Origin of the sequence: Micromonospora avicenniae, from assembly GCF_900156065.1 — a bacterium.
Classification (GTDB): domain Bacteria; phylum Actinomycetota; class Actinomycetes; order Mycobacteriales; family Micromonosporaceae; genus Micromonospora; species Micromonospora avicenniae.
Genome location: NZ_FTNF01000007.1, coordinates 1 through 112,662 on the forward strand (window position 1 = coordinate 1; position 112,662 = coordinate 112,662).

Annotated in this window: 113 protein-coding genes, 2 tRNA genes and 2 pseudogenes (1 of these 117 only partly in view); 60 read left to right on the forward strand and 57 right to left on the reverse strand. The window is 72.2% G+C overall.

The features are described 5' to 3' along the window. Together BXA10_RS30855 and BXA10_RS32145 are read left to right on the forward strand one after the other, a co-directional pair. Window positions 1-132: pseudogene (locus BXA10_RS30855) on the forward strand (IS110 family transposase); the annotation flags it as partial. A 158-nt stretch (window positions 133-290) separates the two neighbouring features. After that, entirely contained in the window at window positions 291-1,574 is a 1,284-nt protein-coding gene (locus tag BXA10_RS32145; RefSeq protein WP_245828226.1) for a hypothetical protein, read from the forward strand. A gap of 103 nt (window positions 1,575-1,677) precedes the next feature. Here BXA10_RS32145 and rsmI read toward each other — a convergent pair whose 3' ends face one another. Next, window positions 1,678-2,526 (reverse strand): 16S rRNA (cytidine(1402)-2'-O)-methyltransferase, encoded by an 849-nt coding sequence (gene rsmI, locus BXA10_RS12990; protein ID WP_139337983.1) that lies wholly within the window; start codon window positions 2,524-2,526, stop codon window positions 1,678-1,680. 86 nt (window positions 2,527-2,612) lie between these two features. Here rsmI and BXA10_RS12995 point away from each other — a divergent pair, with 86 nt between their 5' ends. The 3 genes from BXA10_RS12995 to BXA10_RS13005 all read left to right on the forward strand — a co-directional run bounded on the left by BXA10_RS12995 (window position 2,613) and on the right by BXA10_RS13005 (window position 6,881). Further along, window positions 2,613-4,295, forward strand: coding sequence for a dolichyl-phosphate-mannose--protein mannosyltransferase (locus tag BXA10_RS12995; RefSeq protein WP_076470595.1), 1,683 nt, complete (start codon window positions 2,613-2,615; stop codon window positions 4,293-4,295). A 562-nt stretch (window positions 4,296-4,857) separates the two neighbouring features. After that, window positions 4,858-6,084, forward strand: a complete 1,227-nt coding sequence (locus BXA10_RS13000; protein ID WP_139337997.1) for a VWA domain-containing protein — start codon at window positions 4,858-4,860, stop codon at window positions 6,082-6,084. A 2-nt stretch (window positions 6,085-6,086) separates the two neighbouring features. Further along, the gene (locus BXA10_RS13005; protein ID WP_076470826.1) at window positions 6,087-6,881 is read left to right on the forward strand and encodes a peptidase; all 795 of its coding nucleotides are present in this window, start codon (window positions 6,087-6,089) and stop codon (window positions 6,879-6,881) included. 73 nt (window positions 6,882-6,954) lie between these two features. On the opposite strand, the gene BXA10_RS13010 is transcribed toward BXA10_RS13005, so the two are convergent. Beyond that, entirely contained in the window at window positions 6,955-7,191 is a 237-nt protein-coding gene (locus BXA10_RS13010) for a hypothetical protein (protein ID WP_245828227.1), read from the reverse strand. A 279-nt stretch (window positions 7,192-7,470) separates the two neighbouring features. Here BXA10_RS13010 and BXA10_RS13015 point away from each other — a divergent pair, with 279 nt between their 5' ends. Further along, window positions 7,471-8,124 carry a 4'-phosphopantetheinyl transferase family protein gene (locus tag BXA10_RS13015; RefSeq protein WP_076470598.1) on the forward strand — a complete coding sequence of 218 codons (654 nt, stop codon included), beginning with the start codon at window positions 7,471-7,473 and terminating at the stop codon, window positions 8,122-8,124. A gap of 98 nt (window positions 8,125-8,222) precedes the next feature. Then, the gene (locus BXA10_RS13020) at window positions 8,223-9,425 is read left to right on the forward strand and encodes a DUF4352 domain-containing protein (RefSeq protein WP_076470599.1); all 1,203 of its coding nucleotides are present in this window, start codon (window positions 8,223-8,225) and stop codon (window positions 9,423-9,425) included. Window positions 9,426-9,552: 127 nt separating this feature from the next. On the opposite strand, the gene BXA10_RS13025 is transcribed toward BXA10_RS13020, so the two are convergent. Next, entirely contained in the window at window positions 9,553-10,095 is a 543-nt protein-coding gene (locus BXA10_RS13025; protein WP_076470600.1) for an NUDIX domain-containing protein, read from the reverse strand. A gap of 67 nt (window positions 10,096-10,162) precedes the next feature. Between BXA10_RS13025 and BXA10_RS30860 the strand changes: the two genes are divergently transcribed. The 3 genes from BXA10_RS30860 to BXA10_RS13035 all read left to right on the forward strand — a co-directional run bounded on the left by BXA10_RS30860 (window position 10,163) and on the right by BXA10_RS13035 (window position 12,224). Next, the gene (locus BXA10_RS30860) at window positions 10,163-10,330 is read left to right on the forward strand and encodes an RICIN domain-containing protein (RefSeq protein WP_139337984.1); all 168 of its coding nucleotides are present in this window, start codon (window positions 10,163-10,165) and stop codon (window positions 10,328-10,330) included. A gap of 121 nt (window positions 10,331-10,451) precedes the next feature. After that, window positions 10,452-11,861: an FAD-dependent oxidoreductase gene (locus tag BXA10_RS13030; protein WP_139337985.1), complete on the forward strand. Its 1,410-nt coding sequence runs from the start codon at window positions 10,452-10,454 to the stop codon at window positions 11,859-11,861. 171 nt (window positions 11,862-12,032) lie between these two features. Continuing rightward, window positions 12,033-12,224: a general stress protein CsbD gene (locus BXA10_RS13035; RefSeq protein WP_076470601.1), complete on the forward strand. Its 192-nt coding sequence runs from the start codon at window positions 12,033-12,035 to the stop codon at window positions 12,222-12,224. Window positions 12,225-12,467: 243 nt separating this feature from the next. Here BXA10_RS13035 and BXA10_RS13040 read toward each other — a convergent pair whose 3' ends face one another. The 7 genes from BXA10_RS13040 to BXA10_RS13070 all read right to left on the reverse strand — a co-directional run bounded on the left by BXA10_RS13040 (window position 12,468) and on the right by BXA10_RS13070 (window position 20,387). Beyond that, complete coding sequence (locus BXA10_RS13040) at window positions 12,468-12,788, reverse strand: hypothetical protein (RefSeq protein WP_076470602.1); 321 nt, start codon at window positions 12,786-12,788, stop codon at window positions 12,468-12,470. 485 nt (window positions 12,789-13,273) lie between these two features. Next, a tRNA-Ala gene (locus tag BXA10_RS13045) sits at window positions 13,274-13,347 on the reverse strand. 602 nt (window positions 13,348-13,949) lie between these two features. Beyond that, on the reverse strand, window positions 13,950-14,741 hold the full coding sequence (gene sepX, locus BXA10_RS13050) for a divisome protein SepX/GlpR (RefSeq protein ID WP_175649198.1): 792 nt from the start codon (window positions 14,739-14,741) through the stop codon (window positions 13,950-13,952). 205 nt (window positions 14,742-14,946) lie between these two features. Then, window positions 14,947-15,597: a GNAT family N-acetyltransferase gene (locus tag BXA10_RS13055; protein ID WP_076470603.1), complete on the reverse strand. Its 651-nt coding sequence runs from the start codon at window positions 15,595-15,597 to the stop codon at window positions 14,947-14,949. A 123-nt stretch (window positions 15,598-15,720) separates the two neighbouring features. After that, on the reverse strand, window positions 15,721-17,004 hold the full coding sequence (locus tag BXA10_RS13060; protein WP_076470604.1) for a molybdopterin molybdotransferase MoeA: 1,284 nt from the start codon (window positions 17,002-17,004) through the stop codon (window positions 15,721-15,723). Further along, window positions 17,001-17,957, reverse strand: coding sequence for a UTP--glucose-1-phosphate uridylyltransferase (locus BXA10_RS13065; RefSeq protein ID WP_076470605.1), 957 nt, complete (start codon window positions 17,955-17,957; stop codon window positions 17,001-17,003). The genes BXA10_RS13060 and BXA10_RS13065 overlap by 4 nt, the downstream gene beginning before the upstream one ends. 9 nt (window positions 17,958-17,966) lie before the next feature. Next, on the reverse strand, window positions 17,967-20,387 hold the full coding sequence (locus tag BXA10_RS13070) for a diguanylate cyclase (RefSeq protein WP_076470606.1): 2,421 nt from the start codon (window positions 20,385-20,387) through the stop codon (window positions 17,967-17,969). Window positions 20,388-20,472: 85 nt separating this feature from the next. Between BXA10_RS13070 and BXA10_RS13075 the strand changes: the two genes are divergently transcribed. From BXA10_RS13075 to BXA10_RS13085, 3 genes are all read left to right on the forward strand, one after another. Continuing rightward, on the forward strand, window positions 20,473-21,162 hold the full coding sequence (locus BXA10_RS13075) for a 5-formyltetrahydrofolate cyclo-ligase (RefSeq protein WP_076470607.1): 690 nt from the start codon (window positions 20,473-20,475) through the stop codon (window positions 21,160-21,162). Between the two features lie 7 nt (window positions 21,163-21,169). Continuing rightward, window positions 21,170-21,604 (forward strand): FmdB family zinc ribbon protein, encoded by a 435-nt coding sequence (locus BXA10_RS13080; protein WP_245828228.1) that lies wholly within the window; start codon window positions 21,170-21,172, stop codon window positions 21,602-21,604. Window positions 21,605-21,866: 262 nt separating this feature from the next. Further along, window positions 21,867-22,442 (forward strand): flagellar biosynthesis protein FlgA, encoded by a 576-nt coding sequence (locus tag BXA10_RS13085; RefSeq protein ID WP_076470608.1) that lies wholly within the window; start codon window positions 21,867-21,869, stop codon window positions 22,440-22,442. A 124-nt stretch (window positions 22,443-22,566) separates the two neighbouring features. On the opposite strand, the gene BXA10_RS31470 is transcribed toward BXA10_RS13085, so the two are convergent. Continuing rightward, entirely contained in the window at window positions 22,567-22,740 is a 174-nt protein-coding gene (locus BXA10_RS31470; protein ID WP_175649199.1) for a hypothetical protein, read from the reverse strand. Between the two features lie 154 nt (window positions 22,741-22,894). Here BXA10_RS31470 and BXA10_RS13090 point away from each other — a divergent pair, with 154 nt between their 5' ends. Beyond that, complete coding sequence (locus BXA10_RS13090; RefSeq protein WP_076470609.1) at window positions 22,895-23,284, forward strand: hypothetical protein; 390 nt, start codon at window positions 22,895-22,897, stop codon at window positions 23,282-23,284. Between the two features lie 61 nt (window positions 23,285-23,345). Here the strand turns inward: BXA10_RS13090 and BXA10_RS13095 are convergent, their stop codons facing one another. Beyond that, a complete protein-coding gene (locus BXA10_RS13095; RefSeq protein WP_076470610.1) occupies window positions 23,346-23,828 on the reverse strand; it encodes a DUF2231 domain-containing protein in 483 nt (160 codons plus the stop codon). Between the two features lie 188 nt (window positions 23,829-24,016). Between BXA10_RS13095 and BXA10_RS13100 the strand changes: the two genes are divergently transcribed. Together BXA10_RS13100 and BXA10_RS13105 are read left to right on the forward strand one after the other, a co-directional pair. Next, window positions 24,017-24,445 carry a Fur family transcriptional regulator gene (locus BXA10_RS13100; RefSeq protein ID WP_076470611.1) on the forward strand — a complete coding sequence of 143 codons (429 nt, stop codon included), beginning with the start codon at window positions 24,017-24,019 and terminating at the stop codon, window positions 24,443-24,445. Between the two features lie 33 nt (window positions 24,446-24,478). After that, a complete protein-coding gene (locus BXA10_RS13105; protein WP_076470612.1) occupies window positions 24,479-25,342 on the forward strand; it encodes an oxygenase MpaB family protein in 864 nt (287 codons plus the stop codon). Window positions 25,343-25,410: 68 nt separating this feature from the next. On the opposite strand, the gene BXA10_RS13110 is transcribed toward BXA10_RS13105, so the two are convergent. The 11 genes from BXA10_RS13110 to BXA10_RS13155 all read right to left on the reverse strand — a co-directional run bounded on the left by BXA10_RS13110 (window position 25,411) and on the right by BXA10_RS13155 (window position 34,224). Next, the gene (locus tag BXA10_RS13110) at window positions 25,411-26,253 is read right to left on the reverse strand and encodes a RecB family exonuclease (protein ID WP_425436067.1); all 843 of its coding nucleotides are present in this window, start codon (window positions 26,251-26,253) and stop codon (window positions 25,411-25,413) included. 139 nt (window positions 26,254-26,392) lie between these two features. After that, window positions 26,393-27,007, reverse strand: a complete 615-nt coding sequence (locus BXA10_RS13115) for a MarC family protein (protein WP_076470614.1) — start codon at window positions 27,005-27,007, stop codon at window positions 26,393-26,395. A gap of 40 nt (window positions 27,008-27,047) precedes the next feature. Next, complete coding sequence (locus BXA10_RS13120; protein ID WP_076470615.1) at window positions 27,048-27,920, reverse strand: PHP domain-containing protein; 873 nt, start codon at window positions 27,918-27,920, stop codon at window positions 27,048-27,050. 72 nt (window positions 27,921-27,992) lie between these two features. Then, a complete protein-coding gene (locus tag BXA10_RS13125; protein WP_245828229.1) occupies window positions 27,993-29,246 on the reverse strand; it encodes a hypothetical protein in 1,254 nt (417 codons plus the stop codon). Between the two features lie 50 nt (window positions 29,247-29,296). Further along, on the reverse strand, window positions 29,297-30,133 hold the full coding sequence (locus BXA10_RS13130; protein WP_245828230.1) for a SigE family RNA polymerase sigma factor: 837 nt from the start codon (window positions 30,131-30,133) through the stop codon (window positions 29,297-29,299). A 102-nt stretch (window positions 30,134-30,235) separates the two neighbouring features. Beyond that, a complete protein-coding gene (locus BXA10_RS13135; protein ID WP_076470617.1) occupies window positions 30,236-31,111 on the reverse strand; it encodes a PH domain-containing protein in 876 nt (291 codons plus the stop codon). A gap of 6 nt (window positions 31,112-31,117) precedes the next feature. Further along, window positions 31,118-31,276, reverse strand: coding sequence for a hypothetical protein (locus BXA10_RS31475; RefSeq protein ID WP_007455302.1), 159 nt, complete (start codon window positions 31,274-31,276; stop codon window positions 31,118-31,120). 117 nt (window positions 31,277-31,393) lie between these two features. Continuing rightward, complete coding sequence (locus tag BXA10_RS13140) at window positions 31,394-32,092, reverse strand: DUF6758 family protein (protein WP_342742885.1); 699 nt, start codon at window positions 32,090-32,092, stop codon at window positions 31,394-31,396. A 187-nt stretch (window positions 32,093-32,279) separates the two neighbouring features. Continuing rightward, the gene (locus BXA10_RS13145) at window positions 32,280-32,903 is read right to left on the reverse strand and encodes a TrmH family RNA methyltransferase (protein WP_076470830.1); all 624 of its coding nucleotides are present in this window, start codon (window positions 32,901-32,903) and stop codon (window positions 32,280-32,282) included. Between the two features lie 55 nt (window positions 32,904-32,958). Continuing rightward, window positions 32,959-33,468 (reverse strand): hypothetical protein, encoded by a 510-nt coding sequence (locus tag BXA10_RS13150; RefSeq protein ID WP_076470619.1) that lies wholly within the window; start codon window positions 33,466-33,468, stop codon window positions 32,959-32,961. A gap of 240 nt (window positions 33,469-33,708) precedes the next feature. After that, a complete protein-coding gene (locus BXA10_RS13155) occupies window positions 33,709-34,224 on the reverse strand; it encodes a MaoC family dehydratase (protein WP_076470620.1) in 516 nt (171 codons plus the stop codon). Between the two features lie 551 nt (window positions 34,225-34,775). On the opposite strand from BXA10_RS13155, the gene trxA reads away from it, so the two are divergent. The 3 genes from trxA (at window position 34,776) to BXA10_RS13170 (ending at window position 36,849) form a co-directional block, all read left to right on the forward strand. Continuing rightward, window positions 34,776-35,138 (forward strand): thioredoxin, encoded by a 363-nt coding sequence (trxA, locus tag BXA10_RS13160; RefSeq protein WP_076470621.1) that lies wholly within the window; start codon window positions 34,776-34,778, stop codon window positions 35,136-35,138. Between the two features lie 179 nt (window positions 35,139-35,317). Next, window positions 35,318-35,758, forward strand: a complete 441-nt coding sequence (locus tag BXA10_RS13165) for a hypothetical protein (RefSeq protein ID WP_076470622.1) — start codon at window positions 35,318-35,320, stop codon at window positions 35,756-35,758. Further along, complete coding sequence (locus BXA10_RS13170; protein ID WP_245828231.1) at window positions 35,755-36,849, forward strand: HTTM domain-containing protein; 1,095 nt, start codon at window positions 35,755-35,757, stop codon at window positions 36,847-36,849. The genes BXA10_RS13165 and BXA10_RS13170 overlap by 4 nt, the downstream gene beginning before the upstream one ends. A gap of 1,196 nt (window positions 36,850-38,045) precedes the next feature. On the opposite strand, the gene BXA10_RS13180 is transcribed toward BXA10_RS13170, so the two are convergent. Together BXA10_RS13180 and BXA10_RS13185 are read right to left on the reverse strand one after the other, a co-directional pair. Next, complete coding sequence (locus BXA10_RS13180; RefSeq protein ID WP_084752691.1) at window positions 38,046-39,902, reverse strand: dynamin family protein; 1,857 nt, start codon at window positions 39,900-39,902, stop codon at window positions 38,046-38,048. Window positions 39,903-40,012: 110 nt separating this feature from the next. Then, window positions 40,013-40,927: an IniB N-terminal domain-containing protein gene (locus tag BXA10_RS13185; protein ID WP_076470625.1), complete on the reverse strand. Its 915-nt coding sequence runs from the start codon at window positions 40,925-40,927 to the stop codon at window positions 40,013-40,015. 303 nt (window positions 40,928-41,230) lie between these two features. Between BXA10_RS13185 and BXA10_RS13190 the strand changes: the two genes are divergently transcribed. From BXA10_RS13190 to BXA10_RS13215, 6 genes are all read left to right on the forward strand, one after another. Beyond that, the gene (locus BXA10_RS13190) at window positions 41,231-42,520 is read left to right on the forward strand and encodes an Hsp70 family protein (RefSeq protein ID WP_076470626.1); all 1,290 of its coding nucleotides are present in this window, start codon (window positions 41,231-41,233) and stop codon (window positions 42,518-42,520) included. A gap of 5 nt (window positions 42,521-42,525) precedes the next feature. Further along, complete coding sequence (locus BXA10_RS13195; protein ID WP_076470627.1) at window positions 42,526-45,096, forward strand: helix-turn-helix transcriptional regulator; 2,571 nt, start codon at window positions 42,526-42,528, stop codon at window positions 45,094-45,096. Continuing rightward, entirely contained in the window at window positions 45,093-47,249 is a 2,157-nt protein-coding gene (locus BXA10_RS13200) for a nitrate- and nitrite sensing domain-containing protein (RefSeq protein ID WP_076470628.1), read from the forward strand. Before BXA10_RS13195 ends, BXA10_RS13200 begins: the two co-directional genes overlap by 4 nt. Further along, window positions 47,246-47,692 carry a roadblock/LC7 domain-containing protein gene (locus BXA10_RS13205; protein ID WP_076470629.1) on the forward strand — a complete coding sequence of 149 codons (447 nt, stop codon included), beginning with the start codon at window positions 47,246-47,248 and terminating at the stop codon, window positions 47,690-47,692. The genes BXA10_RS13200 and BXA10_RS13205 overlap by 4 nt, the downstream gene beginning before the upstream one ends. After that, window positions 47,670-48,050: a DUF742 domain-containing protein gene (locus BXA10_RS13210; RefSeq protein ID WP_076470630.1), complete on the forward strand. Its 381-nt coding sequence runs from the start codon at window positions 47,670-47,672 to the stop codon at window positions 48,048-48,050. The genes BXA10_RS13205 and BXA10_RS13210 overlap by 23 nt, the downstream gene beginning before the upstream one ends. 67 nt (window positions 48,051-48,117) lie before the next feature. Continuing rightward, window positions 48,118-48,837 carry a cellulose binding domain-containing protein gene (locus BXA10_RS13215; protein ID WP_139337986.1) on the forward strand — a complete coding sequence of 240 codons (720 nt, stop codon included), beginning with the start codon at window positions 48,118-48,120 and terminating at the stop codon, window positions 48,835-48,837. Between the two features lie 24 nt (window positions 48,838-48,861). Here BXA10_RS13215 and BXA10_RS13220 read toward each other — a convergent pair whose 3' ends face one another. Then, window positions 48,862-49,242, reverse strand: a complete 381-nt coding sequence (locus BXA10_RS13220) for a thiol-disulfide oxidoreductase DCC family protein (protein WP_076470632.1) — start codon at window positions 49,240-49,242, stop codon at window positions 48,862-48,864. A gap of 102 nt (window positions 49,243-49,344) precedes the next feature. Here BXA10_RS13220 and BXA10_RS13225 point away from each other — a divergent pair, with 102 nt between their 5' ends. Further along, the gene (locus BXA10_RS13225; protein ID WP_076470633.1) at window positions 49,345-50,391 is read left to right on the forward strand and encodes an Rv2578c family radical SAM protein; all 1,047 of its coding nucleotides are present in this window, start codon (window positions 49,345-49,347) and stop codon (window positions 50,389-50,391) included. Between the two features lie 42 nt (window positions 50,392-50,433). Beyond that, entirely contained in the window at window positions 50,434-50,841 is a 408-nt protein-coding gene (locus BXA10_RS13230) for a CoA-binding protein (protein WP_076470831.1), read from the forward strand. Window positions 50,842-50,933: 92 nt separating this feature from the next. On the opposite strand, the gene BXA10_RS13235 is transcribed toward BXA10_RS13230, so the two are convergent. Continuing rightward, entirely contained in the window at window positions 50,934-52,130 is a 1,197-nt protein-coding gene (locus tag BXA10_RS13235; protein WP_076470634.1) for an acyl-CoA dehydrogenase family protein, read from the reverse strand. A 178-nt stretch (window positions 52,131-52,308) separates the two neighbouring features. Here BXA10_RS13235 and BXA10_RS13240 point away from each other — a divergent pair, with 178 nt between their 5' ends. After that, on the forward strand, window positions 52,309-52,869 hold the full coding sequence (locus tag BXA10_RS13240; RefSeq protein WP_245828232.1) for a DUF4190 domain-containing protein: 561 nt from the start codon (window positions 52,309-52,311) through the stop codon (window positions 52,867-52,869). 24 nt (window positions 52,870-52,893) lie between these two features. On the opposite strand, the gene BXA10_RS13245 is transcribed toward BXA10_RS13240, so the two are convergent. Further along, window positions 52,894-53,694, reverse strand: coding sequence for an SDR family NAD(P)-dependent oxidoreductase (locus BXA10_RS13245; protein ID WP_076470635.1), 801 nt, complete (start codon window positions 53,692-53,694; stop codon window positions 52,894-52,896). 220 nt (window positions 53,695-53,914) lie between these two features. On the opposite strand from BXA10_RS13245, the gene BXA10_RS13250 reads away from it, so the two are divergent. Then, a complete protein-coding gene (locus BXA10_RS13250) occupies window positions 53,915-54,469 on the forward strand; it encodes a DUF4190 domain-containing protein (RefSeq protein ID WP_076470636.1) in 555 nt (184 codons plus the stop codon). A gap of 51 nt (window positions 54,470-54,520) precedes the next feature. Here BXA10_RS13250 and BXA10_RS13255 read toward each other — a convergent pair whose 3' ends face one another. Continuing rightward, window positions 54,521-55,477: an HpcH/HpaI aldolase/citrate lyase family protein gene (locus BXA10_RS13255; protein ID WP_076470637.1), complete on the reverse strand. Its 957-nt coding sequence runs from the start codon at window positions 55,475-55,477 to the stop codon at window positions 54,521-54,523. A gap of 118 nt (window positions 55,478-55,595) precedes the next feature. Here BXA10_RS13255 and BXA10_RS13260 point away from each other — a divergent pair, with 118 nt between their 5' ends. Continuing rightward, a complete protein-coding gene (locus BXA10_RS13260) occupies window positions 55,596-56,420 on the forward strand; it encodes an SDR family NAD(P)-dependent oxidoreductase (protein ID WP_076470833.1) in 825 nt (274 codons plus the stop codon). Between the two features lie 186 nt (window positions 56,421-56,606). After that, window positions 56,607-57,101, forward strand: a pseudogene (locus BXA10_RS32810) (transmembrane-type terpene cyclase); the annotation flags it as partial. A gap of 124 nt (window positions 57,102-57,225) precedes the next feature. Here BXA10_RS32810 and BXA10_RS13265 read toward each other — a convergent pair. Then, on the reverse strand, window positions 57,226-59,394 hold the full coding sequence (locus tag BXA10_RS13265; RefSeq protein ID WP_245828234.1) for an APC family permease: 2,169 nt from the start codon (window positions 59,392-59,394) through the stop codon (window positions 57,226-57,228). 154 nt (window positions 59,395-59,548) lie between these two features. Further along, a complete protein-coding gene (locus BXA10_RS13270) occupies window positions 59,549-60,484 on the reverse strand; it encodes a DMT family transporter (RefSeq protein WP_076470834.1) in 936 nt (311 codons plus the stop codon). Between the two features lie 140 nt (window positions 60,485-60,624). On the opposite strand from BXA10_RS13270, the gene BXA10_RS13275 reads away from it, so the two are divergent. Continuing rightward, on the forward strand, window positions 60,625-61,374 hold the full coding sequence (locus tag BXA10_RS13275; RefSeq protein WP_084752699.1) for an HAD family hydrolase: 750 nt from the start codon (window positions 60,625-60,627) through the stop codon (window positions 61,372-61,374). 14 nt (window positions 61,375-61,388) lie between these two features. Here the strand turns inward: BXA10_RS13275 and BXA10_RS13280 are convergent, their stop codons facing one another. Both BXA10_RS13280 and BXA10_RS13285 read right to left on the reverse strand, forming a co-directional pair. Beyond that, window positions 61,389-61,901 (reverse strand): hypothetical protein, encoded by a 513-nt coding sequence (locus BXA10_RS13280; protein WP_076470639.1) that lies wholly within the window; start codon window positions 61,899-61,901, stop codon window positions 61,389-61,391. Window positions 61,902-61,951: 50 nt separating this feature from the next. Next, window positions 61,952-62,821 (reverse strand): PhzF family phenazine biosynthesis protein, encoded by an 870-nt coding sequence (locus tag BXA10_RS13285; RefSeq protein ID WP_076470640.1) that lies wholly within the window; start codon window positions 62,819-62,821, stop codon window positions 61,952-61,954. A 33-nt stretch (window positions 62,822-62,854) separates the two neighbouring features. Here BXA10_RS13285 and BXA10_RS13290 point away from each other — a divergent pair, with 33 nt between their 5' ends. From BXA10_RS13290 to BXA10_RS13300, 3 genes are all read left to right on the forward strand, one after another. After that, window positions 62,855-64,135 carry a magnesium transporter MgtE N-terminal domain-containing protein gene (locus BXA10_RS13290; protein WP_076470835.1) on the forward strand — a complete coding sequence of 427 codons (1,281 nt, stop codon included), beginning with the start codon at window positions 62,855-62,857 and terminating at the stop codon, window positions 64,133-64,135. Further along, complete coding sequence (locus BXA10_RS13295; protein ID WP_076470641.1) at window positions 64,128-64,754, forward strand: DUF1003 domain-containing protein; 627 nt, start codon at window positions 64,128-64,130, stop codon at window positions 64,752-64,754. Before BXA10_RS13290 ends, BXA10_RS13295 begins: the two co-directional genes overlap by 8 nt. Window positions 64,755-64,970: 216 nt before the next feature. Beyond that, entirely contained in the window at window positions 64,971-66,119 is a 1,149-nt protein-coding gene (locus BXA10_RS13300) for an Mrp/NBP35 family ATP-binding protein (RefSeq protein WP_076470642.1), read from the forward strand. Window positions 66,120-66,584: 465 nt separating this feature from the next. Here BXA10_RS13300 and BXA10_RS13305 read toward each other — a convergent pair whose 3' ends face one another. Together BXA10_RS13305 and BXA10_RS13310 are read right to left on the reverse strand one after the other, a co-directional pair. Then, entirely contained in the window at window positions 66,585-67,004 is a 420-nt protein-coding gene (locus tag BXA10_RS13305) for a twin-arginine translocase TatA/TatE family subunit (protein ID WP_076470643.1), read from the reverse strand. A gap of 76 nt (window positions 67,005-67,080) precedes the next feature. Next, complete coding sequence (locus BXA10_RS13310) at window positions 67,081-68,397, reverse strand: S1C family serine protease (protein ID WP_076470644.1); 1,317 nt, start codon at window positions 68,395-68,397, stop codon at window positions 67,081-67,083. A 273-nt stretch (window positions 68,398-68,670) separates the two neighbouring features. Between BXA10_RS13310 and BXA10_RS13315 the strand changes: the two genes are divergently transcribed. Next, window positions 68,671-69,279 (forward strand): O-methyltransferase, encoded by a 609-nt coding sequence (locus tag BXA10_RS13315; RefSeq protein ID WP_175649209.1) that lies wholly within the window; start codon window positions 68,671-68,673, stop codon window positions 69,277-69,279. Window positions 69,280-69,328: 49 nt separating this feature from the next. Here BXA10_RS13315 and BXA10_RS13320 read toward each other — a convergent pair whose 3' ends face one another. Next, window positions 69,329-70,804 carry a leucyl aminopeptidase family protein gene (locus BXA10_RS13320; RefSeq protein ID WP_076470645.1) on the reverse strand — a complete coding sequence of 492 codons (1,476 nt, stop codon included), beginning with the start codon at window positions 70,802-70,804 and terminating at the stop codon, window positions 69,329-69,331. Between the two features lie 135 nt (window positions 70,805-70,939). Beyond that, window positions 70,940-71,107, reverse strand: coding sequence for a DUF3117 domain-containing protein (locus BXA10_RS13325; protein WP_007455245.1), 168 nt, complete (start codon window positions 71,105-71,107; stop codon window positions 70,940-70,942). Window positions 71,108-71,297: 190 nt separating this feature from the next. Here BXA10_RS13325 and BXA10_RS13330 point away from each other — a divergent pair, with 190 nt between their 5' ends. Together BXA10_RS13330 and BXA10_RS13335 are read left to right on the forward strand one after the other, a co-directional pair. Beyond that, window positions 71,298-72,116, forward strand: coding sequence for a PaaX family transcriptional regulator (locus BXA10_RS13330; protein ID WP_076470646.1), 819 nt, complete (start codon window positions 71,298-71,300; stop codon window positions 72,114-72,116). Between the two features lie 5 nt (window positions 72,117-72,121). After that, on the forward strand, window positions 72,122-72,913 hold the full coding sequence (locus tag BXA10_RS13335) for an enoyl-CoA hydratase-related protein (RefSeq protein ID WP_076470647.1): 792 nt from the start codon (window positions 72,122-72,124) through the stop codon (window positions 72,911-72,913). 57 nt (window positions 72,914-72,970) lie between these two features. Here BXA10_RS13335 and BXA10_RS13340 read toward each other — a convergent pair whose 3' ends face one another. The 4 genes from BXA10_RS13340 to BXA10_RS13355 form a co-directional block, all read right to left on the reverse strand. After that, window positions 72,971-73,591, reverse strand: a complete 621-nt coding sequence (locus BXA10_RS13340) for a hypothetical protein (RefSeq protein WP_076470648.1) — start codon at window positions 73,589-73,591, stop codon at window positions 72,971-72,973. A 13-nt stretch (window positions 73,592-73,604) separates the two neighbouring features. Further along, window positions 73,605-74,186, reverse strand: coding sequence for a DNA-3-methyladenine glycosylase I (locus BXA10_RS13345; protein ID WP_245828235.1), 582 nt, complete (start codon window positions 74,184-74,186; stop codon window positions 73,605-73,607). A 126-nt stretch (window positions 74,187-74,312) separates the two neighbouring features. Beyond that, entirely contained in the window at window positions 74,313-74,810 is a 498-nt protein-coding gene (locus BXA10_RS13350) for an SRPBCC family protein (RefSeq protein WP_076470650.1), read from the reverse strand. Continuing rightward, window positions 74,807-75,433: a DivIVA domain-containing protein gene (locus BXA10_RS13355; RefSeq protein WP_076470651.1), complete on the reverse strand. Its 627-nt coding sequence runs from the start codon at window positions 75,431-75,433 to the stop codon at window positions 74,807-74,809. The genes BXA10_RS13350 and BXA10_RS13355 overlap by 4 nt, the downstream gene beginning before the upstream one ends. 150 nt (window positions 75,434-75,583) lie before the next feature. Between BXA10_RS13355 and folP the strand changes: the two genes are divergently transcribed. Continuing rightward, a complete protein-coding gene (gene folP, locus BXA10_RS13360; protein WP_076470652.1) occupies window positions 75,584-76,453 on the forward strand; it encodes a dihydropteroate synthase in 870 nt (289 codons plus the stop codon). 135 nt (window positions 76,454-76,588) lie between these two features. Here the strand turns inward: folP and ndhC are convergent, their stop codons facing one another. Then, window positions 76,589-76,966, reverse strand: coding sequence for an NADH-quinone oxidoreductase subunit A (ndhC, locus tag BXA10_RS13365; protein WP_076470837.1), 378 nt, complete (start codon window positions 76,964-76,966; stop codon window positions 76,589-76,591). Between the two features lie 130 nt (window positions 76,967-77,096). Between ndhC and BXA10_RS13370 the strand changes: the two genes are divergently transcribed. The 3 genes from BXA10_RS13370 (at window position 77,097) to BXA10_RS13380 (ending at window position 81,652) form a co-directional block, all read left to right on the forward strand. Continuing rightward, a complete protein-coding gene (locus tag BXA10_RS13370) occupies window positions 77,097-78,494 on the forward strand; it encodes a hypothetical protein (protein ID WP_076470653.1) in 1,398 nt (465 codons plus the stop codon). Between the two features lie 283 nt (window positions 78,495-78,777). Next, complete coding sequence (locus BXA10_RS13375; protein ID WP_076470654.1) at window positions 78,778-80,625, forward strand: 2-oxoacid:acceptor oxidoreductase subunit alpha; 1,848 nt, start codon at window positions 78,778-78,780, stop codon at window positions 80,623-80,625. Continuing rightward, on the forward strand, window positions 80,618-81,652 hold the full coding sequence (locus BXA10_RS13380) for a 2-oxoacid:ferredoxin oxidoreductase subunit beta (protein WP_076470655.1): 1,035 nt from the start codon (window positions 80,618-80,620) through the stop codon (window positions 81,650-81,652). The genes BXA10_RS13375 and BXA10_RS13380 overlap by 8 nt, the downstream gene beginning before the upstream one ends. A 75-nt stretch (window positions 81,653-81,727) precedes the next feature. On the opposite strand, the gene BXA10_RS31480 is transcribed toward BXA10_RS13380, so the two are convergent. Beyond that, a complete protein-coding gene (locus BXA10_RS31480) occupies window positions 81,728-83,536 on the reverse strand; it encodes a trypsin-like serine protease (RefSeq protein WP_175649200.1) in 1,809 nt (602 codons plus the stop codon). 473 nt (window positions 83,537-84,009) lie between these two features. Beyond that, window positions 84,010-84,657 (reverse strand): FMN-dependent NADH-azoreductase, encoded by a 648-nt coding sequence (locus BXA10_RS13390; RefSeq protein WP_076470657.1) that lies wholly within the window; start codon window positions 84,655-84,657, stop codon window positions 84,010-84,012. Window positions 84,658-84,747: 90 nt separating this feature from the next. Between BXA10_RS13390 and BXA10_RS13395 the strand changes: the two genes are divergently transcribed. Further along, window positions 84,748-85,215, forward strand: coding sequence for a MarR family winged helix-turn-helix transcriptional regulator (locus BXA10_RS13395; protein WP_076470658.1), 468 nt, complete (start codon window positions 84,748-84,750; stop codon window positions 85,213-85,215). 14 nt (window positions 85,216-85,229) lie between these two features. Here the strand turns inward: BXA10_RS13395 and BXA10_RS13400 are convergent, their stop codons facing one another. Beyond that, window positions 85,230-86,243: a potassium channel family protein gene (locus BXA10_RS13400; RefSeq protein ID WP_076470659.1), complete on the reverse strand. Its 1,014-nt coding sequence runs from the start codon at window positions 86,241-86,243 to the stop codon at window positions 85,230-85,232. 160 nt (window positions 86,244-86,403) lie between these two features. On the opposite strand from BXA10_RS13400, the gene BXA10_RS13405 reads away from it, so the two are divergent. The 4 genes from BXA10_RS13405 to BXA10_RS13420 all read left to right on the forward strand — a co-directional run bounded on the left by BXA10_RS13405 (window position 86,404) and on the right by BXA10_RS13420 (window position 89,452). After that, window positions 86,404-86,916 (forward strand): SigE family RNA polymerase sigma factor, encoded by a 513-nt coding sequence (locus BXA10_RS13405; protein ID WP_245828236.1) that lies wholly within the window; start codon window positions 86,404-86,406, stop codon window positions 86,914-86,916. A gap of 11 nt (window positions 86,917-86,927) precedes the next feature. Next, entirely contained in the window at window positions 86,928-88,043 is a 1,116-nt protein-coding gene (locus tag BXA10_RS13410) for a hypothetical protein (RefSeq protein ID WP_076470660.1), read from the forward strand. A gap of 176 nt (window positions 88,044-88,219) precedes the next feature. Next, a complete protein-coding gene (locus BXA10_RS13415) occupies window positions 88,220-88,714 on the forward strand; it encodes a helix-turn-helix domain-containing protein (protein WP_076470661.1) in 495 nt (164 codons plus the stop codon). 135 nt (window positions 88,715-88,849) lie between these two features. Further along, window positions 88,850-89,452, forward strand: a complete 603-nt coding sequence (locus BXA10_RS13420; RefSeq protein WP_076470662.1) for a ClpP family protease — start codon at window positions 88,850-88,852, stop codon at window positions 89,450-89,452. Between the two features lie 51 nt (window positions 89,453-89,503). On the opposite strand, the gene BXA10_RS13425 is transcribed toward BXA10_RS13420, so the two are convergent. After that, window positions 89,504-90,385 carry a trypsin-like serine protease gene (locus BXA10_RS13425; RefSeq protein WP_217696767.1) on the reverse strand — a complete coding sequence of 294 codons (882 nt, stop codon included), beginning with the start codon at window positions 90,383-90,385 and terminating at the stop codon, window positions 89,504-89,506. A gap of 271 nt (window positions 90,386-90,656) precedes the next feature. Between BXA10_RS13425 and BXA10_RS13430 the strand changes: the two genes are divergently transcribed. From BXA10_RS13430 to BXA10_RS13445, 4 genes are all read left to right on the forward strand, one after another. Continuing rightward, complete coding sequence (locus BXA10_RS13430) at window positions 90,657-91,334, forward strand: class I SAM-dependent DNA methyltransferase (protein ID WP_076470664.1); 678 nt, start codon at window positions 90,657-90,659, stop codon at window positions 91,332-91,334. Between the two features lie 151 nt (window positions 91,335-91,485). Beyond that, window positions 91,486-91,953, forward strand: a complete 468-nt coding sequence (locus BXA10_RS13435; RefSeq protein ID WP_076470665.1) for a hypothetical protein — start codon at window positions 91,486-91,488, stop codon at window positions 91,951-91,953. A 235-nt stretch (window positions 91,954-92,188) separates the two neighbouring features. After that, entirely contained in the window at window positions 92,189-92,593 is a 405-nt protein-coding gene (locus BXA10_RS13440) for a RidA family protein (RefSeq protein ID WP_139337987.1), read from the forward strand. 138 nt (window positions 92,594-92,731) lie between these two features. Next, complete coding sequence (locus BXA10_RS13445) at window positions 92,732-93,241, forward strand: hypothetical protein (RefSeq protein ID WP_139337988.1); 510 nt, start codon at window positions 92,732-92,734, stop codon at window positions 93,239-93,241. An 879-nt stretch (window positions 93,242-94,120) separates the two neighbouring features. Here BXA10_RS13445 and BXA10_RS13450 read toward each other — a convergent pair. Then, window positions 94,121-94,642, reverse strand: coding sequence for a hypothetical protein (locus tag BXA10_RS13450; protein WP_139337989.1), 522 nt, complete (start codon window positions 94,640-94,642; stop codon window positions 94,121-94,123). A 401-nt stretch (window positions 94,643-95,043) separates the two neighbouring features. Then, window positions 95,044-95,119 (reverse strand) — tRNA-Arg (locus BXA10_RS13455). A 269-nt stretch (window positions 95,120-95,388) separates the two neighbouring features. On the opposite strand from BXA10_RS13455, the gene BXA10_RS13460 reads away from it, so the two are divergent. Next, window positions 95,389-96,651: an ATP-binding protein gene (locus BXA10_RS13460; RefSeq protein WP_076470669.1), complete on the forward strand. Its 1,263-nt coding sequence runs from the start codon at window positions 95,389-95,391 to the stop codon at window positions 96,649-96,651. Between the two features lie 47 nt (window positions 96,652-96,698). Here BXA10_RS13460 and BXA10_RS31485 read toward each other — a convergent pair whose 3' ends face one another. The 3 genes from BXA10_RS31485 to BXA10_RS13470 all read right to left on the reverse strand — a co-directional run bounded on the left by BXA10_RS31485 (window position 96,699) and on the right by BXA10_RS13470 (window position 100,910). Then, window positions 96,699-96,863: a hypothetical protein gene (locus tag BXA10_RS31485; RefSeq protein WP_175649201.1), complete on the reverse strand. Its 165-nt coding sequence runs from the start codon at window positions 96,861-96,863 to the stop codon at window positions 96,699-96,701. A 352-nt stretch (window positions 96,864-97,215) separates the two neighbouring features. After that, window positions 97,216-97,530 (reverse strand): CHY zinc finger protein, encoded by a 315-nt coding sequence (locus tag BXA10_RS13465; RefSeq protein ID WP_076470670.1) that lies wholly within the window; start codon window positions 97,528-97,530, stop codon window positions 97,216-97,218. Window positions 97,531-97,832: 302 nt separating this feature from the next. After that, entirely contained in the window at window positions 97,833-100,910 is a 3,078-nt protein-coding gene (locus tag BXA10_RS13470) for an FG-GAP repeat domain-containing protein (RefSeq protein WP_076470671.1), read from the reverse strand. A 389-nt stretch (window positions 100,911-101,299) separates the two neighbouring features. Here BXA10_RS13470 and BXA10_RS13475 point away from each other — a divergent pair, with 389 nt between their 5' ends. The 6 genes from BXA10_RS13475 to BXA10_RS13500 all read left to right on the forward strand — a co-directional run bounded on the left by BXA10_RS13475 (window position 101,300) and on the right by BXA10_RS13500 (window position 108,252). Next, a complete protein-coding gene (locus tag BXA10_RS13475; protein WP_076470672.1) occupies window positions 101,300-104,299 on the forward strand; it encodes a 3-keto-alpha-glucoside-1,2-lyase-like domain-containing protein in 3,000 nt (999 codons plus the stop codon). Between the two features lie 137 nt (window positions 104,300-104,436). Continuing rightward, complete coding sequence (locus BXA10_RS13480) at window positions 104,437-104,763, forward strand: amphi-Trp domain-containing protein (protein WP_139337990.1); 327 nt, start codon at window positions 104,437-104,439, stop codon at window positions 104,761-104,763. Window positions 104,764-104,881: 118 nt separating this feature from the next. After that, window positions 104,882-105,841, forward strand: a complete 960-nt coding sequence (locus BXA10_RS13485; RefSeq protein WP_245828237.1) for an ion transporter — start codon at window positions 104,882-104,884, stop codon at window positions 105,839-105,841. A gap of 64 nt (window positions 105,842-105,905) precedes the next feature. Beyond that, the gene (locus tag BXA10_RS13490) at window positions 105,906-106,127 is read left to right on the forward strand and encodes a hypothetical protein (RefSeq protein ID WP_076470674.1); all 222 of its coding nucleotides are present in this window, start codon (window positions 105,906-105,908) and stop codon (window positions 106,125-106,127) included. Between the two features lie 134 nt (window positions 106,128-106,261). Then, entirely contained in the window at window positions 106,262-107,554 is a 1,293-nt protein-coding gene (locus tag BXA10_RS13495; protein ID WP_076470675.1) for a sensor histidine kinase, read from the forward strand. Next, complete coding sequence (locus BXA10_RS13500) at window positions 107,542-108,252, forward strand: response regulator transcription factor (protein WP_076470676.1); 711 nt, start codon at window positions 107,542-107,544, stop codon at window positions 108,250-108,252. Before BXA10_RS13495 ends, BXA10_RS13500 begins: the two co-directional genes overlap by 13 nt. Window positions 108,253-108,278: 26 nt before the next feature. Here BXA10_RS13500 and rpsN read toward each other — a convergent pair whose 3' ends face one another. The 3 genes from rpsN to rpmB are packed head-to-tail and all read right to left on the reverse strand — an operon-like array spanning window position 108,279 to window position 108,987. Then, window positions 108,279-108,584 (reverse strand): 30S ribosomal protein S14, encoded by a 306-nt coding sequence (gene rpsN / locus BXA10_RS13505; protein ID WP_076470677.1) that lies wholly within the window; start codon window positions 108,582-108,584, stop codon window positions 108,279-108,281. Further along, the gene (gene rpmG, locus BXA10_RS13510; protein ID WP_076470678.1) at window positions 108,584-108,751 is read right to left on the reverse strand and encodes a 50S ribosomal protein L33; all 168 of its coding nucleotides are present in this window, start codon (window positions 108,749-108,751) and stop codon (window positions 108,584-108,586) included. Before rpmG ends, rpsN begins: the two co-directional genes overlap by 1 nt. Then, window positions 108,751-108,987 carry a 50S ribosomal protein L28 gene (rpmB, locus tag BXA10_RS13515; protein WP_076470679.1) on the reverse strand — a complete coding sequence of 79 codons (237 nt, stop codon included), beginning with the start codon at window positions 108,985-108,987 and terminating at the stop codon, window positions 108,751-108,753. Before rpmB ends, rpmG begins: the two co-directional genes overlap by 1 nt. Before the next feature lie 165 nt (window positions 108,988-109,152). On the opposite strand from rpmB, the gene BXA10_RS13520 reads away from it, so the two are divergent. Both BXA10_RS13520 and BXA10_RS13525 read left to right on the forward strand, forming a co-directional pair. Continuing rightward, window positions 109,153-110,478, forward strand: a complete 1,326-nt coding sequence (locus tag BXA10_RS13520) for a CobW family GTP-binding protein (protein WP_175649202.1) — start codon at window positions 109,153-109,155, stop codon at window positions 110,476-110,478. Continuing rightward, window positions 110,475-110,738 carry a type B 50S ribosomal protein L31 gene (locus BXA10_RS13525; protein WP_076470681.1) on the forward strand — a complete coding sequence of 88 codons (264 nt, stop codon included), beginning with the start codon at window positions 110,475-110,477 and terminating at the stop codon, window positions 110,736-110,738. Before BXA10_RS13520 ends, BXA10_RS13525 begins: the two co-directional genes overlap by 4 nt. Before the next feature lie 79 nt (window positions 110,739-110,817). Here BXA10_RS13525 and BXA10_RS13530 read toward each other — a convergent pair whose 3' ends face one another. The 3 genes from BXA10_RS13530 to BXA10_RS13540 all read right to left on the reverse strand — a co-directional run. Next, the gene (locus tag BXA10_RS13530; protein ID WP_076470682.1) at window positions 110,818-111,573 is read right to left on the reverse strand and encodes an SRPBCC family protein; all 756 of its coding nucleotides are present in this window, start codon (window positions 111,571-111,573) and stop codon (window positions 110,818-110,820) included. An 81-nt stretch (window positions 111,574-111,654) separates the two neighbouring features. Beyond that, window positions 111,655-112,110 (reverse strand): DUF6069 family protein, encoded by a 456-nt coding sequence (locus tag BXA10_RS13535; RefSeq protein WP_076470683.1) that lies wholly within the window; start codon window positions 112,108-112,110, stop codon window positions 111,655-111,657. Between the two features lies 1 nt (window position 112,111). Further along, window positions 112,112-112,662: the 3' portion of an ArsR/SmtB family transcription factor gene (locus tag BXA10_RS13540; protein WP_175649203.1), read on the reverse strand. Its footprint extends 58 nt past the window's final position; the window shows 551 of its 609 coding nt (coding positions 59-609); its start codon lies beyond the right edge, outside the window; it ends in the stop codon at window positions 112,112-112,114.

The following is a 112,662-nucleotide window of genomic DNA, read 5'->3' on the forward strand; positions in this document are numbered from 1 at the left end:
CGAGCCCAAGGAAAACGCCACAACGCCGCCCTCATCTGCCTCGCCCGACGCCGCTGCGACGTCCTATACGCCATGCTCCGCGACAAGATCCCCTACCAACCCCGCCCAGCCGCCTCAATCGCCACCGCTTGACGAAACCCATAGGGACACCCCCCACCCGCCGCAACGCGCAGCCGTGACGCGCTCAGGTCGGCGGACCGGCCAGGATTCCCGGGCCGATGGTCCGATTTGTCATCGACACGCGCTTTCGCTGCCCGATCGAGGGAGCGAGCGGGTGTGCAATGAGCGTCGTGGCTGGCAGACGAGCGCGCCGTGAACCGGACGAACGCCCCTCGCGGGCAGCGCTCGCCGACGGGCGGGACGCAGCACCCGGCGACGACGCCCCGACCCGGTCGGACGCCGACGGGGACGCCTCCGCGGACGACGACGCGTCGGGCGACGGGCCCGCGCGCGCCCTGACGGTGCGCGGACCCGGGGTGGCACCGCAGCCCCGTGCGGTGCCCGGCACCGACGCCACGCCGGCTCCCGGCCGATCGGCCCGGACCGAGCCCCGATCACCACGCACCGGCCCGCCGGCCGAGCGGCAGCAGACCGGGCCACCGCGGGCCGGCCAGGTGCCGGCGCCCGCCCGCAGCCGCCGAGACCCGCCGGAGACCGCCGACGGCCCGGCGGGGACCGGAGACGGCCCGGCGGGGACCGGAGACGGCCCGGCGGGGACCGGAGACGAGTCGCCCGCTCGCCCCGCCGCGGAACGTCCGGGCCATGAGGCGACGCCGAGCCGGGACGGCGACCGCGTACCCGAGGCGGAGCGCGCCCAGCTCGCCGCCGATGTGGAGCCGACGACCGGGGCGCCGGTGGACGCGCTGCCGCGCCGGGTGCCCGTACGCCAATCGAAGCGCCGGCGCCGCCTCGGCCTGGGCACCGACGGCGAGCCCGCGGCGGACGACCAGACGGTCTGGGCGCCGATCGAGGAGGTGCACTGGGACGGCACCCCGATCCGCGAGGAGCCGGCACCGGAGCGGAACCGGCCGGCTCGGGACGGCGCCGGCCAGCGTCGACGCGCCCGTCGTGCCAGCCACCCGCCGGACCCGCTCCCCGGACTCGCCGCACTGCTGGCGCTGAGCCTGGTCGCGGCGTTCTTCGCCTGGGTCAGCGCCGGGCCGCTCTGGGTCGCGCTGGGCCACGCCACGCATGGCACCTCATTGATCACCGACTGCAGCGGCAGTGGCCTGACGCAGCGCTGCCGAGGCATCTTCACCGCCGACGACCGGCGCTTCATCGCCCACGGGGTGCGGGTCAGCGACGTGCCGGCCGACCAGGCCGTAGCTGGCAGAACACTTCCGGCCCGGATGACCGGCCCGGAGGGCGGGACCGCGTACGCCGACACCGGCGGGGCCGCCCATCACCTGCGCTGGGTGCTCGGCCTGCTGGCGGTGGCGGGTTGCGGCGCCGGGATCGCCCGCTGGACCGGGGCCACCCGGCTGAAGGGGCAGCGGGCCCGCCGTTGGGGCATCGGCCTCGCGTTCGCCGGGCCGGCGCTGATCACGGCGGGTTTCCTCGTCACCGCCTGGTGACCCGCGCGAACGCTCACTCTCCGGCGAGCGGATCCGGCGGCTGGAGATCCAGGCCCTCGGCCGGCTGCCCGACGGTCGCGCGGCCGGTCGGGTCCGGAGCTGATCAGCGGTGCACGACGCCGTACACGTCGCGGCGGCGCAGGCCGTACGCGGTGGCCACCTCGCTGATCGCGTCACGCCGGGAGAGGCCGGCCGCCTCCCGGTCCGCGACGGCGGCGCGCAGCGTGTCGTCGTCGGGGGGCTCCGGGGCGGTCGCGGGCGCTCCGGCCACCACCAGCGTGATCTCGCCACGCGGCTCCCCCTCGGCGGCCCAGCGGGCCAACTCGCCGAGCGGCCGGCGGAGCACCTCCTCGTACGTCTTGGTGAGTTCGCGGCAGAGCGCGGCCGGGCGGTCGGCGCCGAACGCGTCCGCCAGGTCGGCCAGCGCGCCGGCGATCCGGTGTGGCGCCTCGAAGAAGACGAGGGTGCGCTCCTCGCCGGCCAGCGCCCGCAGGCGGGACCGCCGCGCGCCGGGCGAGCGGGGCAGGAACCCCTCGAAGCAGAACCTGTCGCAGGGCAGCCCGGAGAGCGCGAGGGCGGTGGTGACCGCGCTCGGCCCCGGCGCGGCGGTGACCGGCGCCCCGGCGTCCAGCGCGGCGCGGACCAGCCGGTAGCCGGGGTCGGAGACGCTCGGCATGCCGCCGTCGGTGACCAGAGCGACGACGTAACCGGCCTGGATCACCTCGACCAGTTCGGGCGTACGCCGCTCCTCGTTGCCCTCGAAGTAGGAGACGATCCGGCCCGGCACGGTGACGTCGAGGTCGCGGGCCAGCCGGGTGAGGCGGCGGGTGTCCTCGGCCGCCACCACGTCGGCGGTGGTGAGCACCTCACGGAACCGCGCGGACGCGTCCGCCGGGTTGCCGAGCGGCGCGCCGAGCAGGATGAGACGCCCAACATCCGACATATCACCCACGGGATCTTTCGCTCCTCGATCGACGGCGGTGGCGGGATCGGGGACGACTGACGCCACCGGTCACCTCCGCAGCCTACGATCGCCGGGTGACGAGTGCGTCGACAGCACAGAGCGCGAACGCGCCCCGGGTCGATTCGGAGCGTACGGCCGGTGGCGGGCCGACCGACGGCGGCGCCGTTCCGAGCGTGGTCCGCGCCCGGCTGGCCACCGTCGAGACCCGGCTCGACCGGTGGTCGTGGCTGGCCACCGGCGTGGTCGTGCTGATCGCCGGCATCCTGCGCTTCGTCGGCCTGTCCGGCCCCAAGGGCAAGATCTTCGACGAGACCTACTACGCCAAGGACGCGTACGGGCTGATCTCACGCGGCGTCGAGTGGAACTACAAGGACGGCGGCCCGTCGTACGTGGTGCACCCGCCGCTGGGCAAGTGGCTCATCGGGCTCGGCGAGTGGGCGTTCGGCTACCAGGACGCGGAGAGTCACGTCTCGGTGCCGGGGCACCTCATGACCACCGCGCCGGAGTTCGGCTGGCGCTTTTCGGCGGCCGTCATCGGCACCCTGTCGGTGCTGCTGCTGGTACGGATCGGGCGGCGGTTGTTCCGGTCGACCGCGCTCGGCTGCGCGGCCGGCCTGCTGCTCGCCCTGGACGGCTTCCACCTGGTGCTCTCCCGCACGGCGCTGCTCGACATCTTCCTGCTCTTCTTCGTGCTGGCCGCGTTCGGCGCGCTGGTGCTGGACCGGGACGCCCGCCGGCGGCAGTGGACGCGCGCGCTGGACGCCGGGCTGGATCCCACCCAGCCGGGGCGGGCCGGTCGACCGGCCAACGGGTGGCGCGGGTGGCCGTGGTGGCGTCTCGTCGCGGCGGTGCTGTTCGCGGGCGCCTGCGCGGTGAAGTGGAGCGGGCTCTACTTCCTGCCGGCGTTCGTGCTGCTGGTGTTCGTGTGGGAAGCCGGTGTCCGCCGCTCGGCGGGCGTACGCCGCCCGTGGCGGGACGCGTTCGTCGGCGAACTGCCCTGGCTGGCGCTGGCCGGGGTGCTGATGGTCGGCACCTACCTGGCCACCTGGTCCGGTTGGTTGTTGACCGACGACGGCTACTACCGCCTGGCCGCCAACTACCCGGGCGCCCCACTGAGCGACAGACCGGTGATCGGGCCGCTGATCAACCTCTTCGAGTACCACAAGGCCGCGTACGGCTTCCACACCCACCTGGACACGGGGCACAAGTACCAGTCCTGGCCGTGGCAGTGGCTGCTGCTGGGCCGCCCGGTCGCGTTCTACTGGTCCGGCGACGGCCCGTGCGGGGCGGCGAACTGCGCGGCGGAGATCCTGCTGCTCGGCACCCCGCTGCTCTGGTGGTCGTTCCTCCCGGCCCTGGTGGCGACCGCCTGGCTCGGCCTGGCCCGCCGGGACTGGCGGGCGGGTGCCATCCTGCTGATGGTGGCCGCCGGCCTGCTGCCCTGGTTCTGGTTCGCCCTGGACGGGCGGACGATGTTCTCCTTCTACACCGCGCCGGCGCTGCCGTTCATGGTGCTGGCGGTGGTGTACGTGCTCGGCGCGATCGTCTCGCCCGCGGGGGCGCGGGCCGGAGCGGCACGGACGGGCGGGCCGGGCGACGCCGGATACGACCGCAAGTTGATCGGTGGCGTGATCGCCGGCGCCTACGTGTTGCTGGTGGCGCTCTGCTTCGCGTACTTCTATCCGATCTTCGTCGGCGAGGTTATCCCGTACGCGGAGTGGTCGGCCCGCATGTGGTTGGGCGGTCGCTGGATCTGACGCCGGTTCGCTCGCCTCGGGGGTCCGATGGGCGACGGCTGGCGGAGCACGACGGAACGATAACGGCCCGTACGCGTTCGCGTGCGGGCCGTTATGACAGAGAAGCGCGCCCCGATCGCCTGCCACGGGGGAAGCGGGCGATTGGGGCGCGCATGAGAAGCTTAACCACCGCGCACCACCGGCACAACGGGTCGACTTGGGTCAGATTTCTGACGGATACCCCCTTTGGTCACGGGACAGATCCGGCAACTGACCGTCGGTCACCGACCGCACTCATCGCCTCCGACGCAGCGCCAGGACGGCGGCCCGGCGGCGGCGCGGGGACGGTGGGGCGCGGTTCCCGATGGGGGCGCGGGCGGCGGCGCGGAGGGGGCGGCTCCCCTCGGGACCCGGCCGGCCCGGTAGGAGGACGGGGGCCGTCGGGCGGCCCGACGCCGACACACCCGAGTGATCATCCTAAGTGGACCTCACTACACTTCGCCCAGTGATCAACTTAAGACGTTCCACCACTGTCCTCGCCGGACTGGTGGTGATTCCCGCGCTGCTCGGGCCGGTACCGGCCATGGCCGACGAGCCGGAGCCCGCCGAGCCGCCCCGGGTCGAGCTGGTCCTCGACGTCAGCGGTTCGATGGGGGCCCGGGACATCGAGGGCCGAAGCCGGATCTCGGTGGCGCAGCAGGCGTTCAACGAGGTCGTCGACGCGCTGCCGGAGACCACCCAGCTCGGCATCCGGGTGCTCGGTGCGACGTACAAGGGTGAGAACAAGAAGGTCGGCTGCCTGGACACCCAGCAGATCGTCCCGGTGGGGCCGGTCGACCGGAGCCAGGCGAAGGACGCCGTGGCGGGCCTGAAGCCGACCGGTTTCACCCCGGTCGGGCTCGCGCTGCGCGAAGCCGCCGAGGACCTCGGCACCGGCGCCACCACCCGCCGCATCGTGCTGATCACCGACGGCGAGGACACCTGCGCGCCGCCGGATCCGTGCGACGTCGCGCGGGAACTCGCCGCCCAGGGCACCCGGCTGGTCGTCGACACGCTGGGTCTCGCCCCGGACGAGAAGGTACGCCGGCAGCTGCTCTGCATCGCCGCCGCGACCGGCGGGACGTACACCGCCGCACAGAGCACCGACCAGCTGACCAACCGGATCAAGCAGCTGGTGGACCGGGCCCAGGAGACGTACACCCGAACGCCGACGGTGGTCGGTGGCAGCTCCGTCTGCGAGGGCGCGCCGCTGCTCGCCCCCGGCGTCTACACCGACCGGGAGAAGTTCTCCGAGCACCGCTGGTACCGGGTGCCGGTCCGGCCGGGTCAGGAGCTGCGCGCCTCGGTGAGCGTGGCACTGGACCGGCCCGTCAACCCGGACTACGGCGTTCTGCTGCGGGCCGTCGCGACCGACGGCCGGGAACTGGTCCGCGGGGTGGACGCGGGCAGCGGCCGGGCGGACGTGGTCTCCGCCGGCCTGCGCTGGTCGGACGACCACGAGGACGCGGACGAGCGGGACGACGCGGACGGCTCGGCCACCACGGCGGCGACCGACCCGGAGATCGTGCCACCGACCATGGTCTGCCTGGTCGTCAGCAACTCGTTCGCCCCGCGCGCCGGCACCGAGGCGAGCCCGGGGATGCCGGTGGAGCTGACCGTCGACGTGGTCGCGGCGTCGCCGACGCCGAAGGGCCCGGACCTCGGTCGCGGCTGGGTGCTGCTGGCCCTGCTGACCGTGGCCGGCCTGGTCACCGGTCTGCTAACCGGCCTGCTGACCCGCTGGTGGGTCGCCACGTGGAGGGAGAAGTGAGCGTGCGTACCACTCTGACCCGATCGCTGGCCGCGCTCGTCGCCGCCGCCGGCCCGGTGGCGCTGCCCGCGACGGCGCTCGCCGCCCCGAGCGACGGGCCGACGCCCTCCCCCGGCGCCGCGACCGTTACCCGCGCCGGCACCTCCTTCCTCACCGCTACCACGATCGCCGCCGGCCAGCCGGTCCAGGTGGACGCCTCGACGGGCGACTACCTCTACTGGTCGTTCACCGCGGACGCCGGGCAGGTGCACGACATCTCGGCCACCGTCTCGTTCCCCGGTGCGCGCAGCGGCGCGTCGACCTGGACCGTCGAGGTCTTCGACGGGCTTCGCCGCCGGCAGGCGTGCACGGCCGGGGCGCAGACTCCGACCGCCGACAAGGCGGCGAGCAGCGTCTCGCTCGGTTGCACGCTGCGCGAGGTACGGCCATGGGCCGAGCCCTGGTCTGCCGATCCACTGCCCGGCACGTACTTCGTCCGGCTCTCGGTCGCCGACGTGCCGGAGCCGGACCTGGGCGCGCCGGTCGAGGTCGAGCTGCTGGTCAGCGCCGACGGCGAGGGCGCACCGGCCGACGACGGCGAACTGGCGGTGCCGTTGGTACCGAACACCCGGGCGGGCGCGGTGCTGACCGATGAGCAGGCCATCGCGCCCGTCGACGACGCGGACGAGGGGAGCTGGCTCGACGACCTGCTGCCCGCGCTGGGCTCGCGGTGGATCTGGACGAGCGTCGGCGGCATCCTGGCCGCGGTGGCCGGCGTGGTCGGCTTCGCGCTCACCCGCCGGCCGCGGCGCGCCTGACGCGCCGGCGCTGACCTGCCGGTCCCGTCCCGAGCCACGCGGCTCGGGACGGGACCGGTACCCGCGAGACGGTTCAGCTGCTTCTCGACCCCCGGCGCAGCCACCCGATGAACCGGTTCTGGAGTGACGTCACGGACGCGGTGCGCAGGTCCTCGCTCGCGGCCGCGAGGCAGGAACCCAGGTAGACGCTGAGTGTGGCGCGGTCGCCGTACTCGCGGAGCAGCCGGCTGCGCTTCGTCGCGCACGGCCAATCCTCGCCGCAGGAGCCGCAGCTCCAGGTGGGCTGCTCCGGTGCGTGTTCGTCGCTCACCGGGCCGGACGGTTCCGCACCACCGGTCATCGCACTCCCTCTCCGGGTCCTGACATGGCCGGACGCGCGCGCCGGCCCCGACGATCGTCATGGTGGTCGATGCCCCTCGTGCCGTGCGTGGGCCACAGCGCCACAGAACCACCCGGTGTTACATAGTTGCGGTACTTTCGCCATTCATGACAGTCAGAAAGTTGACGATAGGCCGTCCGGACGGCCTATCGACAGGGTTCAACGCGCGCGACCGCTGGTCGTCGCGCCACCGCCCCGACCGGCCCGGCCATGCGTGACCTGTTGCCGCCCGAGGTCGCGGTGGCCGTGGCCGGGCCGCTCGACTGGACCGGTCGGCTGCTCGCCGAAGAGCTGGCCTGTCTCGGTGAACGGGCGGTGGAGAGCCGACGGCGGGACTTCACCGCCGGGCGGGTCTGCGCGCGACGGGCGATGGCCACACTCGGGCTGCCGCCGGCCCCCGTGTCGGCCGCCGACCGGGCGCCGGTGTGGCCGTCCGGCGTGGTCGGCACCATCACCCACACCCGGGGGTACTGCGCGGCGGCCGCGGCCCGCAGCTCCGAGGTCCGCGCCGTCGGCATGGACGCGGAGCAGCACAAGGAGCTCAGTCCGGGGGTACGCCGACTCATCTGCCTGCCCGAGGAGGACGAGCGCCTCGCCCGGCTGCCGGTCGGCACCTCCTGGCCCGCAGTGCTGTTCAGCGCCAAGGAGACCGTCTACAAGGTGTGGCATCCGGTGGTCGGCACCTGGCTCGACTTCACCGACGCCCTGGTCGAGATCGACCCGGACGCCGGCACGTTCAGCGCCCGGATCGCGCCCGCGCGGGTCGACGCCGCGCCGGTCGGGAATCCACCACGAGCGGTGCACGGGCGCTTCGTCGTGACCGGCGGTCTGGTCCGCACCGCCGCGGTACTACCCCTGCCCTGACGAGTGCGGGCGCGTCCCGGCGGGGCACAACCCGTCGTCCGGGCACGGTAGCGTCGGCGAGTTCCCTCCCCTCCCATGCCCACGATCCAAGGAGTACGGTGAGCCACCCCGACCCGCCCGCCGGGCCGCACGATCCCGACCAGCCGTATCCGGAGCCGCCGACCCAGGCGTTCCCCACGGCCCCGATCCCGCCGGCCCAGCCCACTCCAGCCGACCCGACCGTCGCGATGCCGTCCGCCCCGGCGGTTCCGGCCGACCCGACCGTCGCGATGCCACCGCCCCCGTTCCCGCAGGGCGCCACCACGGCGATGCCGACGGCTCCGTTCCCGCAGGGCAACGCCACCACCCCGATGCCGACGGCGTCGGCCGGGGCGACGAGTCCGATGCCGCACAACCCGTGGGCACCGACCGCCGGAGGGCAGCCGCCGACGACCGTGCCCCAGCAGCCGGTTCCGGGTACGCCGCAACCCCCTGTCTCCGGCAGCCCGTGGGCGGCACCCTCAACGCCCGAGCCGCCCGTGTCCAGCCCACCTCAGCCGCCGGCCGGTAACCCCTGGGCCGCGCCCGGCGCAGCTCAGCAGCCGACACCGCCCGGTCCGTACCCGCCTGCGGGCCAGCCTTACCCGGCCGCGCCCGCCGCCTATCCGCCGGGCGCCTACCCGCCCGGCGGTTATCCGCCCGGCGGGCCGCAGCCGCCAGAGAAGAAGTCGAACAAGACGGTGCTGATCATCGTCATCGTGGTGGCGGTGCTGGCACTGCTCTGCTGCGGTGGCGGCGTCGCCGCCGTGATCTACGGGGCGAACCAGGCGGACGAGGTGGCGGCCTCCCTGCCGACCACGACGCCGACCGGAGACGTGGACATCCCGTCGGCCCTCCCGGACGACCCGGAGGAGACCGCCGACAGCGAGACCCGGAACATGGCGGTCGGCGACACCCTCGTGATCACCGAGGACGTCAGCGTTGTGGAGATCACCGTGACCAAGTTCAGCACCAGGACGAAGGGCTGCAACGAGTTCGCGCCGGATCCGGACAAGGGCATCTACCTGATCGCGGACGTCACGGTCAAGGCCACCAAGGGCAGCGCCGCGGTGAATCCGCTCTATTTCCAGTGGGTGGCGGCGGACGGTACGGAGACCAACGCCATTGCCGGGCTGTTCGCCGGCTGCGGTGAGAACCTCGAGCCCGGCGACATCTCCGCGGGGCGCAAGCGAACCGGCACGGTGGTGTTCAACGTCGCGGACAAGAACGGTGTGCTGGAGTACCTGCACCAGTTCCAGCCCGCCGGATCCTGGAAGCCGTAGCGGTTGATCGGGAGGTCGGCGTGTTTGGCCGGCCTCCCGCAGCACCTCGGCACCCCACCGCGACGAGCCGCTCGGCCGTTGCTCCACCCGACGGCCGCCATTCCGGCCAGCAACGGGCTCGGGCCGGTTACGGGTTACCCGCCGCACCGGCCGCCCGCCAGGCGAGCACCCGGCGGTACGCCTCGAAGCCGTCCGGCACCCAGGCCCACTCGGTGAGCCGCCGGTCCAGCTCGTCCTCGGTCAGGAATGCGTGCCAGGCGACCTCCTCGGGTTGCGGGGTGACCTCCGACGGGCAGCGCACCTCGTAGACGAACGACCACCAGCTGTGCTCGGAGGTCTCGTAGAGGAACTTGAACAACGGCACGGGCGCGGGCAGGCCGGACACCCCCAGCTCCTCCTCGGCCTCCCGCAGCGCCGCCTCGTCGTACGACTCGCCCGATCCGACCACCCCGCCGACGAACATGTCGTACAGCGACGGGAAGACGAGCTTACGAGCGGTACGACGGTGCACGAAGACGCGACCGTCGTCGTCCCGCGCCAGCACGAACGCGCAGCGGTGCCGGAGCCTGTTCGCGTACACCTCGCTGCGCCGCGCCTGACCCACCACCCGGTCCTGCTCGTCGACGACGTCCAGCAGCTCGTCGGCGGACAGTGGCGACTGATCTTCCATGAGCACAGCTTGCCACTTGTTACCGTCGAGTTACAGCGACCGTCCAGTTGGGGCACCGATCGACAGGATGCGATTCTTGTTCACCTGCTCCCGCATCGCCCGTGGCTTCGCCAGTGGCCGCTGCGTCGACATTCCGGGCGGCGACGCCACCGCCGGTGTCCGGCTCCGGATGTGGGACTGCCGCCGTACGGCCGGGCAGCCGTGGAGCTTCCCGTCCGACTGCAGCGTCCGCTAGATGGGCAAGTGCCTCGATGTGGCCGGACACTCGACGCAGAATGGTGCAGCCGTCCAGTTGGCCGACTGCACCGGTGCGAGCTCCCGGCGCCGACGTGTTCGACCACCCGAGGAGTGATCGCATGCGCCCGTCCCCGTCCCGGATCTTCTCGCAGATAGCGACGGCCGAACGGCCGACCGACCCGAGCGTCGTCATGCGGCGCGCCGTGGTGCTCGGCGGCAGCATCGCCGGGCTGATGGCAGCCCGGGTGCTCAGCGACCACGCCGATGAGGTGCTGATCGTCGAGCGCGACCCGTCCGATGTGGAGGACGGGCCCCGGCCGGGCGTACCGCAGGGCAGTCAGGTGCACGCGCTGCTGCCGTCCGGCCAGGTGCAGCTGTCGCGATGGTTCCCCGGCATCGTCGACGAGGCGCTCGCGCTCGGCGCCCCGTTGCCGCCGAGTGCGGACGCCACGGCGAAGACCTTCGTGAACGGGGTACTGGGGGTACCGCCGCCGCCGGCAGCTGCCACCGGCCCGATGCTGATCACCACGCGGCCCTTCCTGGAGGCACTGGTCCGGCGGTACACGCTCGCCGCCGGCAACGTCCGGATGGTGTACGGCCGGGCGGACGGCCTGGCCTACGCGGGCCGGCGCGTCACCGGCGCGCGGTACGTGCCCCGGGACGGCGCCGAGCCGGTCGTCGAACCCGCGGATCTCGTGGTCGACGCGATGGGACGGTCCAGCAGGCTGAGCGAGTGGCTGGCCGACGGTGGGTGGCCCCGCCCGCCGATGCAGCGGATGCCGATCAAGCTGAACTACGCGACCGCGCTCTTCCGGCGGGACGAGAAGGTGAGCGACACCTGGGTCGTGGTCTACCAGACCATGGCGGGCAAAGGCCGCACCGCCCGGATCGGCGGGATCAACTCGGTCGAGGACGGCCGCTGGATGGTGCTGGTCGCCGGCTACGACGACGATCGGCCGAGCCGGGACGTCGCCGACTTCACCGCCCGTTGCCGAGAGCACTATCCGGAGATGTTCGGCGAGATCGCCGAGCGTGGCGAGATGCTGGGCGACGTGGTCACGTACCACCAGGCCGACAGCCGGCGCCGGGACTTCCACAAGCTCGACCGGATGCCCGCCGGTCTGGTCGCCGCCGGGGACGCGATCGCCTCGTTCAATCCGGTGTACGGCCAGGGCATGACCTCCGCGATGCTGCACGCCTCCTGCCTGTCGGCGTACCTGCGCTCCGGGCCGCGGCCGCACGAGGAGCCGGCGCGGGCGTACTTCGACCAGGTCCGGGTGATCGTCGACGCAGCATGGCAGATCTCCACCTCGGCCGATGTCGAGCTGCCGCACGTCGACGGGCCGTACCCGCGCGGGTACAAACTCACCAAGTGGTTCGGCGACCTGGTCTTCCGGGCGGCGCAGACCGACCCGGTGCTGAGCGCCCGCCTGAGCCGCGTCACCACCATGCTCGACCACCCGGCGGCGCTGAGCCGACCCGGCACGCTACTGCGCGCGCTCCGGCTCGGCCTGCCGCACCGTGGCTGACCGGCCGGCCGGCGTGCCGCCTCCGGCACGGCGACGGGCTGCCGTCCTGTCGCTGACCGGCCGCACCGCCTGTCCGGATCCGGCCGAGACTGCCGGGTTTCCACCACCGGCGGGCGGGGACGCGAGACAGGAAGTGGAACCTGACTCTCGCCATGACCGCAGGGAGGCGACATGAGCTTCGAGAGGGCGACCGGGAACGTCGAAAAGCTGGCCGGCCCGGCCCGCGCCCGGCTGGGCGACATGACCCAGGAGGAGCGGGCACGGGCGGAACAGGTGGCACAACGGGACGAAATCCGGGGCAAGCAGCCCGGCGAGCACGTCCAGGAAGATGCGCGGGACGCAAAGGACGATTTCACCGGCTGACCCGTCGGACGGCGGCGGCCCGGTCCGGAGGCCGGGCCGCCGCCGTCCGAGCCCAGGATCAAAAGGCCGCTTCCGACTTGGCCAGCCGCCGCGACCGCGACCCCCTCGCTTGTAAGTTCTAGGCGCTTCGGCTGGGCGGGTTCGTCTGTATCCGTGAGCTCGAAGAGACTGTCCGTGGCCGGCGGTTGCCGGCCCGTCCTCGTCCCGGCCTGTTGCTGTCGAGAGCCCCGCCGTGCGCCCGCCTCAGTCCGCTCCGGCGGCTTCGGCGCTGCTGCCGTCCTTGAACCTGACCACCGCCTGCGGTAGTTCTTCCGCAACACGCGCCGCCAGCACACGTCCCTCAGCAGCGAAGGCCGCATCCTCCTCTGCCCCGACGACTCTGCTGTCGTTTGGATCGGCGATGTTGACCATTGATTCCGACCACTGCTGCCAGGAAGCCAATCGCCCGACGAGGCCGGCGGAAAGCCCGAGGGTTGCAGGATCGCGCGGCTCGTAGATGCCGCTGTCCTCGTCACGAACCCACAGGGGCCAGCATCCGTAGTCATCCATCACCTTGATCAGCACTACGCCAGGCTACGTAGAAGAGTTGAAGCGGAACATAGAGCTGCTGTCCTGCTACCAGCGGCGCGGCTGTTCGACACGTGCCCACCCGGCGCCTTGGGCTGTCAAGGTTGCTCACTGGTTGACGACGTTTCACGGTGTCTTGTGCCCCTTGTGTGCCCCGGAACCCCGCCCTACCACTTCCGACGCCATTCGAGGCGACCCCGATGCGCCACGGCCGGGACGTCCCTCGCTGGACGTACAGCAGCGAGATTCGCGCGGGATCGCGTCACGCTCGTCTTCCGCATCGGCGCTGGCGAGCCCTACGAACTGAGCTGCACGGTTCACGAGGAGCAGGGGCTGATCTACCTCACGATGCATCGAACACCGCTGCCGGATTAGCTCGCGGCCAGTCCCATCGACCCTGCGGTCGACGACTGCTGTACTTCGCTGCTGTACAAGATCGAAAAAGGCCGTCTCCCACCACGGGAAACGGCCTTTGAACTGGGTGGAGCTGAGGGGATTTGAACCCCTGACCCCCTCGATGCGAACGAGGTGCGCTACCGGTCTGCGCCACAGCCCCTCCGCCGGCGAACCGGCGTCGGTCCCACCCGGCTAACACCGGGCGGGCCGGCGACAAGGCTAACAGGTCGACCGCCCCGGGGGCGAATCCACCCCACCCCGCCGCGCCCCTCCGGGCGATCATGCAGCCACCAGCCTCCGGAGAAGCCTCATATCGGGAAGAGCCGGTCATCAGGCGCTCGGCACGACAGGGTGATCAACTCGACTTCCATGAGGTCGGGGCATCCGACTCAACGGGACACCCCGACTTCATGGAAGTCGAGTTGACCATGCGCCCGCGACGACCACGCCGGGCCTGACACCGGGACAGGGCCCGACACCAATGCAGGGCCTGACACCAGACCGGACCCGACGGCCAGGGCAGGCCCGACGCCAGGCCGGGCCCGACCGCCACGCCGGGCCCCACGGCCAGGGCAGGCCCGACCACCAGGACCGGGCCAGAACGGGCCAGGGCAGGCCCGACCACCAGGACCGGGCCAGAAAAGGCCAGTCCGGGCGCGACCACCAGGACCGGGCCAGAACGGGCCAGGCCGGGCGCGACCACCAGGACCGGGCCCGACCACAGGCGGTCGAGTCGAAAGGTCGGGCGAAAGGTGCCGGGGGTCAGGCCGTGTGGGAGCCCCGGCCGGCTTCGTAGGCGCGGCCCCGGAGGCCGCCGGCGCGCCGGTACGAGACCGAGCCCCCGCTTGCGGCGGGCGGGAGGTCGGCCGGCCGGTCCAGGCCCATTGCCGCTCGGCGTACCACCTCGCGCTGGGCCGCGAGCCGCCGCTGCGCCTCGCGGCGGGCCGCCGCGCGGCGGGCCTGCTCGCGCCGTACCTCAGCCTGCCGGGCGGCCAGCCACGCCGCTTCCCGGGCCCGTGCCCGCCGCCGGCGCTGGTCGGCGATGGCCCGCTGCCGCAGGTGCGCTACGTACGCCACGAGGAGCGCGCCGGTGACCGAGAAGCTGATCCAGAATCCGGGGCCGACCACGAGTACGCCGATCAGCTCGACGCCGTTGAGCAGCAGCAGCGCGGCGAGCACTCGGCGTCGCCGGTAGACGGCCGGGGTGTGGCGGCGGGGCGGCGGCCGGCGGCGGGCTCGGTTCGGGGCGGGTGGCACGGCGCGCAGCCGGCCCGATCGGCGGGCGGTGGCGGGTGGTGCCGAGACAGGCCTACCAAGACTGCCCGTAGTGGCATCTTCACTGAGGGTGACGACGAGGTGTCGCGGCGGACGCACCGGCCGCCGTCCCGGCACAGTACGGCGGCGGCGCTGGCGCTGGAGCACCCGCGCCGTCGACTGCGCCCGCTCCGCCACCAGCCGCTCGGTGGCGTCGTACCGGCGGACCAGCGCCGGAGCGAGAGCGAGCAGGCCGGCGGCGGCGAGGACGGCGAGGAGCACCGAGGTCGGCACCCTCACCCCTCCCGTCACCGAATTCGGAGCAATCGCGGCTCGGCCGCAGGATCTTCAACCGATCGGTGCCGGCGAAGTCGATCGTACGACGAACAGCGTTTGCCACATCTTGCAGTTACTTGAGGTTACGGGCGACGGAGCGTGATGCCGACGCGCCGCGCCGATCCCATCGGTGGGACAGCGGCGCTTGGGCCTGCCACCGGCTGGACGGTCACCTGGTGGCGGCGCGAACCCGATGCCAGCGGGCCAGCAAACCGCCCTCGGCGGCGACCTCCTCGCTGGTCATCGCATATCCGATGTGGTCACGCCAGGCGCCATCGATGTGCATGTAGCGCACGTGGTACGCCTCCTCGCGGAAGCCGAGCTTCTCCACGACCCGGCGGGACGGCCGGTTCTCGGGCCGGATGTTGACCTCGATCCGGTGCAGGCCACCCGGGCCGAAGGCGTGGTCGACGGCGAGCGCCAACGCGGTGGGGATCACTCCGCGCCCGGCGACCCGGTGATCAACCCAGTAGCCCGCGTATCCGGAGCAGAGGGCGCGCCGCACGATGCTGCCCAGATTCAGGTGCCCGACGAGCCGCTCCCGCCCGTCCTCTCGCAGGCAGACGGCGAAGGGCATCCCATCGCCGGTGCGCGCCGAGTGTTGCTGGTCCCGGTGGACCCAGCGGAAGGTGGCCGGCGAGTTCAGCTCGTCCCAGTCACCGGGCAGCGACGACTCCCAGGGCGCCAACCAGCTCTTGTTGGCACGCCGGACCTCGGACCAGGCGACGGCGTCCGAGCGCCGGTAGGGACGCAGCACGACGGGACCGTCCACAAGGACCGCCGGCCAGCCGGGCGCCCGCCCGGCTCCGAAGAGGCTCACGGGCGGACCCTACGCCCGCCACCGCACCGCCCGCGAGGGCACTGGGAACAATGACCCGGTACCGCGTGGCTCCCGGCCGCACCGGACCCGGGCCGCTGACGCGGGTGGGGCCCGCGGCCGTGGTCACCGGCGGCGGTCCAGCAGGAGTACGTCCACCGTGGAGCCGGCGGCGGCCGTGGTGACCCGTTCGCCGAGCACCAGCAGGCCGTTGGCCTCGGCGAGCCCGGAAAGAGTGAACGGTCCGCCGCTGAGCGGCTGGACCGTGTAGCCGCCGCCGCGCCGCTCGGCGACGTGCGCGGGGCGGAACTCGCGCAACCCGCCCGGCGAGGAGACGGTCTCCAACAGGTGCGCCCGGACGCTGGGCCGGAACACCGGCTCCGCCCCGGCGAGGAGCTGGATCACCGGACGGGCGAGCACCTCGAATCCGATCAGCGCCGCGCCCGGGTCGCCGGGCAGGCAGACCACCGGCACCTCCTCGGCGCCGACCGTGCCGAAGCCGAGCGCCGTGCCGGGGTAGAGCGCCACCTCGGTGAAGGTGACCGGGCCTGCTCGGCCGCCCTCGCGGCGGGAGAGGATCCGGCGGACCATGTCGCCCGGCCCGGTGCCGGTGCCACCGGTGGTGATGATCAGGTCAGCACGCAGGGTCTGGTCCTCCAGCAGTCCGCGCAGCCCCTCCGGGTCGTCGTCGCAGATGCCGACCCGGTATGCCAGGGCGCCCGCCTCGGCCGCCGCCGCGGTGAGCGCGTGCGAGTTCGCGTCCACCACCTGGCCGGGCTGGCTGCCCCGGCCCACGTCGACCAACTCGTCCCCGGTGGCCACGACCACCACCCGCGGGCTGGGCCGGACCACCACGTGCCCGATGCCGGTGGCGGCGAAGACCGCGACCAGCGCCGGCGTCACGTACGTGCCGGCCCGGGCGAGCAGTGCCCCGGCGGGCAGCTCGTCGCCGGCTCGGCGCACTCCGTACCCCCGCTTGGGGGTGCGGTAGATCTCCACCGCGGCCATGCCCTGGTCGGTCCACTCGACCGGCACCACCACGTCGGCGGCGACCGGCAGCGGCGCCCCGGCGGCGACCGAGAAGCAGGAGCCGGGCGTGAGCCGGACCGGCCGCCAGCTCGCCGCGCCGAGGTCACCGACCACGTTCAGCCGGACCGCCCGCCCGCCGGCGGCCCGTCCCGCGCCGGAGATGTCCTCCCAGCGCGCGGCGTAACCGTCGACGGCGGACTGGTCGAAGGCCGGGAACGCGTGCGGCGCGACGACGTCCTCAGCGAGGACGTTGCCGTACGCCTGGGTGAGGTCGAGGTCGAGCGGAGGCAGCGCGCGTAACCTGCGCAGCACACTGCCCAGGTAGTCGGCGAGCGGCGTCAACTCGTTCGCGGCCGCCTCGGCGTCGGCCGTAGCGGTCATGTATCGGAACCGCCCGACACGTTGGAGTTCACGAAGTCGGTGAGCCACTTGCGGAACTCGGCGCCGAAGTCGTCCCGCTCGACGGCGATCTGCACCACTGTCTGCAGGTAACCGAGTGGCATGCCGGTGTCGTAGCGGGTGCCCCGGTAGACGATGGCGTGCACCGGTGTCCCTTCCGTACGCAGCAGCTCCATCGCGTCGGTCAACTGGATCTCACCGCCGCTGCCCGGCTTCGTACGCCGGATCGCGTCGAAAATCTTCCCCGGCAGCACGTACCGGCCGAGTACGGCCAGGTTGCTCGGGGCCTCCTCCGGATCCGGCTTCTCGACCATGCCGGTGACCTTCACGACCTCGCCGATGCCGGTCAGCTCGGCCTCGGCCGGCGCGACGGACGCAATCCCGTACCGCTTCGTCTCGGCCGGGTCGACCTCGAAGAACGCCAGCACCACCCCGCCGGTGCGGGCCTGCAGCTCCAGCATGGCCGGCAGCAGCGGCTCGTCCATCTTGACGAACTCGTCGCCGAGCAGCACCGCGAACGGCTGGTCGCCCACGTGCGACTCGGCGTACCCGACGGCGTGGCCGAGGCCGAGCTGTTCGGGCTGCCGGACGGTGTAGATCTCGGCCAGCTCACTGGGTCGCTGCACGGCGGCCAGGATCTCGGGCTTCTTCTCCAGCCGGGCCTCCAGGTCGGGGCGGCGGTCGAAGTGGTCCACCATCGAGGTCTTACCCCGCCCGGTGATCAACAGCACGTCGTTGATGCCGGCCTGGGTGGCCTCCTCGACGATGTACTGCAGCACCGGCCGGTCGACCACCGGAAGCAGTTCCTTGGGCACCGCCTTCGTGGCCGGCAGGAAGCGCGTGGCGAGACCGGCGGCCGGGATGACAGCCTTGACCGCGCGGGCACGGCCGGTCGCGGCGGCCGTCGTTGAGGAGTTCGCTGAGTGCACCGACATGCCGCGAGACTATCGGCCACGGCTCTGCCGCGGCGGGTGTGGCCCGGAAGACGCGCCGCCTCCGGCGGCGGAGCGGGTGGGACCGGGGCCGGCCCGGGCGGCATCGGGAGCGGTGGCGGGCTCAGGTGCGCCTCCGTCTCCCATGGGCACCTCGTCCGTGCAGGTCGGCGCGGCCGCCTCCGCGCGGATCGACCCGGCCGGCTCGGCACGGACGGGCGCGGTGGCGCGGCCCGCGCGGGGCAGCCCGTCGGGCGGGGTGACCGCCGCCGGCACCGGCAGCTCACGAGCCGCCGTCTCCCGCCGGGTGCTCACCCGGTAGGTGTCCCGGCCGGCGGCCTTCGCGGCGTAGAGGGCGTCGTCCGCGGCCTCCAGCACCTGCTGCCCGCTGCTCGCGTGGTCGGGGTAGACGGCGATACCGATGGAGACGGTCACCCGGACCGGTACGGGTGCTCCCGTGTGCGGCTCGACCGGCATCGACGTGTCCCGGATCGCCGCGCCCAGCCGCTCCGCGACGATCGCCGCACCGCGGGCGTCGGTCTCCGGCAGCAGCAGTACGAACTCCTCGCCACCCTGCCGGAACGCCAGGTCGACCTCGCGGATCTCGCCACGCAACCGGCGGGCGAACTCGGCCAGCACGGTGTCTCCGGCCGCGTGCCCGTAGGTGTCGTTGACGTCCTTGAACCGGTCGAGGTCCAGCGCGAGGACGCTCAGCATCCGGCCGAACCGGCTGGCCCGCTCGACCTCGCGCCGGATCGACTCGCGCAGGTAACGGTAGTTCCACAGCCCGGTCAGCGGATCGGTGAGCGAGAGGCGCTGCGCCTCCTCGTGCCCGCGTACGTTCTCCACCGCCACGGCCGCGTGGCTCGCGAAGGTGCGCAAGGTGACCAGGTCGTCGTCGTCGAACTCGTCCGCGCCGAGGCGGTCGTAGAGCGCGAGCACGCCGAGCGCCGCGGCCGGGTCCGTACCGCCCGTGGTCCGGCCGCCGGGCAGCTCGACCGTCGGGAAGTCGCCGGCCCCGCTCCGCGCGTCGGTGGGCCCGGCGACCGCCGACCCGGCCCCGCCGCCGGGCGGCGTGGGAACACCGGAGGGCACGGCCGCGCCAGCGGCAGCCCCCGGGCCGGCGGGAGTGGCGAAGGGGACCGCGATGTACGTCCGGCAGCGCGGCTCCCCCGCCGGTGCGTCGGCCGGGTCCATCCGGCCCCGCTGCGGTACCCCGGTCGCGGCGACGGCGCCGACCATCCCGCTGCCGACGGGCACCCGCAGTGTCGTCGGAGTCTCCTCCTCCGGCCAGCGCCCGTCCAGCCCGTCGGTGCACTGGGCGACGAGCATCCCGCCCGGCTCGACCAGGAGCACCACGCCGGCCCGAGCTCCGGTCGCCGCGATCGCGCTGTTGAGGATCACCCGCAGGATGCGTTGCAGGTCGTGCGTACTGGCGAGGGTGTCCCCGAGGACCGCGAGGTGCCCACGCAGCTGGTCGCGGCTGCTGGTCAGCGCGGCCACGTAGGAGCCCGTCTCGCGGGTCATCCGGTTGAACGCGCCGGCCAGGCGGCCCAGCTCGTCGCGGGTGCGTACGGGGACCCGGGCGGTCAGGTCACCGTCCGCCACCCGGTCGACCGCGGCGGCCAGCTCGACCAGCGGCCGGGTGGTGACGCGGGCCAGGCGCCAGGCGGCCAGCACGGCGAGCAGCGCGGCCAGCACCACCGCCCCGACCAACGCCGTGTTCAGACCGGGCGGCTGTTCGCTGGGGACCGAGAGCACCAGCGGCAGCGGCTGACCGGACGAGGGACCGATGCGGCGGACGTACCGGCCGTCGGCCGTCTCGGTGATCTGCTCGTCGTCGAGGGTGCCGGCGGCGGCCAGCACGGCGCCGCGTACCTCACTCGTCTCGGTCGTGTGGGTGACCCGTGCCGGCCCGGCGCCGTTGTCGAGCAGGGTGACCGCCACGCCGGTCACCGCGGCGAGCCGGGCCACGAACGCCGGATCGACCGGCTGCGCGGCCGCGACCGTGCCGAGCGTCGTCCCGGCACGATCACGCAGGTCGACCCGGACGGTCAGCGCGCGGACCGGCCCGCTGGTCGCCGCGCCGGCGCACTCCTGCCACGGAGTCGCCGGCGCACCGGGCGTGGTGTAGGTGATCCGCCCGGCGACGTCGCTCAGCACCACCCCCGCGGCCAGGCCCCGGCCCACCACCTGGGCGGCGGCGCCCGCCGGGTCGCCGCGGCCCAGGGCGACCGCGTCGGCTGCGGCGCGCAACTGCTGGCAGAGAGCGTCGACGGAGGTACGCACGGCAGCGGCCGCCACGGCGAGCCGCTCGATGGAACGGCTGCGGTCCACGGTGTGCAGGGTCGAGGCTACGAAGAGGGCGCCGAGCAGGACCGGGCCGAGGACCACCGCCAGGAAGGCCGCCGTCAACCGCCCACGTAGCGTCACTCGGTTCCCCCCGAAAGTTCCGCCTTCCCTGTTGCGATGCTGACACAGAGCAACCGTGGGAGAGGCGTTGCGTCAGGAGTGTTGCGTGCCGGATTTTTCTTATGGAGCGGAAGTGACTCATGTGGCGAAACGGGACATGCGTATCGAGCTGCTCGCCCGCCGCCGGGAGCTGAGCGCCGAGGCCCGGGCGGCAGCCGCGTCCGACATCCAGGCCGCACTGGTCGCGCTGGTACGCCGGCTGCGCCCGGTCCGGGTGACGGCCTACGTGCCGGTCGGCTCGGAGCCGGGCGGCCCGGAGCTGCCGGAGGTGCTGCGGGCCGCGCTGCCGCCCGACGGGGAGCTGCTGCTGCCGGTGCTGCTACCCGACCTCGACCTGGACTGGGCCGCCTACACCGGACCCGACTGCCTGGCCGCGGCCGGTCGGGGGATGCGCGAGCCCACCGGGCCACGGCTCGGCGCGGACGCGATCACCGACGCCGGACTGGTGGTGCTACCGGCGCTGGCGGTGGACCTGAGCGGGCTGCGGCTGGGCCGCGGCGGCGGATCGTACGACCGGGCGCTGGCCCGGCTGCCCGAGACGACCCTGACCGTGGTGCCGCTGCACGACGGTGAGCTGGTCAGCAGCCTGCCCGCCGAGCCGCACGACCGTCCGGTACGAGCCGTGGTCACCCCCGCCCAGGGTCTGCGTACGCTGGATGCCGCCCCGCCGTCCGGGCTGGGCACGCCGCCGGGTGTCGCGCCCCACACGTCCGCTGGACGAACCGGGGGCGAATGACGCAACATTGGCACTCGAAGACGTCGAGTGCCAACCGGCCGAACCCGATCCGGAGGAGAAAGTGCCCACGTACCAGTACGCCTGCACCGCGTGCGGCCACCAGCTCGAGGCGGTGCAGTCCTTCTCTGACGCCCCGCTGACCGAGTGCCCGGAGTGCGCGGGACGGCTGCGCAAGGTCTTCAACTCGGTGGGCATCGTGTTCAAGGGCTCGGGCTTCTACCGCACCGACTCGCGCTCGTCCGGCTCCGACACCGTGTCGGCCTCGTCGGACAGCGGCAAGTCGACGAAGTCCGACTCGTCCTCCAGCACGTCGAGTTCCACCACGTCGTCCGGCTCGAGCGGCTCGTCCGCCAACGGCTCGTCCGCCAGTGGTTCGTCCTCGAACGGCTCGTCCTCGGCGAGCAAGGCGCCAGCCGCCAGCGGCAGCAGCGCCTCGTCCTGACCAGGTCGGCGTCCACCGACCTCAACGCGCCGGCACACCCCTGATCGGGGGCGTGCCGGCGCGCTCGTACCCGCCCCCGGCCGGGCTGATCCGGGCCGCGGACCGAGCGGCCGTTAACAGAAGCACGCCTCCCACGGGAGTTATCCACAGGCCACTCCGTTGTCCACAGGTTGTGGTCGACGGCAGGCACCGCAGGGAGTCCGCTCCTAACCTCGCCGCCGAGGGGCACCACGCCGGTGCCCCGACGAGGGGCGGAGGCGGGATGGCTGACACGGGCACGGCGGCCGCACTACGCCCGGTACGCCGACCGCGCCTGCCGCGCCGCGGCACACTGCTCCGCGCCGCGCTGGTCGCCGGGTTGCTCGGCCTGGCGGCAGTCGTACTGCACACACCGTCCGGCTGCCCGCCGACCTCCGTCCCGGCCGGGCCGGCCGCTCGGCCCGGACCGGCGACCGGCGGTGTCCCGGCCACGACGGCCGCCCCCGGGCCGGCCACGACTGCCGAGCGGGGCCCCAGCACGGCGACCACCGATCCGCACCGGTCCGGGGAACGGTTGCCGCTCCCCGCCGGCAGCGTGGGCGTTCCGGTCCGGTTGGCCGAGCCGGCCGCCCTCGCGGTGGTACGCCCCGGCGCCCGCGTCGACCTCCTCGCCGCGCCGGCGGGCAGCCGATCCGGCGAGGCCAGCCTGCTCGCGAGCAGCGCGCTCGTGCTCGACGTGATGGGGGCCGGCGCGATGGACGGCTCTGCCGCGCTCTACCTCGCCCTCAGCCCTGCGCAGGCGCAGCGGAGCGTCGGGCAACCGGAGGGCAGCCGGTTCGCCATCGTGGTACGCGGATGAGCCCACCCGGAGAGCCGGTGCTGCCTGCCCGGACGCCTCTCACCGCAGGCGGCGGACCGGGCGGTTGGGCCTGGCGAGGCCAGTCGCGGAACAGTCGGTCGGCAGCCCGCGATGCGAGACGAGATCAGCCCCAGTGCGGAGGCCGCTCGGCGAGCAGCCAGTCGTCGTTGCCGGTGACGTGCTCGCCCCAGCCGCGGTCGGTGTCGTCGCTCGTCTGCTCGGGCAGCACCACGAACTCGTCGCTCAACTCGACGGTGCGATCGTCGTCGGGGCGGAAACCCGGGTCGTCGGTGCTCACGAGCCGTAAGGGTAACGCAGCCCCAGGCCCTGCGCCGCGTCCTGAAGCGCGCCCACGCCACGCCGGACAGGCACCGGGGCGAGTGGCCGATCTGTCCGGCCGCTCGGTGGCGTCCTACGGCCGAGCACGGCCTGCGTTGGTAGCGTCGGACGGCGTGACGACCCCCATCGGCGGCAGCTCCCCGGACGACTTCTGGCGGCGTCCCCCGCCCGGCGGTGAAGGGCGGCCGGACCGGGCGACGGCACCGATCACCGGCGAGCACGCGTCACCCACGGCGGGTGCGGCGCCCGGCGGAGGAGCCGGTCCCGGCGGCACGACGTTCGGCGGATACACCGGCCCGCCGCCGAGTACGCCGCCGCCCGCGGGCTGGCGTCCGCCCGTACACCTGCAACCGGCCGCGCCGCGGCCCCTGCCTCCGCAGGACATGGCCGCGCTGGACATGGCCGAACAACGTGCCCAGCGCGTCACCTACTCGATCGGCGCGGTGGCCGGCGCGGTGCTGTTGATCCTGGTCTGCCTGCTCTGCTCGCGGATCGTTTTCTGAACCGGCCGGGCGAGGCCACCCGGGCACCGGCCGCTGATCCGTCGGGCGGCCCGGCTCCGGGTCAGAGTGTGGTGCCCCAGACGGCCTCGGCGCCGGAGTGCCCGGTCAGCCAGACGTAGATCAGGGCGGCGATCGAAAGCCCGACCACCGCGACCGAGAGCACCGGGGTGATCAGCGCGGGCAGCTTCGGCACCCGCCGGTGCCCGCTGGTCGACACCAGCAGCAGGAGCGCCACGATGCCGAGCGGCACGACGATCCAGAACAGGATGTCGCCGTAGCCGGAGTGCTCGGCGATCTGGTCGAGGATCGGCCCTTGGAAGCCCCGCGCGACCAGTGCGTCGTTCAACGCCTCGCCCGACTCGACCGCGAAGAACGCGGTGACCGGGGCGAGCACGGCGAGGATCGCGACGGCCCAGTCCAGCCGGCGTCGCCAGCGGGGCAGCACGACGTACGCCACGGCGAGCAGCGCCAGCAACGGCACGAAGACGACGACCGCGTGCACAACCAGGACATGGACCGGCAGGCCCAGAATCTGCTCGAACATCGGTACCTCCGGAAGGCATCACGGTCGCAGACTGCCAAGCGTACGAGGAGCCCCGTCGCCGGCCAGACTTCTCGATCGCTTACACGCAGCCGCCGCGGATCCGGTTCATCGGAATCCCGGCCGAACTGCGTTCCGCGGCCATCGGCGCAGCTGTTGTCGACCGCGGTGGCGCGTGTTGTCATTGGCGGATGTCGCATGGTGAGGAGTTGCTCCGGTCGAAGGGTCTGCGGGTCACCCGGCCTCGTCTCGCCGTGCTCGCCGTACTCTCCGGCGGCGGTCACCTCGAGGTCGACGAGATCACCCGCCGGGTGCGGGACCGCCTCGACTCGGTCTCGACCCAGGCCGTGTACGACGTCCTGGGCGCTCTCACCCGGGCCGGCCTGTCCCGCCGCATCGAGCCGGCCGGCAGCCCCGCCCGCTACGAGGCGCGGGTCGGCGACAACCACCACCACGTGGTCTGTCGGGGCTGCGGCGTGATCGCCGACATCGACTGTGCGGTCGGCGCCGCTCCCTGCCTCGACCCGAACCCCACCCACGGCTTCGAGGTCGACGAAGCGGAAGTGACCTTCTGGGGGCTTTGCCCGGCCTGCCAGGCCCGCCGAAGCGCTGAGGAGTGACGTATCGCTGCCCCTGCGTGGCACGCTTGGTCGGTGGACTCCGACGACCTCGGCCTGTTCGGTCCCGGATCGGTCACCTGGAAGGTGCACGCGGAGCCGGTCCTGCTCGTCGCCGGTCTCCGCTCGCTCTACCTCCAGGCGCTGCACCCGAGGGCGATGGCCGGAGTGGCGCAGAACAGCGACTACCGCGCCGACGCGTGGGGCCGCCTGGTACGCACCGCCACCTACGTCGCGACCACCGTTTACGGCACGACGGCTGAGGCCGAGGCCGCGGGCAGCCGGTTGCGCCGGCTGCACGAGCGGTTGCACGCCATCGACCCGATCACCGGCGAGCGCTTCCGGATCGACGAGCCGGACCTGTTGCGATGGGTGCACGTGGCCGAGGTGGAGTCGTTCCTCGACACCGCGCGTCGGGCTGGGGTGCCGCTGACACCCGCCGAGGTCGACGGCTACTACACCGAGCAGCGCCGGGCGGCCGCGCTGGTCGGTCTGGACCCGGCCACCGTCCCCGGCACCGCCGAGGAGGTCGCCGGCTACTACCGCGCCGTCCGGCCGGAGCTTCGGATGACCCGGGAGGCCGCCGAAACCGCCCTCTTCCTCACCGCGCCGCCGGTGCCGTGGAAGCTGAGCCTGCCGATCCGGCTGGGGCTGACCCTCGGACCGCCGAGGTGGGCGTACCTCGGCGTCGCCGGCACCGCGCTCGCCCTGCTGCCGGCCTGGGCCCGCCGGATGTACGGCGGTCTGGGGCTGCCCACCACCGCCCTGTCCGCGGACGCGACCGTCCGGGGGCTCCGCCTCGCGCTCGCCGCGCTGCCGCAACGCTGGCGGGAGGGCCCGCTGCAACAGGCGGCCAGGGAACGGGCGGCTCGTTCGGTCGGCACGTCACCGGCGCCCTGACCGGTCACCCACCCCGCCGGCCGGGCACGAGGAATCGAACCGCGAGCGGAACCGTAACCACTCGCGCGTCACTCCTGTGCGGGCGCACCCTCGGCCGGGCGCTCGACCGCCGCCCAGGGGTCCTTGCCCGGCGTCTGGCTGCCGGCCGGGCAGCTGCGCCGGTAGTCGCACCAACCGCATCGGGGGCTCGGGTCCGCGGGGAAGGCCTCGTCCGGATCCGCACCGCCGGCCACCGCCTTCTCGGCGGCCATGATGTCCCGGGCGGTCTCTTCCGCCCGGCTCAGCTGCCGAGCCAGCGACTCGACTGTGTGATCGTGCCCGGCGACCGTGCCGGTCGGCAGGTGGTGCAGCTCGACCCGGCGGCACGGCCGGCGGAACGTCCGCTCGGCCGCGTACGCGTAGAGCGCCAACGCCTGCGAGCCCCGGGCGTCGTCGGCGTCGAGCCCGGTGCGGCCGGTCTTGTAGTCGACGATGACCAGCTCGGGGCCGTCGGGGCCGGGGCGGGAGTCGATCCGGTCGGCCCGGCCGTTGAAGGCCAGCACCGCCGTCTTGACCGCCACCACCCGCTCGACGCCGAGCGGATCGACATCCGGCTCCAGCGTCTCGACGTACGCCTCCAGCCAGCTCAGCGCCCGCCGGTAGGCGGCCCTTTCCTGCTCCTCGTCGCGGTAGCCCTCGCGCACCCAGGTGCCCCGCAACAGCCCGGCCAGCGCCTCCGGACGGCGCCGCTCCGGTGCCAGCGCGTACCAGTTGCGCAGCGCGGTGTGCACGCTCGCGCCGAGGGAGTTGTGGGCCCACGGAGGCCCCTTCGGCGGGGCGGGACGGTCGACGTAGGCGTAGCGGTAGCGGCGTGGGCAATCGGCATAGGCGCCCAGCTTGCTCGGCGTGCAGACGAACAGCCGCTCGGGCATTCCCTCGAAACCGAGCTGCTCGGCCTGCTCCGCTCGGGGGCGGGGCGCGCGGCCACCGGTGGAGGACGGTCGGCCTGCTGAAGAGGGTCGTCGCACACCCGAGATCCTGCCATCGGCGTACGACAGCGCGGCGGCCCGCTCAGACCGTGTGCGCGAAGTGCCGCACGAACGCGGCGACCGCGTCGGCGATGAGCTGCACCGCGATGGCGGCCAGCAGCAGGCCCGCGATCCGGGTCAGGACCTCGATCCCGCCCGGCCGGAGGATCTTGACGATCACCCCGGAGAAGCGGAGGACGATCCAGACCGCGATCATCACGGAGATGATGCCCGCCGCGATGGCGGTGTAGTCGGCCAGGCCCTCCGCCTGCTGGACGAAGAGCATGGTCGCCACGATCGCGCCGGGACCGGCGAGCAGCGGCGTACCGAGTGGCACCAGGGCGACGTTCGAGGTGGACTGACCGCTCGGCTCGTCGCCCTTGCCCGTCAGCAGCTCCAGCGCGACCAGCACCAGCAGCAGCCCGCCGGCCGCCTGGAGCGCCGGCAGGTCGACGTGCAGGTAGTCGAGGAGCGTCTGTCCGGCCACGGCGAAGACCACGATCACACCGAGTGCCAACGCGACCGCCTGCCAGGCCGCCCGGTTCCGGTCCCGGGCCGGAAGCGGACCGGTCAGCGCGACGAAGATCGGCATCATGCCCGGTGGGTCGGTGATCACCAGCAAGGTCACGAAGACCTCACCGAGAAGCTTCAGATCCACCTGATCAAGGTAGCCGCGCTGCTACGGGCCGAAACGCGGATCAGCCGGAAGCGATCCCGGTCACTCCGCTGGCCTCCGCGACAAGCCGCTCGTACACGTCCGGGGCGGTGGTGAACGCACCGAGCCGGACCGTCTTGTGCGTGCCGTGGAAGTCGGAAGATCCGGTGACCAGCAGCCCGAGCTCGGCGGCGAGGGCGCGGACGTGCGCCCGTTCCTGCGCTGAGTGGTCCTCGTGGTCGACCTCCAACCCGGCGAGGCCGGCGGCGGCCAGCTGGGCGATCAGCTCGTCCGGCACCACCCGGCCCCGGCGGCTGGCGCGTGGGTGGGCGAAGACCGGCACACCACCGGCCGCCCGGACCAGTCGGACGGCGTGGAAGACCTCGATGTCCTCCTTGGGCAGCCGGTAGCGCTCGCCCAGCCAGTCCGGCCCGAACGCCTCACTGGTGGTGCCCACCAGACCGGCCCGGATCAGGGCCTGGGCGATGTGCGGGCGGCCGACGGTGCCGCCGGCCGCGGCGGTCAGGATCTCCGCCCAGTCGACGTCGATCCCGTCGGCCCGCAGCAGGTCCACGATGCGCTCGCCGCGTGCCTCCCGCGCGGCGCGTACCCGGGCCAGCTCGGCGACCAACTCCGGATGATCCGGATCGAAGAGGTACGCGAGCAGGTGCAGCGGCACCGGCGGGTCCGCGCCGAACCAACGGCAGGAGAGTTCGGCGCCGCGTACCAGACTCAGCCCGGCCGGCAGCGCGGCCAGCGCCGGTGCCCAGCCGGCGGTGGTGTCGTGGTCGGTGATGGCCACCACGTCGAGCCCGGCGTCCGCGGCGGCCCGTACCAGCTCAGCAGGGCTCAACGTGCCGTCGCTGGCCGTCGAGTGAGCGTGCAGGTCTATCCGGCGGCCGCTGTCGGAGATCATCGCCCGACGCTACCGTCCCGCCCGGCCGGCAGGGCCGCCGGCGCGGCTCCGCGCAGACACCGGCACGGCACGTCACGTACCTCCGACGGAGCCGGTGACCACCACTGGGCGGTTCGCGGCATCCACTCCCGGCACGGCAGCGGGGACACCGGCCGAGCCGGCCTGCACCCGCTCCGCCGTGAGCCGCACCAACCTGCCCGAGTCGTCGATGTAGGCCGCCTCGTCGACCCGGTTCCAGGCCACCGCGCCGGTCAGCGGCGGCCCGGCGGGCAGGGCCGTCAGGGGCCCGTCCGACCCGGACGGACGGGCGACGCCCATCTGGGCCAAGTCGACCAGCAGGGCGTTGGCCTTCCCGTTGGCCCTCCCGTTCACCAGCAGCCACCGTCCGTCCGGGGAGACGGCGCCGAGCCCGTCCCGGCTGAACGTCGGATCGCACGCCGTGCGGAGCGGGGCCAGCGATCGGGACGGGTCGAGCAGGGCCAGGCAGGGAAGGCCGGAGACCTTGTCGAGGACCTGGCCGACGAGCCGGCCGTCGGGCAGGGCACCGTAGACGTTCAGCGTGCTCCGGTCGGATCCGGCCTTGAGCGGTGCCGTGGCCGGGCTCCAGAGCGCGTGCCCGGGGTGGGCCGGGTCGAGCCGCACCAGGACGGAGTCCCCGACGAAACCCACAGGTGCGGCGCCGGCGGGCGCGGGTGTGCGTACCGGCGCGATGAGCTCGCTGCGGACCAGGCCGGCGGTCGCGATCTCGTCGCCGTCCCGCCAGGCGACCTGCCGGCCGTTCCCGGCGACCGTGATCACTTCCGCGCCGTCCAGCAGCACCCTCGGCGTGCCGTCACGCGAGACGGCCCAGAGCGTCCGACCGGCCGGGGAGGGGGCACCGATCACCAACCATCCGGCGTTCTCCGGCAACCACTGGGCCCGCTCCGCCGGACCGACTCCGGCGAGCGCCACCCGCGCGCCGCCGGCGCTGAGGATCGCGCCACCGACGAGCACGTCGGCCTTCGCGGCGGGGTCGGCCGGTCGCCCGTCGACGGTCCCGGCGTCCGAGGGCAGTGGCTCGGGCCGGGCCTGGTTGGACGGATCACCGAGCACGACCGTGGGGGGCTGGGCCGGCCGCCGGGTCACGTCGCCGAGCTGAACGACCCCGGCGCTGACCACCACGGTCGCCACGGCGGCCATGGCCAGTCCGGTCATCGTCCGCTTCCGCTGCGTCCGCCGGGCACGGCGGATCGCCGCCCCGGCCGGATCCGCCGCGGCCGGCCGGGGTGCGGCGACCTGCTGGGCGAGGCTCTCCCGGACCGCCCGCTCCAGCTCGTCCTGCGTCACGTGGAATGGACGCGCCGGAGGGCCGCTCCGGTTGTCACGGACGACCGGGTTCACCCCTGCTCCCCGGCGACAGCCGGCGCCGGAACGCCGGAGAGAAGGGCCACGACGGGTTCCGAGTTCGCGTCGTCGCGTCGCGTGGGGCGTTGTCGCGGCTTGCCGGCCGGCTGGTCGCCGCCCTCGGACGGAGGCGCGATCTCTCCTGGCCCCGGCGACGCGGCGACGCTCGCCGACGGGGCCCCGACGGACGCAGTGCCGGCGGACGCCTCCACCGAGCCGGCCGCGGTCACGATCGGCCCGGTCTGCCGCTCAAGCCGGGTCTGCGTGATCCGCGACCGGGGCACGCGGCCCGGCCGGGCGGGCTCGGCGGCCTGCTCCGGCGGCAGCTCGAGCGCGACCTCGGCACCCATCCGTTGACGCAGCGTGGCCAGGGCGCGTGAGGTCTGGCTCTTGACCGTTCCCGTCGAGATGCCGAGCAGGGCGGCGGTCTGCGCCTCGGACATGTCCTCGTAGAACCGCAGCACCAGGACCGCGCGCTGCCGGGTGGGCAGGGCACGCAGGTGCCGCCAGAGCAGGTCCCGGTCCAACTGTCGCTCGATCTCGTCGGTACCGGCCCGCTCCGGGAGCACGTCGGTGGGGCGTTCACCGTGCCAGCGCCGCCGCCACCAACTGGTCGACGTGTTGACGAGGACGCGCCGGGCGTACGGCTCGACCGCCTCGATCCCGCCGAGCCGCCGCCACGCGAGGTAGGTCTTCGTCAGCGCGGTCTGGAGCAGGTCCTCGGCGGTGGCCCAGTCGCCGGCGAGCAGGTAGGCGGTGCGCAGCAGAGCGGCGGAGCGAGCCGCGACGAAGTCGCGGAACTCCTCCTCCGACTGATCTCTGCCGGCCACTGAACACCTCCTGAGAGCCCGAACCAACCAGGCTGCCATGGGTGGTCGGCCCGGGTCGAGATCCACAGGTGTGCAGTTCATCCCACCTTTCGGGGGAGCCCGTCAGGCGCCGTCGTCGGCCTTGGCCTCGTCCGCCTCCTTGCCCAGCCGGGCCTCGACCGCCTGCGGCTCGTACATCTCTTCGACCACACGTAGGTAGAGCTCGTTGGGGTTGGGCAGATTCTTGATCTCCCGGAGCGCCTGTTCCTGACCGGCGGACTCCAGCACGAAGGTGCCGTAGTTGAGCGCCCGGCCGGTCGGGGTCTGCTCGTACTTCATGTCGGTGACCCGTACCAGCGGCATCATGGCGACCCGCCGGGTGATGATCCCGTTGACCACCATCACGCGCTTGTTCGTGAGGATGAAACGGTCATACCACCAGTCGGCGACCCGCCAGGCCACCCAGCCCATCACGGCGAACCAGAGCAGTACCGCGACGGTGGTGAGCGCGCCGACGTTCTGCCCAGCGAGGAAGCCGGAGAGGTAGCCGAGCACGAACGTGGCCGCGATGCCGACGAGGATCGGCGTGGCGAGGTGGATCCAGTGCCGCTTCCACTCGCCCCGGTAACGCTCGGTCGGGAAGAGGTAGCGGGCGACCAGCGAGCTGGGCTCGTCCTCCAACGGCAGCACCCGCCGGGGGGTGTTGCCGGCCGCGTCGGCACGCAGCCCGGCCAACTCGTCCTCCGAGATCGGCGGAGGTTGGTAGCCACCCTCCGGATCGCGGATCCAGGCCCGGCCGGACCGGCCTTCGCCCGCGTAGCCGGGGCCGTCGCCGTAGCCGGCGTCGTCGGAGAACGATGGACCATCCGAGAGACCGGCGCCCGAGCCGTAGCCGGGGCCCTCTTCCGGAGGGACCCGGGGGATCGGTTCCGTGTCGCGTTCCCGACGCTCCCGATCGGGATCGTCCGGGTCGAAGGGCGGACCGGGGGGGCTACCCATCGGCGATCAGGCCACCAGGCTGGTGAAGAAATCGCCGAAGCCCTGGGCGATGTCCATGATCCCGCCGCCAAGCGACTTGAACACGTCCGCCGCGGAGTTCGGCCGGTAGGCGACAAAGAAGATCAAGAATGCGATACCGGCCCAGGTGAGGACCTTCTTGACCATGGCGGGCCATCCTCTCGCGCGGCGCCGGGTCCCATTACCGCAGCGGCACCCAGAGTATCAGTGCGGTGTCGTACAGTGAATATCTGCGTCCGTTCTCCGTCATTCCGGGTCGGGTTGTCAAGCCTTCCCGTGCAGATATGGAGATGGAGCGCCGTACACGAGTTCGGGGGGAGTCCACTCAGTCAGGTCGTGCAGCACGACATCCTCCGCGAGCAGGTGCCCCGCGCTCGCCGGCCAGGCTATCGCATGAAGCCACAATCCCCGAGCCTCGCCGGCGTACGCGCTTCGATCCGCCGGCGAATTGACCAGCCACAGTGGAGTCGGATGCCCGGCCACCTTGATCCGAGCCTGGCCGATGTGTCCCGGGTGCCCGGGCCCCGGTTCGCTGAGCGCCTCCGCCAGTTGCGGGCCCGGATCCGGTCCGACCATGGCGGCGAAGCGGTTGCCCAGCCCCACCCCCGGCTCCTCGGCGATGAAGAGCAGGTCGGCCGGGCCACCGCCGAGCGGGGCGGGACCCGCACAGGCCACCACCGTCGCCCGCACGCCGGTCCGGTCGTCTCCCGCGTACGCGACGCCGGTCATCGTCCAGCCGGTCGGCAGCGGCCACGGGCACCACAGCGGCGTGGCCGACTCCCGGGGCGGATCGGCGTCGGCGACGATCCGCTCCACCACGCTGGCGACGATCTCGGCTCCAATGTGCTCGGGCACGTGCAGCGGCGACACCGGCCCGCAACCCGCGCACCGTGATTCGGCGTGCATGAGGTCGGGTGGCCGGACGGGCCCACCGCAACGTGGACAACTCACCGCGACGCTCACCTTCCTACCGTCACCCCACGCGGCGGAGCCGTCAAGCCGAGCGGCCGTATCCGTCCCATCGCGACAAGGATCCCCGCGACACGCCGAGTCTTGTCATCCGTACGTGGGCGTGGCAGAGGTACGGCGGACGCGCCGATCAGGTCGCGCTCGCCGTGGCCCGGACGACAAGCCCTACCCGGCGGGCGTCTCAGTCCGGGGGCGGTCCGGCGTGCGTCCGGATCCAGGCGTGCATGGCGATTCCGCTCGCGACGCCGGCGTTGATCGATCGGGTCGAGCCGTACTGCGCGATCGAGAAGACCTGCGTGCAGGCGACGCGCGCCGGCTCGGAGAGGCCCGGCCCCTCCTGACCGAAGAGGAGCACGCAGCGCCGCGGCAGCGTGGCCGTCTCCAGCGGACGGGAGCCGGGCAGGTTGTCGATGCCGACGACCGCCAGTTCCAGCCCGGCCGCCCAGGCCACGAACTCCTCGATCGTCTCGTGGTGCCGGACGTGCTGGTAGCGGTCGGTGACCATCGCACCGCGCCGGTTCCACCTCCGGCGCCCCACGATGTGCACCTCCGCGGCGAGGAACGCGTTGGCGTTGCGTACCACCGTGCCGATGTTGAAGTCGTGCTGCCAGTTCTCGATCGCCACGTGGAAGTCGTGCCGGCGCTCGTCCAGGTCCGCCACGATCGCCTCTCGGCGCCAGTAGCGGTAGCGGTCGACGACGTTGCGCCGGTCCCCCTCGGCGAGCAGCTCGGGGTCGTACCGAGGGTCCTCCGGCGGGTCACCCGTCCAGGGGCCCACACCGACGTCGAGCTGGTCACCGGTCACGATCACCAGAGGGTACGGCGATGCCGCGCCCCCACCCGGAGTCGGGGTGGGCGGTTCAGCGCAGGCCCAGTGCGTCGCCGAGGCGGTCCAGGAAGCGCCGGTCGGCCGGCGACTCGCCGACCGACCGCACCCGGCCGGGTGGAAGCGCCCGGCAGACCCGGGCCGCTACCGACTGCACCCACTGCCGGTACGCGGCCGAGTCGGCTGGGTCGGCCCGGCGGTCGAGCACTCGCACCGCCTCCCGGCACGCGGCGAGCAGATCGACCAGGTCGGTGCTTCCGTTGCCGGGCACGGGTTGACCGTCGGGCCGGGCGTAGATCGTGGTGACCACCGCACGGACGAGGTCGCTGTCGAAGGAACGACCGGCCGTCAGCGCCTCCAGTCCGGCGAGCCCTTCGGTCACGCCGCGCCGCGGCCGGCCGGGACCGGGCGCGGCGGCGGCCGCGAGGACCCTGCCGGGCAGGCTGGTGAGCAGATCCCACTCGGCGGCGGAGTAGACGGCGGTGGTCATGGGTGCGGCGCGGCGGCCGGCAGAGGGCGGCTCTCCGGCGACGGAGTGACTCATGCCGCCGCTCCGCTTCGCGCCGCGGCGCCACGAGGCACCGACGCGCTGAGCCTGACGGTTCGCTCGCTGCGCTCGCTCATCGCGGGACCTCCGGCGTCAGCATATGCCCCGGATCGCGAAAAGCGCCCCTTCCCCACCGGAACACGAGGAAGGGGCCGAAACTCGTCGGGGACGCCGGGCCGGCCGCGCGGCCCCCGCGTGCTCGGGACGCGAGCGGGCCGGTGCTGTTCGGCGGCCGGGTCAGCGGGGCTCGGGGAAACTCGGACGCTCCGGGTCCACGCCCTCGGGCACATCGCGGAGGGCGTACTCCCGCTTGGGGACCATCACGCGGCGGCGGAACACGCAGACCAGCGTCCCATCCTGCTTGTAACCGCGCGTCTCGACCGAGACCACGCCCCGGTCGGGCTTGGAGGCCGACTCGCGCTTGTCGAGCACCGTGGTCTCGCCGTAGACGGTGTCGCCGTGGAAGGTCGGTGCCACGTGTCGGAGCGACTCGACCTCGAGGTTGGCGATCGCCTTGCCGCTGACGTCGGGCACGGACATGCCCAGCAGCAGCGAGTAGACGTAGTTGCCGACCACGACGTTGCGCTTGAACTGGGTCGCCGACTCCGCGTAGTGGGCGTCCAGGTGGAGCGGGTGGTGGTTCATGGTGAGCAGGCAGAACAGATGGTCGTCGTACTCGGTGACGGTCTTGCCCGGCCAGTGCCGGTAGACCGCGCCGACCTCGAACTCCTCGTAGTAACGGCCGAACTGCATCCTGGTCCCCTTCGACGGGCGGCGATGGAGTTCGGCACAGCATGCCTTATCGATCGCTAAGGTGCTGCTCGGGACGGAGGCCGGGCGGAAATGTCACGCGGGCCACATCCGAGGGGGGACGCAATGAGCGGCGGGGCCCTCCCCGGCACCCGCCGCCCACGCTCTGATGCGGAAGATTTTGCCGTACGCCCGTCCGGTTGCACCAGAGAGCCAGATCACATTTACCTTTTTGTAACAACACTCTCCGTGTTCGCATACCTTTTCATGAGCGATCTCTACGCATGAGATAGCTCCTTGTCAAGCCCCAACTTACCGATTCGCACCGGTCAATCGTGCCCGTACGTGTGGAAGCGCTCCCATCACCCTTGGTCACGCAAATGCATGACGCAGTTGCGTTCCGCAGGACGGACACTGACAGACGCGGGTCGATAACCCGCCGCACGAGGGACACATCGGGCCGCGCGCCGTTTCGTCAGCCGGGAGGCGGGAATGCGATGCGGTCAACCCTGGTTCTACGGGGCGTACGTATAGCGCGCTGATCGGAGACTTCAATGGCAACCGTCGAGCTGACCACGGCGAACTTTGACGAGGTGACCGGCAAGGACGGCATCGTCCTCGTCGACTTCTGGGCCGACTGGTGTGGCCCGTGCAAGCGGTTCGCCCCCGTCTACGAGCGCTCCTCGGAGAAGCACCAGAACATCGTCTTCGGCAAGGTCGACACCGAGGCGCAGCAGGAGCTGGGCGCCAAGTTCGACATCCGGTCCATCCCGACCATCATGGCGATCCGGGACGGTGTGATCGTCTTCGCGCAGCCGGGCGCCCTGCCCGAGTCGGCGCTGGAGAACCTGATCGAGCAGGTCGAGGCGCTCGACATGGACGACGTCCGTCGGCAGCTGGCCGAGCACAAGCACTGAGCCGACGAGATTCACGGCCGACGGCCGGGCCCCCGCGAAGGAGGTCCGGCCGTCCGCGTACCGGCCCCGTGGCCGGCAGCGCGCCCGCCGCCCGCCGACATGATCGCCGTACCGGTCGAGGGACGTCGACTGTCTGAGGGACACTCATCGGCCGTTCCTTCCCGTAGGGTCACGATCCGATGGAGACCCTGACCCGCCGAGGACGGGCGGCCCGAGTCGGCGCCACAGCGCTCGGCCTGGCCGTCCTGCTGGCCGGCACGCTCTGGGGCGCCGACGACCACTTCCCGTTCGGACCCTTCCGGATGTACGCGACGTCCAACCCGCCCGACGCGCCCGCCCCGGACACCCGCGTCGAGGGGGTCGACCGCACCGGTGCCGTGGTGGCTCTCGGCGAGGACGCGACAGGCATCCGCCGAGCCGAGATCGAGGGCCAGCAGAGCCGGTACGTCGCCGACCCGGCGCGGCTCGCCGAGGTGGCCGACGCGTACGCCGAACGGCACCCGGAGGCGCCCGCGTTGGTCGAGGTCCGCATCGTGATCCGTTGGATCGGCATCCAGGACGGTCGCCCGACCGGCCGGTACACCGACGAGACGGTGGTCAGCTGGCAGGTGCCCGCATGATCCGCTGGTTGACCGAGCCGGTGCCGCGTGGCCGGGTGGCCGCCTTCCGCACCCTGATCTACCTCTTCGTCGCCGCCGACCTGGTGTTCTTCACGCCCTGGGTACGCACCCGGGTCAACGTGCCCGGCGATCTCTACCAGCCGCTGCTGGTCGGCCGGCTGGCGCACCTGCCGACGCCCACCCCGGCGCTGGTCGCGGTGATCTTCTGGACCCTGCTGGGGCTCGCACTGCTCGCGGCGAGCGGACGCGCACCCCGGCTGCTCGGCTGGTCGGTCTTCGCGCTCTACCTCGAGTGGATGATCATTGCGATGAGCTACGGGAAGGTCGACCACGACCGGTTCGGCCTGCTCGTCGCGCTCGCCGTGCTTCCCACCGTCGGCCGGGCGCGGCACGGTGATCCGACCCGGTGCGAGGCGGCCGGCTGGGCGCTGCGGGTCACGCAGATCGCCGTCGTCTGCACGTACTTCCTGGCGGCCTGGGCGAAGCTGCGTTTCGGCGGTCTGGACTGGCTGACCGGTTCGGTCCTGGCCCGGGCGATCATCCGGCGCGGTACGGACCTGGCGGACCTGATCGCGCAGGTTCCGTACCTGCTGATCGTCGCCCAGTTCGGCATCATCGCCTTCGAGCTGGCCAGCCCGCTGGTCTTCCTGGTGCCGGCCCGGTGGCGGCTGTGGACGGTCGGCTTCTTCTACTCGTTCCACCTGGTCACCTTCGCGACCATCACGATCTCGTTCGCACCGCACCTGGCCGCGATGGCCGGTTTCCTGCCGCTGGAGCGGGTCCGCCCGATCCACTGGCTGCGCCGGCTCCGGCGCCGCGGCTCACCGGCCGCCCTCGGCGAGCTCGGCGAGCATCCCCTCGCAGCTGCGGACGACGACCTGCGCCCCGCGCCGCTGGGCCAGCCGGAGCAGGGGGTCCTCGGCCCGGTCCCGCCAGCGCCACTGGGCCTCGGCGGCGGCCTCCCAGAGCCGCCGCACGCCCGCGTCGTGCTCGACGCCGAGCCGGGCAGCCAGGCCGACCCCGTCACCGCCGACCAGCCGCCGCGCCTCCGCGGCGACCTCGGCGTCGAACCCGAGCCGGGTGTCGCGTAGCGCGGCGAGCAGGCGCAGCTCCCGGAACTCGTGGGCGCCGGCCAGGATCTGCTCCACGTTGGCGAGCAGCTCGGCGGTGCCCCGCCCGGGCTCGGCCCGCAGCAGCGCCTCGACGGCGGCCAGCGCCGAGCGGGACTTGAGCGTGTCCCGGCGGTCGACGAAGAACCGGTTGACCGACTCGCGCAGCTCGGCGAGGCCGCTGCGGCGGATCAGTTCGCCGGAGAGCGCCGCCCGGCTGTCACAGCCGGTCCGCACCAGGGTGGTGGCGAGCCGCACCCCGAACAGGCCGAGCCGGTCCAGCAGCCCCGCCCGCACCTCGGCGTCCAGCGGCACCGGCAGCTCGCTGCGGAGGAAGCGGTCGGCGGAGAGCAGGTACCCCTCAAGTTGTGGCCTCGGCACCGTGGCGAGCTGGGCCAGCGCCGCGAAATCGGATTCGCTGAGCACCCGGCCGGCCAGCCCGATCAGTCCGCTGCACGCCACCACGGTGACGCTGAGCGCGTTCACCCGCGGATCCCGCTGCTGGCGTCGAGCGAGCTGGCGGGCGGTGAGCAGCGCGTCGATCTTTCCGCCCCCGGTCTCGTCGGACCGGGCGAGCACCATGATCGTGTTGATCGGGGCAGCCTGTCCGACCGCGCTGTCCCGGCCGGATTCCAGCACCCGCAGGTCGGTTCCCCGGCCGTCCCGGGTCAGGTAGAGCACCGCGTCCGCATCCCGCAGCACGCGGTCCATCACCGGCGACCGGCCGTGCTCCCCGGGGCCGGTGATCGCGGGCGTGTCGAGGAGAGTCACCTGCCGCAGCGCGCGGGTGGGCCAGCGCACCACGATGTCGCGCAACTCGCCGGCCCGCCAGCCGACGAGATCCACCCGCATCCCGGTCGCCGACTTCACCATCGCCAGCTCCTGCGGCGGGTGGTTGGCCGAGTACGCGGTCGCCCGTGGCTGCGGACCGTCCTCGTACCAGGTGAAGACGCCACTGCCGTCGGCCCCGACCACCGGCGCGACCTCCTCGCCCATCATCGCGTTGAGCAGGGTCGACTTGCCGACGCGCCAGGGGCCGGCGAGCGCGACGTGCAGCGGCTGCTCCAGCCGGGCGAGCTGGTGCCGCAGGTGTCCGGTGGCCCGGGGATCGTCGCGGTACAGCTCCAGGGCCTGGTGCAGCAGTCCCCAGACCGCCTCGTCCAGGCGCAGACCGACGGTCATGCCCGGGGCTCCAACGGCACCGCGGCCGGCCGGGCGGCGGTCAGCTGCTGGGCCTGGTCGTAGAGCGCGGCGAGGCGGGTCATCCTCAGCTTGATCTCGCGCTGCCGCTGGTCGCGGACGGCCGCGTCGGTGTCGGCGGCCTGCTTGGCCGTACGCAGTGACTGGACGATGGCCTCCTGCAGCTCGTCGGTCAGCGCGGCGAAGTGGTCCCGCAGCATCCGCTGCACCTGGCGGGTCGCATCCCGGCAGTCCTTGACCACCCGTACGAAGTAGTCGTCGACGTGACGCTGGACCGCCGTCTTGACCGTGGCCTGGCGGCGGCGCAGCAGCTGCCTGCTCTCGTCCCGGATGCTCTTGCCACCGAAGAGCGCGCCCGCACCTATCGAAACCGGGTTGATCATCGGCATGCCGGCCAGCGTCAGCGCCAGACCGAACATCAGCAGGCCTCCGTACGAGCCCTTCATCCCGGTGATCACCTTTTGGCTGACCGTGAAGCGGTCGACGTTGGGCTGCTCGAACTCCGGCATCCGGTCGGCCAGGTCCTCCGGCACCGTCATCGACCAGGGCGGCAGCACGTCGTAGCCGTACCGGGCGAAGTGGCCGGCCACCCGGCGGGCGACGAAGTCGCAGCGCTGGACCAGCCACTCGTGGTTGGCCTCGGCCGCCTCGGTGAGGCTGCGCGCCAACCACTCCTGGAACGTGTCCCAGGCGACCAGCGGGTCGGCGGTGTCGAACGCGTCGTCGACCTCGCGCAGGATCTGGCGGGTGCGGTCGCGCAGGTCGTACTCGATGTCGGACAGCAGGTCGGCCATCTCGTCGTTGAGCGCGTTCTGCCACCGTACGGAACAGCGGCGCAGCTCCTCGACCTCACGCTGGGCCGCGTGCAGCCGGGACATCGGTCCGGACTGCTCCTCGGCCTGCTGGCTCTCCAACTCGGCGCGCAGTGGCGCGGCGAGTTGCTCGACCACTGTCCGGGCGGTCAGGCCCACCGTGGCCCGGGCCAGCACGTCGGCCTTACCGGCCAGGTCGCGATGCAGCCGGGCGATCAACGTGGGAAAGCCGGACTCGGCGTTGAGAGCACGGTCGTCGGCGGCGGCCGCGCGCAGCCGCAGGGCCGCCGAGACCGGGATCAGGGCTGCCGGCACTCCGGCCTCGGCGAGGTGCCGCTGGTTGCGTTCGGCCACCGCCCGCCAGTCCGGCACCAGGTCGGTCTTGCTCTGCACGACCAGCACGTTCGGATGCGAGCGGGTGACGTGCAGCAGCACGTTCAACTCGGCCACCGAGAGCTCACGGGTCGAGTCGGAGACCAGCAGCACGGCGTCGGCCCGGTTCAGCGCGGCGACCGGTGCCGTGCCGCCGTACGCACCGACCTCGTCGGCGCCGGGGGTGTCCACGAGGACCAGTCCCGCGGCGAGCAGCGCGCGCGGCAGTCCGATCTCGACGTACGCGGGGCCGCCGCCGGGGCGACGGCCGTACGTGCCGGCGACGCCCGCCGGAATCCGTTCCACCGGTACGGGAATCCGCTCCACATTGCTGGCCGGCGCGGTCCCCGGCGACCCGCCGGGCGGCAGCGCCGCGGCCTGGACCACGGCCGCCGCGGCGACCTCGGCGTGCTGCACGACCGTCGGCAGGACGGTGGTGCGCCCGTCACCCACCGGGCAGACCGCCGCGTTGACGATCGCGTTGATCAGTTGGCTCTTGCCCTGGTTGGGCTCCCCGATGACCAGTACCCGCAGTGTCGGGTCGAGCAGTTGCGCGCGCTTCTGCCGGACCGCTTGCAGCAGATCGCCACGTCCGTGTTCGCGGCACGTACGGGCGATCCCGTCCAGCACGTCCAGCCAGATCCCCGCCATCACCGCACCAAGTGTGCGGATTTCGGCTCAATTATCAAGAGGGCCATCGAAGATGGGAAAGGGCCGGGCCGCCAACGGCGACCCGGCCCGCCCGCTCCGACCGAGGGAGGTCAGAGCAGACCGTCGGTGATGCCCAGCAGACCGCCGCCGTGAGACGCGGAAGCGTCCCCGTGGACCCCGGCGTCGCCGGTCACCCCGTCGGTGGCGTCACCGGTCACGCTGCCCACCGTGCCGGTGACGCCGGAAAGAAGCCCATCCACCTGGTGCGTCACGCCGCCGACCGTGCCCGGCACGTCAACCGGCGAAACGATCCCGCTGCCGCCGTCGTGCAGGCCCAGCCCGCCCAGGGTGTCGTTGACGCCGAGCGAGTCGACGAGGCCGCCGACCTGACCCGTGGCGCCGGAGACGGTTCCGCCCAGCAGACCGTCCGAGCCGCCGAGCAGGTTCTCCGGAGTGCCGAGCAGTCCGTGGTCGGTGGCGTCGAGCACCGAGTCCGGGCTGCCGACGGTCCCGGTCACGTCCCCGACCACCGGGTCCCCGACGGAATCCACGACGCTGACCACGTCCGCGTCCAGCGTGTGCGCGACGTCGTGCACGCCGGTCAGGTCGGTGCCGATGCCGCCGGGACCGACGCCCAGGCCGATGCCGGGAAGCACCGTCACCCCGGCGGCGACCGAGGCCGGGTCCACCGCGATGGCCCCCAGTACGCCCGCCTTGACGTCCACCCCGTTGTAGCTGCTGGTGACCGAGAGCTGCTGCGCCACCGTCTGCAACTGACCGACCACGTCGGTGGCGTCGGTCACCAACGGCTCGGCACCGAGCTCGCCGATCACCGGGGCGACCGGAGCGAGCCCCTGCACCGGCGCGTAGTCGACCACCAACGGCACCACGTCCTGCACGTCAGCGGCCGTGATGTCGGTGAGGCCCGCGGCCCGCAACGCTCCCTCCGGGTCGAGGTCGAACGCCGACCGGGCGTCGGGGTCGGTGAGCAGGTTGAGCACGAAGTCGTGCAGGGTCTGGTCCATGTGCCGCTTCTCCTCGGATGTGGGCGTCGTCTCCCGCCGTTCGTCGACAGCGACGCTATGACCGCCGTCCGGCGCCGGGCATCGGGGAACGGCCCGCAATCCGTGACGCCCGATTAGGGCCTCGGCCCCATCGGCCGTTAGGGGGACTGGGGGAACCGAGGCGGCCAGATTTAGGGGGCCGATGCCGGAGCCATGTCTGGTACGAACGTAGGAGCCCACGGGGATTTGCCGGGGGTGGGTCGTTCACCCCGCGGGAAACCCGCGGAACCGCGGCCGGCCGACTCCGGCGGAGGAAGAAAGCACATGCCGTACGTCCTGGGGATCGACATCGGGAGCACGACCACCTCGGCCACCCTGGCCCGGCGGCACGGCGCCAACTGGACCCGTCCCGAGGTGGTCACGTTGGACAGCGGCGCCGCCACCGTGCCGTCGGTGCTGCACCTCGGCGCCGACGGGACACTCGTCGTCGGTGAGTCCGACACCGAGGACGGCAGCCGGACGGCCCGGGGCTTCCTGCACCGGGTCGGTGACGACGTGCCGCTGCTGCTGGCCGGAGAGGCCTGTCCCCCGCATCTGCTCACCGCCGTACTGGCGACCTGGGTGGTGGAACGGGTCCTCGCCCGCGAGGGCGAACCGGCCGACGCGGTGGTGCTCAGCCACCCCGCCGGGTGGGGACGGCACCGCCGCGAGCTGCTGCGCAACTCCCTCTGGGAGCTGGGACTGTCCAACGTGACGTTGCTGCCGCGCACGATCACCGTCGCCGAGAGCCACGCCGCCCGGGGGTTCGCCGGCAGCACCGCCGCGGTGTACGCCCTCGGCGGGGACAGCTTCGAAGCGGCCCTGGTCCGGCGCAACGCGCACGGCCGGTACGAGACCCTCGGCCTCCCGCAGGCGCTGGACTGGATCGGCGGGGCCGACTTCGACGAGGCGCTCGCCGAGCACGTACGGACCGTGTTGGCCCGGGAACTCGCCGCCGCCGGCCGTCGGGAGACGTACGCCACCCTGCGTGCCCTGCGGCCCGAGTGCGAACGAGCCAAGCGGGAGCTGACGGTGGGCACCGAGACCGACGTGCTGCTCACCCTGCCGGCCGGCCCGGCCCGGGTACCCGTGACCCGGATCGACTTCGAGGAGATGATCCGGCCCGCGGTGCAGGCCACGGTGGACCTGCTGCTGCGCACCGTACTCTCCGCCGGGCTGCGTCCCACCGACCTCGACGCCGTCCTGCTGACCGGCGGGTCCACCCGGATCCCGCTCATCGCCGAGCTGCTCGGCGCCGCGTTCCCGGTGCCGGTCGAGGTCGAGCCGGACCCGCAACTGACCGCCGCCGCCGGCGCGGCGCTGGCCGCCTGCCAGGTGGTGTCGCCGCGGCCCCGTCCGCCCGAGCCGGCCCGTACGCCCGCCCCCGCCGACGACCCGCACCACGGCGTGCTGCCCGGCCGCCACCACCCCGCGGTGCCCACACCACGACGTCCGAACCACGACCGGCTGAACCACGGTGAGCCGCCACCCCGACCCCCGGTCCGGGTCACCCCGCTGGAGCTGCCGAGGCCGTCCCGCCTCGCACTGACCCGGGGCCGGGGACGCGAAGGATGACCACGATGACCACGAGTGCCCTCGCCGGGAACCGGCTGATACTCGACCGCGCGCCGCAAAACCTGCTCGACCGCGTCGCCGCCGATCCGGCGGCACCGCTACTGCTCGCGGTGACCGCCCCGGACGGGCACGGCCGCAGCGCGTACCTCGCCGAGCTCGCCGGGATCCACCGGCGCGCCGGCGTCACCGTTGACGAGGCCGCCCCGGAGCGAGCCGGCGCGGCCGACCCGGACGCCGTCCTGCTGGTCGACGACGCGCACCTGCTCGACGACACCCGGCTCCGGGCACTGCGCGAACTGGTGGCCGGTCGGCGGCACCGGCTCGTCGTGGCCTACCGGCCGTGGCCACGGTCCGCCCCGCTGGTCGAGCTGGCCGACGCCGTACGACGGGACGGACAGCTCATCCTGCTCACCCCGTTCGCTCGCGAACAGACCGCCGCGTACCTCGCCACCGCGCCCGAGCTCGGCCGGCGGCCCGACCTGATCGAATTCGTCCACGGCCAGACCGCCGGAGTGCCCCGCGACGTCGAGCGGCTGGCCCGGGCGCTGCGCGGGCAGGACCTGCGGCCCGGCGTCCCAGCCGAGCCGCCCCGGCAGGCCGTCCTCGAGTTCGGCCCGGACCTCGACGACCTCTCCCCCGACGTCCGTCGGCTGCTGGTGGCCGTCGCCGCGGGCGTACCGCTGCCGGTCGACCTGCTCGGCGCGTTACTCGGCCGCGAGCCGGCCGAGGTGGACGCCCTCGTCGCCGCGACCCGCGCCGCCGGCCTGCTCGGCGCGGACGGCCGGCTCGCGCCGCTGGTACGCCGGGCGGTGACCGCACTCAGCCCGGCCGCCGAGCGCACGGCGGTCTGGCGTCGGCTCAGCGAGGTCCAGCTCGCCCGCGGCGGTTCGGTGCTGCCGCTGGTCCGTGCGCTGCTCGGGGCGGGGGTGGCCGGAGACTGCCCGGGAGGGACGCTGGAGGCCGCCGCCGAGGAGGCGCTCGCCACCGAGCCGGCCCTCGCGGCGGAACTGTTCGCGGCGGCGTCGGCCGCCGGACGTCCGGCGGCCGTCCGGCAGGCGGTCGCCGCGACCCTCGCCGGCGACCTCGACGTCGCACTCCGCCTCGCCGACCGGCTGCTCGCCTCGGCGACGCCCAGCGAGCGCGCCGAGGCAGCACTGGTCGCCGCGACGGCGCTCGCCCATCGCGGCCAGGTCGGCCGCAGCGTCGAGCTGTACCGCTGGTCGGGAGCGGCCCCGGCGGCGGCGTTCGCCGCCGTCGGCGCGCTGGCCGCCGGCGACCCGGCGGCCGCGGCCGGCGCCCAGGCAGACGACCGTGGCGGGCCCCCGACCCTGCACGCCAGCGCAGCCCGGCTGATGGCCGAGGGGGTACGGGACAGTCTCGGCGGGACGCCGACGGCGGCCCTGTCCACCCTCGTCCAGGCGACGGCGCTGCTGGAGCCGGACGGCCGAGCGGTGCTCCTGCCCGACAGCCCCGCCGCCCTCGCCGCGCTCACCGCCGTGCACGCCGGTGAGCTGGACATCGCGGAGCGGGTGCTCGACCGGGCGGTGGCCAGCGGCATCGGCGGCCCGCTGATGGCACGCCGCCACCGGCTGCTCCGGGCGTGGATCCTGATGGTCCGGGGCCGTACGGCCGACGCCGCCGCCCGGCTCGGCGCGGTCACCGGGCAGGGCCGGCCGCTCGAGTCGCGGGACCTGCTCTTCGCCACCGCCTTGGAGCTGGGCATCGCACGACGCAACAGCGACCTCGGCGCGCTCCAGCGCGGCTGGGGGCACGCCCTGGAGGCCGTCGTACGCCATCCGGTGGACCTGTTCACGCTCCTTCCCCTCGGCGAGCTGGCCATCGCGGGCGCCCGCCTCGGCGACCTGGACCGGCTCGCACCGCATCTGCACCGGGCCCGCACGCTGCTGGCCCGGCTCGGAGACCCACCACTGTGGAGCACACCGCTGCACTGGAGCGGCCTGCACGCGGCGATCCTCTCCGACGAGCCGGGCGCCGCCGACGAGCACGTGGCCGCGCTGCTGGCCGCCGCGCCGCACAGCCGGTACGCCACGGTGGTCGCCGCGGCCGCCGCCAGCTGGGTCGACGTGCTGCGTGGCGTGGTCGACCCGGTCCCGGTGGAGGCCGCGGCCCGCGGCCTGCACGAAGCCGGGCTCTGCTGGGACGGGGCCCGGCTCGCCGGGCAGGCCGCCATCCGCACCTCGGACCGCCGAGCCATGACCACCCTCCTCGACTGCGCCCGGACGCTCCAAGGCCGATCCGCGGGGTCCCGGCCAGGTCGACCACCGGTGGCCGGCAGTGACGGGCAGGTCGCCGACGCGCTGACCACGCCGGCCGCGCACCGGCTCAGCGACCGCGAGTGGGAGGTGGCCGAACTGGTGCTGGCCGGGCTCACCTATCGGGAGATCGGCGACCGGCTCTTCATCTCGGCGAAGACCGTGGAACACCACGTGGCCCGGATGCGGTCCCGCCTCGACTGCGCCAACCGTGCGGAACTGCTGGCGCTGCTACGCACCATCGTGGCCCAACGGCCCGACACGGCGGCCGGGCAGCCCTGGCCCGGAGGGCCGACCCGATGAGCGGACCCGCGACGACGGCCGGACGACCGATCCGGTGCCTCTTCACCGCCACGGCGGTGGCGCTGCTCATGCTCTGGTCGTACGCCGCGTACCTGACCGGGGCGGACGCCGCCGACCTGCTCCGCGTCCGGGCCCTGGCGGAGACCCTCGGTCAGCCCACCGACCTGCTGATCCGCGACCTGCAGACCGAACGGCGCCTCACCGCCGCCACGATCGCCGGTGGTCCGCAGGCGCCGTCCGCCCTCACCGGCGCACGCACCGGCACCGACCGCAGCCTGACCGCCCTACGCGACGCCGCCGGTGGCACCGACCTGCGGCTGCTCACCGCCGGGGCGGTACACGACCGCGCCGACACGCTGCTACGCCGGCTCGACGGGCTGGCCGACCTGCGCGCCGAAGCGGACGCCGGCCGATCCGAGGCCGTCACCGGCTACGACCAGCTCATCGACGTCGCGTTCGCCGTGTACGGCCCGGAGTGGGGTACCCGCGAGAACCGGCTGGCCGCCGAGACCCGCTCGATCGTGGCACTCGCCCGTACGCGGGAACTGCTCGCCCGGGAGGACACCCTGCTCACCGCCGCGCTGACGGCCGGCCGGACCAGCGCCGACGACCGACGCCGCCTCGCCGAGCTGATCGAGATCCGGCGGTACGCGGGCACCGAGGCCGTCGTCGGGCTGCCCGGCAACGATCAGGACGCCTACCTGACCCTGGTGCAGGGCCCCCGGTTCGCGGCACTCCGTTCGCTGGAGGATCGGCTGCTGCGCCCGGTCGACTCCCGCCCCGAGCCCAGCGCCGAGGAGTGGCAGGCCGCCTCCGCGCCCGCCCTGGCCGAACTGCACGACCTGGTCAGGTCCACGGCCCGGCAGAGCGCGGAACGTGCCACGCCCGGCGCGGCCCTGCTGGTCGTGCGTACCGGCGCCGTGCTGGGCCTCGGCCTGGTCGCGCTGGTCGCCCTGCTGCTCGCCGGGGCCCGCGCCCTCCGCCGGATCTCGGCCGCGCCCGACCGCACCCGCCACACCCGACCCGCCGCGCCGGCCGGGGAGGTGCGCCGGCCTCCCGTCGGCGGCCGTCCCGGAGCAGCCGACAGCGGGGACGGCGGGTTGGCCAGGCACGCGGCGCTCGACCACCGGAACGACCATGCGCCCGGCCGCCCCGTCACCGGCGTTCGGAACGGTCACACGACCGGAGGTCCCCCGGCCACCGGGTGGGGCGAGCGCGACAGCGGCACCGTGAATACCGCCGGCCCGGGCCGCGCAGGCGGCGGCCCCGTGCCCGGGCGGTGGGACGAGCGCACCGTCGCGGCGGCCACCCGGGAACTGTTCCTCCGCCTCACCCAGCGCAACCAGGTGCTGCTGCGCGAACAGCTCAACCTGCTCGACCTGATGGAGCGGCGCGAACACGACGCGGAGGAGGCCGCCGAGCTGTTCCAGCTCGATCACCTCGCCACCCGGCTGCGGCGCAACGTCGAAAAGCTGGTCACCCTCGCCGGAGCCAGACCGTCCCGACGCTGGCGCCGACCGGTACCGCTGCTCGACGTGGCCCGTGGCGCCGTCGCCGAGGTCCCCGACTACCAGCGGGTCCTCGTCGCTCCACACTGGCCGTGGCACCTCGCCGGACCCGCGGTCACCGACGTCATCCACCTGCTCGCCGAACTCGTCGAGAACGCCCTGGTGTTCTCCCCGACGGAGACCACGGTCCGGATGGCCGGCGAGCACCGGCCGGGCGGCTGCGCCATCGTCGTGACCGACGACGGACCGGGCCTCGCTCCGGCCGCCCTCGCCGCAGCCAACCGCACGCTGGCCGATCCACCGATGGCGGGTCCACCGTCCGGCCGCACCGGCCTGTACGCTGCTGCACTACTCGCTGCCCGTTGCGGTGCCCGGGTCTCGCTGCAACCCGGTCCTCGCGGCGGAACGGCGGCGATCGTGCTGCTCCCGTCCGCCCTGGTCACGCCGACGGGGCCGGACGCCGCAGCGCCCGGGCCGGGTGGCCCCCGGTCCGGTCCGTCGGCGCGGCCATCGGCCGGTCCCGGCTCCACCGGCGACCTGCCGGTCCGGACCCGCTATTCCGGGTCCGGTCAGCCCGGGCCGGGCAGGGCCGGCACCGACACGGTTGAGATACCGGCACCCAGAGCAGCGAGAGGACGCTCATGACGCATTCAGTGGTCACCGCCGACGGCCTGACCGAGGCCCTGAACGATCTGGTCGACCGGGTGCACGGCGCCGAGTTCGCGGTGGTGCTCTCACCCGACGGGCTGCTGCTCGGCGCCAGCCGGGGCGTCCACGACGAACTGGCGGATCAGCTGTCCAGCCTGGTCGCCGGCCTGGAGGCGCTCGGCTCGGCCGCCACCCGGGTCTGCGTCGGCGGCACACTGCGGCAGATCGTCGTGCAGATGGCACGGGCGTTCCTCTTCGTCGCCACCACCCGCAACGGTGCCATCCTCACCGTCCGCATCGGAGCCGACGCCGAGGTCGGCGACATGGCGTACGAGGTGGCGCTCTTCGTGGGGCAGGCCGAGCGGCACCTACCGGTGTATCTCGCGCCGGCCTCCACCGTGACGACCGGGGAGATAAGTGCAGCCGACCGGAGTCGCTGACGAGGCGTGGTACGACGACGACGCCGGGCCGGTGGTCCGGCCGTACACCATGACCGGGGGCCGAGCTGCCCCCGACCGGGGCCGGTTCGACCTGATCACCCTGGTCGTCGCCCGAGGCCCGGTTCCCGCGGCCGGACGGCTCTTCCCCGAGCAGTCGGCGATCGTCGAGATGTGTCATCGACCGCTGTCGGTGGCGGAACTCGGCGCCGAACTCGACCTGCCGGTCGGCACCGTCCGGGTACTCCTCGGTGACCTGCTCGCGGCCGGGCTGATCGAGACACACGAACCGCCGACGCTCGCCGAGCTGCCCTCCGAGGAACTGCTCAGGGAACTGCTCGCCGGACTCCGCGCGCTCTGAGCCGACGAACCATCGTGGCGGCCCCGCCGCGACGCCGCGTCGGACCATCTGAAGGGGGAAGTGGGCAGTGCCGGCATCACCGCCGCAGCCACGGCGGACCGTGGCGATCATCGTGCTCGACCGGATCGTGGCCCTCGCCGCGTCGGCCCGGCGTACGGTCATCGACCGGAGCACGGGATCACGTGCCGCTCGGATCGCCGTCCTCGCCTCGCTGACGGTGCTCGTCGCCACGGCGATCCCGGTCGTCCTGGTGCTCCGCACGCCGGAGCGGTTGGCACCGGTGGCCCTGGACCCGCCGGCCGCTCCCGGGCCGGCGGCCGCACCCGAGCCCGGCACCCCCGGCGCGGAGGCCCGCCCCGCGACATCCGTCGCCCCCACGCCGAGCCGCCCCGCCGGGACGGCGAGCCCCTCCACCGCGACGCCGTCCAGTGCCGCCGTGACCACGTCCGCCCCGGCTCCGGCACCGTTGCGCGCCGAGTTCGCGATCGACGAGAGCGCGCTGCTCAGCTACCGAGCCACGATCGACATCAGCAACCCGGGGACGGTGCCCGCACCGGACTGGACCCTGGTGGTCACGCTGCCCCGGGAGTCCCTCAAGGTCACGGCGGTCACCGGGGCCCGCGTCACCCATGACGGCGCCACCTGGACCTTCGCGCCGGACGGCGGCGGGCAGGTGCCCGGACGAGGCTCCGTGCAGGTGACGTTCCGGGTTGCCGGCGCGCTCGTCAGCGCGGCCCCGACCGCCTGCACCATCGACGACACAGCCTGCACCGGCCTTCCCGGCTGACGGCACCCCTGGCCGCCGGCGTGGTCAGTCCCGCTGCGCGGCCGGCACGGCGCATGCGGCGGTCCCGCCGGGCATCCGGTCGCGGTTGCGCGCCACCCAGCGGTACGCGGGCCAGGCCGCCGCGCGTACCGGCGGGAAGCGCAGGGCCGCTCCCGCGACCCGCCAGAGCAGACTGCTGTCGCCGAGCAGCCGGGCGATGGCGTCCGGCCCGGCGGCGCGTACGCCGTCAGCGCCGACCCACTGCACGGCCTGATCGCACTCCGCCTCGGTCAACCCCAGCGCGGTCAGGTCGGCGAACTGCCACGGCATCACCCGCGACGAGGTGGGGATGTGCCGCTCGATGAACTCGGCGCAGCGGGTGCAGAACGCGCAATCGCCGTCGTAGACGAACGTCGACCTCTCCATGCCTCCATCCTGCACCCGGAGGCCGTGGCGGCGTCGACGAGGTGGCCGGCGACACGACGGACACGCTTGCGCCATGCTCGTACATGTGTTCGAATTGTGGCCATGCGCTGGGACAACCTCGCCGCTCCCCCGGACGAGGGGGCTCCCGAACGGGCAGCGCCAGCGACGCCACCCCTGCCGCTGGCGCTGCCCGGCGCGACCGTCCGCACCTTCGACACTCCGGGCTTCTCCGGCATGACGTTCTACGAGGTGCAGGCCAAGTCGATCATCAATCGTGTGGCGGGCAACTCGCACGTCCCGTTCGAGTGGACGATCAACCCCTACCGTGGCTGCAGTCATGCGTGTGTCTACTGCTTTGCGAGGAATACTCACACCTACCTCGACCTGGATGCCGGGGCGGACTTCGACCAGAAGGTGATCGTCAAGGTCAACGCGGGTGAGCTGCTGCGGCGGGAGCTGGCGGCGCCGCGGTGGCGGGGCGCCCACATCGCGATGGGCACGAACGTCGACTGCTACCAGCGGGCCGAGGGGCGCTACCAGCTGATGCCGCAGATCATCACGGCGCTGCGCGACTTCGCCAACCCATTCTCGATCCTCACCAAGGGCACCTTGATCCTGCGCGACCTTCCGCTGCTCCGGCAGGCCGCCGAGGTCACCCGGGTCGGCGTCTCCTTCTCGGTGGGCTTCGTCGACGAGCGGCTCTGGCGGGCCGTCGAGCCGGGCACCCCCAGCCCGCGCCGCAGGCTGGACGCCGTCCGGACGCTCTCCGACGCCGGTTTCTCCGTGGGCGTACTGATGGCGCCGATCCTGCCCGGCCTCACCGACGACGACGAGTCGATCGACGCCACCGTCGCGGCGATCGCGGCGGCCGGAGCGACCAGCGTGACACCCATACCGCTGCACCTGCGCACCGGCGCTCGCGAGTGGTACGCGCACTGGCTGGCCCGCGAGTTCCCGCACCTGGTGCCGCGCTACCGCGAGCTATACCGTGCCGGCTCGTACACGCCGCAGGCCTATCAACGGGAGCTGACCGCGCGGGTGCGGATCGCCGCCCGCCGGCACGGCCTGCACCGGGGCGAGCAGGGCGAGAACCGCAACCATCCGCAACCGCCGGCACCGCCGGCCACCGAGCAGCTCACCCTGCTCTGACCGCTCGTGGGCGAAGGCCGGGTCGCGGGCTACAGTCGGCCGGTGCGTACCGCTCAGGAAATTCTCGCCGACTCCGCCGTGATCGCCGTGGTGGGCGCGTCCCGCGACCCGCTCAAGTCCGCGCACAGCGTGCCCTTGCAGATGCAGCGGCACGGCTGGCGGATCATCCCGGTCAACCCGATCGCCGACGAACTGTTCGGAGAGCGGGTCTACCGCACGCTCGCCGACATCCCGCACCCGGTGGACCTGGTGAACGTGTTCCGGCCCGCCGAGGATGCGGTCGAGGTGGTCCGGCAGGCGGTGGCGATCGGCGCCCCCGCCGTGTGGCTGCAGCTCGACATCATCTCGCCCGAGGCGCGGCGGATCGCCGAGGAGGCCGGCATCGAGTACGTCGAGAACCGCTGCCTGGCGGTGGAACGCGCCGTCGGTGCCCTCACCCGCCTCGGCTGAGCCGACCCGACCTGTTGATCAAGAGATTCGCGTCAGATCCGGCCCCGCCGGCGACGCGAACCTCTTGATCGACGTGGGGATGTGGGCGGGCGTCAGAGCTTGTACTCCTTGAGCAGGCCGCGGGAGATGATCGTCTTCTGGATCTCCGAGGTGCCCTCGCCGATCAGCAGGAACGGCGCCTCCCGCATCAGCCGCTCGATCTCGTACTCCTTGGAGTAGCCGTAGCCGCCGTGGATGCGGAAGGCCTCCTGGACCACCTCGGCGCAGTATTCCGAGGCGAGCAGCTTGGCCATACCGGCCTCGACGTCGTTGCGCTGGCCGGCGTCCTTGAGCCGGGCCGCGTTGACCATGAGGGCGTGCGCGGCCTCGATCTTCGTACCCATCTCGGCGAGCTTGAACGCGACGGCCTGGTGCTTGGCGAGCGGCTGGCCGAAGGTGCGGCGCTGCTGGGCGTACGCGACGGCCAGTTCGAAGGCCCGGATCGAGATGCCACAGGCGCGGGCGGCGACGTTCACCCGGCCGACCTCGATGCCGTCCATCATCTGGTAGAAGCCACGGCCGACCTTCTCCGCACCGCCGAGCACGGCCGAGGCGGGCACGGTCACCCCGTCGAGCACCATCTCCGTGGTCTCGACGCCCTTGTAGCCCATCTTCTCGATCCGGCCGGGGATGGTGAGGCCGGGCGCCGTCTCGCCGAAGCCGGGCTCCTTCTCCAGCAGGAAGGTGCTCATGTTGCCGTAGACCGAGTCGGCGCCGGTGTCGGTCTTGACCAGGGTGGCCACCACCGAGGAGTACGCCCCGTTTGTCAGCCACATCTTCTGGCCGTCGATGACGAACCGGTCGCCGTCGCGGACGGCCTTCGACCTGATCGCGGCGACGTCGGAGCCGCACTCCGGCTCGGACATCGAGAACGCGCCCCGCGTGTCGCCGGTGGCCATCCTCGGCAGCAGCCGGCTCCGCTGCTCTGCCGAGCCGTGTTGGGAGATCAGGTACGCCACGATGAAGTGCGTGTTGACGATGCCGGAGATCGACATCCAGGCCCGGGACAGCTCCTCGACCACGAGGGCGTACGTCAGCAGCGACTCGCCGAGCCCGCCGTACTCCTCGGCGATGGTGAGACCGAAGAGCCCCATCTCGCGCATCCCGTCGATGATGTCGGTCGGGTACTCGTCGGCGCGCTCGAGCCGCTGCGCGTGGGGGATGATTTCCTTGTCGGCGAACTCCCGAACGGTCTCCAGGATCGACCGCTGCACATCGGTCAGGCCGGGCGTCTGGGCGAGTCGAGCCATCTCAGCCTCCGGGGGATCGGAGCATTACTCGTGGGTAACTGAACGCTCGGTCAGTATCGGTCGCCCTCGCGACGAGGCCAAGGTGACCAGTCCACACAACCGCTGTGAAAAGGTTCACCGCTGCGGGTAGCGTCCGGCAAGAGGGCCCATGCCCCGGCGCCGGCAGGAGGAGGAGACCGTGACGAACCCGCCGCCGTCCGACCCGTCCGGTCCCGAGCAGCCACCCTCGCCGTACGAGCCACCGCAGGGCCAGCCGCCCGCCGGGCAGCCGCCGGAGCGCTCGCCCTACGCGCCGCCGTCGGACGAGCCGTCGCCGTTCGGCCCGCCGCCGGAACGCCCGCCGTACCTGCCGCCCGCCGACGAGTCACCCGCGCCACCCGCACCCGACCAACCGCCGTTCGGTCACCCGGGCGGCTACCCGCCGGGCCCGCAGTGGGGGCAGCAGCCGCCGTACGCCCCGCAGCCGCCGTACGGGCAGTACGGGCCGTCTCCTTCCGGCCCGGTCCGCACCAACGTGCTGGCGATCCTGTCGCTGGTCTTCGCGTTCGTCTTCGCGCCGGCCGGCATCGTCCTCGGCCATCTGGCCAAGCGACAGCTGCGCACCAGCCGCGAGGAAGGCGAACAGCTCGCCACCTGGGGACTGATCCTCAGCTACGTCTTCACCGGGCTGGGCCTGCTGGCCTGCTGCGGCTGGCTCGCCGTGGTGATCCTCGCCAGCGGCAACGGCAACAACTACTGAGCACCCGCCGGCGACAGCGTGGGCTCAGCGGAACTCGGCCTCGCGGACGCTGTTGCCTCCGTCGACCACCAGCATCTGCCCGGTGATGTACGACGCGGCGGGCGAGCAGAGGAAGGCAATCGCGGCGGCCACCTCGTCCGGTGTGCCGGGTCGTCCGACAGGCGTGCCGAGCCCCTGCTTGATCTCGGCCATCGTGGACGCCGCCGTGTAGATGGTGCCCGGGGCCACCGCGTTCACGGTCACCCCGTCGGCGATCGCCTCCATGGCGAGGGCCCGGGTCAACCCGACCACGCCCGCCTTGGCCGCGGCGTACGCCGCCTCGGTGGGCAGCGCGTTGACCGGTCCGGCGGTGGCCGACAGGTTGACGATGCGTCCCCAGCCCCGCTCGGCCATCCCACCGATGAACGCCCGGCTGCACAGGAACGCCGTGGTGAGGTTCCGGTCGATCTCACCGCGCCACTCGTCGTACGTGAGCTGAGCGACCGGCCGGAGCACCTCGGGACTGGCCCGGCTCGCCAGGCCGGCGTTGTTGACCAGCACCTCGACGTCGCCGAGCTGCTCGGCGACCGCGTCGGCCAGCGCCCCCACCTCGGACTCGTCGGTCAGGTCGGCGACGAACCCGGTGACTCCCAGTTCGCTCGCCCGTTCGTGGATCCGGCGGGTGGTGGACACGATGGCCACCCGGGCGCCCAGGTCGGCGAGACGGCGGGCGGTCGCGAAGCCGATGCCGTCCGGGCTGCCCGCCCCGGTCACCAGCGCGACCCGGCCGTCGAGCCGCATCGTCACCGGCTCCGGCAACGCGGCCGGTAGATCCTGATCGGCCACGTTGGCCGGTGCGGTCGCGCGGTTGCGCCGGGCGAAGCCCGGACGGCTCGCGTCCCGTCTCGTCGACTGCCGGAGCGGTCCGCGGCGCGCGCGTCGATTGCCATGCCTGGATCCTGCCCGTTCGGGGCGGTACGGGCAACGAGGCACCCGGGTGCCGGGGGCATCGGTTTTGCCCGGTGCTGGCTACCCTGGCGGCACACGCAGCCAACGGAGAGAGCGCATGACCTATCCTCCCCCGCCCGGTTGGCACGATCCGGCAGGATCGGGCCAGCAGCCGAGCCAGCCAGCCGATCCGACGCTGCCGATGAGCGGCCCGCCGGTACCCACCCAGCCAGGCCCGGTCGACCCGTACGCGCCGGCGAATCCGTACGGCGGTCAGCAGCCACCCGCCGTGTCGCCGTACGCGCCGGCCGACCCGTACGCCGCGCAACAGCCGCCCGCCGTCGCCCCGTACGCCCAGCCCGGCCAGGCGCCCGCCTACCCGGGCTACGGTTATCCGCCCGCGCCGCCGACCAACGGGATGGCGGTCGCCGCGATGGTCATCGGCATCACCGGCATCATGGGCCTCTGCGGGTACGGCATCGGCGGCATCATCGGCGTCGTCGGTGCCATCCTCGGCCACATCGCCAAGCGCCAGATCCGTGAGCGGGGTGGGAGCGGCGAGGGCATGGCGACCGCCGGCATCATCATGGGCTGGATCTCCACGGTCATCGCGGTGCTCGCCACGATCGGCATCATCATCGCGATCGTCGTCGCGGCGAACCAGAACAGCTGACCACCGCGGCGGTCGTGCCGGTCGGGACGTCCCGGCCGGCACGACCGCCGGTCACTGCTGGGGTGGGGTGAACGAGGACGTGCGGGTCATCCCGGCGGCCCGCCCCTTGGCGGCGATGACCAGGGCCATCTTGCGAGACGCCTCGTCGATCATCTCGTCACCGAGCATCACCGCGCCGAGCCTGCCACCCGCCTCGGAGGTGTAGTGCTGGTAGGCGTCGAGGATCAACTCGGCGTGGTCGTAGTCGGCCTGGGCCGGCGAGTAGACCTCGTTCGCCGCCTCGATCTGGCCGGGGTGCAGGACCCACTTGCCGTCGAAGCCGAGTGCGGCCGAACGCCGGGCGACCTCGCGGAACCCGTCCAGGTCCCGGATCTGCAGGAACGGCCCGTCGATGGCCTGCTTGTCGTGCATCCGGGCGGCCATGAGGATCCGCATCAGGATGTAGTGGTAGGGGTCGCCGGGGTAGTCCGGGATGAGCGCGCCGACCGCGAGCGACCTCATGTTGATCGAGGCCATGAAGTCGGCCGGACCGAAGATGATCGTCTCCACCCGCGGCGACGCGGCGGCGATCTCGTCCACGTTGACCAGGCCGGCGGCGTTCTCGATCTGCGCCTCGATGCCGATCCGGCCGACCTCGAGGCCGAGCGTCTTCTCCAACTGGGTGAGGGTCAGGTCCAACCACTGCACCTGACCCGCGTTCTGCACCTTCGGCAGCATGACGCAGTCCAGGTTGGCGCCCGCGCCTTCGACCACGTCGATGACGTCCCGGTAGGTCCACGGGGTGGTGAGGTCGTTGACCCGTACGACCCGGGTCTTGCCGGCCCAGTCGCCCTCGTTGAGCGCGGCCACGATGTTCTTGCGGGCGTCCGGCTTCGCCAACGGCGCGACCGCGTCCTCCAGGTCGAGGAAGACCTGATCGGCCGGGAGCCCTTGGGCCTTGCCGAGCATCTTGACGCTGGAACCCGGTACCGCCAGGCAGGACCGGCGGGGGCGACCGACAGCGGCCATGGATGGCTCCTTCCGGCGTGGCGGGAACGCCGACGCCAGCCGACGAAGACTGAGGCACAACGATCCCAAAGGGGCTACGCCACGGTAACGTCGCGCCATGACCGGGGTGAACCGAGCTGTGGAAGATCTCACTGGGCGGCGCCTGGTGTTGGTGACCGGCGCCAGTTCGGGCATCGGCCTGGCGGCTGCGGTCGACCTGGCGCGCCGGGGTGACCAGGTGGTACTCGTCGGCCGCGACCCGGCCCGCCTGCAGGCCGCCGGAGACCGGGTCCGCGACGCGTCCGGAGAGACGCCGGAGCTGTTCCGGGCCGACTTCGCCGTGCTCGACGACGTACGCCGGCTGGCCGAGAAGCTGCGCGCGGCGTACGACCGGATCGACGTGCTGGTCAACAACGCCGGCGCGATCGTGCTCCAGCCGGTCACCACGGTCGACGGCTTCGAACTCTCCATTCAGGCCAACCACCTGGCGCCGTTCCTGCTCAGCAACCTGCTGCGCGACCGGGTCGGCCGGATGGTGGTCACCGCCTCCGGGGCGCACCGCAGCGGCGCGCTGGACCCGAACGACCTCAACCTTCCGCTGCGCCGCTACCGGGCGTTCACGGCGTACGGCACCAGCAAGCAGGCGAACATCCTCTTCACCGCCGAGGCTGCCCGGCGCTGGCCGGAGATCCACTCGCACTGCTTCCACCCCGGGGTGGTGCGCACCCGGTTCGGCAACGAGAGCCGGTTGGTCGCGGCCGGCATGCGCCTGCTGCCGTTCCGCAGCCCGGAGAAGGGCGCGGAGACGCTGCTCTGGCTGGTCAACTCCGACCCGGCGCGACTGCGCAACGGCGGGTACTACTACAACCGGCGGCTCCGCCGTCCGCTGCGCAAGGCGGCCGACCCGCAGCTCGCCGCGCGGCTCTGGACGGCCAGCGCCAAGGCCGTCGGCATCGACGCCTGACCCGTCGCCCGCCCTGCGGCAACCCGAGCCGTCGAGGTCCGAGGTTCGGTTCTCGCGGTTCAACGAACCGGCCGGAAGAGACGAGAGCCACCATTACGGCAACCGCGAGAAAATGATCGGCTTCGAGGTGATCGGCTTGTGACGAATCTCTGTCGCAGCTGAAAGCGAGCCGAAGGTAATCACCTCATGTTCCTTTTCCTTCTGGCGCTGAGCGGACTCGCCTGGAGCATCGTGTATGTCGATGCCGTTCGGGTCGGACTACGCGATCGCACGTACGCCATGCCGCTGTTCGCGCTCGGGCTGAACCTCTGCTGGGAGGTTCTGAACGCCATCGTCGCGCTCCCTGGCGACGGCAGGTTCCAGGGCGTGATCGACGTGTGCTGGGCAGCCCTGGACATCGGCATTCTCTATACCTATTTCCGGTACGGGCGTCGCTATTGGCCACGATCGGTTCCGAGCTGGATCTTTTTCGGCTGGACCCTTCTCGTAATCGCCGCGTCACTCCTCCTGCAACTGCTGTTCATGCACGAGTTCGGTACGCGGACCGGCCCCGCGTACGCCGCGTTCCTGCAGAACCTGCTCATGTCGGTTCTGTTCATTCACATGTTCGTGGCCCGGCGGGGCGCCGAGGGTCAGTCGCTGCTCATCGCGGTCGCCAAGTGGATCGGCACGCTGGCTCCGACCATCGCCTTCGGCGTGCTCGGGCACAGTGTGTTCCTGCTCGCCATCGGTGTGCTGTGCGGCGTGTTCGACCTGATCTACATCGGGATGATGCTCTGGCCGGCCGGCCGATGGGTCGCGTGGACTAGTCGGCCAGATGCACCGGCAGGCTCGTCACCACCACGCCGGGCAGGGCTCGAAGGGCACGGCGCAGGCGATGCTCGGCCCGGCTGTGCAGCAGCCGCTGCCACGGTCCCCGCACCACCACCTCCGGCACCACCACGGTGAGCAGGACATCGGGGCGGGAGGCGTGCAACGCCTCCAGATAGTGGGCGAGCGGCCCGATCGACGTCCGGTAGGGCGACACGATCGTCTCCAGCCGCACATGGTCGCCCCAGGCCTCCCACTGTTCACGGAACCGGTCCGCCTCCGGGTCCTCGGGGGCGATGTGCACGGCCAAGGTCGGCTGGCGCAGCGACGCCGCGTACGCCAGCGCCCGCAGCGACGCCCGGTTCAGGCGGGCGACCGGCACCACCACGAGGTGACGTACCTGCTGCGGAAGCTCCTGGGCCTCGGCCGGCGCCCCTGGTTCGGCTGCGCCGGGCAGCGGCACCGCGGTGAGCGCCGGCCCGGGACGCCGGCCGTCCGGCGGCGGGTGCAGCGCCAGTGACCGTTGCAGCCGCCGGTAGTGCCGGTGGATGGCGAGCGCGAGCAACACCAGCAACGGCACGGCGACGACCACCACCCAGGCGCCCTCGGTGAACTTGGTGATGGCGGCGGTCACCAGCACCAGACCGGAGAGGAGCGCGCCGAGCGCGTTGATCGCCGCGCGCCGGCGCCAGCCTCGGTTGCGCCGCCGGTGCCAGTGCACCACCATGCCGCTCTGCGACAGGGTGAAGGCGAGGAAGACCCCGACCGCGTAGAGCGGGATGAGCGCCTCGGTACGGCCGCGGAACACCAGGAAGACCACTCCCGCCGTGACCGCGAGCGCGATCAGGCCGTTGCTGAACGCCAACCGGTCCCCCATGTGCAGGAACCGGCGCGGCGCGTGGCCGGCCCGAGCCATGAAGAAGAGCAGCCGGGGGAACCCGTTGAACGCGGTGTTCGCAGCCAGCAGCAGGATCAGCGCGGTGGCCGCCTGCACCAGCGCGTACCAGGGGCCGGTGGGGAACGTGGCTCGGGCGAGTTGCGACAGCAGGGTCTTCTCCGGGGTGGGCACCAGCCCGGTCAGGTGGATCAGAACGGTCAGCCCGACGAAGAGCACGACCAGCATCCCGATCATCCAGCTCAGCGTCGTACGGGCGTTGCGCCATTCGGGCCGGCGGAACGCGGGGACGGCGTTCGACACGGCCTCGATGCCGGTCATCGACACGGCCCCGGATGCGAACGCGCGCAGCACCAGCAGCAGCCCCAGCCCTTCGGTGGCCGGCACCGGCGGCGGCGGGACCGGTTCGAAACCCCGCGCGCCGGCGCGCGCGTAGCCGACCAGGAGCACCGCGAGCAGCGCGACGATGAAGGCGTACGTGGGCCAGACGAAGAGGTTACCGGCGGCGCGCACCCCGCGCAGGTTTCCCGCGAGCAGTACGAGGATCGTCAGCAGCCCGAGCGGCACGGTGTACCGGGCCAGGCTGGGCAGCGCCGAGGTGACCGCGTGCACCCCGGCCGCCACCGACACCGCCACGGTCAGCACGTAGTCGACCATCAGGCCGGCTGCGGCGGCTAGCCCCGGCCGGACGCCGAGGTTGTCCAGGGCCACCACGTAGGAACCGGCGCCGTGCGGGTAGGCGACCACGGTCTGCCGGTAGGACAGGCCCACCGTGACCATGAGCACGGCCAGCAGAGCGGTGAGTGGTAGCGACAGACCGAGCGCACCGCCGCCGGCCAGCACCAGCACGGTCAGCATCGCCTCCGGCCCGTACGCCACCGAGCTGAGCAGGTCGGAGGAGAGCACCGGGAGCGCCACCAGCTTGCGCATCCGCTCGTAGAGCACCGCCGCGCTGGTCAGCGGCGGGCCGAACATCGCCCGCCGGCAACGGGACAGCGCCCGACCTGCGCGGGTGCCGGGAATGTTCGCCGGCTCGGTCGCCACCAGTTCGCCCGGCTCCCCCGCCGTGAACATGGCGATCGGCGCGAGCCGACCGAAGCGGCCGGGTGCCGGCTCGGCCCGGCTCCGTTCGAGCGTCGGATCCAGCGGCAGCCGCTCCGGATCGGGTGGGGCGCCGTCCGGGGGGACCCGCCAGTGCTCGCCGATGCGGCGTAGCGCCCCCAGTTCCTCCTGGTCCAGCGGTGGGAACTCGGCCGAGGGCGTGACCACCGTCCCCGGCCCAACCTCGCGCCCTTCACCACCCCCGTCCCCGCGCCCGCGCATACCCGCCCTCCCGTACGCCCCTTCCCCGCACTTTCACGGAAAGTGGCCGCTTCGGCGGCGGAATGGCAACTCTTTCAGAGAAAGTGCGCCCGCCGGGTCGTCAGCGGGGGGTGGGGTGGGGGGTGGCGTCCGGCGGGGCGAGGGCGGAGGCGGAGGCGAGGGCGGGGGCGGGGCGGCGGGACGCGCCGAGCACCACCACGACCACCCCGGCGAGCAGCAGCGCCAGACCGGGCAGGGCGAGCGGTCGGGGCAACTGGCCGAGCCAGACCCAGCCGATCAGGGCCGCGCCCGGCGCCTCCAGCAGGATCAGCACACTCACCGTGGTGGCGGAGACCCGCCGCAGCGCGTAGTTGAACATCGAGTGCCCCAACAGCTGGGCCCCCGCCACCAGGGCGAGGATGGCCAGCCAGGTACGGCCGTCGAAACCGGTCACCCGTACACCGCCGGCCAGGCAGACGACCAGCAGGATCAGCGAGCACACGCCGTAGCAGACGGTGGTGTACGTGGCGGTGCTGACGCTGACCCGGGCCCGTTCGCCGAACGCGGTGTAGATCGCCGCGAACATGCCGCCGGCCACCGCGAGCAGGTCACCGGCGAACGCTCGCCCGGAGACGGCGAAGTCTGCGCCGGTGGCGAACACCGCGCCGGCGACTGCGACCCCGATGCCCGCCCACACCACCGGCGGCAACCGTCGCCCCTGGCCGCGGGCGATCAGCCCCTGCCACACCGGCTGGGTGGCGCCCAGGGCGGTCGCCGCAGCCACCGAGGTGAGCTGGGCGCTCGGCATCCAGGTGGCGAAGTGCGCGGCGAGCGCGACGCCGGAGAGCACGCAGTACAGCCCTTCACGCCGTCCGGCACCGACGGTGAGCGCGCGCAGCTCCGCGCGGCGCCGGACCGCCGAGAACGGGCCCAGCAGCGCGACCGAGAGCAGGTTCCGCCAGAACGCGACGGCCAGCGCGGGGGCGGCCGCGAACGCGATCAGTGGTGCGGACGACGAGACGGCGACCACGGCGAGGGCGAGCGCCCCGACGGTCATCGGGTCGAGCGGCGGGCGGTGCTGAGCTGGGGACACGGGGAGCAATCCTCACACGACCCGGACCGACACTTACCGTCAGCACTCCGTTACGATCACGCGGTCCGCGCCGGCGACCCCCTCACGCCCGGAGGCGCTCCCCCATGCCCAGGTTCCAGGCGGTGCTCTTCGACTTCTTCGGCACGCTGACCCGGTCCGTTCAGCGTGGCGCAGGCCACCACGGCACCGCAGAACTGCTCGGCTGCCCCACCGACACGTTCACGGCGGTGTTGGACCGGACGTTCTACCAACGGGCCAGCGGCCGGTTCGGCAATGCCGAGGCGACCCTGCGCTGGGTCTGCGCGCAGGCCGGCGTACACCCGTCGGACGGCGCGGTCCGCGCGGCCGTGGCGTCCCGGCACCTGGCGGTACGCGCCGACACCCGGCTCCGGCCCGACGCGGTGCCGACGCTGGCTGGGCTGCGCCAGCGTGGACTGCGCACCGGCCTCATCAGCGACTGCACCCACGAGCTGCCGGCCTTCCTGCCGGACCTGGCCATCGCCCCACTGCTCGACGTGCGGATCTTCTCGGTACAGGTGGGGCGCTGCAAGCCGGATCCGGAGCTCTACCTCGCGGCGTGCCGGCGGCTCGGGCTGGCCCCGCGAGAGTGTCTCTTCGTCGGCGACGGTGGTAGCCAGGAGCTCACCGGCGCGGAGCGGGCCGGGTTGACCGCGGCCCGGCTGGCCGCGCCGGACCTCGCCGAACACATGGTGTTCAACGCCGATCTCGACTGGCGCGGCCCGGTGCTCGGTTCGCTGAGCGAGGTGCTCGATCTGGTCGACGCCGGCGGCGACCAGATCGGGCCGGCGACGGAACGGTACGCCCCGATCACCGCCGGCCGGCCGCCCGCCTGACGGTCCTGCGGCGGTCAGCGGCGGCGGACCCGGTGCAGCCGGAACGGCCGACGGGTCGCCCGCGCGGCCGGGGTTTCCCGGGGCGGTTCGGCGAGCGAGCCGGTTGGCAGAGCCGCGCCGGAGACCGGGTCGCCGGCCGGCGTGAGCCGGGTCAGCGCACAGCCCTCGTCCGCCCAGCGCTGCATCAGGTCGGTGGCGGACCCGGGGGCGTTCAGCCGTTTCGCCGCGACCAGCGGCGCGACGGTCTCCCACTCCTCGGTGCCCGGCAGCACCCGATCGACCCGGGCCGGCCAGGTCACGATCCGCCCGCCGTGGTCGCCACGCATGGTGACGTGCGCCCCGGTCGCCTCGGCCAGCCCCGGCGCCGTCTGCTCGCCGGGACCGCTGATCACGAGCAGCGCGCCCTCCAACGGGGCGCACCAGAGCGTCCGCGCCGGGCCGCCGGACACGCTCACCCAGACCACCGCGGCCTTCTTGATCGCCTCGTCGACCAGGGGCGTGCTGTGCCGCCCGTCCTCGTCCGTCACAGCGTTCTCCTCCGTTGTCCGACCCGGGTCCGCGTTCCCCTACGCAGCGTTCAGCCGACGAACGGCGGCACCATGATCTCGCCCCGGGCCACCGGGACGACCTGGCCCGCCACCGTGGTTCCCACTGCGGCACCGTTCGCCGCGGTGACCGTGCAGGCGAGCGACGACGGGCGGTTGATCTCGATGCCCTGCCGGACGGTGTAGCTGGAGCGGCCGTCGCCGGGCAGGAGACCGCTGGCCACCAACCACACGCCGAGGCCCAGCGCCGCCGACCCGGTCGCCGGGTCCTCCGGAACCCCCATACCGGGCACGAAGACCCGGCTGTGCGCCGTTTCGGTCGACGGGTCCCAGGAGAACACGCAGACATGGTCCACACCGAGCCGCTGCGCCGCCGCCGAGTCGACCCGGGCGCGGGCCACCGCGTCGGGGCGGACCGGCAGGTACGGGAACTCCAGCCCGCAGCCGGCGACCCGGGGTGCCGGGCCGGCGTGGTCGGCCGCGGTGAGACCCGCGATCGCCAGCAGCGGCTCCGGGTCCAGTTCGGGCCCCAGGGTCGGTACGCCGCCGGTCAACGTCGCCCCCGTCTCGGTGACCTGGATCGGCATGATGCCGGCCGTGCACTCCTGTGCGACCTGGCCGACGCCGAACACGCCCCGTCGGGCGGCCACCACGGCGGCACCGACACTCGGATGGCCGGCGAACGGCAGTTCGTCCGTCGGGGTGAAGATGCGAGCCCGGTAGGTGGCGCCGGCCTGGGTGGGGGGCAGCACGAACACCGTCTCGGAGAGGTTGAACTCCAGTGCGAGTGCCTGCATCTGCTCGGTGGCCAGGGCCTCGGCACCGAACACCACCGCCAGCGGGTTTCCGGCGAACGGGCGGTCGGTGAAGACGTCCACGATCTCGTAGGACAAGGTCGACATGTTGGTAAACCCTAGGCGCTTAGGCTGGTGGCCGTGACATCCCCGACCCGCGTCTACCTCGCCCGGCTCGCCGGAGTTGCCGTCTTCGATCCGAACGGTGACCTGGTCGGCCGCGTCCGCGACGCAGTCGCCCGACTCCGGCCCACCCAGCGACCGGAGATCGTGGGCCTGGTGGCCGAGATGCCGATGCGCCGGCGGATCTTCCTCTCCATCAACCGGATCACCTCGATCGACGCGGAAGCCGTCGTACTCGGCACCGGCACGCTCAACCTGCGCCGCTTCGAGAAGCGCCCGAACGAACTGCTGGTGCTCCAGGAACTGCTGGACCGGCGGGTGCAGCTGGACCCGGGCGGCCAGTCCGGCGCGGTGGTCGACGTGGCGATGGAATGCAGCCGGGGCGGCGAGTGGAACCTCACCCGGGTGGCCGTACGCGAGCAGACCGGGCGGCTCGCCCGCCGCGGCCACCTGCACCAGGTCGAGTGGGAACGGGTACGGGGGCTGACCGGGATCGCCGACGCCCGGGGTACGGCGAACCTGCTCGCCGTGCTCGAGGACATGCGCCCGGCCGACCTGGCGAACGTGCTGCAGGACCTGCCGGACGCGCGGCGCAACGAGGTGGCCGCCGCGCTCGACGACGAGCGGCTGGCCGATGTGCTCAGCGAGTTGCCCGAACGGGACCAGGTGGAGATCCTCGCGGCGCTGGACCGGGAGCGGGCCGCCGACGTGCTGGAGGAGATGGATCCGGACGACGCCGCCGACCTGCTCAACGAGCTGCCCCCACCCGAGCAGGACGTGCTGCTCGACCTGATGCAGCCGGACGAGGCCGACCCGGTGCGGCAGCTGCTCAAGTACAGCCCGGGCACCGCGGGAAGCGTGATGACCTCCGAGCCGGTCATCATGCCGCCGGACGCCACCGTGGCCGAGGCGCTGGCGCGAATCCGGGAGCCCCAGCTCTCCCCCGCGGTGGCGGCGCAGGTCTTCGTGGCCCGCGCCCCGATGACCACGCCCACCGGGCGCTATCTGGGCATGGTGCACTTCCAGCGGCTGCTCCGCGAGCCGCCGGCCGACCTGCTCGGCGGGGTCGTGGTCAACGACATCGACCCGCTGCAACCGGCCACCCCGCTGCCGGAGATAACCCGCCGAATGGCCACGTACGACCTGGTCGCCATGCCGGTCATCGACCAGAACAACCGGCTCGTCGGCGCGGTGACGGTCGACGACGTGCTGGACCACTCGCTCCCGCGCGACTGGCGGGATCGGGACGCGATCGCCGCCCCGTCCCCGGTCACGGCGCCGGACGGCGCGGATGGCTGAGCGGCAGCGGGCGGGCCGGCTCGACCAGCCACGCGAGCCCCGAGGCGTCAAGCTGCCCCGCTTCGACCCGGAGGCGTTCGGACGCTGGTCGGAGGGGATCGCCCGGAGCATGGGCACCGCCAACTTCATCGTCTACATGACGTTGGTGATCGGGATCTGGTTCGGCTGGAACACGCTGGCCCCGCCCAGCATCCGCTTCGACCCGTACACCTTCACGTTCCTCACGCTGGTGCTGTCCCTGCAGGCCAGTTACGCAGCGCCGCTCATCCTGCTGGCGCAGAACCGGCAGGCGGACCGGGACCGGGTGGCGCTGGAGGAGGACCGGCGGCGGGCGACCGCGCAGAAGGCGGACACCGAGTACCTGGCCCGGGAGATCGCCGCGCTGCGGATCGCCCTGGGCGAGGTGGCCACCCGGGACTTCGTCCGCACCGAACTGGCCCGGCTGGCCGAGGAACTCGACGAGGCGAACCAGCGCCGGCAACGACTCGGACAGCGGCAGCAGGGGAAGGCCCGCGCGACGGGCAACGAAGGGCTGGAGGAACCCCGGGACGAGCTGGACGCCGACTTCACCCGGGACGGCTACGGGGACTCGTCGACGCGGCGCAACCCGAACGGCTGACCGGCTGCGAGGCGCTGCCGCCTCGGCGCGTACGCGCTCCGGACGCTTGAACGCCGCGCGCCTCAAGGGGCCAGGCGAGCGGCGTTCCGTCTCGATGGTCCCACTTCGCCGGGTGGTCGTCCAGCCCCCGTCGGGTGGCCGCCGAGACCCATCGATTCGCTCACACCGCCCCCCGGCAGCGCGGTAGCGGATACCTCTCGACGTAGCATTGCGGGCATGTCAGCACCCGCCAGCACCGTCGAGGACGCGATCCAGGCCGCTCTGGCCACGGTCAACGACCCGGAGATCCGTCGGCCCATCACCGAGCTGGACATGGTCCGGTCCGCGCTGATCGGCCCGGACGGCGTGGTACGGGTCGAGCTGCTGCTCACCGTCGCCGGCTGCCCGCTGAGGGACAAGCTGCGCGCGGACATCACCGCCGCGGTCGCCGCGGTGCCCGGCGTGGCCGGTGTGGAGATCGAGTTCGGCGTCATGAGCCCCGAGCAGCGCCAGTCGCTGCAGGCGAAGCTGCGCGGTGGTACGGCGAGCGCCGACCCGGTGATCCCGTTCGCCCAGCCCGGCTCCCGCACCCGGGTCTACGCGGTGGCCAGCGGCAAGGGCGGCGTCGGCAAGTCCAGCGTCACGGTCAACCTGGCAGCGGCGCTGGCCGCGCGGGGGCTCTCCGTCGGCGTCGTCGACGCGGACATCTACGGTCACTCGGTGCCCCGGATGCTGGGCGCGGACGGCCGCCCGACCCGGGTCGAAGACATGATCATGCCGCCGCAGGCGCACGGCGTGAAGGTCATCTCGATCGGCATGTTCACCGCCGGCAACGCCGCCGTGGTGTGGCGCGGCCCGATGCTGCACCGGGCGTTGCAGCAGTTCCTCGCGGACGTCTACTGGGGCGACCTGGACGTGCTCCTGCTCGACCTGCCGCCGGGCACCGGCGACGTGGCCATCTCGCTGGCCCAGCTGCTGCCCAACTCGGAGATCCTCGTGGTGACCACGCCGCAGGCCGCGGCCGCCGAGGTCGCGGAGCGGGCCGGCGCGATCGCGCTCCAAACCCACCAGCGGGTGGTCGGTGTGATCGAGAACATGTCCTGGCTGGAGCTGCCGGACGGGTCCCGGATGGAGGTCTTCGGCTCCGGTGGCGGGCAGACCGTCGCCGAGTCGCTGAGCCGGACCATCGGCGCCCAGGTGCCTCTGCTCGGTCAGATCCCGCTCGACACCCGGGTACGGGAGGCCGGTGACGTGGGCGACCCGATCGTGCTGTCCGCGCCGGAGTCGCCCGCCGCGACGGCGTTGGGCCAGGTGGCCGACCAGCTCGCCGTACGGCGTGAGTCGCTGCTGGGCAAGCCGCTCGGTCTCAAGCCTGCCGGCCGCTGACACCTGCGCCCGCACGGGCGGCACGCGCAACCCCGGGCCGTGTGCCGCCACAGCGTTGGCGGCGGCCGCTGCCCCGCCAACCCGGGGGCCTCGGTGCCTCTCGCTCGCCGACGAGTGTATCCAGGTGCGCGCCTTTGGAGCTGATGTCGTAGCCGATTCACGGCGCCTCACGTCGCTGCCCCACGCGGCATCGGCCGCGATGGCGCGATCGGTCCCATCCCACGGCGGCGTGACGGGTCCCACGGCGGCGTGACCGGTCCCACGACGGTGTGCCGGTCCTACGACGGCGCGACCGGTGATCGGTGATGGCGTGGACGACTCAGCTCCAAAGGGCGCGAACCCCGACCATCAGCCTCCGCCCGCAGCGGTGGCCGCGGGGCATCCCCGACCGTGCTGACAGAGACCTGGCGCTGCCGCACCGGGCAACCCGGGCCGAGCCGGCCCGGCCGGAGCGAGCGGGTGGGGTCAGGTGGCGTCGTCGTAGCTGGCCCGCTGAGCGGGGGCGGACGTGCCGCTGGTGGCCGTGGACGTACGGCCGTTCGACCGCAGGTCGGCGGCGTTGGCCACGTCCTTCAGCTCGTTGTGCACCCCGGTCACGTCCGCGCGCAGGTTGTCGTAGACGCCCTGCAGCGGCTTCCGGATCGCCTGCTCGTCCTCCTCGCTGAGCAGGTGCTTGCGGATGAACGCCTTCGGGTGCAGATCCTCGAGCTGGATGTCGGTACCGAGTTCCTTGCTCAGGTCGCTGGTGGCGTTGCGGGCCATGCTGCGCAGGTTACGCAGCATCCGCAGCCCGTCGCTGATGACCGCGGGCAGCCGGTCACCGAAGATCAGCAGCGCTAGGAGAAGCAGCGCACCGATCTCCCACCAGTTCAGGTTGTCGAGCATCCTGCGGGCCCCCTCTCGGCGTCACGAGCAAGACTACGCACGATGGAGGCGGACCGGGGAGGGGGTGACGCAGTGTTCACTTCGCGTCCGCAGCCAACGTCACGGAGGCGTTCTGCCTGCTCGATCCCCTGCGGTACTCGACCGTGACCACCGAACCGGGGGCGAACTTGCGGACCAGTGCGATCAGATCGCTCGGCTCGGTCATCGGCCGCCCGTTCAGCCGCAGGACCACGTCACCGGCCTTGAGCCCCGCCGCCTGGGCCGGACCGGACGGCTCGACCGATTCGAGGCGTACGCCGCCGCCGGGAACCGCCGCGTTCGGCCCACCGACCTGGGCGCCGATCACGGTACGCCGGGCCTTGCCGGTGCCGATGATGTCCTGGGTGACCCGCTTCGCCTGGTTGATCGGGATGGCGAAGGCCAGGCCGATGTTGCCGGCCTCCTGCCCCTCCGAGACCAACGACTTGATGGTGGAGTTCACCCCGATCACCCGGCCGGCCGCGTCGACGAGCGGACCGCCGGAGTTGCCGTGGTTGACCGCGGCGTCGGTCTGGATCGCCGCGTAGTAGCGAACCGGGCCGCCGGGCTCCCCGGCCTGCATCGTCCGGTCCAATGCGCTCACGATGCCGGCGGTGACCGTGTTGGTCAGTGACAGCGGCGAGCCGATGGCCAGCACCGGATCGCCCACGGCGAGCGCGTCGGAATCACCGAACTCCACCGGCCGCAGGCCGGAACGCTCCACCTTCATGACCGCGATGTCCGACTCCGGGTCCTGGCCGACCAGCTTGGCCGGGGAGGAGGTGCCGTCGTTGAAGATCACCGAGGCCCGGCCGGTGCCGCCGGCCACCACGTGGTCGTTGGTGATCACGTGCCCGTCGGCGCTCGCGATGAAGCCGGAACCCTCGCTCGTACCGCCGAGACTGCTCACCCGCACGGTCACGACGCTGGGCAGCACCCGCTCGGCGACCGCCGCCAGGGATTCCGGTCGACGCTGGGCGAGCGCGGGCGCCTGACCCGGGTCGGCACCCAGCACCGTGCCGGCCGCGCCGCCGCCACGCACCGCCAGCGCGTAACCGAGTGCGCCGCCGAGGGCGCCCGCGAGCAGAGCGGTGACCAGCGGGATGAGGAGGACCTCGCGGAGCCGTGGCCGGCCGGGCGCGTCCGGATCGCTGACCGGCTCCGGCTCCGTGCCGCTGTGACTCGGCAACGGGACGACCACCGCGGCGGGCGCTGCCGGGTCCCGCCACGGGTCGGTGAGCGCGTCGGACCACCAGGGCGATGCCTCGCGGTCGACCGGGTACCCCGGCGTGGCCGCCGGCTGGCCGCCCACCTCCGGCGGTGCCGCTGGTGCCGGAGCATCACCGGGCCGGCGCCAGTCCCAGCCGTCGGTCACGTCGGTGCCTCCCAGTCCGTCCCCCGGGCCCCGCGTCTCACGACCACGACAAGCGCGTCCGGGCCGCGGCTGACGGGACACCGCTTCCAGGATTGCACGGATGTCCGGGATGGGGTCAGCGGTTGTCAGCGTGATCGCGCGGGCGGGACGCGCGGCTGCGCGCGCGGAGGGCCGCCTCTAGGCTCATAGCCGCGAACCCACCCCTTGCACCACTTCGCCGCCCGGAGGTGCCCCATCGCCACGGTCGCCGGTTCCGGCAGTTCGAACCCGGCCCTGCAGTTCGCCGAGTCGTACGTCACCGAGGATCTCGTGCTCCGCACCGCCCGCAGCCTGGCCCGCGAGGTGGGCCTCGACGCGGTGACCCCCGGCGCGGGCGCGGCACTGCGCCTGCTCGCCGCCGCCGGCAACGCCCGCGCGGTGGTGGAGATCGGCACCGGCACCGGGGTCAGCGGGGTCTGGCTGCTGCGCGGGATGCGCGCGGACGGCGTACTCACCACCATCGACGTCGAGGTGGAGCATCAACGGATCGCCCGGCGGATCTTCACGGAGGCGGGCTTCCCGACCGGGCGTACCCGGATCATCACCGGCCGCGCCTTCGACGTGCTGCCGCGGCTGGCGGACGGCGCGTACGACCTGCTCTTCGTCGACGCCGAGGTGACCGGATTCCACGCCTGCGTCGAGGCCGCGCTGCGGCTGCTGCGCCCCGGCGGCGTCCTCGTGCTCAACGGGGTGCTCGCCGGCGGTCGGATCGGGGACCCGGCCGCGCGGGACGCGGAGACGGTGACCGTCCGGGAGACGATCAAGGCGATCCGGGAGTCGGAGCACTGGATCCCCGCCCTGTTGCCGGCCGGGCACGGGCTGCTCGCCGCGGTCAAGTGCTGACCCGCCCCGGCGGGCCGTCGCTCCGCCGGGGCCGGGTACCGCCCGCCGGTCAGCTCAGCGTCGCCAGCCAGCGCAGCAGCGAACGTACGCCCCAACCGGTCGCGCCCTTGGTCAGCTCCGCGTCGTCGGAGTCGGCCCAGGACGGCGCCGACATGTCCACGTGCACCCAGCGGTCACGCAGGTCGTCGGTGAACTCGCGCAGGTAGAGCGCGGCGAGCACCGAGCCGGCTCCCTGCGTCGGCGCGCTGAACAGGTCCGCCACCTCGCTGCCGAGGTACTCGACGTAGTCCGCCGGCAGCGGCATCCGCCAAGCCTGCTCCCCGGCCGCCTCGACGGCGGCGAGGAACTTGCCCGCGAGCTCGTCGTTCTCGCTGTAGAGGGCACCCGTCCGCTTGCCCAGCGCCACCGCGTTCGCCCCGGTCAGCGTGGCCAGGTCGACCAGCACGTCCGGCTTCAGCTCCCGGACGGCGTAGCTGATCGCGTCGGCGAGGACGAGCCGTCCCTCGGCGTCGGAGTTGGTGGTCTCACTGGTGATCCCGCCGTAGTGGCGGATGACGTCGCCGGGGCGGAACGCCGACCCGCTCACCGCATTTTCCGCGAGCGGCGCCAGCGTGGTGACCCGGACGGGCAGCCGCAGCGCGGCCGCCCCGAGGGTGGCGGCCACCACGGCCGCGGCTCCGCCCATGTCCTTGCGCATCAGCTTCATCGCCGGCACCGGCTTGATCGAGATGCCGCCGGTGTCGAAGGTGATGCCCTTGCCGACCAGCACCACGTGGGTACGGGCGTCGGCCGGGCGCCAGTCCAGCTCGACGAGGCGCGGGGTGCTGGCCGAGCCGCCGCCGACGGCAAGGATGCCGCCGAAGCCCTCGGCGGCCAGCTCGACCGGTCCGCGTACCCGAAGGTGCAGGTCCGGCGTCCCGTCGGCCCGCTCGGCCACCTGCTCGGCGAACCACTGCGGATTCTTCACCGAGGAGGGCGTGTTCGTGAGGTCACGGGCGAACCGGGTCATCCGGGCCGTGGTGCGGGCCGCCTCGACCACCGCCAGGTGGTCGTCCGGGTTGGCCACCACGAGGTCGACCTGCGCCAGCGCGGGCGCCTCACCGGCGTCGGTCAGCCGGAACCGGTAGGAGGCCAGCAGCAGCCCCTCGTAGAGCCCTCGAACGGCCTCCGGGGAGGCGTCGGCCGGCAGCGCGACCGTGGCGTGCTTCTCGTCGGCGACCGCCCGGGCGATCGCGGCGCCGGCCCGCCGCCAGCCCGCCTCGTCCCCGTCGCCCACCCCGGCCAGGACCAGCACGCCGGGGCTGCGCCCCGGACGGAGGTGGGTCCGGGTCTCGCCGGCCCGACCGGTGAGTCGCGCGGCCGGCACCAGTGCGCCGGCCTCTTCGGCGACTCCCTCGGGGAGCGTGGCCGCGGTCAGGACCGGGATGGCCGGGGCGTCGCCGCCCTCCGCCTCTCCGGCCGCTCGGACGGGCAGGACGAGTGTGTCGAGCCGGTCGGGCTCGGCGAACAGACGGATGGCGAGCACGCGGAACCGTACCTCCAGGAAAGTCTCGGTGCGGGACGTTCCGCACCGGTGAAGCCCTGAGCCACCGGCCGGGGCCGGTGGCTCAGGGTATGACGAACCGCCGGGACGGCTGCCGCCGCCCAGACCGTTCCTCGATCAGCCGGCGGCCGCCTTCAGTGCGTCACCGAGCGCATTGGCCTCGTCGGGAGTCATCTCGACGACGAGCCGGCCACCGCCCTCCAGCGGGACTCGCATGACGATGCCCCGGCCCTCCTTGGTGACTTCCAGCGGACCGTCGCCCGTCCGCGGCTTCATCGCCGCCATGTTGTCTCCCCTCAGACCTACACCAGGGTCGGTGGGTTGCCCCACAGCCACTTCATCACGACCACCCGCAGCCTTCGCGGGGGCGTCGACCAACGATTTTCCCTGATGAACACCGCCGGACCCAAACCGAAGCAGTATTGATGTAACAGCATCTAGCTTATCTTGAGAAGGCCTGTCACAATGTGCGGTCATGCAGGCACGGTCGGCACTCTTCGACCTGTACGGCGACCACCTCCGGGCGAGGGGCGGCCGGGCGCCGGTGGCCGCCCTGGTCAAGCTGCTCGCCCCGCTGGGCATCGCCCCGCCGGCCGTGCGCACCGCCGTCTCCCGGATGGTCCGTCAGGGCTGGCTCGACCCGCTCAAACTGGCCTCGGGGCCGGGATATTCGATCACGCCCAAAGCGGCGCGGCGGCTCGACGAGGCGGCCGCCCGGATCTATCGGACGGGCCGGATCGGCTGGGACGGCCGGTTCGACCTCATCGTGCTGGAGGCGCCGAACTCGCGCCGGGAACGCCAACGGCTCGCCGCGAACCTCACCTTCCTCGGCTACGGGACGCTCAACGAGTGCACCTGGGTGGCCACCCGCCCAGGCGAGGACGTCGACGTGCTGCTCAACGAGGCGGGGGTGCGGTACGAGCGGTTCACCGCTGCGCACGCGGCCGGCACCCCGGGTGCGATGGCCGTCGTACGCCGCGCCTGGAACCTCAACGAGATCGGGCAGGCGTACGAGCGGTTCGTGACCGAGCAGCAACCCCTGATCGCGAAGGTGAACGCACGCAGCGGAGACGAGGAGGCGTACGCCGCCCGGTTCCGGCTGGTGCACGCGTGGCGTACCTTCCTGTTCCGGGACCCGCAGCTGCCGCCCGCGCTGCTTCCCGAACGCTGGCCCGGCACCGCAGCCGCCAGCTTCTTCGACCGGCACGCGGCCCGGCTGCGGCCGGCCGCCGACCGGTACGTCGAGAGGTGCCTCGACGCCGGCAACCGCATCGCCCGACAGAAGGGTCGTTAGACAAAGTGACTGAGCCCCTGCTCGTCGACCGGACCGACGCCGTCGTCACGCTGACGCTGAACCGCCCGAAGGCGATGAACGCGTTCGACGTGGCGTTGAAGGAGGCCCTCCGGGACGTCCTGGCCGAACTGGAGACCGACCGCAGCTGCCGGGCCGTGGTGCTCGCCGGGGCGGGTGGCTCGTTCAGCGCCGGGCAGGACCTGCGCGAGCACGTGGCGACGCTGGAATCCACCAGCGCGGACCCGCTGTCCACCGTCGGGGCGCACTACAACCCGATCGCCGCCCGGCTGGCCAACCTGCCGAAGCCGGTGGTGGCGGCGGTGCGCGGGATGGCCGCCGGGGCCGGCGCATCGCTGGCCTTCCTGGCCGACATCCGCATCGGTGGACCGAGCACCAGCTTCCTGATGGCGTTCGCGAAGGTCGGGCTGGCCGCCGACACCGGCGCGTCGTGGACGCTGCCCCGGCTGGTCGGCCACGCCAAGGCGGTCGAGCTGCTGATGCTCGCCGAGCCCGTACGCGCCGAGGAGGCGTGCCGGCTCGGCCTGCTGAACCGCATGGTCGACGACGACGAGCAGGTGCTTCCGGCCGCGCAGGAACTGGCCGCGCGGCTGGCTGCCGGGCCGACGGTCGCGTACGGGGCGATCAAGCGGCAGCTCTCCATCGCCGACGCCGGCACCCTCGCCGACGCGCTCGCGGCCGAGGCTCAGGCGCAGAGCATCTGCGGTGCCACCACGGACCACCGGGCGGCCACCATGGCCTTCGTCGCCAAGCAACGGCCGGTCTTCGAGGGACGCTGAGCGGTCGGCCTCGCGCGCGGCAGCCGGGTCACGCTCGCGAGGCCGCTCCGGGCCGGCTCAGTCGTCCTCCTCCGGATCCTGGTTGGCCTCGGCACCGAGCACGAACGCCTGCATGGCGAGCTCGTCGCCGGCGGGCGACACGAAGGCGGGCAGCTCGCGCGGGCCCAGCTCCTGCACGTACGACCAGAAGAGGCGTACCGCCTCGGCGGGCGAGTCGGCCTCGATCGGCAGGTCGAGGCTGACCAGCCAGGTGCGTCGGGGTGGCGGCGGACCGAACCGCTCGGCCAGCGCCCGGTGGATCGCCGGGTCGAGCGGGGTGACCGGTCCATCGAGGGCGAGCTGACCGGCCGGCAGCGGCTCGTCGAAGGCCCGCCGGGTGTACGTCACCACCAGGGCCGCCTCGCGGTCGGACTGTGGATCTTCCGGGTCGTCCGCGCGGAGGCCGGTGGCCGCCGCGACGCGGCCGAGGGCCACCACCCGCACCGGCTCGTCGATCAGCACCGCCACGTCGTCGCCGGGACGGGGGCGCACGGTCTCGTCCAGGCCGGTCAGCTCGAGCGTGTCGTGGTGCACCAGCCGTTCGGCGTCGTAGCGGCCGGCGGGCAGCAGGACGGCCCAGGCGCCGGTGCTCGCCGCCCGGCTCGTCCCGTCCGGCCGGTGCGCGGTGTCGGTCGTCATGCCTCCCATCCCATCACGCCGTGCCGGTCGGTTTGACGTGGCAGCCGTCGAGATGGTCGTCGACCATCCCGGTGGCCTGCATCAGCGCGTAGGCCGTGGTCGGACCGACGAACCGGAAGCCGCGTTTCTTGAGCGCCTTGGCCATCGCCGTCGACTCGGGTGTGATCGCTGGTACCTCGGCGAAGGAGGCCGGGCGGGCCGGCCGTGGGGCCGGGGCGAACGACCAGAGCAGCGCGGAGAGCCCCTCGGGCAGCTCCGCGGCCGACCGCGCGTTGGCGATGGCGGCCTCGATCTTGGCTCGGTTGCGGACGATCCCGGTGTCGGCCAGCAGCCGGGTCACGTCGGCCTCGCCGTATTCCGCCACGGTCGGGATGCGGAACTCGTCGAAGGCCAACCGGAAGGCGGGGCGCTTGCGCAGGATGGTCAGCCAGGACAGCCCGGACTGGAACGCCTCCAGCGTCATCCGTTCGTAGAGCGCGTCGTCGCCGTGCAGCGGCTGCCCCCACTCCGTGTCGTGGTAGGCGGCGTAGTCGGGGGTGCTCGCCCCCCAGGCGCAACGCGGTAGCCCGTCGGCACCGATCACCAGGTCAGTCACGTCTGCACACGCTAGGCCACAGCACCGACAGCTCATCGCCCATCGTCGCCGGGCTTCCCGCGGGGGCGGATCACCGACCGGTAGGGGTGGGGCGGCGACCGTTCCCCGGCCACGCCGCCACGCCGGTCACGGTAGGCGGCCCTGCTCCACGAGACGACCGAAGCGTCGCAGCGCCCGGGTCAGCCCGAGCTTGGAGCCGGGCCAGATCACCGGCCAGGCGACCCGACCGGCGGTGCCGCCGGGCAGGTGGAACCACTCGTGCCAGACGACCTGCGTCCGGTCCCGGGCCAACGGGGTGCAGCGCAGCACGCCAGGGCCACGCAGCAGCGGGCCGCAGTGCACCACCCCGATCTCGTAGGGCTCGTCGACCCGGACCACCCGCATCTCGTCCCGGAGCTCGGTCGGGCCGAGCGCGGTCAGCGCCTCGACGAGACTGCCCTCACGGCCGTCACCCTCGACCACCCGTACCCGGGTGAACGGGATCCAGTCGGACTGGCGCTCCCAGGCCAGCAACGCGGCGAAGACCCGTTCTGCCGGGGCGTCGACGATGACCGTCGCGGTCACCTCGCCGGCGCCCGGCCGGGCCGCCTCGGGCAGGTCGTCCCCGCCCTGTTCTGCGGTCACACCGGCTCCGAGCGCACCACCGGGCCGTGCCCACCGGAGCCGTCAGCCGGCTTGCTCCGGCCGGCTCCGGCGTCGTCCGGGTCGGCCGGAGAGTCGGTGGAACCGATGAAGGTGGTTCCACCGGCCGCGGTGCCACCGGCGGTGACGAAGGGCTCGACCCCGGTGACCGCCACCTCGGGCTGCCCGGCCGCCGCCTCGAACGTCCGGTCGTTTCCGGGTGTCGTGCCGGGCACGGCGGCGACCCCGGTGGACGCCGACGCAGCGGCACCCGCCTGCTCGCGGGCCCGCCGCAGGGTCTCCGCGTCCGCCGTCCGCCCCTCCCGCAACGCGGCTACCTCCGCTTCCAGCACACCGATCAGCTCGGACTTGTAGCCGATGTCGTAGGCGGCGCGGCGCAACGCCCGATCGACCTGAGCCATCTGGTACCCACGCAGCACGGTGTCGAACCGGATCTCCTCGACGTCCGTCTCCCGCAACGGCCGGTCACCCGGCAGCGGCACGGCGCGCCCGTCCGGTTCGGCCGGCACCAGGCCAGGATCACGACCGGTGACCAGCGCTGTCACCCCGAACACCACCGCCGCGACGGTCAACGCCACGACCAGCATGAGCAGAACCTGACCCATGCACAGATCGTGGCATGCCGAACCGACCGGAGCGAGCCCGCCACCGACGCCGGGCCGACGGACCGTTCGAACGGTGCGCCGGCGGACGGGTTAGCGTCGGGACCGGCCGATGCGGGGAACGCCCGCAGGGCTTCGGTGAGGGAGGCGGCAATGGCCGGGGAGCTGCGGCTCGGTGGGCGGACGTTCGCCCCCGGTGAGCTGGTGGTGATGGCGATCGTCAACCGCACGCCGGACTCGTTCTTCGACCGGGGGGCGACGTTCGAGGCGGACAGCGCGCTGCGGGCGGTGGAGCGCGCGGTGACCGAGGGTGCCGAGATCATCGACATCGGCGGGGTGAAGGCCGGCCCGGGCGCCGAGGTCGACGTCACCGAGGAGATCCGGCGTACGGTCGGCACCATCGCCGCCGTCCGCGCCGCCTTCCCGGACGTGGTGATCTCCATCGACACGTGGCGTGCGGAGGTCGCCGTGGAAGCGGTAGCCGCCGGCGCCGACCTGCTCAACGACACCTGGTCCGGCGCCGACCCCGCGCTGGCCCGGGTCGCCGCGGAGACCGGTGCCGGGCTCGTCTGCTCGCACGCCGGCGGGCTGGCACCCCGGACCCGCCCGCACCGGGCCGCCTTCGACGACGTCGTGGCCGACGTGGTCACCACGGTGACCGGGCTCGCCGAACGCGCGGTCGGGCTGGGCGTACGTCCCGACGGGATCCTCATCGACCCGGCGCACGATTTCGGCAAGAACACCCGGCACTCGCTGGAGATCACCCGGCGGCTGGACGAGCTGACCGCCACCGGCTGGCCGCTACTGGTCGCGCTCTCCAACAAGGACTTCGTCGGGGAGACGCTGGACCTGCCGGTCGCCGAGCGGCTGGAGGGCACGCTCGCCGCGACCGTCGTCTCCGCCTGGCTGGGCGCCCGGGTGTTCCGGGCCCACCAGGTGCGCGCCACGCGCCGGGTGCTCGACATGGTCGCCTCGATCCGTGGAGATCGCCCGCCGGCGGCGACCCGGCGCGGCCTGGCCTGAGCGCTTGCCGGCGCTGGCCGTGGGGTTGGTCGAGGCGAGCCGCCGACCGCACCGCCGCCTTCCGGGTCGGGCAGCCGGTCCGCGGCGGGCAGGGCGAGCCGGATCGGTCCGGAGGCCGGTCCGGCTCCCGCCGCCTCACGTCCAGCGCAGGATGTTGCGACGCCAGGCGTAGAGGATGCCGAGCGCCAGCACAGCCACGAAGATCGCCATCTCGACGACCGTGACCAGGCCGAACCCGGGCCGGTCGAAGACCACGGCCCAGGGAAAGAGGAACACCGCCTCGACCGCGAAAAGCACGTACAGGTACGCGTACACGTAGTAGCGGATCTGCATCTGCGCCCAGTCGCCGCCGACCGGATCGAGCCCGCACTCGTAGCTCGCCCGCTTGCCGGGCGGCTCGGCGGGGCGGCCCGGACGCAGCACCCGGTTGGCGGTGAACGCCACCACGAAGAAGAGGACGCTGACGAGCAGCAGGAGCCCGAGCGTCGCGTACGAGCCCAGGTAACCGTCCACGATCGGCAGCCTACCGCCCGGCCGGTTGACCATTTCCGGACACGTTACGAATTTGTTTCCGGATGGGACTGGTGCCGTGCGGCAACGGTACCGACGATGGGACCCCTGATCCGTTGTCATCGGAGGGCAGATGGCCAGCGTGGACGTACCGGCCGGGCGAGCACGCCGTCGGCGTGCCGTGCCTGCGCTCGGGGTGACCGTCACGCTCTGCGTGCTCACCGCCCTCGCCGTGATGCCGGGCCCGGCCGCGCCCGGTGACCCGACGGCCAGCCCGGTTGCTGTGCTCACCGACCCCGACGAGCAGGGCGGCGAGACGCCGACGGCGGAGCCGACCGGTACCGACCCGGGTCCGACTACCGCACCACCGACCATCGATCCGCCGCAGGAGACCGGCGCGCCACCGACGAGTGACCCGCCGCCGACCACCGGCACGCCGGGACCGGCGGGGCCCACCACCGCCGCGCCGCCCACCGGGACGCCCACCAGGCCGTCGAGGCCCCCGGTCCAGCCGTCGGCGCCGCACAGCGTCCCGGCACCGCACCCGCTCGGGGTACGGGTCAGCACCGGAGACGTCACCCTGACCCCCGCGTACTGGAACGCGAGCAGCACGGTCACCACGTTGCGGGTCACCGTCGCCAACACGGGGAGCACGACCGCTCGGGTCGCCCTGTCGTACCGGCTGCCCACCGGATTGACGGACGCCGGTACGGCCGGCTGCGCGGCGACCGGCGGCGGCGCGTACCGCTGCGGCGAGTGGACGGCGCCCGCGGGCGCCCGGTTCAGCAGCCTGATCCGCCTCCGCGTCGCCGGCGACGCGTGGCGGCGCATGCCGTTGGGCGGCTCGGTCGCGGTCACCGCCAGCGCCCCCGCAGTGCCGGGATCGGCCGGCGACGACGAGGGGTTCGCGGTGCTCTTCCCGCCAGGGCCCCCGGCGGCCGGCATCGCGCTCGAGGCCGACGAGGTCACCTTCGACATCAGCGGAACCGCCACTGAACTCGCCGTGCGGCTAACCAACACCGGCACGGCGGACGCCACGGGCCGGATCGACGTGCTCCTGCCCGCCGGAGTCAGCGTGCCGGCGCCACCCGCCGGTTGCGTACCGCTGGACCCGTCCCGGACTCGCTGCGACGTGGGCGCGATCCGGGCCGGAGGCCACGTGAGCCTCCGACTGCCGGTCGAGGCCACGCCGGCCGCCCAGCGGAACGCACCGCTGGCGGGCGCGGTGGTCGCCCGGCTCGTGCCGGCCCGCAGCCCTGCCCGGCAGGTGCAGATGAGCTTCCGGATCAGCGCCGCGGTCGCGCTTGCCACCCTGGTGGCCGCGCCCACGCCGACGGGCTCGCAAGGTGTCCTGGGCGCCGGCGGAAGACTGCCGGACGAGGCGGGCGGCTCCTCGGAACGGCGTATCGCGATGGTCCTCGTCGTGGTCTCGACGCTGCTCATCGTCCTGGCGCTCTGGCTGGCCGGCGCGGCGATGCGCCGACGGCTCACCCGCCCGGTGGTGCCGGACGGGCACGACGCGAAAGTTTGATCCACGAGCCCGAGACATCGGCCGATCGTGATCTCCATTACGGCGGGAGATACGAAACGCCACGAAGTGGTGAATTTCACCCCCCATTCCGGTCCCAGTCGATGAGCCTCCGGGGAAGGTGACGGGGCCGTCCGACGTAGGCTCTCAGGTGAGAAACCACATGCGGGCCGGGCCAGCCACGGCCGGCGCGGTGCAGGGTGCGTAAGGGAGGTCGCGTGGCCGGGCAAGGCGGGGTCACCAGCAGCTCGAGCCGCCACCGCGCGCAGCGAAGCGAGGTGCAGGCGTGAGCAAGCAGATCCGTCAACTGGACCGGGTGGTCATCCGGTTCGCCGGCGACTCCGGCGACGGCATGCAGCTGACCGGCGACCGGTTCACCTCCGAGACGGCCCAGCTCGGCAACGACATCTCCACCCTGCCCAACTTCCCCGCGGAGATCCGGGCGCCCGCCGGCACCCTGCCGGGCGTGTCGAGCTTCCAGGTGCACTTCGCCGACTACGACATCCTCACCCCCGGCGACGCGCCGAACGTGCTGGTGGCCATGAACCCGGCCGCGCTCAAGGCCAACCTGGTCGACCTGCCTCGCGGCGCGGACATCATCGTCAACACCGACGAGTTCACCAAGCGCAACCTGGCCAAGGTCGGCTACCAGGTCAGCCCGCTCGAGGACGACACGCTCGCCGGCTACGCGGTGCACCCGGTGGCGCTCACCTCGATGACGATCGGCGCGCTCGCCGACCAGGACGTGTCCAAGAAGGACGCCGAGCGGGCCAAGAACATGTTCGCCCTCGGCCTGCTCTCCTGGATGTACTCCCGCCCGTACGAGTCGACGCTGCGGTTCCTGGAGCGCAAGTTCGCGCGCCGGCCGGAGCTGGTGGCGGCGAACGTGGCCGCCTTCCGGGCCGGTTGGAACTTCGGCGAGACGACCGAGGACTTCGCGGTCCGCTACGAGGTGAAGCCGGCGCAGATGCCACCCGGCACCTACCGCAACATCACTGGCAACGCGGCGCTCTCGCTGGGCCTGGTCGCCGCCGGCGTCCGCTCCGGCCTGCCGGTCTTCCTCGGCGCCTACCCGATCACCCCGGCGTCGGACATCCTGCACGAGCTGAGCAAGCACAAGAAGTTCGGCGTGCTCACCATGCAGGCCGAGGACGAGATCGCCGCGGTCGGCGCGGCACTGGGCGCGTCCTACGGGGGCGCGCTCGGCATCACCACCACCAGCGGTCCCGGCGTCGCACTCAAGAGCGAGACGATCTCCCTCGCGGTGGCACTGGAACTGCCGCTGGTCATCGTCGACGTGCAGCGGGCCGGGCCGTCGACCGGTATGCCGACGAAGACCGAGCAGGCCGACCTCAACCTGGCGCTCTACGGCCGCCACGGCGAGGCACCGGTCGCGGTGATCGCACCGAAGTCCCCCGCGGACTGCTTCTACGCGGCCCTGGAGGCGGCCCGGATCGCCCTCACCTACCGCACCCCGGTGATCCTGCTGTCGGACAACTACGTCGCCAACGGCTCCGAGCCGTGGCTGCTGCCCGACGTCGACTCCCTGCCCGACCTGCGGGTGGAGTTCGCGTCCGCCCCCAACGGCGAGGACGGCACCACCTTCCTGCCGTACCTGCGCGACCCGGAGACGCTGGCCCGCCCGTGGGCCATCCCCGGCACCCCGGGCCTGGAGCACCGGATCGGCGGGCTGGAGAAGGCCGACAAGACCGGCGACATCTCGTACGACCCGGCGAACCACGACTTCATGGTCCGTACCCGGGCCGCCCGGATCGAGACGATCCCGGTGCCGGACGTCGAGGTCGAGGACCCCGACGGCGACGCGCGGGTGCTGGTGCTCGGCTGGGGCTCCACGTACGGGCCGATCGGCGCGGCCTGCCGGGGCCTGCGCCAGCGCGGCCTCTCCGTGGCGCAGGCGCACCTGCGTCACCTCGCCCCGATGCCGGCCAACCTCGGTGCGGTGCTCCGTTCGTACGACCGCGTGGTCATCCCCGAGATGAACCTCGGCCAGCTGGCGCACGTGATCCGCGCGAGGTACCTGGTCGACGCGATCGGCTACAACCAGGTCCGCGGCCTGCCCTTCACCGCCGCCGAGCTGGAGACGATGCTGGAAGAGGTCCTCAAGAATGTCTGAGCCCATCGCCCTCAAGCTCACCGCCAAGGACTTCAAGTCCGACCAGGAGGTGCGCTGGTGCCCGGGTTGCGGCGACTACGCGATCCTGGCGGCTGTTCAGGGCTTCATGCCGGAGCTGAACATCCCGCGAGAGCGGATCGTCTTCATCTCCGGCATCGGTTGCTCGTCCCGCTTCCCGTACTACATGAACACCTACGGGATGCACTCGATCCACGGTCGCGCCCCGGCGATCGCCACGGGTCTGTCGGCCACCCGGCCGGATCTGTCGGTGTGGGTGGTCACCGGCGACGGCGACGCCCTCTCGATCGGTGGTAACCACCTGATCCACGCGCTGCGGCGGAACGTCAACCTCAAGATCCTGCTGTTCAACAACCGGATCTACGGGCTCACCAAGGGCCAGTACTCCCCCACCTCCGAGGTCGGGAAGATCACCAAGTCGACCCCGGTCGGCTCGGCGGACGCACCGTTCAACCCGCTCTCCCTCGCCCTCGGCGCGGAGGCCACCTTCGTGGCCCGCACCATCGACTCCGACCGCAAACACCTCCAGTCGGTGCTGCGCGCCGCCGCCGAACACGAAGGTTCGGCCTTCGTGGAGATCTACCAGAACTGCAACATCTTCAACGACGGCGCGTTCGACCAGCTCAAGGAGCACGAGACCCGCGACGACTACCTGATCCGGCTGGAGCACGGACAGCCGATCACGTTCGGCAAGGACGGGCAGTTCTGTGTCGTACACCCGCCGGGCGGCTTCGGCCTGGAGGTGCGGGAGACCGCGACGACCAGGCCCGAGGAGATCGTCGTGCACGACGCGAACGTCACCGACCCGGCGTACGCCTTCGCGCTGTCCCGGCTGCCCGGCCTGGACCTGCGCAACACCCCGATCGGGGTGTTCCGCGCGGTCCAGCGGCCGTCCTACGACAACGTGGTGCGTACCCAGCTCGACGCCGCCCGGGCGGAGGTCACCGAGACTCCCGAGCAGCAACTCGCCGGCCTGCTGAGCAGCGGGGACACCTGGACGATCCTCTGACCGTCCCAACGACGAAGGGGCCCGCAACCGATCGGTTGCGGGCCCTTCGTCGTTGGCGGTGCGGTTACCCCTGAATCAGAAGACCAGGTTGAAGCTGCCCCAGCCGCTGGAGATCACCTTGCCGCTGGCGTCGATCCAGTCGCCGTGGCCGTTGGTGGTGTAGAGACGCATCTGGTTGCTGCTGTTGATGCCCAGCAGGTCCATCATGTTGTCGCCGCTCCAGTCGCCCGGAACCAGGATGTTCTTGTAGTTGGCCCAACCGCTGCCGATGACGGTGCCGGAGGGGTTGGTCCAACCGCCCTTGCCGTCGGACTGGTACATCTTGAGGTAGCCGGTCGAGGTCCGACCGATGATCACCTCAAGGCCGTCGCCCTTCCAGGCGCCCGGCGTGATGAACAGGTTGAACCCGTTCCAGCCGGTGCCGATCCGGGTGCCCGACGGGTTCTCCCAGCCGCCCGCACCGTTGCTGGTGTAGCGGACCAGGTCGCCGTTGGACTTGCGGACCAGCAGGCTCGGCCGGTTGTTGCCCATCCAGTTGTTCGTCACCATGAGCGCGGTGAAGCCCGCCCAGCCGCTGCCGATCTTCCGGGCGCCGCCGGCGAAGTTGCCCTTGCCGTCGGTGTCGTAGATGAACAGGTCACCGTTGGACTTCATGGCCATGATGGACGGCCGCTTGTCGCCGTTCCAGTTGTAGACGCGGAACACTCGGGTGAACCCGCCCCAGCCGGCATTGAGCTGCTTGCTGAAGTAGAAGCCACCGGCACCGTCGTTGGAGAAGCCGCTGCCGTAGTACAGCTTGAGGTTGCCCGCGGTGTCCCGGGCGATCAGGTCGGTGTGCCCGTCGCCCGTCCAGTCCGCGTTGACCAGCGCCGGACGGGTCAGGTCCGCCTGGATGGCGTCGTGGTAGTAGCTCAGCCGCTCGTAGTAGCCGGGGTAGTCGCCGCAGGGGATGAAGCCCCAGTCGGTGATGCCGACCTGCACGCCGCCCACCAGCAGCGGGCCGCCCGAGTCACCGGGGCAGGTGTCGCTGCTCGGCGCACCGGGAGTACCGGAACCGGCGCAGATCATCCGGTCCGGGTAGTACAGCTCCGGCACCAGGCTGCAGTCGGCGTTCGACCGCATGTTGACGGTCGCCTTGCGCAGCCGGCTGTCGGAGTTCACCTCGCCGTCGTAGGTCGCGCCGTAGCCGGCGATGGTGGCCGCGGTGCCCGCCGTGTAGGGGGTCTGGTCGCCCTGCGCGCTCAGCGAAACGGGGGTGTAGTCGCTGGGCAGGTTCTGCTTCAGGGTGAGCACCGAGACGTCGTCGAGGATCGGCGCGTACGGGTCGGCGTACTGCTGGGCGATGTTCCAGTTCGGGTGCGTCCAGGTCGAGGCGACCTCGGCGACGTACCCGCTGGTGTTGAGGATGTTGCCGTTCTCGTCGAGGATCCGGTCGTTACCGGCGATGACCCGGGTGGTGCCCGGTCCGTCGGCGGTGCAGTGCGCGGCCGTCAACACCTTGTTCGGGGCGATGATCGAGCCGGTGCACCAGTACCAGTAGAACTGGCCCTCCCACTGGATCGAGGTGACGATGCCCACGATGTACGGGAACTCCGACGCGCTGGCGAGCGTCCCCTGGTAGATCTTCGGCGCGGCACCCGTGCCGGACTGGAACCGGGGGCCCTTGGCGCCCGGCTCGGGAAGCGCGATCTTCCCCTTGTGCAGGTTCGGCAGCTTGCTCAGCCGGTCGTTCTGCGAGCCCGTCGCGTTCGTCACGCCATGCCCGGCGGGGGCGGCGGGGGCGGCCTGGGCCGCGGTGGTGGGGGCGACGGCCGCCGCAGCCGCGAGGGCGAGGCCCGCCATGATGCCGGCCGACCAGCGTCGTCTTGCTGACAGTTCAGCCACTGATTTGTATCCCGTCGTTCGACTAACGAGGAACTTGGAACGGGCCGCACGAGGGTGCGTCCGGCAAGACGGGATGACGACGATCGGGGCTGAGCCCCGTGCGCGAAGTTTTGAAGTCCCCCGTCGTGCCTGCGCCACTGACGCCGTACCGACCAAGTCGACGGCTTCCCCACCGGCAGTTCCAAGCCGCCACAAGGTAGCAAGCCGCAGGCCGAGGAGAAAGCGCCGGACAGCCGGTTCTGCCCAACCGTTTGCCGGATCGTGATGAGTCGATCCGCTGGGACGTGCGCGCGAGCTGGTCGCTCGATGCCGTCGATCGTGGACGTACCGCCAGTGGTCCTCGACGTCGACACGCCCGCACGGGGCAGCTCAGCAGGGTACGGAACTGGTGGGCGTGCCCGGAGCCGACGGGCGTGGGACGGCCGCTTCGCCTGGTGCGGCCGTCCCACAGCGACGGGTGGCGGACAACCGGTTCAGGCGGCCGCGCTGACCGGCACCCACAGTTCGTCGATGGCGCGCTCGGCCGCCGCGAGGCTCTGCTCGTGCAGCGGGACGAGCTCGGCCATCGCCGGCACCACCGGCGCGAGCGTCAGCTCGGCGGCGATGAAGCGCGGTTCCAGGCCGGTCTGCGAGATGCCGTGCGGCAACCAGGGCTCGGCGTGGTCCCAGCCTTCGCGCGGGGTACCCGGGCCGTATCCGCCGCCGCGACTGGTCAGCACGATGAACTCGCGCCCACCGAGCAGGCCGGCCATGCTCGCCGGGTCGTACGCGATGCCGGGTGCGATGAGATGGTCCACCCAGGTCTTCACGCTGCTCGGCGCCCCGTAGTTGTAGAGCGGAAGGCCCAGCAGCACGGTGGTGGCCTGCCGCACCTCGCTGACCAGCTGCTCAGTCAACTCCCAGGACGCACGCTGCGCGGGAGTGTGCTGCTCGAACGGCGTCATCCGCGCGAGGCCGCCCGCCTCGTCCAGGTGGGGTAGCGGCTGCTTGCCGAGGTCCCGGTAGGTCACCGTGCCGCCCGGGTGGGCGGCCTGCCAGACCGCGGCGGCGCGGGCCGTGAGCCGCCGGCTGATCGAGTGCTCCCCGCGGATGCTCGAGTCGATGTGCAAAAGGTGCGCCATGGGCCAACTCTCCGTAAGTCACAGATGATTGATGTAGAACCAATCATTTATAGCAGGTCCATCGAACGGGGCGGCGGTAAACTGGCTCACATGCCTGACCTGCCGGCTGTCCAGCCGGAACGCCGTACGGGGCCGCTGCTTGATCATTTGGCTCGGCGGATGCGCCTGCGGTCGGAGTCGGTGCTGACACCGCTCGGCCTGCGCCCCCGGCACCTGCTCGCGCTCACGGTGCTGCGCAATGCCGGCGGAATGAGCCAGCAGGCGCTCGCCAGCACTCTTCAGATCGACAGCACGAACGTGGTCGGGCTGCTCAACGACCTGGAGTCGGCACAGCTGGTGGAGCGGCGACGGTCACCCGAGGACCGCCGCCGGCATGTCGTGTTCCTCACCGAGGCCGGAATGGCTCGCCTCCACGAGGCGGAGTGCGCCCTCGAGACCGCGGAGGACGAGGTGCTCGAGGCGCTACAGCCGAACGAGCGCGAGGTGCTCTACAGCCTGCTCCAGCGGGCCACCAGCGGGTGGCAGATCATCTGCAGCGCAAACGAGGACGGCTCCTAGCGCCCAGCGATCGGTCAGGCGACCGTCGCCGGCTGGGGCCGGTCGTCGCGGACGTAGACCAGCATGTCTCCGGTCTCGATCTCGGCACCCGCCGGGTCCGTCAGGGTGATCACTCGACCGCGCCGGACCAACGCGATCACCAGGCAGTCCAGTTCGCGCGGCGAGCGGCCCACCTCGTTCCGCTCGGCCGACCGCATCGCCAGCGCCATCCCCTGGCCGGGCGTGAGCAGGTCCTCGACGACGTCGATCAGCGGCGGCGCGGACGTGGAGAGACCGAGCAGTCGACCCGCCGTGGCGGAGGAGACGATCACGTGGTGCGCGCCGCTCTGCTTGAGCAGCGGGGCGTTCTCGGCCTCCCGAGCCGCGGCGATGATCCGGACCTGCCCGGCGGTGAGCTGCCGCACGGTGAGCGCCACCAGCACCGAGGCGTCGTCGCTGTCGGTCGCGATGATCACTGCCTTGGCGTTCTTCACGTGGGCTTCGTTCAACGTCGCCGACCGGGTCGCCGAGCCCTCGATCGCGACGAGCCCCGCCGCGGTGGCTTGCCGCAGCGCGGTGCTGCTGCGCTCGACGACGAGGATCCGCGACTTGTCCAGCCCGTTCTCCAGCAGGGCGGAGACCGCGCTGCGGCCCTTGGTGCCGTAGCCGCAGATGATCACGTGGTCCTTCACGGTCTTCCTCCACCGCGTCAGGCGCCGGCCCGTACGGTACTGCTCGGTCAGAACTTCCAGGGTGGTGCCGACCAGGATGATCAGGAAGATCACCCGGGCCGGGGTGATGTAGAGGACGTTCACCAGCCGGGCGCTGTGGCTGACCGGAGTGATGTCGCCGTAGCCGGTGGTGGAGAGGGTCACCACCGCGTAGTAGAAGCTGTCGAGGAGCGTGAGGCCGTCCTCGTTGACGTCGCGGTAACCGTCGCGGTCGAGGTAGACCACCGCCACGGTGGCGAACACGAGGGCAAGCGCGGCGACCAGCCGCAGGCTGAGCGCACTGAGCGGACTACGGCGCTGCGCGGGGAAATGGATCACCGTCTAACCTGCTCCGTCGCCTGCACGCCCACAACATAGCGGGTGCGGCGAATCCGGTACGGCCGGGTGCGGTGCCGGGGCAACCCACCGCCGCTCCGACCTCGACTACCAGTCGACGACGACGGACCGGTCGAGGCCGGCAGACGAGAGGCGACTCCTCGTGACGACGAGCGGCGGGCGCAGAGCCCAAGCCGACGCCGAGTACACCGACTTCGTGCGGGGCCGGATGAGACAGTGGCGGCGGACCGCGTACCTGATGTGCGGCGACTGGGATCGCGGCGACGACATCCTGCAACGGGTGCTCACCGAGCTGTACCGCAACTGGGCCCGGGCCCGGCAGGCCGAACACCCGGACGCACTGGTGCGCACGATGCTGCTGCGACGGCTGCTCGACGAGCGGCGGTTGCGCTGGAGCCGCGTGGTGCTCGGCGCGGCCCTGCCCGAACGGCGGACCGAACCGACCGACCCGACCGAGCGACTCAACCTGGTCTCGGCGTTGCGCCAGGTCCCACCCCGGCAACGGGCCGTGCTCGTTCTCCGGTACTTCCAGGACCTCAGCGTCGAGGACACCGCCCGCGCCCTGGGCTGCTCGGCCGGAACCGTCAAGAGCCAGGCGGCGAAGGGGCTCGCCGCGCTGCGCGCCGTGCTCGACACCGCACCCGTGGGCCGATGAGAGGAGCGACGATGCTTGACGAACGGGAACTCACCGACCTGATGCACGCCGAGGTGGACTCGGCGGAGCGCCCCTCCGCGGTGCTCGACGTCGACCGGGCGATGGCCACCGGCCGGCGGCAGCGCCGCTACAGCCGGGCCGCGGGCGCGGCACTGGCGATCGGCCTGCTGGTCGCCGGCGGAGTGACGGTCCCCGGCCTGCTGGCGCCCGACCGCCCACCCGCCACCACCGGCCCGGCCGACGCCCCGCCCGCCGCAGCCGGTCTACCGGCCGCGCTGACCACGGTCGACCCGGGCGTGGTGTACGTCCGCTTCGGCTGGCTGCCGGACGGGGTACGTAGCCTCCAGTACCAGTCGGGGCTGCTGCTCTCCGGGCCCGGCGTCTACCTCGGCGCCGTCAGCAACCCGGTCGGCGAGAACTGGCAGGGCGTCGCGGTGAACCTGTACCCGAAGGGGGTGGAGCCGTCGGCGCCCCAGCGAAACAGCGGTGAACCAGCCACCCTCACCGGTACCCGCCCCGGACCGGAGCTCAACGGCGCACCGAGCACCTTCGCCACGTACAGCGGCGCGGAGCAGCCGGAGGCGATCCTGCGGTGGCGGTACGCCCCGGACGGTTGGGCCCAGGTGCGGACCCACGGCGTCGCGGGAGACCCGGCGGAGACGGCGGAGCGGGTGGCCCGCACGCTGGCCTTCGGCCACGAGGTGCTGCCGATGCCGGTGACCGTGCCGGACCTCCCGGAGAACCTGAGGCCGATCACGGGGAACGTCTCGCTCGACCTCGGCGAACCGAGGTCCTGGAACGCCTACACCGAGTGGTCACCGGAGCCGGCGGACGCGGATCCCGGCCGGCAGCGGGCGCGGACCCTGATGGTCGCCTTCTCCCCGTACCGGCCGGTCACCGACCCCAGGGACAAGGCGTACGTGAACCCGAACACGACCCTCGATGGTCACCCGGCGCGGTTCGGCGGGCAGGGTGGCGAGGAGTCACTGACCGTGTACGACGTCGAGGGCATCACCGTGTCGATCTACGACGACGGCCTGCTGCCCGCCGGCGGCACCCGGGCGCTGTTCCGGAAACTCGGCATCGGCCCCCACGCGGCCGACTGGCTGCCACACCTGAAGCGGTGATCCGGGCGCCGGCGGGGAGAGGCAGCTCCCCGCCGGCGCCCCCTCCATCGGCCCGCTGCCCGGCCCGCGCCCACGGCGACCTGGGGCACCGGATGCACCTCCGGGGCCGCCCGGGACGGCGGGACCGGGCATGATGGGAGTGTCCCGAGACGACGAGGCAGGAAAGCGAGGCCGGCATGTCGTTGCTGCGACGGGTGATCGGTGGGGTCCTGCGTCGGCTCCGGCTGCGTCAGGGCCGCACGCTGCGCGAGGTGGCCCAGGCCGCCGGTGTGTCCGTGCCCTACCTCTCCGAGGTGGAACGCGGGCGCAAGGAGGCCTCCTCCGAGGTGCTCGCGGCGATCTGCCGGGCTCTCGGCATCCACCTCTCGGAACTCCTCGAAGAGGCTCGGGACGACCTTCGCCAGGTCGAGCCCCGCCTGCCCGCCACGCCACGGTCGGCGACGGCCACGCTGGCCCCCGTACCGATGCCCCGACCGCAGGCCGGGCCGAACGTGCGGGTCGGCCCGCGTACGCCACAGGTCCTGCTGCACCGCGGCCCGGGGGCGGGCGGCCCGACGTTGCGCGCCGGCCGGTCCGGTTCCGCGCCGGCCGGGCGCCCCGGTCCGCGTACCGCCGGCCTGCTCGGCTGCGGGCGGACCCGCACATCGCGGCGTTTCCTGACCGCCGTCTGACCCGACCGATTCTGCCGGCGGCAGATTCGCCGCCGGCAGAATCGCTGGGACCGCGACCACCGACGAACGCACGCTTGTGGGGCCGGTCCTCCGGGCGCTCCCGCCGCCCACCGGCACGGTGGAGAGGCGGACGTGATGATCGGGTACGACCAGGTGCGGATGCTCACCGAGGGGCAGCCGTCCTTCGGTGACCAGGTGTTCGAGCGGCTGCTCAAAGAGCGGATCGTCTTCCTCGGCACCGAGGTGACCGACGAGTCGGCCAACCAGATCTGCGCCCAGATGCTGCTGCTCGCCGCCGAGGACCCGGACCGGGACATCCACCTCTACATCAACTCCCCGGGCGGCTCGGTGAGCGCCGGCATGGCCGTCTACGACACCATGCGGTACGTCCGCAACGACGTGGTGACGCTGGCACTCGGTTTCGCCGGCTCGATGGGCCAGTTCCTGCTCTGCGCCGGGACGGCGGGCAAGCGGTACGCGCTGCCGCATTGCCGGGTCATGATGCATCAGCCCTCCGGCGGGATGGGCGGCACCGCCGCGGACATCACCATCCAGGCCGAGAACATGCTCCACGTGAAGCGGACCATGCAGGAGTTGATCGCCCAGCACAGCGGCCGGACGCTGGAGGAGATCCAGCGCGACTGGGACCGGGACCGCTGGTTCACCGCCGAGCAGGCCCGCGAGTACGGGCTGATCGACGAAGTGATCACGCGAGTCGATCAGCTACCGGTGGGATGAGACGCGGCGGCCGGCCGGCGATGGTCCCGCCGGCCGGCCGCCGTATCCGCGTCAGGGCAGGTCGACGAAGTCGGCCAGGAAGCCACGCGCGCTCGGGGCATCCGTCCGGTAGACCACGTTGGTGGCGTAGCACGGGCCGTCGCCGGTGATGGTGGTCGCGGCAAGCAGCCGCCGCCCGTCGATGGTGACGAAGTTCGGGCCGCCCGAGTCGCCGTAGCAGGCGCCGCCGTAGCCCCGGCTCTCGTTCATTGCCAGCCGGACCCAGGTCTTGTTCAACGCGTTGAAACCCAACTCGGCCTTCATCCGTACGCCACCGCCCGGGTGCACCTGGCCACCGGGCCCGCGCTCGGCCTCCTCGGTGCCGTACCCCGCGACCTCCCAGGGGGCCGCGTCGAGCGCCCGGCTCCCGACGGCGTCGAGCTGCCCCGCGGTAGGCAGGGTGGCCGGGGTGAAGTCCCACCGCTGGTCGACCTCCGCCGCCTGCGCGGAGTCGAAGGTGATCACCGCGATGTCCTGCGAGTCGGCGGAGTTGCCCGGGTAGGCGGGGTTGGTGTGCGCGGTCCCCTCGACGCCGACCGCGTCGGCGATCTGCTCGGGGCTGAGCCCGGCGTCCCGCGCGTCGGCGAGCGCCCCGTCTACGTCCTGGTCCAGCGACACGTAGAACCGGGCACCGGGCGCCCAGTCGGTGGTGCAGTGCGCCGCGGTCAGGAACACGTCGCGGTCGATCATGGTGCCGGAGCAGTACCAGTCCACGACGTCCGGCGTGGCCGGGTCGCCATCCCGATCCCACTGAACGAGCAGGGCACCGACCTCGGTGCGCTCCGGGGCGGGCTGGGCGTTGTAGGAGTTGACGGCCGAAGCCGGGGTGGCGCCGGCGATCGCGGCGCTGAGCGCCGCGGCGGTCACAGTGACGAGCAATGCGGTACGACGCAAGGAATCCTCCGTCAGGTGGAGCAGGCATTCGACGGCGGTGGCGGACGCGCCCCCTCATTCGCGTCCGACACCTGGTCGCAGGAGTACCACGACTGTCGATTCTCGATAAGCCGGAGCCTATGCCCGCCGGAATTGCGGCGCTCGCGCTCGCGCCGCAGCGTCTTCCCACGAATTCTCGTTACGTCACCGGCTGCCGCCGCGCCGACCCGTGAGGACGATCCAGGGATTGATCGACGTGGCGCCGGTCGGGTGACGGCGTAGCGTGCCGAGGATGGCCGAACCCGCCTTCCTGCACGAGACCCGGGCGTCGTACGACGCCGTCGCCACCGAGTTCGCCGAGCAGTTCACTGACGAGCTGGCGAGCAAGCCGTTCGACCGTGCCGTCCTCGCCGCCTTCGCCGAGCTGGTGGTACGCGACGGCAACGGTCCGGTCGCCGACATCGGCTGCGGCACCGGCATGGTCACCGCGCACCTCGCCGGCCTCGGGCTCGACGTATTCGGCGTCGACCTCTCGCCGGGGCTGCTCGCCCTGGCCCGGCGCAACCATCCCGGGCTGCGGTTCGAGGAAGGCTCGATGACCGCGCTCACCCTGCCGGAGGGCGGTCTCGCCGGCATCACGGCCTGGTACTCGATCATCCACGTGCCCGACGACCTGCTGCCGGCGACGTTCGCCGGGTTCCGTCGCGCCCTCGCCCCCGGCGGTCACCTCGCCATGGTCTTCCAGGTCGGCGACGAGCCGGTGGTACGCACCGAGGCTTTCGGGAAGTCGATCTCGCTGACCTTCCGCCGACGGCGGCCGGAACAGGTGGCGGCGGTGCTGACCGATGCCGGGTTCGAACTACGCGCACAACTGCTGCGGGAACCCGAGCCGTACGCCGGTGGCACGGAAACCACGCAGCAGGCGTACCTGATGGCGCGCCGGCCGCCTCTCGATCGGCCCGACGCCTGACCGCCCCGCGGTGGCGGGGCGGCCTCGACGGGCCCGGGAATCAGGATGCCGATGCGATCGATCACCGTCTACAGTGGCGGCTTCATCCGTCGGGTCGGCCGGTACGAGGCCACCGGGAACGGAACTGAGACGAGACCCACGGGGAGTCTGCATGTCCACCCTTCGCCTGCGTACGCTCGGCGGGCTCGCCGGCCTGGGCGCGCTCGCCGCGCTCGCCGCCGGCTGCGAGACCACCGCCGAACCCACCGCCGGTGGTGCGCCGTCCAGCGCGGCGGCCAGCCCGACCGTCGACCTCGCCGCCAACAAGAAGACCGTCTGCGAGGCCGGCCTCCAGGCCGTGAAGGCCGGCTTCGGGGGAATGGCCGACGACGCGATCGCGCAGATCGACAAGCCGGTCAGCAAGGCTGAACAGGACCGCCTGGTCCGCGAGCACTACAACACCATCGTCACCGGGCTGAAGGCCCAGGCGCCCCAGGCCGCCGACCCGGCCGTGCGGACCGCCTTCGAGAACCTCGCCGGCGCGATCGAGAAGCGGATGGCCGACAAGAAGCCGATGGAGGTCGACGAACCCAGCCTCAAGGAGCCGATCGAGGGATTCGACACCGCCTGCGGCAACTGAGCCCGCACCGGCCGGCCGGCGTGACGTCGGCCGGCCGGTTACGGAACGGTCTCGCGTTCGGGGGGGGCCGTAGGCCCCGCTACCGCCGGGACGATCGGCCCCCATGCTCGTCCGACGCGGTGTACCTGTCCGACGGCGACCGGACTGAGCTGCCACTTTCCCCCAACATCGAGACATGCCGCTGCGATGGTGCTTCGATGTTCAAGGTCGAACAGGTAACTCGATGGAGGTAGCCGTGACGGTCAAGTCCCAGACCTTCCAATTCGGCGTGCCGTGGGAGTCCCTCTACGGATACAGCCAGGCGTACCGCGCCGGTGACACGCTCTACATCTCCGGCCAGCTGTCCCACGACATGTCCGGCAACTTCATCGGGGCCGGCGACTTCGAGCTGCAGCTGAAGACCACCCTGGCCAACCTGGATCTCGTGCTGGAACACTTCGGGGCGAGCCGCACCCAGATCGTCGAGACCACCGTGCTGGTCCGGAACCTGCGCGACAATTTCGACACCCTGGCCCGCCTCCACCTGGCGTACGTCGGCGACCACCGCCCCACCAGCACCGTGCTGGGCGTCTCCGACCTCGCCCTGCCGGAGCAGCTGGTCGAGCTCGGCGCTGTCGTCCGCCTCGACCTGCCCGCGTAGTGGCCAGGCGGTGGGGCCCGACCGCCGGTACGGCCGGCTCTCGCCCATACGACGACCGCTGACCCATACGGGCCCACCGTCGGCGTTAACCAAGATCACATGTCGTCGGGTCCGGCCCGGTGGTTAGGGTGCAGACCCATGGAGAAGTGGGGAGCCGACCTCTACGGACAACCCTGCCGGGGCTGCGGCTTCGACTGGGAACTGAGCCCAGCAGAAGCCGTAGCTGTGGTCCGGGCGATGCCAGAGGCGTACGCCAAGCGGCTAGCGGATGCGAGTGGTCAGGAAAGACACCCCGATCTGGCCTGGACGAGCGCCGCGTACGTCAGCCATGTCACTGACAACCTGCGTACCTGGGCTGAACGCCTCGCGGGCGGCTATCTGGCAGGAGTCTCCGACGTGCCGGGCTACGACCCTGACCTTCTGGCCCAGGCGCGCCACTACAACGAGATCGCGCTGGCTGGGGCCCTGTGGTCCCTGCGCTGGGCCGTCGAGGCATGGGCGGAAGCCGTGGAGTCGGCGCTCGCCTCCGGTGTGGTGCTGCAACACGCCACCCGGGGTGCGCAGCGAGCCGAAGACGTGGCACGCAACAACGCGCACGACGCTCACCACCACTTATGGGACGTCGAGCGCATCCTCGCTGCGAGGTAGAACTGGCAACACCCGTGGCTGAAGCAATCCTCAAGACAGTCCCGATCTTCTCGTGCCGCGTGTCAGTGGTTTTGAGCGGCGGGTCTTGTCATCCGCCGCTGCACGATTCCTAGATCGGCACGCTAGCCTCGCCGGCCGGTGCCGCCGACTTCGCCGCGTCGTCGGGTACTCGGACCCGAATGGACTACACCAAACCGCACCTGGTGGACGGGTTCCTGACCCGCTTGCAGCAGCAGTAGCCCCCTTCGGAACGTACCGCGACTGCTCAGCTCGTACTTCGATGCCGTGCGGCGACTGGGTCGGGACGAGCTCCGACCCCTGTGGGGAGCCGGACACACGTAGTGGTCGCGGAGACTGACGTCGGCATTGCCTACGGCCCGCCCCTGGAGGTCTCGGAGCCCCCGCCGGCCTGGGCAAACGGCGGTTTAGCAGCGGAAATGCCTCTCGGCATCTCGCACCACTCCCCCGCCGTCCGTCGACCTCTTGCGGACTAGATGCGGACCGCCTCGCCCCGGGCTCGTGTACGCATGGCGGAGGGCGGGTCGCGGTGTCTCATATTCAGTCCCGGGATCACTCCGGGGACCTACCGATGCCCGCCCCCCGTAGCCGCGCTGTCCCGCATGGGTTGCTCTGACCGGCCAACTGCGGCGCACCGTAGCAGGCGGATTCGACATCGCGCCCCCGGCCCCTCACCACCGTCCACAGGGTCACGACGACCGGGTGATCCGAGAGCGAGCTGTCAGCTCGGGAGTCACACAAGATCGGTTTGGAACGGGCCGCCACGCCTGCTCGACGCGCTCTCACATGGCGTGGTCCGGCCCCCACTGACACCACCCTCTGGCCCGTGGATGGCCCGGCGGTTCCTTCCAAGTCGCTCCGTCAGCCGTAGTCGCGCTCACAAGACGCGTAGAGGGAAAAAACCACTAGTCGGCCAGACGCCATAAAGGCCTGCTCGTCAGGGGGCAGCCTCCAAAGGTCAAACGGTTCACGGTCGCGCTGGTAGCTGTACACCACTACGCGGCAGCTACCGCTCGCCTCGCTGGCTCCCTCACCCTCCAACAGCTCGTCCCAGGGCGGCGAATAGGACCCATCGGAGGGCCGAAGGGTGAGTGCAGGGCCTGAGAAGACCTGGGCCGGGTCCGTGCGACTGGGGCCGATGTAGAAGTACTCCAGGTTGCAGTTGCAGTTCCCTTGGCCACCCTCACCAACTCGCCGGTACGCGGGGTCCACCTGCACCTGGCTCAGATACTCGCGGGCGTGCTTCGGACCGCCCGGTAGTAGTAGTGCCAGCGCCCCAAGGCAGTTGAGCAGCCCTACCACCAAAGAGCCGGCCGCCGCGCAGGCAATGGCGATCCAGACCCGTTTGCGTGGGCTCATGGCTCGCCCCTTCTCGCTGGCCACCGGGGGACACTACTGGAATGTTGGCCATCGAATCTGTAGCGGCTCTCTGTGGAGGGCCGGGGTTCGGGGCGGAGCCCCGAGGTCTTCAAGGTCTTGTCGTCCCTATGCGTGGCCGGCCGGCCCGGCCCGATGCCGGCCGGAGGTCGCCAGCAGGCCGGGGCCGGGCCGGCGCGACCCGCTTTGCGGGCCGCCTGATCTGATAGAGCGCAATTCCGCGGTCTCGGCCGCCCGCCAACGCCAGCGTCCCGACTCGTCACTACCACCGTGCCGTCGTCGGCCGAGACGCCGAGGTGGCTGAGCACCTGGACGCGAGCCGGTCGAAGGCCGCGAGGCGATCGGGCACGCAGCGGGCACGCAAGCCCCGGAAGGCGGAACATTGATCGGTGATCAAGGCCGTGATTTGGTGCCCCCGGCAGGATTCGAACCTGCGACACACGGTTTAGGAAACCGTTGCTCTATCCCCTGAGCTACGAGGGCGCGAGTCGTCAGTCTAACGACCTGCGCGTTGACCCGCGTTGGCAGGTAGTGACCCCCGTTGACCTGCGTTCTCCCGGTCGATCGGCCTACCGCCTGTCATGCCCCACGGAAGCCAACCCGTGGGAGACTGGCGCCTCGAACACGACGTGCGACCACCTCATGGTCCCCGCAAATCGAACACCGATTAGCCGCATTCCGAACACGGAGTGCCCCGCAGATCGAATGCGATATCCCCCGCAGATCGAAACCGTGCCAGCTACCATGATGTCGTGCCGACACCGCACCTGATCCCCCGTCGCGCCGCCGTGCAGGTCAACACCGCCCTGGCCGACACCCGCGTCGTGCTGATCAGCGGAGCGCGCCAAGCAGGCAAGAGCACCCTGGTCCGCATCGTCGCCGGAGATCGTCTCGCCGAGCGCCGAGATCTCGACCGGGCGCAGGACCGGGCCGCGGCGATCGCCGACCCGGTCGGCTTCGTGGACTCCCCCGAACTCCTGGTCATCGACGAGATACAGCGCGCTCCGGAGCTGCTGCTGGCGATCAAGGCAGCCGTCGACGAGGACCCCCGGCCCGGCCGGTATCTGCTCACCGGCTCGTCTCGGCTGTTCGGCATGGTCGCCGCCCCGGACGCATTGCCCGGCCGGATGGAAACCGTCGAGCTCTGGCCGTTCTCCCAAGGCGAACTCGACGGTGCGCCGGACGGGTTCGTCGACGCCGTCTTCGCGCTCGGTCCGGACCTGCGACACGAGTCGGAGGTGACCCGTGCCGACTACGCCGCCCGGATCATGCGCGGCGGCCTGCCGGAGGCGACGACCCGCACTGACCCGCGCCGCCGCCAACGGTTCCTCGACGCTTACGTCCAGGCGCTCATCGACCGCGATGTCCGGCAGCTGTCCGACATCCAGCACAAGGGCGAGCTCCGCAAGCTGGTACGCCTCCTCGCGGCCCGATCAGCGACCATCATCGCCGCCAACTCCCTCGAATCCGCACTCGGGTTGAGCCGACCGACGATCGCCCGCTACCTCCAGGTCCTGGAAGAGATCTTCCTGATCAGGCGGATCCCCGGTTGGTCCCGCAACCTGGGCACCCGCACCACCGCCGCGCCCAAACTCATCTTCGTCGACTCAGGCATCGCGGCCAACGAGATCGCGACCGACGCCCGGGCACTGCTCCGGCCGGGCGCACCGTTCGGGCCGCTGCTCGAATCGTTCGTCCTGTCCGAGCTGTCCCGCCAGCTCACCTGGTCCGCGCAGTTCGTCGAGCTGTCCCACTACCGTGACCAGAGCAGGTACGAAGTCGACGCGGTGCTCGAAAACAGATCCGGCCAAGTGGTCGGGATCGAAGTCAAAGCAGCCACCACCGTCGGACCTGACGACTTCCGCGGGCTACGCCGACTCGCCGACCGCCTCGGTGACGACTTCACCACCGGCATCGTCCTGTACACCGGAACGTCCACGCTGCCGTTCGGCGACAGACTCCGCGCCATGCCGGTCAGCGCACTGTGGCAGACCTCCGCACCGCCAGCAGCCTGACCTCGCGCCCTCCGCAGGTGGCTCCCGCCCCGCCAGTGCGGATGTCGTTACCCCAGCGGGGGCGGTGGCGCGGAGGCCACGAGCAGGGTGAGTTCCCGCACCAGGTCGTCCAGTGCCTGACCGGTCTGCGCGCGGACCAGCCCGAGGGCGAGGTCGGCAAACAGGTAGAAGCCGAGCGTGCGGGCCTGCTCCGAGTCGAACGACGCGGTCAATCTCCGTGGCCGATTCGCCGAATGGCGCCGTGAACTGCTCGCTGAGGAGGAACCCGCTCAGCCTGACAGCTCCTTCAGCTGATCCCGCAGTGCCCCGTTGGCGCCGGGACTGCACCCCGTGCTCGCGATCTACCGAGCCGCGAGCACCATGACCGTGAACACCCGATCCCAGCGGGTGATCCAGAAGGGCGGCCCGAGGTTTCTGCGTAACTTCACCGGGACTGGCCCGAGGCGATCGAAGGCTCCGAGCACGGAGAGGTCGAGTAGGAACTCCCGGACCGGATGGGGGGCGGCGCCGACAGCCGTCGCCGGCTGCCGAGAAGGCCGTGCCCAATTCCGCGCGGGTGTCTCGTCAGCGCACCTGGAAGTAGAGGTGGGTGTGCAGCCGGCAGCGTTCGTTGAACGCCGCGTGGCAGTTCGGGCAGGAGTCGACGGCGAGGTACTCCTCGATGGTCAGCTCGGTACGGCAGACGCCGCAGAGCACGGCATGCTGCCCCCGCTGGTCGACCGGCCACTGGCTCGCGGGATGGTCGGTGGTCTCCTCGTGGCACAGGTGGCACGGGTAGTAGCGCAGGCAGCAGGCGAACTTGATGGCGACGACGTCCACGGGTGTGGCGTAGTGCACACACCGGCTCTGGTCGTCGACGGTCCTCCCGTAGATCTGCACGTCGGCAGCCTAGTTCTCCTGGAGTTCGGGATTGAGCTCGACCCGATCCGACCTGAGCCCCTACAAGGTCGACTCGGGATCCTTGAAGTCGGGGCATCCAGACGCCCCGAACACCCCGATTTCAAGGAAGTCGAGTCGATCAGTCGCCGGTGGCGGATCCAGGCTGGCGGTCCTTAGGCCGGCGTTCAGGCGGCCATGATCGCCGCACGTGACGTGTCTCCGGTCGCACCGCGGAACTTGGATCGAAGAACGCCCCCGGACGCCGTGCTGGTGTCCGGGGGCGTTCGACGAGCCGTCAGACCTCAGATGATGATTTTGTACATGTTCCAGCCGGAGCCGGCTTGGACCCGGGCCGCGAAGGAACCGTTACCGAGCCCGGCGTACGACCAGAGCAGCCCATTGGCGTCTCGGGCGACGAGGTCGTTACGGCCATCTTCGTTGAGGTCACCGATCGCGACGATCGAGTTGTAGATGTTCCAGCCGGCGAAGACCTTGCTCCTGGCCGACCAGCCCTTGTTGCCGTTGCTGAAGTAGGCGTACATCACCCCGGTGGCGTCGACGCCGAGCAGATCACCGTGACCGTCGCCGTTGAGGTCACCGGCGCCGAGGATCCGGGTATACATGCTCCACCCGGAGCCGACCTGGACCCGCGCGTTGATCCCACCCTTACCCGTGGTCGTGTACAGCCACAGCTTGCCGTCCGCGTCGACACCGAGGATGTCGTCGTGCCCGTCACTGTTCACATCACCCGGGGCGAGGATCGACTTGTACATCATCCAACCCGCGCCCAGGCTCTTCTTCTCGCCCGGCTGCCCGTAGGAGTATCCGCCGTCGCCCAGGTATGCCCTCATGCTCCCGCTGCCATCGCGGACCAGCAGGTCAGGCAGGAAGTCACCGTCGAAGTCACCGAACGGCACCAGAGCCGACGTACGCGCCGACCCCGTGCAGCTCAGGCAGTAGTCCTCGGTGTGCCCGTAGTCGAAGAGCTTGCCCTGCGACGAGCCGTACCAGTGGGCCTCGCCCGTCGACTTCACCCCGAGCAAGGCCGGGCCCCCACCGCACCCGATCTCACGGAACTGGAAGCTGGCACAGCTCACGGCGATCCCACCCGCGCCGATCGTCTGTGGAGCAGCCCCGTCGGCGGTGGCGGTGAGGTTCCACCGGTACATCCCGTTCAGCGTCAGCTTGCCCGAGGCGAGTTCGCCGTTCCACATGTCCGAGACGAATTCCCGAGCGGGCCCACCGTCGTGCCGATGCACCACTTCGCCGGTCGACGTACGAGAGACGGTCATCTCCCAGCTGATGACGGGCCGGGTCAGCCGGAACGATCCGTACCACGGAACTTCATCAGATCGGGGATAGAACAGGGTCTTGACCTCCTGGCCGCCCACCTGAACCGGATTGCTGGGAACGCCGGTGTCGAGCACGTGCACGGCGTTCTCCCCGTCCACGTACGCGACGCCGGAGCCGTGCCGGTCAACCGCCCAGGAGACTCGACGGTCGTCGGCCGGAGCACCCGCGGCGAGGTCGGCGAGTCTCACCGGAGCCCGCATGGTGCCGTCGTGGAAGTCGGTGAGCTGCAGCGCGCCGTTCTCGTGCCGGACCAGGAAACCGTCACCCAACATCACCGGCCCAGCAGGCACGGTAAGGCTCCGGTTGCCCTGAAGGTCGTAGATCCCGGCGGGGCCGGTCGGTCCGCACGACCAGTAGAGCCAACGGGCGCTGGTCTGCAGCTCGGTCGGGACACAGCCCGCGCCGCTGGAGACCGTGCGGCTGGTCTTCTCACTCTCCAGGTCGACCGCCTTGAGCTCGCCCGGCGTGCTGGTGGCTCGCCAAAGGGTGCCGAACCAGAGCGCCGCCCCCGTGATCGACCCAAGCAGAGTCGTGTCCATGTGGGCGTTGTCGATCAGGTACTGGTCGTCCTTTGTGCCGTCGTTGACCAGAATGTAGCGGCTACCGACATCGACCACCCGGCCGTTGTGAGTCACAAAGGCCTTGGGGCTGTTGCCGCTCGGGAGGTCCTGAAAAGTATAAATCGTGTCCTGGGTACCGTCGGCGCCCGAGGACATGTAGACGACACCCTCCCCGTTTCCCTCCGCCAGGCGCACGCACTGAACGCCCGTTTCGCAGGCCGGCGGCGGCTTGAAGAAGGCCGCCCCGCCGGTCTTGACCGACCCGCCGGCCGCGATCGGGTGGTTGTGGAGCGCGTACTGGCTGGCGCCAGTGCCGCCGATGATCTCGCTCTGTGCGTGCCGGACCAGGCCCTGGTGGTAGAGGAGACCCGCGTTCTTCACCGGGTCGCGCACCGGCAACAGCGGGGTGGTGGTGGGCGTGTGACCCGGCTGTGCGCTGATCCGGCGTACCGCCCAGTCCCCAGCCCGGGTTCCGCCCACGACCAGCGCGGTGCCGTCTGGAGCCTGGACGAGGGCGGTGTCCTCCGCGTCGACCCTCGGCAAGATGGTTGTCTGGGTGCCGTCAGGGGCGACGGCGACTGCCTGCGCCGTCGTGCCACTCCAGGAGCGCGAGACGACCAGGCTGTCCCCGACGATCGCGGAGCGCGTGAAACTCTCGTATGGCGGGCGCACCACCCGGACCTGGGTGTTCGTGCCCGTGATCAGTCCGCTGCGCGAATACAGCTGGAAGGTTCCACTGCCGCTCGTCACTGACGACCAGGCGACGGTGTCACCGGACAATCGCCATACCCTGTCCGAGGCGTAGGGGTAGATGGCGCCCGGGATTTCGACGATCCGTGCGCTGGCGAGATCGAGCAGGCCGGCTCGGGTCTCGTTGCCGATCTCGTACGAAACCACGCCGGAGGTGAGGTCACCGACGAGACCCCCAGCCACGCTGCCCACCCACGCGCCGTCGGGCACGGTGACCGGAGTGCTGGTATACGTGCCGTCGGTCGCGAAGGTGAGAAGCTCCAGCCCGACCGGCACATAGTTTACCGACTTCAACCCGAGCATCGTCCGGCCAAAGACACCGAGATTCTGGTAACCGGAGGGCACTGCCCACTGTTGCCAGCTCTGGTCGGACAGGTCGAACAGGCTCACTGTGTTCTTCGGGGCGGGCTTGGCCGGCACGTTGGCGGTGGTGGCGACCATGTCGCCGCCGGCCGGATCGAGCTGCTTGTACGAGACACCCGTCAGATCTTTGATCTCAATCGTCTCGCCGGTGTCGTAACGGGTCCAGAGGTACCTAGTGGAGATGCCGTGGCGATGCAGGAAGCCGGTGACACCGGCGAAGATGATGGCCTCGTGGGCCGGAGCGGTCGGCTCGTCCGACGGGAAGACGGCGATCTCACGTGGTGCGGTGCCGGGTTCGGCGGCGGCCGGTGCGGCCGGGGTGACCAGCACGCCGACGGCGAGGACAATCGCCAATACACCGGCCCTAAGACTGCGACCCAAAGAGGCCCTCCTGGAATGGGTACGGCGCGAGTAACGCGCCCAGGCACCGGCAGCCTAGCTTGATCATCTTTCGCGGTCGCGCCGCCGAACGGCTGATTCGTCGCCGTTCCGTCGCTCGCGATGGGCCGACCCGCAGCCCGAGCCACCACAGCTCGACGGGACGATCCGGACACTCAGGCGGGCCGGACATCGAGGCGCGCGCGGAAGCTTTCGCACAAAGATTTAGAAGTTTCCATGTGTATATCTAAAGTGATAACGTCAGCGATCGATCTTTTGTCTCACGAGATCGTACTGCCCACCCCGGCGGGGGAAAGTGGGACGGCTCTTCCCCGGCCGGGACCCGTACCCACCTCGGAGGACCGATGACCGGACCGAACCGGTGGCGGTATCGCCGTCGCGCCGCGCTCACCAGCGCGGGTGCCGCGCTGGCGACCATGCTCGCCACAGCCCCTGTCACCTCGGCCGCGGCCGCACCCGCTGACGTACCGCCGCAGGAACCCGGCGTCACGCTGCGCTCGTACGACATGGGCGTCCCGCTGTCGGCGCTCTGCACCCTGAAGCCCGCCCAGACGCCGAACGTCGACAAGCTGATGCCGCAGATCAACTGGACCACCACTGACGAGTTCGGCCTGTCCGACCGGTTCATCACGCACGCCATCGCCAACCTCACGGCGCCGGTCGACGGCACGTACACGTTCCGGCTCACCAGCGACGACGGGTCCCGCCTGACGATCGGTGACCAGGTCGTCGTGGACCACGACGGCCTGCACGGCGAGACCGCCAAGGAGGGTTCGGTAGACCTGACCGCCGGCCTGCACCCGTTGTTCGCCGAACTCTTCGACAACGGCGGCGGCCAGGTGCTGCGACTGGAGTGGCGTCCCCCCGGCGCCGACGCCTTCGAGCTCGTGCCGGCGTCCGCGCTGAGCACGGACGCCGGCGTCGTGCGCGTGACGGCACCCGGCTGGAAGTACTGCGAGGGCGCCGCCGACTCGGCCGGCGACGGCATGCCGCTGGACCGGGTCCACCCGGGTTACACCCTCACCGACCTTCGCCCCGACGGCTTTCAGCCCCAGGTGACCGGCATGGCCTTCATGCCCGACGGCGACCTGGTCGTCTCCACCTGGGGCGGCACCGACAACACGACCGGCGAGATCTACCTGGTCGATGGGGCCACCGGGCAGACCGGCCCCGGGCAGGTGACCTACCACCGATTCGCGGAGGGGCTGCGCGAACCCCAGGGGGTCGCGGTGGTCGACGGCACCGTCTACGTCACCCAGAAGCACGAGCTGACCGCCCTGCGTGACACCGACGGCGACGGCGTCGCCGACACCCACCGGACGGTCGCCACCTGGCCGTGGGGCCAGAACTTCCATGAGTTCGCGTTCGGCCTGCTCTACCGGGACGGGTACTTCCATCTCAACCTGTCGGTCGCCATCGACCTCGGTGGCGCCACCACGGTCCCCCAGCCCGCCCCGAACCGTGGCACCTCGATCAAGGTCGACGCGAAGACCGGCAAGATCACGTACGTCGCCGGCGGGCTCCGCACCCCGAACGGGATCGGATGGGGGCCGAACGGCGAAGTCCTCGTCACCGACAACCAGGGCGGCTGGCTACCCGCGTCCAAGCTGGTCGAGATCAAGCAGGGGGCGTTCTACAACCACTACACCACCCCGGCGGGCCCGTTCGACGACGAGCCGGTGACCCGGCCGATCGTCTGGCTCCCGCAGAACGAGATCGGTAACTCACCGTCGACTCCCGTGCTGCTTAAGCAGGGGCCGTACAAGGGGCAGCTGGTCGTCGGCGACGTGACCTACGGCGGTCTGCAGCGCGTGTTCCTCGAGAAGGTCGAGGGGCAGTACCAGGGCGCGGTCTTCCGGCACACCCAGGGCCTGGAGGCCGGCGTCAACGAGGTCACCCTCGGCCCGGACGGGGCGCTCTACCTCGGTGGTCTGGGCGCGGGCGGCAACTGGGGCCAGGAGGGCAAGCTCTCCTACGGTCTGCAGAAGCTGACGCCCAACGGCACCTCCGTGTTCGAGGTCAAGCGGATGCGCGCGTCTCACGTCGGATTCGAGCTGGAGTACACCGAGCCACTGTCGGCGGAGACCGCGCAGGATCTCGCCGACGCGTACCAGGTGACGCAGTGGCGCTACGGCGCGACGAGCCAGTACGGCGGCCCCAAGCTCGACCTGGAGACGCTCGACGTCGCCGAGGCCGAGCTGTCGGCCGATCACCGTACCGTCAAGCTCAGGATCCCGGGCCTCAAGGAGAACCGCGTCGTCCACGTACGCTCCCCACGTCCGTTCTCGTCCGTCGACGGCGAGGAGCTGTGGAACACTGAGGCCTGGTACACGCTCAACGAGATCCCGGGTCGCGTGGTGCAGCCGCAGACGTTCTTCGAGGCGGAGGAGGGCCGGACGGTCGGCGTCGGCATGGCGACCGACCACGCCGCCTACTCCGGAGCCGGCTTCGCCGCCGGGTTCGCCGAGGACGGCTCGTCGACCAGGATCTCCGTCGACGTCCGTAAGAGCGACAGGTACGACCTGGCGATGCGCTACAGCAACGGTCCGAACCCCTACTCGGGCGAGAAGCAGCTGAGTTTGTACGTCAACGGTCAACGGGTGGAGCAGACCGTCTTTCCCTCGACCGTGACCTGGGAGGAGTGGGGCACCGTCACCACCACCGTGCCCCTACGCGAGGGGCGCAACCTGGTCGAGTACCGCAAGGAGGCCGCCGACTCCGGGCACGTCAACCTCGACGTTCTCGTCGTCCGGCCGCACGGCGAGCGCATCACACTGTTCGACGGTGGCGACCTCGCCGAGTGGCAGCACAGCGACGGGCGCGAGCCCGAGTGGACGGTCGCGGACGGCGCCATGACGGTACGCGGCGGCGACCTGCGTACGGTGCAGGCCTTCGGCGACTTCCGCCTGCACACCGAGTTCAACCTGCCGCTGTACCCGCCGGACGTGACCGGTCAGGCGCGCGCCAACAGCGGCGTGTACCTGCAGGACCGCTACGAGATCCAGGTGCTGGACTCGTTCGGCATCGACCCGCCGCAGACCAACGACGCCGCAGCCATCTACCAGCAGAAGGCGCCGGACGTGAACGCGGCACGGCCACCGCTGACCTGGCAGACGTACGACATCGTCTACCGGCAGGCACGCTACGACGCGGCCGGCAACAAGGTGGAGAACGCGCGCGTCACGGTGGTGTGGAACGGCGTCACCGTGCACGACGACGTCGAGATCCTCGGCCCGACCGGCGGTAGCCGGCCCGAGGGCCCGGCCACGGGCGCCATCCGGCTGCAGGATCACGGCAACCCGGTCCAGTACCGCAACATCTGGATCGAGCCGCTCGACCCGTAGCGCGTCGACAGCAGTACGCGGGCGGTCGGGTCCGGTTCGCCGGTCCGGCCGCCCGCACTGCTTTCGGAGCAATATCATTCCGGTCCGGCGAGTCCGGAGCCCACCCGTCGGTCGTCCGTCCCTTGTGGAGTGCGAGCATGGCACGCATGGATATCTACGAGGACGCCCGCACGGTGTCACGGGCCGACCTGGCCGGCTGGCTGCGTCAGCTGGCGAACCAGCTGGAGTCCGACGGACGGGTCTACTACGGCGCCGCCGGCGCGGTCGCGGTCGCGGACGAGGTGCGGTGCGAGCTGGAGATCGAGCGGGAGAGCGACACGGAGCTCTCCGTCGAGATCGAGTTCTCCTGGACCGTGCCCGCCCCGGTGAAGGCGGCGGAGCAGGAGACCGAGCCCGCGAAGGACGACGAGGCGGCCGAGGAGCCGAAGGCCGAGCCGGCCGCCGAGGAGACGCCGCAGGCGTGACGGTGCAGCGACCGGAGGGCGGCGGCGACGCCGGCGCCCACCGGGCGATCGACGGAGAACCATGACGCCCCCCGTTCGAAGCCGGAGGCACCGGCTGGCCGTTGCGTGCCAGAAGTTGGTGGACGCTTCCTGGTTCGGCCTGGCGAGCTTCGTCGTCATCGTCGTCAACTCGATGGCGCTCGGCTTGGAGACCTACGGCCGGGCGGTCGTGGCGGCCGGCGGCGCACTGCGGATGGTCGAGTACGCGTGCCTCGCCTTCTTCGTGCTCGAACTGCTGGTGCGGTTCGGGGCGCACCTACGGAGTCCAGCCGGGTTCTTCCGGGACCGCTGGAACGTGTTCGACCTGCTCATTCTCGCCGCTCCGCTGGCCCCCGGCGTACGGGAGAACGTGACGCTCCTGCGGCTGCTGCGACTGGCCCGCATCGTGCGCGCGTTCCGTCTCTTCCCCAGCCTGCGGGTGATCCTGGTCGGCATCCGGCGCAGCCTTCCCGGGCTCGGCAGTTTCCTTCTGGTCACCGTGCTGGTGCTGTACGGGTACGCGATGCTCGGCTGGATGCTCTTCGGCGCCGCCTACCCGGATAGGTACGGCACGGTCGGGCAGGCGATGCTCACGCTCTTTCTGCTGCTGTCGCTGGACGGCATCACCGACACGCTCCAGGCCGGCCGGGAGGTCACCGAGTGGGCGGTGCTGTACTACGTCTCGTACATGGTCACCGCCTGCTACCTGCTGACCAACCTGCTGGTGGGCGTGGTCCTCAACGCGCTCGAGGAGGCCCACCAGGAGGAGCGGGCCGCGGCGGAGCGCACCACCCGGCGGAAGACTCCCGACGGCCTCACCGAGCCTTCGGTCCACGAGCAACTGGCCCAGCTACGCGCGATCATCACGAATCTGGAGCGGCGGCTTCCGGAGTATCCGGCCGGCGACACCCAGGGATCGGCAGTGGCTCGGCGCCACGCCCAACCAGGCCGCCGAGGGGCTCGCGGCAAGCGTGGAGGCCCCGGCGGCGGCGTGTCGAGAGGTGCCCGACCGAAGATCGGGAAGTCCGTGTCCTCTGTGGAGGGATCTCGAAGCGGATGATGTAATTCATCCCGATCGGTCCCCCTCCGGGCGAGATGTCAGCCCGGGTATCGAAGGAGAGCCCATGCCCGTCACCGCCGACCTCAGCAAGCTGGTCGACAAGGCCTACCAGGACCAGACCCTCGCCGAGCTGGTCGACGCCCCGGTGGCCGCCCTCGCGGGGGTCAGCGAGGGCGGCGCCAAGCTGCTCAAGGAGGCGCTCGGCATCGTCACGATCGGCGACCTCGGCCGGAACCCGTACTTCCGGGTCGCCCAGGCGCTGGTCGCCCTGGACTCCGGCAAGTAGGCACCCGAGTCCGTGACGCCCGGCGGTGACCCGAACCCGCCGGGCGTCACGCCCCGAGGGTAGGGCTGGGCATACCCGCGAAAGTGGATCCAGGCGGCTGGGGCGACGCCGGCCCCGCCGATAGCGTCGATGGCATGACATCGCCCCAGCTCCCGCACCTGGCCACGGCGCTGCGCAACCCCCGCTACCTGGTCTCGGAATGGCCGTGGCGTGCGCTGGGCTACCTGGTGTCCACCGCCCCGATCGCCGGCGTGCTCTCCGTCGGGCTGTTGCTGGTCGGGGCGCCCCTGTTGGCGGCTGTCAACGCCGTACGGCAGCACGGCCGCCCGATTCCCCTGCCGCTCGCGCTCTTCCTGACCCTGGGCACGCTGGCCCTCGTGGGGTTCGCGCCGATCGTGAGCGCCGCCGTCGCGGCGGTGGAGCGGTGGCGGCTCGGGCTCGTCGATCCACGCCCGCTGCCGGCCCGCCGCTGGTCGGGCGTCGCCGAGCGCTACACCAGCGCCAGCGCGTGGCGGGAGGTCGCGTACCTGGTGTGGCTGGGCGGCGTGGTGCCGGTCGTCTACTGGGTCTACCTGCTGCTCGTGCTGATCGACATTCTCGTGGTCACCAGCCCGTGGCTGGCCGGGGACGCCGACCAGGTGATCGTGCTCTGGGACATCGTCGACCGGCCGGGTGAGGCCGTCCCGTACGCGATCGTCGGGGTCCTGCTGCTGCCGGTGCTCTGGTACGGGCTCGGGGTGATCGCAGCGGTCCAGGGCGCGGTGGCCCGGTGGCTGCTCGGCTCGTCGCCCGACATCGTCGAGCTGCGCGAGGTGACCCGGTCGCGGGCCCGCCTCGTGGACGCGTACGAGGCGGAGCGGCGCCGGATCGAGCGCGACCTGCACGACGCCGCCCAGCCCAGGCTGACCAGCCTCACCCTGCAACTGGGGCTGGCCCGGCTCGACGTGCCGGAGGACTCCCCGGCCGCCCGGCCGCTCGCGGTGGCTCACGACCAGGCCAAGGGGCTGATGATCATGCTCCGGCAGATCGTGCACGGCATCCGACCGCAGAGCCTCACGGACCTCAACCTCGCCGGCGCGGTCCGGGAACTGGCCGACGAGGCCGCCGTCCCGGTGACCGTGCACGCCGACCTGGACCGGCCGGTGCCCGAGAACGTCGAGACGACCGCCTGGTACGTGGTCTCGGAGTCACTGAACAACGTCACCCGGCACGCTTCGGCGACCCGCGCCGAGGTGCGGCTGACGCAGGCCGGCGACCGGCTCGTGGTCGAGGTCTCGGACGACGGCCGGGGCGGCGCGGATCCGGCGCGGGGCACCGGCCTGACCGGGCTCGCCGACCGGGTGAGCGCGGCCGGTGGGCGGTTGCTGCTCGCCAGCCCGCCCGGCGGCCCTACGCTCGTCCGGGTGGAGCTGCCATGCCACAGGTGACCCGGGTCGTGCTCGCCGAGGACGAGGTCCTCCTGCGCGAGGGGCTCGTCGGCCTGCTGGAGCGCTTCGGTTTCGAGGTGCTCGCCGCCGTCGGCTCCGCACCGGAGCTGCTGGAGGCGACCCGCTTGCACCGGCCGGACCTGGTGGTGACCGACATCCGGATGCCCCCGGGCCGGCGGGACGACGGTCTACGGGCGGCGGTCGCGTTGCGCTCGGAGCAGCCAGAGCTCGCGGTGGTGGTGCTCAGCCAGCACGTACAGGCCGGGTACGCCGCCGCGCTCCTCGACAGCGGCGACGGCCGCCGAGTCGGCTACCTGCTGAAGGACCGGGTCGCCGAGGTGGTCGAGTTCGTCGAACACCTGCGTATCGTCGCCGGCGGCGGCACGGTCGTCGACCCCGATGTCGTACGCCGGTTGTTGCACCGCCCGCACGACCCGCTGGCGGCGTTGTCGCCGCGCGAGCGGGAGGTGCTGGCGTTGATCGCGGAGGGTCGCTCGAACGCGGCGATCGCGGCGGCGCTGCACGTCACCGAGGCGGCAGTGGGCAAGCACGTCGGGAACATCCTCACGAAGCTCGGCCTGCTGCCCAGCGACGACACCAACCGCCGGGTGCTGGCGGTCCTCACATACCTGCGTGGCGGCCCGGCGGCCGATCCCGGCGGCTCGACGTGGACCGGCCCGGCCGCGGGCCGACGCTGAGGCGGCCGGACCGGCCACGCCGGACGTCACCAGGACGCCTTGCGCACACCCGGCAGCTCGCCCCGCAGCGCCATTTCCCGGAACCTGACCCGGGACAGGCCGAACCGGGTGAGCACTCCGCGCGGTCGTCCGTCGACGACGTCCCGGTTGCGTAGCCGCACCGGGCTGGAGTCCCGGGGCAGCCGCGCCAGGCGGCGGACGGAGTCGTCGCGTACCGCCGGGTCGGTGTCGGGGTGTGCGATCGCTCGCTTCAGCTCGGCGCGGCGCTCGGCGTGCCGCGCGACCAGCTCCTCCCGGCGGGCCTGCCGGTTGACGAGACCGTCGCGGGCCATCAGCGCTCCTCCCGGAACTCGACGTGCCGGCGCACGATCGGGTCGTACTTGCGCAGGACGAGGCGGTCCGGGTCGTTGCGCCGGTTCTTCCGGGTGACGTACGTGTAGCCGGTGCCGGCGGTGCTGCGGAGCTTGACCACCGGACGGATGTCGGTCTGTCGGGCCATCAGATCCGTACCCCCCGGCCACGCAGCTCGGCGACGATCGCCTCGATGCCCTTGCGGTCGACCGTCCGCAACGCCTTGGCGGTGAGGGTGAGAGTGATCCAGCGCCGCTCGGACGGCAACCAGTAGCGGTGACGCTGGAGATTCGGGTTCCACCGGCGGCGGGTGCGCCGGTGGGAGTGGGACACGGCGTTGCCGAAGCCTGGTTGGGCCTCGGTGACGTCACATCGTCTGGACACGCGGACTCCTTCTCGTTTGCTGTTCGACCTTAACGGCAATGGTTTTCGTTTCTACTCGAGTCGGTCGGGTGCCGCGACGGCGGGGGTGCCCGTCACCCCGCTCTTCGAACCGGCCCGGCGGTGACCCTATAATGACAACCGTTTTCAACAAGCGACGAGAGGACCGTGATGTCGACGTCACCACTCGCGCCCGCCGGCACCGTGATCGGAGAGGCCGACCTCCGGCCGTCACTGACCGTGCTGAGCGGCTTCTGGCCGGCAACCACGTACGCCGTCGCCCGCGCCCTGCTCGCGGTGGACCCGTCGCTGCTGCTGGTGCGCCACGATCTCACCGAGGTACACACGGGCGCGGTGCAGCGCATCGTCCGCGACGGCAACGGCCTGCTGGAGGACGTACGCGTCGACCTCGCACACGGGTGCGTCTCCTGCACGCTCCGTGAAGACGTGCTGCCCACCCTGGCCCGGCTCACCCGCACCCACCCCGGCCGGGACCTGCTCCTGATGCTCCCCGAGGTGGTCGAGCCGGAGGCGGTCGCCGCAGCCTGCGCGCACTGCCTCGTCGACGGCGCGCCCGTCACCGACCTGCTGCGCATCGACTCGTACGTCACGGTGGTGGACGCCGAGCACCTGATCGACGGGCTGGCCACCACCGACGACCTCAAGGCCCTGGGCATCCACGCCGCCACCGACGACGACCGTGCCGTGGCCGACGTGGTCGTACGCCAGATCGAGTACGCGGACACCATCGTCCTCTGGGGAACGTCCCCCGGCGGGGAGTTCGACACCAGCCGACTGTCGGTGCTGCTGGACCGGATGGCCCCGTGGGCCACCCAGGTCCGGGTCGACGCGGACCTGGTCGACACCCACGCGCTCAGCCGCCGGCTACGCGGCACCCGGCGGCACCGGCCCGACACGCCAGGCGTACTGACCCGTGGCCTGGAGGGGTACCCGCTCGGTGCGCACGAGCCGCACCCGGACTGCGGGGTCGTCTCCGTGCTGTTCCGGACGCGCCGCCCGTTCCATCCCGAACGTCTGCACGACGCGCTGGAGGAGATCAACGGCGAGGCGATCCGGTCGCGGGGACACCTGTGGCTGGCCAGCCAGCCGGAGACCGTGATCGCCTGGGACTTCGCCGGCGGCGGACTCGGCCTGGGTTCGCTCGGACGCTGGCTCGCCGTCCTGCCGGATGAGCTCTGGGCCGACACGTCCGACCACCGGCGGCTCGCCGCCGCGCTGGACTGGGATCCCTACTACGGCGACCGCCACCAACATCTGGTCTTCATCGGCCTGGACCTGGCCGCCGCCGACCTGCACCGCACCCTCGCCGCGTGCCTGCTCACCGACGCCGAACTGGCCGACGGCGAGGAGGTCTGGCGCAGCTATCCCGACCCGTTCGCCGGCTGCTTCCCCCTCGTCACCCTCACCCCGGACGGCAGTCACGCTCCCGATCTGTCCGACAGTTCCGCCGACCCCGAAGGAGAGAGCGCATGAAGGGCGGCATCCACCCCGAGTACCGGCCGGTCGTCTACCGCGACCGCGCCGCCGACTTCGCCTTCCTCACCCGTTCCACCGCCACCAGCGACCAGACGATCGAGTGGACCGACGGCAACACCTATCCGGTCATCGACGTGCAGGTCTCCTCCGCGAGCCACCCGTTCTGGACCGGGAGACAGCGGCTCGTCGACAGCGCGGGACGGGTGGAGCGGTTCCGTGCACGCTACGCCCGGCACGGGGCGCAACGACCACGCTGAGGTCGGCCCGCACCGCGGCCGGGGCCGCCTCCCGAGCCGATTCGGGAGACGGCCCCGGCCGTCGACGTTCCAGAGGTCGTCAGGCGATCGGAAGTTTGTCGGCCCACGCCTGCCAGGCCTGCTCGGCCTGGGCCGGGTCCTGGTCGGCGTAGAGGTGATGGCCCAGCACCAGGACGTTGCCCCGGTCGGTGCCGGAGTGCAGGAAGCGGTAGAGGGCGTCGTCGGTGCGGACACCGACGTAGGTCGGCAGGCCTGCGAGGTCGACCACCCCGTCGATCGGCGGCAGCCCGTCGACGGTGAGCCGGACGCGCTGCCCCTCCTCGATCGGGCCGGCGATCCTGAAGGCCCCGGCCACCGCCGCCCAGACCTGGTCGGGCGTGCCGGCCTGAGGGCGGAACGCCGCGACCGGCGCTCCGGTCCGGCCGGGGAAATGGGCGAGGTACGCGGCCAGCGTGCCGAGGTACATGTCCCAACCGGCCTTCATCGCCTCGTACTCGGTCTCCCAGTTGTCGCCGAGCACCCCGCTCTGCACCAGCCGCAGCACGGTACTCCCCTGGTCACGCCCCTCGATGAGGTATTCCATGGCCAGGAAGCCGCCGTCCGGTCCGGGCGTGGTGCGGTTGGCGAACCGCTTGCCCGGCTCCCAGGCGATGACCGTCGCCTCCTCGGTGTGACCGGCCATGGTGAGGCTGCTCCGGCCGCCCTCGCGGGGCTCGACCTCGCTGCGTCCCATGAACCAGGAGTCGAGGCCGGGGCCGGTGGCGATCGCCTCCCAGACCTGATCCGGAGTGGCCGCCAGCTCGATGTCCTTCTGAAGCTCGAAGTGGTGTCCCATCACGGTGGACCTTTCGGTAGGTGTTCGGAATCGGGGTCGGAGGGTGCCGGCCGGCCACGGACGGCGCTGGCCGGGCAGGAGTCAGCGGTCGCCCGCCCGCTGGCGCAGCATCGGCAGCAGCGCCGCGGCCACCACGACGTGGAGCACACAGAGCATGACCCGGGTGTCCACCGTGGCCTGCTCGATGAAGACCGGGACGAAGGACGCCAGCAGCACGAGGCCGGCGAGTGCGCCCCAGACGGTCCGCGCGTGCCGGGTGAACCGCTCGAGCAGCGCCAGCGAGCCCCAGCCGAGCAACGCGAAGACCAGGCTGAACGCGGCGATCTCCGGCAGGATCAGCTGGTGCGACTGGGTCGCTCCCGGGTCGGTGAGGGTGAAGTCGGTGCCGGCGGCACGGCCGGCCAGGTAGAGCAGGCTGTTCGCGACCACCGCGCCGCCCACTCCCAGGGCGCGCTGACGGCGACGCCGAGTGGTGGCACTGACGGTACGGGTGGCCGGTCGGGTACGGACGGCGATCGGGCTGGTCGTGGCGGTCATGTCAGGACTCCTCGGATGCGTCGTTGCTGGTTGGGTCGGCGCTGGGGTGCAGGGCGAACACGACCCGGTGCTCGCGGCCACCGGGGGCGTTCTCGTCGTGGTAGCGGGCGACCAGTGCGCCGATCGTGGCCGCCAACTCTTCGGCGAACGCGGCCCGGTCGGTCGCCGAGGCGAACCGCACGTTGGCGTCGACGGCGAACGTCGCCACCCGCTTCTTCGCCCGGTCGGCACCGGTGATCAGTGAGCCGACGTCCTGTACGAGGCGGGCCGCGAGGGCGAGCAGCCACCGCGCCGACAACCGGTCCGGCGCCTCCGCCGGGTCGGGTCGCACCGCGGCCAGCGCGGCCGGCGAGATGACGTACGACGTGGCGGTCGCCTGCATGACCCGCTCGGTGACGTTGCCCTTGCGGCGCTCCTCCACCAGCTCGATCAGGCCGTGCTGCTCGAGCGCGCGGAGGTGGTAGTTGACCTTCTGGCGGGGCAGGCCGACCCGGGCGGCGAGCATCGTCGCCGAGGCCGGCTCGGCGAGGGCCGCCAGGAGCCGGGCCCGCA

Coding starts and splice junctions, on each gene's coding strand:
- BXA10_RS13000 (WP_139337997.1), top strand. CDS start 4,858: ATGGCCGACGAGCCGGAGCCCGCCGAGCCGCCCCGGGTCGAGCTGGTC.
- BXA10_RS13015 (WP_076470598.1), top strand. CDS start 7,471: ATGCGTGACCTGTTGCCGCCCGAGGTCGCGGTGGCCGTGGCCGGGCCG.
- BXA10_RS13025 (WP_076470600.1), bottom strand. CDS start 10,095: ATGGAAGATCAGTCGCCACTGTCCGCCGACGAGCTGCTGGACGTCGTC.
- BXA10_RS30860 (WP_139337984.1), top strand. CDS start 10,163: ATGCGATTCTTGTTCACCTGCTCCCGCATCGCCCGTGGCTTCGCCAGT.
- BXA10_RS13030 (WP_139337985.1), top strand. CDS start 10,452: ATGCGCCCGTCCCCGTCCCGGATCTTCTCGCAGATAGCGACGGCCGAA.
- BXA10_RS13035 (WP_076470601.1), top strand. CDS start 12,033: ATGAGCTTCGAGAGGGCGACCGGGAACGTCGAAAAGCTGGCCGGCCCG.
- BXA10_RS13060 (WP_076470604.1), bottom strand. CDS start 17,004: ATGACCGCTACGGCCGACGCCGAGGCGGCCGCGAACGAGTTGACGCCG.
- BXA10_RS13065 (WP_076470605.1), bottom strand. CDS start 17,957: ATGTCGGTGCACTCAGCGAACTCCTCAACGACGGCCGCCGCGACCGGC.
- BXA10_RS13085 (WP_076470608.1), top strand. CDS start 21,867: ATGGCTGACACGGGCACGGCGGCCGCACTACGCCCGGTACGCCGACCG.
- BXA10_RS13095 (WP_076470610.1), bottom strand. CDS start 23,828: ATGTTCGAGCAGATTCTGGGCCTGCCGGTCCATGTCCTGGTTGTGCAC.
- BXA10_RS13100 (WP_076470611.1), top strand. CDS start 24,017: ATGTCGCATGGTGAGGAGTTGCTCCGGTCGAAGGGTCTGCGGGTCACC.
- BXA10_RS13110 (WP_425436067.1), bottom strand. CDS start 26,253: ATGCCCGAGCGGCTGTTCGTCTGCACGCCGAGCAAGCTGGGCGCCTAT.
- BXA10_RS13120 (WP_076470615.1), bottom strand. CDS start 27,920: ATGATCTCCGACAGCGGCCGCCGGATAGACCTGCACGCTCACTCGACG.
- BXA10_RS13135 (WP_076470617.1), bottom strand. CDS start 31,111: ATGGGTAGCCCCCCCGGTCCGCCCTTCGACCCGGACGATCCCGATCGG.
- BXA10_RS31475 (WP_007455302.1), bottom strand. CDS start 31,276: ATGGTCAAGAAGGTCCTCACCTGGGCCGGTATCGCATTCTTGATCTTC.
- BXA10_RS13150 (WP_076470619.1), bottom strand. CDS start 33,468: ATGAGTCACTCCGTCGCCGGAGAGCCGCCCTCTGCCGGCCGCCGCGCC.
- BXA10_RS13155 (WP_076470620.1), bottom strand. CDS start 34,224: ATGCAGTTCGGCCGTTACTACGAGGAGTTCGAGGTCGGCGCGGTCTAC.
- trxA (WP_076470621.1), top strand. CDS start 34,776: ATGGCAACCGTCGAGCTGACCACGGCGAACTTTGACGAGGTGACCGGC.
- BXA10_RS13165 (WP_076470622.1), top strand. CDS start 35,318: ATGGAGACCCTGACCCGCCGAGGACGGGCGGCCCGAGTCGGCGCCACA.
- BXA10_RS13170 (WP_245828231.1), top strand. CDS start 35,755: ATGATCCGCTGGTTGACCGAGCCGGTGCCGCGTGGCCGGGTGGCCGCC.
- BXA10_RS13180 (WP_084752691.1), bottom strand. CDS start 39,902: ATGGCGGGGATCTGGCTGGACGTGCTGGACGGGATCGCCCGTACGTGC.
- BXA10_RS13185 (WP_076470625.1), bottom strand. CDS start 40,927: ATGGACCAGACCCTGCACGACTTCGTGCTCAACCTGCTCACCGACCCC.
- BXA10_RS13190 (WP_076470626.1), top strand. CDS start 41,231: ATGCCGTACGTCCTGGGGATCGACATCGGGAGCACGACCACCTCGGCC.
- BXA10_RS13195 (WP_076470627.1), top strand. CDS start 42,526: ATGACCACGAGTGCCCTCGCCGGGAACCGGCTGATACTCGACCGCGCG.
- BXA10_RS13200 (WP_076470628.1), top strand. CDS start 45,093: ATGAGCGGACCCGCGACGACGGCCGGACGACCGATCCGGTGCCTCTTC.
- BXA10_RS13205 (WP_076470629.1), top strand. CDS start 47,246: ATGACGCATTCAGTGGTCACCGCCGACGGCCTGACCGAGGCCCTGAAC.
- BXA10_RS13220 (WP_076470632.1), bottom strand. CDS start 49,242: ATGGAGAGGTCGACGTTCGTCTACGACGGCGATTGCGCGTTCTGCACC.
- BXA10_RS13225 (WP_076470633.1), top strand. CDS start 49,345: ATGCGCTGGGACAACCTCGCCGCTCCCCCGGACGAGGGGGCTCCCGAA.
- BXA10_RS13235 (WP_076470634.1), bottom strand. CDS start 52,130: ATGGCTCGACTCGCCCAGACGCCCGGCCTGACCGATGTGCAGCGGTCG.
- BXA10_RS13250 (WP_076470636.1), top strand. CDS start 53,915: ATGACCTATCCTCCCCCGCCCGGTTGGCACGATCCGGCAGGATCGGGC.
- BXA10_RS13255 (WP_076470637.1), bottom strand. CDS start 55,477: ATGGCCGCTGTCGGTCGCCCCCGCCGGTCCTGCCTGGCGGTACCGGGT.
- BXA10_RS13270 (WP_076470834.1), bottom strand. CDS start 60,484: ATGACCGTCGGGGCGCTCGCCCTCGCCGTGGTCGCCGTCTCGTCGTCC.
- BXA10_RS13275 (WP_084752699.1), top strand. CDS start 60,625: ATGCCCAGGTTCCAGGCGGTGCTCTTCGACTTCTTCGGCACGCTGACC.
- BXA10_RS13285 (WP_076470640.1), bottom strand. CDS start 62,821: ATGTCGACCTTGTCCTACGAGATCGTGGACGTCTTCACCGACCGCCCG.
- BXA10_RS13295 (WP_076470641.1), top strand. CDS start 64,128: ATGGCTGAGCGGCAGCGGGCGGGCCGGCTCGACCAGCCACGCGAGCCC.
- BXA10_RS13300 (WP_076470642.1), top strand. CDS start 64,971: ATGTCAGCACCCGCCAGCACCGTCGAGGACGCGATCCAGGCCGCTCTG.
- BXA10_RS13305 (WP_076470643.1), bottom strand. CDS start 67,004: ATGCTCGACAACCTGAACTGGTGGGAGATCGGTGCGCTGCTTCTCCTA.
- BXA10_RS13325 (WP_007455245.1), bottom strand. CDS start 71,107: ATGGCGGCGATGAAGCCGCGGACGGGCGACGGTCCGCTGGAAGTCACC.
- BXA10_RS13330 (WP_076470646.1), top strand. CDS start 71,298: ATGCAGGCACGGTCGGCACTCTTCGACCTGTACGGCGACCACCTCCGG.
- BXA10_RS13340 (WP_076470648.1), bottom strand. CDS start 73,591: ATGACGACCGACACCGCGCACCGGCCGGACGGGACGAGCCGGGCGGCG.
- BXA10_RS13355 (WP_076470651.1), bottom strand. CDS start 75,433: ATGGGTCAGGTTCTGCTCATGCTGGTCGTGGCGTTGACCGTCGCGGCG.
- folP (WP_076470652.1), top strand. CDS start 75,584: ATGGCCGGGGAGCTGCGGCTCGGTGGGCGGACGTTCGCCCCCGGTGAG.
- BXA10_RS13370 (WP_076470653.1), top strand. CDS start 77,097: ATGGCCAGCGTGGACGTACCGGCCGGGCGAGCACGCCGTCGGCGTGCC.
- BXA10_RS13380 (WP_076470655.1), top strand. CDS start 80,618: ATGTCTGAGCCCATCGCCCTCAAGCTCACCGCCAAGGACTTCAAGTCC.
- BXA10_RS13390 (WP_076470657.1), bottom strand. CDS start 84,657: ATGGCGCACCTTTTGCACATCGACTCGAGCATCCGCGGGGAGCACTCG.
- BXA10_RS13395 (WP_076470658.1), top strand. CDS start 84,748: ATGCCTGACCTGCCGGCTGTCCAGCCGGAACGCCGTACGGGGCCGCTG.
- BXA10_RS13410 (WP_076470660.1), top strand. CDS start 86,928: ATGCTTGACGAACGGGAACTCACCGACCTGATGCACGCCGAGGTGGAC.
- BXA10_RS13415 (WP_076470661.1), top strand. CDS start 88,220: ATGTCGTTGCTGCGACGGGTGATCGGTGGGGTCCTGCGTCGGCTCCGG.
- BXA10_RS13420 (WP_076470662.1), top strand. CDS start 88,850: ATGATCGGGTACGACCAGGTGCGGATGCTCACCGAGGGGCAGCCGTCC.
- BXA10_RS13430 (WP_076470664.1), top strand. CDS start 90,657: ATGGCCGAACCCGCCTTCCTGCACGAGACCCGGGCGTCGTACGACGCC.
- BXA10_RS13435 (WP_076470665.1), top strand. CDS start 91,486: ATGTCCACCCTTCGCCTGCGTACGCTCGGCGGGCTCGCCGGCCTGGGC.
- BXA10_RS13445 (WP_139337988.1), top strand. CDS start 92,732: ATGGAGAAGTGGGGAGCCGACCTCTACGGACAACCCTGCCGGGGCTGC.
- BXA10_RS13475 (WP_076470672.1), top strand. CDS start 101,300: ATGACCGGACCGAACCGGTGGCGGTATCGCCGTCGCGCCGCGCTCACC.
- BXA10_RS13480 (WP_139337990.1), top strand. CDS start 104,437: ATGGCACGCATGGATATCTACGAGGACGCCCGCACGGTGTCACGGGCC.
- BXA10_RS13490 (WP_076470674.1), top strand. CDS start 105,906: ATGCCCGTCACCGCCGACCTCAGCAAGCTGGTCGACAAGGCCTACCAG.
- BXA10_RS13495 (WP_076470675.1), top strand. CDS start 106,262: ATGACATCGCCCCAGCTCCCGCACCTGGCCACGGCGCTGCGCAACCCC.
- BXA10_RS13500 (WP_076470676.1), top strand. CDS start 107,542: ATGCCACAGGTGACCCGGGTCGTGCTCGCCGAGGACGAGGTCCTCCTG.
- rpsN (WP_076470677.1), bottom strand. CDS start 108,584: ATGGCCCGCGACGGTCTCGTCAACCGGCAGGCCCGCCGGGAGGAGCTG.
- rpmG (WP_076470678.1), bottom strand. CDS start 108,751: ATGGCCCGACAGACCGACATCCGTCCGGTGGTCAAGCTCCGCAGCACC.
- BXA10_RS13525 (WP_076470681.1), top strand. CDS start 110,475: ATGAAGGGCGGCATCCACCCCGAGTACCGGCCGGTCGTCTACCGCGAC.
- BXA10_RS13530 (WP_076470682.1), bottom strand. CDS start 111,573: ATGGGACACCACTTCGAGCTTCAGAAGGACATCGAGCTGGCGGCCACT.
- BXA10_RS13535 (WP_076470683.1), bottom strand. CDS start 112,110: ATGACCGCCACGACCAGCCCGATCGCCGTCCGTACCCGACCGGCCACC.